Origin of the sequence: Brevundimonas diminuta, assembly GCF_050310045.1 — a bacterium.
GTDB classification, from domain to species: domain Bacteria; phylum Pseudomonadota; class Alphaproteobacteria; order Caulobacterales; family Caulobacteraceae; genus Brevundimonas; species Brevundimonas diminuta_F.
Genome location: NZ_CP190005.1, coordinates 3,191,308 through 3,272,449, shown reverse-complemented (window position 1 = coordinate 3,272,449; position 81,142 = coordinate 3,191,308). Strand labels below are relative to the sequence as shown.

Genomic DNA, 81,142 nt, shown 5'->3' with positions numbered 1-81,142 from the left:
CCGCCACAAAAGTTATCACCGACGAACACCCTTCAAGACGCCAGATCCGGGGACGACTTCTCTCACCTCGCGAAGCTGAGCCTCGCAAGCGGGATCGTACTCACAGACAGACATCTCGCGCCGAGGCAAATCATTGATTTCCCTCGTCTTCATCCAGAAAGGACGGAAGTGCGTTACCCCCTCAACTTACCCCCCGGACGGCGGAGATCAACGCTGATTCGAGTCGAGATTCGCACTTAAATTGATTGACTCGAGCAAACCCCGATAGGGCTTGGGAAAATGCCGACTTCCCCTCTCGGGTGAACGGGAATCGCTAAAAATAACTTAGCGTCAGACAGCAAGACGGCGAGGGAGCTTGCGCTTCCTCGCCGTTGAAATTCTTACATTCTTTTACGAAAGACCGATTACAGGCCCTCCGCAGCCGTCACATTGCGCCGTTTGACGAAGCCGTGAAGACCTGTCCGGACGCCCTGTGAAATCAGGCGGCCGACAGCTTCTTCAGCTGGGCGGCCAGGCGGCTGACCTTGCGCGAGCCGGTGTTCTTGTGAACCACGCCCTTGGACACGGCGCGCATCAGTTCCGACTGGGCGGTGATGAACGCAGCCTTGGCGGTTTCCACGTCGCCGCCCGTGACGGCTTCCTGGAACTTGCGCAGGTAGGTGCGAACGCGGGTGCGGCGGGCCTTGTTCACTTCGGTCCGCGCTTCGATCTTGCGGATCGCCTTGCGGGCGCCTGCATTGTTGGCCATCGGGTAAAAACCTTCGAACGAAAACGCCGTAAACCACGCGTCTACGGCGAGAAAATCTCAAGAGCGGGCGGCTATAGCGGAAAGCCCCGGAACGGTCAACGCGATCCGGTCGGAATTGAGTCGGGGCCGGGGTTTGCGCCCCGCATCATCCGGCCCCGACATGATTTCAGCGCCCCGTGAAAGCGGGCTTCCGCTTCTCGACGAAGGCGGCCATGCCTTCCTTCTGATCGTCGAAGGCGAACAGGGAGTGGAACAGGCGGCGCTCGAACACCACCCCTTGCGCCAGCGTCGTCTCGAAGGCGGCGTTGACCAGTTCCTTATTGGCCATGACGGCCAGGATGGACTGACCGGCGATCCTGGCGGCGGCGGCGCGCGCTTCGTCCAGCAGGGCGTCGGACGCCACGACGCGCGACACCAGCCCGGCGCGCTCCGCCTCGGCGGCGTCCATCATCCGGCCGGTCAGGCACATGTCCATGGCCTTGGCCTTGCCCACGGCGCGGGTCAGGCGCTGAGAGCCGCCGATGCCGGGCGCCACGCCCAGATTGATCTCGGGCTGGCCGAACTTGGCCGTGTCCGAGGCGATGATGAAGTCGCACAGCATGGCCAACTCGCAGCCGCCGCCCAGGGCATAGCCCGACACCGCCGCGATGATCGGCTTGCGGAAGCTCGCCACCCGGTCGTGGGCGCGAGCGAAGAAGTTGCCGCGATACATGTCGGCATAGGCCTGATCGGCCATCTCCTTGATGTCGGCGCCCGCCGCGAAGGCCTTTACCGAGCCGGTCAGGACGATGCAGCGCACGCTGTCGTCGTCGGCCACGCTCTCAAGAAAGTCGCCCAGTTCGCCGGTCAGGGTGGTGTTCAGCGCGTTCAGCGCCTCGGGCCGGTTCAGGGTGACGACGGCATAGCCGTCGGCGTGGCGTTCGATCAGCAGGGTGGAATAGGCGTCGGCCATCAGGCGCTCCTCTCAACTCGTTCGAGGCAGGTCTAGCGTCTCGGGACGCTCACAGGAACACCCCTCATCCCTTCTGGCAGAGCGGGCAGAAGAAGGTCGAGCGCCCGCCCTGAACGATACGGTTCACCACGCCGCGACAGCCCTCGGTGCGACATGGCTCATGCTCGCGGCCATAGACGTCGAAACGGTGCTGGAAATAGCCCTGTCCGCCCTCGACGTTGGCGAAATCCTTCAGGGTCGAGCCGCCCGCCGCGATGGCGTCGCCCAGCACATGACGGACCTCCAGCGCCAGCCGCTCCAGCCGGGGGCGGCTGACCTTGCCCGCCGCCGTCAGGGGCGAGATGCGCGCCCGGTAAAGCGCCTCGCACACATAGATGTTGCCCAGACCGGACACGATGTTCTGGTCCAGCAGGCTGACCTTGATGTTCTGCGCCTTGCCCGCGAAAGCCTCGGCCAGATGGGCGCCGGAGAAGGCGTTGCCCAGCGGCTCCGGCCCCAGCCTGGCGAACCAGGCGTGGCCCTCGACCGCCTCGGTCGGGATCAGGCCCATGAAGCCGAAGCGCCGCGCATCGGCGTAGCCCAGTCGCGTCAGCACGCCGTCCCGGTCGGCGGTCAGGCTCATATGCTCATGCTTGCCGATGACGGGGGCGTCCGTCTCGAACACGCCGGGGGCGACGCCTTCCAGCGTAAAGCGGCCGGTCATCCCCAGGTGCGTGATCCAGGTCTCGCCGGTCGACAGGGGGAACAGCAGATATTTCGCCCGCCGTTCCAGCCGCAGCACCGTCGCCCCCTCCAGCCGCTCGATGAAGCGCTCGGGAAAGGGAAAGCGCAGGTCCGGCCGGTTCTGGCGCGGCGCGGTCAGGCGGGCACCCTCCAGCACAGGCTCAAGGCCGCGACGGACGGTTTCGACTTCGGGAAGTTCAGGCATGGCGCACATCTAATGCGTCCGCCCGTGCGGGTGAAGGTCGCCGCACCCGCAAGGGGAGAAAAGCAGAGGTTGCGCCCGCCCCCGTTGTCACGACCGGGCATTCGGGCTTAGCCTCGCCGCACATTCAGGAAAGCTCCCGCATGACGGACAAACCCGCCGGAACCGGCAAACGCATCGAACTGACCATCCGCGCCCTGATCCTGGGGTGTCTGCTGGCGGCGGTCTTCACGGCGGCCAATACCTATCTGGGGCTGAAGGTCGGACTGACCTTCGCCTCGGCCATACCGGCGGCGGTCATCTCGATGGCCCTGCTGCGGGCGTTCCGTGGTTCGACCATCTGGGAGAATATGACCGTCCAGACCGTCGCCTCGGTCGGCGGCTCGATGAGCGCCATCATCTTCGTCCTGCCCGGTCTGGTGATGATCGGCTGGTGGATGAACTTCCCCTTCTGGGAGTCGGTGATGATCTGCGTGCTGGGCGGGGTGCTGGGGGTGACCTTCTCCATTCCCCTGCGCCGCACCCTGGTCGTTCAGGGCGGTCTGCCCTACCCCGAGGGCGTCGCCGCCGCCGAGGTGCTGAAGGTCGGATCGCCCGGCGCGGACCAGACCGAAGAAGCCGTGCGCGAGAACCGTTCGGGCCTGTTCGTCGTCATGGGCGGGGCGATCGCCTCGGCCGTCTTCGGTTTCCTGGCCGCCGCGCGGGTGTTCGCAGCTGAGACGGCCGCCTTCCTGCGCCTGCCTGCGGCCTTCGGCGGGGGGGCGACGGGCGTCGGCTTCTCCATGCAGTTCGCCCTGCTGGGCGCCGGGCACCTGATCGGTCTGGCGGTCGGCCTGACCCAGCTGTTCGGCCTGCTGCTGGCCTGGCTGATCTTCGTGCCGGTCCTGACCTCGCCCGACTTCGCCGCATGGGCCGTCGCCCACGGCGTGCCGTCCATCGCCGCCACCGTCCCCGCCACAGCGGGCGCCGAGGGGCTGGCCATGAGCGTCTGGGCGCAGGAAGTCCGCTTCATCGGCGCCGGGGTCATCGGCGTCGCCGCCCTGTGGACGCTGGCCAAGCTGGCCAGACCGCTGGCCGCCGGACTGGCCTCGGCCATTTCCGCACAGGCGCGCCGCGCCCACGGCGAGACGCTGGAGCTGGCCGAGCAGGACATTCCCATCAAGATCGTCGGCCTGATCTCGGTCGCGGCGCTGGTCGGCATCGCCGTCCTGCTGGCCGTGGTGGCGCAGGGCACGGCTCTGGCCGGTTCGGCGCCGCTGCTGGTGATCGGCGGCCTGGTCTATGTCGTGGTCATCGGCTTCGCCGTGGCGGCCATCTGCGGCTATATGGCCGGGCTGATCGGCTCCTCCAACAGCCCGGTGTCGGGCGTCGGCATTCTGGCCATCATCATCGCGTCGCTGCTGATGCTGGGCGTGCTGGCCATTGCGGGCGTGCCCGCCGATCCTTCGATCGTCGCCTTCGCCCTGATCGTCACCGCCGTGGTCTTCGCCGTGGCCGTGATCGCCAACGACAACCTGCAGGACCTCAAGACCGGCCAGCTGGTCGAGGCCACGCCCTGGCGTCAGCAGACCGCCCTGCTGGTCGGCGTCGTCGCCGGCGCCCTGGTCATCCCCTTTGTGCTGGACATGATGAACCAGGCCTTTGGTTTCGAAGGCGGCCCGCCCGCCATCGTTCAGGGCTCGCAGACTCTGGCCGCGCCTCAGGCGACGCTGATCTCGGCCCTGGCCAAGGGCGTCATCTCGGGCGACCTGCGCTGGGATCTGATCGGCATCGGCGCCGTGGTCGGCGTTCTTGTCATCATCCTCGACATTATCCTGCGCCGCACGACGAACGACCGGATCAAGCTGCCGCCGCTGGCGGCCGGGATCGGCGTCTATCTGCCCGCCGCCGTCACCACCATGCTGGTCATCGGCGCGGTCTGCGGCTGGCTGTACGACCGGGCGGTCAAGTCGACCCGCTATGCCGATGTGGCCCGCCGCATGGGCGTGCTGTTGGCGTCCGGCCTGATCGTGGGCGAGAGCCTGTTCGGCGTCCTCACCGCCGCCGTCATCGTCGGCACGAAGAATGAAGCGCCCTTCGCCCTGCTGCCCGCCGACAGCGGCTGGCCCGCCATGTGGGCCGGTCTGATCGCCTTTGCGGCTCTGACCTACGCCCTTTACGCCTGGGTGCGCCGCCGCGCGGCCAAGGTCTAGAATGACTGGAGGGCGGCGGCGAAGGCTTCCGCCGCCCGACTGGCGCTGCGCTCGCGGTGGCGCAGCCGATAGAAGGGCCGCTCGGGCAGATCCAGCGGCAGTCGAACCAGCCGCCCCGCTTCGATCAGGGGCCGGGCGGCCAGTTCCGAGATCGCCGTGACCAGCCCGCCGCCCACGCCATCGCTGGCCGCCACCGCCGTCAGGATCGCCTCATTGGACGGCAGCACCAGCGCTGTCTTCAGGTCCGACGCGGCAATACCGCGCGGCAGGGCCGCCTCGAACTCGCTGCGGGTGCCGGACCCTGCCTCACGCAAGGCCCAGTCCAGTGCTTTAAGGTCCGACGCCGTCAGAGGCCCGCCCCGATCCGCCGCCGGATGACCCGGCGCCGCCACCACGATCAGCCGGTCGGCGGCGATGCGCGTCCGCTCCAGCCGGGGCGCGTCCTCGGCGCCCTCGATCAGGCCCAGTTCCGCCTCGCCCGCCAGCACCGCCTCGACTACCTGATGGGTGTTGCCGATCGACAGATGCAGTTCGATGCCCGGATGGCTATGGGCGAAGGCGGCCATGCGCGGCGGCAGCCAGTAGGCGCCGATGGTCTGGCTGGCGAACAGCCGCACGGAGCCGCGTTTCAGCCCGGCCAGTTCCTCCAGCAGCCGCTCGGCCGCCTCGGCCCGCGCCAGCACGGCCCGCGCCTCGGGCAGAAAGGCCGCCCCCGCTGCGTTCAGCGCCAAGCCCCGCCCGACCCGGTCGAACAGTCGCGTGCCGTGTCGCGTCTCCAGCGCCTGAACCGCCGCACTGACCGCCGACTGGGTCAGGTGCAGCGCCTCGGCCGCCTGCGTCATGTTCAGTCGCTCGGCCACGGCCACGAAGATGCGGAGCTGTTCCAGCGTCATGCGTCATTAATCGATTAAATCGATTGTTAAGTCCATAACTACGCGTTGGATTGATGAATGGAGAGGGCGGATAAGGGCGGCCATGACCCTCGCCCTCGACCCTACCGCGCCGTCCCGCCGCCTGACGGGCCCGCTCCGCCTGCTGCCCGGCGTGGCTCTGTCCGCCGTCATCGGCGCCGTCGCCTTCGGCTTGCAGATCATCGAGGCGCGCCTGTTCGGGCAGGCGTGGATCGAAGGGCTGGTGCTGGCCATCCTGATCGGAGCGGCCCTGCGTCTGGTCTGGACGCCGTCGTCGCTGTGGACGCCGGGCGTGAACTTCTGCGCCAAGACCCTGCTGGAAATCGCCGTGGCCCTGCTGGGCGCGACCGTCTCGGGCGCTGCGGTGGCGGCGCTGGGGCCGTGGCTGCTGCTGGCCATCGTCGGCGTCGTCGGCGTGGCCATCCTTGGCGGCTATGCGCTGGGGCGGGCGTTCGGCCTGCCGCACGCCATGGCCCTGCTGGTCGCGTGCGGGAACGCCATATGCGGCAACTCGGCCATCGCCGCCGTCGCCCCCGTCATCGAGGCGGAGGGAGAGGACGTGGCCGCCGCCATCGGCTTCACCGCCGTTCTGGGCATCGCCGTGGTTCTGCTGGTTCCCGTGGTTGGGGCCATGATGGGCTATGACGCCACGCGGGTCGGGGTGCTGGCGGGCCTGACCGTCTATGCCGTGCCGCAGGTGCTGGCCGCCGCCGCCCCCGCAGGCATGACCGCCGTCCAGACCGGCGCGGTGGTCAAGCTGGTGCGCGTGCTGATGCTGGGGCCGGTCTGTCTGGTGCTGGGGCTGATGCGCTCGAAACAGACGGCAGGCGGGCGGGGGCCGAAGCTGCATCAGATGGCGCCCTGGTTCATTCTGGTCTTTCTGGCCCTGATGGCGGTGCGCTCTGTGGGCTGGCTGCCGGAGGCGATCCTGCCGCCGCTGCAGATGTCGGTTTCGGCGCTGACGCTGATCGCCATGGCGGCGCTGGGGCTGATGGTCGATCCGCGCGCGGTGGCGCGGGCGGGACCGCGCGTCGCCGCTGTCGCCGCCCTGTCGGCCCTGCTGATCGGCGTGCTGGCGCTGGTGGTGATCGCCGTCCTGCCCCTGGGTTGAATGTCGATTCGCGCACCGGACTGGCGTTTGCGGCCACATCACTGTAAGAGGCGCGCCGAACCCTTCCCTTTTCTGCAATCTTCTTGCAGCGGCGCGGCCTATCCGTGACCGAACACAGTCCGCCCGAGCCCGATATGAATCTTCGTAACGTCGCTATCATCGCCCACGTTGACCATGGCAAGACGACCATGGTTGACGCCCTTCTGGCCCAGTCCGGCCTGTTCCGCGCCAATGAGGCGACGACCGAGCGCGTCATGGACTCCGGCGATCAGGAGCGTGAGCGCGGCATCACCATCCTGGCCAAATGCACGTCGATCCTGTGGAACGGCAAGGCGGGCGAGACGCGCATCAACATCATCGACACGCCGGGCCACGCCGACTTCGGCGGCGAGGTCGAGCGTATTCTGGGCATGGTGGACGGCTGCGTCCTGCTGGTCGACGCCGAAGAGGGCGTCATGCCCCAGACCAAGTTCGTGCTGACCAAGGCGCTGAAGATGGGCCTGCGTCCCATCCTGTGCATCAACAAGGTCGACCGCGCCCACGCCGATCCGGATCGCGTGCTGAACGAGACCTTCGACCTGTTCGCCGCCCTGGGCGCGACGGACGAGCAGCTGGACTTCCCGGTCATCTACGCCTCGGGCCGTTCGGGCTGGGCGACGCTGGATCTGGCCCAGCCGAACGACAATCTGCACCCGCTGTATGACCTGATCGTCGACCACGTCCCGGCCCCGGCCGCACAGGCGCGCGTCAACGAGCCGTTCCAGATCCTGAACGTCCTGATCGAAAGCGACCCCTTCCTGGGCCGTCTGCTGACGGGCCGCATCCACTCGGGCAAGGCGGTTCCGGGCATGGCCATCAAGGCCCTGTCGCGCGACGGCAAGACCATCGAACAGGGCCGCATCACCAAGGTGCTGGCCTTCCGCGGCCTGAAACGCCAGCCGATCGACGAGGGCGTCGAGGCGGGCGACATCGTCGCCATCGCCGGCATGTCCAAGGCCACCGTGGCCGACACCCTGTGCGCGCTGGAAGTGACCGAGGCGCTGGACGCCCTGCCGATCGATCCGCCGACCATCTCCATGACCGTGGGCGTGAACGACAGCCCGCTGGCCGGTCGCGAAGGCGACAAGGTCCAGTCGCGCGTCATCCGCGATCGCCTGTTGAAGGAAGCCGAGGCCAACGTCGCCATCCGCATCACCCAGACGCCGGACTCCGACGCCTATGAAGTCGCCGGTCGCGGCGAACTGCAACTGGGCGTGCTGATCGAGAACATGCGCCGCGAAGGCTTCGAGCTGTCGATCAGCCGTCCGCGCGTGGTCTATCAGAAGGGCGAGAACGGCGAGCGTCTGGAACCGATCGAAGACGTGGTCATCGACGTCGACGACGAGTTCTCGGGCGTGGTCATCGAGAAGCTGTCGGCCCGCAAGGCCGAGCTGACCGACATGGGTCCGTCGGGCGCCGGCAAGACCCGCATCCAGCTGAAGTGCCCGTCGCGCTCGCTGATCGGCTATCAGGGCGAGTTCCTGACCGACACGCGCGGTTCGGGCGTGCTGAACCGCGTCTTCAGCCACTATGAAGCCCACAAGGGCGCCATCGAAGGCCGCCTGAAGGGCGTGCTGGTGTCGAACTCGGACGGCGACACGGCGGCCTTCGCACTGTGGAACCTGGAAGACCGCGGCGTCATGTTCGTCGGCGCGGGCGAAAAGACCTATCAGGGCATGATCATCGGCGAGAACAGCCGTTCTGACGACCTGGACGTCAACCCGATCAAGGGCAAGCAGCTGACCAATGTCCGCGCCTCGGGCAAGGACGAGGCCGTGCGCCTGACCCCGGCGCGCAAGATGAGCCTGGAGCAGGCCATCGCCTATATCGAGGAAGACGAACTGGTCGAGGTCACGCCCAAGTCGATCCGTCTGCGCAAGGAAGTCCTGAACCCCTCCTTCCGCAAGAAGCGCGTCCGCGCCGACTGATCGGCGGCGCCACGCTGAAATGAAGAAGGCGGCTCGCAAGAGCCGCCTTTTTTGTGCGCCGGGGCTACTTTTTCAGACCCAGCAGCCCCAGCCAGCCGCCGCTGGTCAGCAGGGCCACGTCCAGCAAGGCCAGCGGCAGGGGCGTCGACGCCGGGGCGGCGATGAATTTCGGGCGCCACGTCGGGCCGAACTTGGCCTTGTAGGCGCGCAGGCCCTGAAAGCCGTAGACGGCGCCGCCTTCCTCGAACACCAGGGCGCCGACGCGGGCGAAGACCGGGGCCAGCCGCCGGTTCTCCAGCCCCGACAGGGGCGCCATGCCCAGATCAAACCCCGACAGCCCCTCGGCCTGCGCCCATTGTGCGGCGCGGGTGAACAGGACGTCCATCACCCCGTGCGGCCCGTCCGGATCATAACGCATCAGGTCGATCATGGCCTCGCGCCCGTCCGCTCCGTCCGTTCCGATCAGCAGGTTGGCGAAGGCGACGATCCGCCCGTCGACGCGGGCGACGGCCAGGGGGGCGCCGTCCAGATAGCCGATATCGAACCGCCCCAGAGAGAAGTCCTTCTCGGCCCCGTTATGATGCCGCAGCCAGGCGTCGGAGATCGCCCGCAACTCCGCTTCCAGCGGCCGGGCCGCGCCGGGCGGCAGGATGTCGACCATCATGCCCTCGCGTTCCGCCCGGTTCACGGCGGTGCGCAGGTTCTGGCGTCCCTTCCCGGCCAGCGAGAAGTCCGCCGTGCGGATCACCGCTGCTTCGCCGACCTTGCGCACGGCCAGCCCCAGGGTCGCCAGATCGACCAGCATCTCTTCGCTGACGGAATAGAAGACCGCCGCCCCGCCATAGCTGTCCGCCAGTTCGGCGAAGGCCCACAACAGGGCCGTGCGCTCCGCCTTCAGCCCGGCCGGTTCGCCCATGGCGATCCAGCGCCTCCCGCGCACGCGATAGGCGATGAAGCTGCATCCCGACGGACTGAACAGCAGGGCCTTGTCGCCCAGCAGGGCCAGACGCGCCTCGGGCGTCGCTGAATCGGCTGTTTCCAGCGCCAGCCGCGCGCGCTCGATATCGCCGGGCGCGGCCGGGCCGTGACTGCGGGCGCCGGGCGCAGTCAGCAGCGAGCGCACGGCCGCCGCCAGCGTCAGTATGGCCACCACGGCGCCTGCGCGCAGAAAGCCCGACGCCTGCTTGTCCGTCAGGAAGGTCCACCACAGTTCATCGGCATAGGCCGTGTCGCGATAGGTGAAGAAGCCCAGCCACAGCATGGCCGCCGCCGCTGCCGCCAGAACCAGCAGCCATCCCGGCCGCAACGGCTCGCCCAGCCGCGAGCGCCGGTTGAACGCCCCCCGGCACGGCGCCAGCAGGGCGGCCGCCGCCATCAGCTCTATCGCCACATCCCACGCCAGCCCCTTCAGCAGAGAAAAGGCGGCGCCCATCACCAGCCCGATCAGGGCGGCGTAATAGGCCCCCCTGCGTCGCCGCCACAGCCCGGCCGACACCAGCAGAAGAATGAAGCCGGTGATGCTGGCGGCGAAGTGCGACAGGTCGATCAGCAGGGGCGGCGTGAACCGCCCCAGGGCGTGCAGCCGCTCGCTGAACGCGGGCGTCGCCGCTGAAACCAGCATCAACGCGCCCAGTCCCGCCGTCGCCACGGCGAACACCTGCGGCGTCAGTTCAAACGCCAGTTCGCCCAGTCGGGTGAAGATGCGTGCGCGGTCAAGCTTTGCTGCATTTCCGGTCATGCAAAGCTCATAAAGCACGATTTTTCCATTTGCGGCCCCAAAAAGGTCATTTCAGGGCAGATGAAACCAACAGGGTTCACAGCGGTTCACCTTTTCGCGAGCGCCAGACTCGCCCAAATGGAGTAATCTCATGATCCGCAAGACCGCCCTGCTGACCGGCATCGCCGGCGCCCTCTTCATCGCCGCGCCTGCCTTCGCCCAGGACGACATGACGTCGCAGACGCCCGAACCGGCCCCCGCTGAGGCGGCTGCGGCTCAACCCCAGAGCCTGACCCTGACCCCGGGCGCCACCGTCAAGGGCAGCGACGGCTCGGAGATCGGCAAGCTGGTCGGCGTCCAGAACGGCGCCAATGGTCAGGAACTGACCGTCCGCACCGCCGATGGCCAGGTCCGTCCCGTGCCGCTGGCGGGCATCCGCCAGGACGGCTCGGATATCGTCGTAGACGCCTCGGCTTCGGATATCCAGTCGGCCGCGCCGATCGCTTCGGAGCAACCGACCCCGGACGCCGCCTCAACCCCGGATGCGTCGCCGGCCGACGAGCCCAAGAGCGACGAGCCCAAGAGCGACGAGCCTTACTAAACCGTTCGCCTGAACGGCAGAAGGGGCGGCCTGATGGGTCGCCCCTTCTCTCATGTGTGATCGGTCAAAAAGATCAACGTCGCTTCTGGATCAGCCCGAGCAGGAACAGCAGCACCACGGCGCCCAGCGTGGCGACGATGATGCCCACGATCCAGTTGCCTGCGGCGTCCACACCCAGAAGGTTGTTGGCCAGGAAACCGCCGATCAGGGCGCCGACCACGCCGACGATCAGATTGGTGAGCAGGCCATGCTCGCGTTTCATGATCTTCTCCGCCAGCCACCCGGCGATGATGCCGATGATGATCCAGGCGATAAATCCAAACCCACCCATTGCGTCTTCCTTCCTGAGAATTCGACAGCCCTGAAACCCGGCGACTCCGGAGCCCCGCTGTCTTTGCGATCAATGCACGGCTTGGCCGTGGGTTGCGCATAACCCTGCGCGCGAAATCGGCACAGGGTTTGCGACGGATCAGCCTGTCCGTGCCGATCCGGCACAGGCTGAGGGACACAGGAGAGTCGTCATGCCCGCCGAGATCGACCTTCATCTGGGCCGTCGACTGCGCCGCCGCCGTCGCCTGCTGGGCCTGACCCAACAGCAGCTGGGCGACCGCATCGGCATCCGTTTCCAGCAGATCCAGAAATACGAGTGCGGCGCCAATCGCATCTCCGCCGCCCGCCTGTGGGAACTGGCCGAAGCGCTGGAAACCCCGGTCAGCTATTTCTACGATGGCGTCGGCGAAGGGTCTGACAACCATCCCTCGCGCCCCGGTCCGTCACTGGCCGCCGCCGCCTGACGCCCGCGCCGGACGCGCGACGGCGGCCCTATGCCTTCGCGGTCGGACCGGTGTATGGCCTGCGGCATGACCGAGTTTGAATCCTTCGCTGTCGACCTGTCGCGTGAGGCGGCGCGCGTCGCCCTGCCGTTCTTCCGCGGCGACTTCACTCAGGAAGACAAGGGCGGCCCCGGCGCCTTCGACCCCGTCACCGAAGCCGACCGCGCCGCCGAAGCGGCCATCCGCCGCCTGATCGCCGCCCGCTATCCCGACCACGGCGTCATCGGCGAAGAGTATGGCGAGGACCGCCCCGACGCCGATCATGTCTGGGTGCTGGACCCCATCGACGGCACCCGCGCCTTCATCTCAGGCCTGCCGCTGTGGACCACGCTGATCGCCCTGCATCAGGACGGCGCCCCAGTGATCGGCGCGGTTGGCCAGCCCTATCTGGGCGAGATCTTCATCGGCGGCCCGTCTGGCGCGCGGCTGTTGAAAGACGGCGCCGAAACCCCGCTGGAGACCCGCGCCTGCCCCGACCTGTCGCAGGCTGTCATCGCCACCACCGATCCGGAAATCTTCCTCGGCGCCGACCGCGTCGCCTGGGACCGGCTGCGCGCGGCGACCCGTCTGGCCCGGCTGGGCTGCGACGCCTATGCCTACGCCATGGTGGCGGCGGGTCGCATGGATATGGTCGCCGAAAGCGAACTGAAGGTCTGGGACTGGTCCGCGCTGAAGCCTTTGGTCGAGGCGGCGGGCGGCCGCTTCACCAACTGGCAGGGCGGCGCTCCGGATGAGGCGGACGGCCGTGTGCTGGCGGTCGGCGACGCGCGGCTGACCAATCAGGCCCTGCCCCTGCTAAGCGCCGTCTGACGCCCCAGAACGCGCTTCAGACCGGTTCCGACGTCCGCGCGGCGGGCGAACCGGCCGCCGTCGTCTCGCCCGGCGCCACATAGTCGGCCAGGGCGTCGAACTCATGCAGGAAGACGTTGCGCAGCGCATCGACCTCCATGATCACCTCATGTTTGGCGTCCGCGACCTCGGCATAGCGGCCGCGCCCCAGGCGGCGAGCGGCCCAGCGGTTGGTCTGCTTCCAGACCTTGTCGTCTTCGGCCGCCTGAACGACACAGACCGGAATCTTCACCGCCTTCAGCGCGCGGGGCTTCAGCGCCCGTTCTCCGGCGTCCAGGGCAAAGGCCAGCCAGCCCCAGGTCGGCCCGCCGATGCCCAGATGCGGGCAGGCATAAAGCTGCTGGCGCCACAGATCGTAACGGCCGTAGTCCGAGGTCAGGGCGTCCTTCTCGAACGTGTGGTCGAAGGGATCGTCCGGGTCATCCAACACATAGTCGCCGGCCTTGCCGTGACGCAGAGCCCAGCGCACCGCCAGCTTGACCGTCCACATCGAGCGCTTGCCGGTCTTGATGCGCAGCATGGGGCTGGACAGGACCGCCCCGGCGAAGCGCGTGTCGTCTTCTTCCAGCGTCAGCAGGTTCAGGCAGCCGCCCATCGAATGGCCGACCATGATCCACGGCTTGGGCGCCCGCGCCTCATAGGCGTCCAGCAAGCGGGCGTAGTCGTCGAGAAATTCCTCCACCGCCCGGGCGTGGCCGCGCAGACGGTCCGGCAGCAGTCGCGCCGACAGACCCTGACCGCGCCAGTCGTGCGCCAGAACGCAGAAGCCGCGCGCCAGGAAGTTGCCGATCAGCTCGAAATATTTCTCGATCGGCTCGGTGCGGCCGGGGCTGAGGACGACCGTGCCGCGCGGCGTCTTCGCCTGCATCGTCGAGGGGGTCCAGAAGCCGGCGCGCAGGCGAAGCCCGCCCGCGCCGCGGAACCAGTCGCCCTCTCCGCCCGGCGGACAGGCGGCGCCGGGAACCCCCATCAGGGGCGCATGGGCGGCGAAGGCGGCGGGACGGTTCACTCGGGCTTCCTGAATTTCAGCGTCATGCGGTCGCTCTCGCCGATGGCGTCATATTTCGAGCGGTCGAAATCCGGATCGGCGGGCTGGCCCAGCGGCGCCGTCAGACGGCGCGGCGGCAGGGTCTCGACGCCGAACGGGTGGTCCTTGGTGTCGGCCGGATTGGCGTTGATTTCAGATGCTTCCACGAAGACGAAACCAGCCTCCTCGGCCAATTGCCGCACGAAGGCTTCCTGCACATAGCCGTTGGCGGCGGCGGGGTCCTGATCCTCGTCCGGCTGAAGGCGGTGCTGTTCGATGCCGAGGACGCCGCCGGGGCGCAGGGCCGCAAAGGCGTCTGCGAAGGCCTTTTCAGCGATGCCCGCCGCCATCCACGCCTGAATATAACGCATGAACAGCACCAGATCGGCCGTCCCCGCCGGAGCGACCGGCGGCGAGGCGGGGCCGAAGGCGGTGAACTGCACCGGGCCGTACAGCTTCTTGTTGGCCAGAATCCGGGCCTTCAGCGTGTTGTTGATGGCCACCTGCGCCGGATCGGCGGCCTCGCCCTCGTCAAAGCCCGCCAGATACAGGCTGCCGCCGCCCTTGTTCAGATAGGGCGCCAGGATTTCCGCATACCATCCGCTGCCGGGCCAGAAGTCGATCACCGTCATCTTGGGTTGCAGGCCGAAGAAGCGCAGCGTCTCGACCGGGTGGCGCCAGACATCGCGCGCCTTGTCGTCGGCCGAGCGCCATTCACCCGCAACCGCCCATTCCAGCGACCCTTCCGGCGGTCCCTTGGGCGCGTCCGGCTCGACCGGGGCCGCCTTATCTTCCTTGCGCCCGCAGGCCGCCAGTCCAAGCATCGGGCTGAAAAGGGCCAGGGCGCCGGCGCCGGTCAGGACGGATCGTCGGGTCGACCGGTCTGTCATGCGCGCATCCTCTTGCCGCCAAGTCTCTGGGTTCGGGGCTTAAGGCGCTTCTGCGCCAGCGTCAAAACCACGCACGCGATTATCATCAGCCTGTCTCAGTCGGCGGCGTAGGGCTTGCGAAAGCGCAGGGTCATGCGGTCGCTTTCGCCGATGGCGTCCAGCCGGGCGCGCTCGGCGGGCGTCAGGGCGCGGCCGTCGCGTTCCGAGGTGCGTGTGGGCTTCAGCGTCCACACGCCGAACGGATGGTCGCGGTCGTCCTTCGGATTGGCGTTCAGTTCGCTGCGCGCCTCCAGCTCGAAGCCCGCGCGGCGGGCGGCGTGGATCAGCCAGCTTTCGGGCACATAGCCGGTCGGCGCCGTATCGGCCACGTTCAGTCCCTCGGCCGCACGATGCTGCTCGACCGCCAGCACGCCGCCGGGCTTCAGCGCCTTGAAGAAGGCCGCCAGATAGGGCTCGGCCCGGCCGTCGCGCGACCAGTTATGGAAGGCGCGGGCCACCACGACCATGTCCGCCGTACCGTCGGCCACGCCCATGGTTTCGGCCGGGCGGTTGACCGGGACATAGCGCCCGCCGGTCGCGGCGGCGTAGGGCTCAAGAATGTTGCGCCACCATCCGGCGCCGCCCGGCTCGATCTCCACCACGGTCAGGCCCGGTTGCAGGCCCCAGAAGGTCAGGGTCTCGAACGGATGGCGCTCGCCGTCGCGGGCGCGGTCGGCCTCGGGCCGGGTCGTGGAGGCGACGGCCGCCTGCAGCGCGGCGTCTTCCGAAAAGCTGGGCATCTCCATCGACAGCCCCTGGCGATGGGGCAGACCGGCCGCTTCAGGCGGCGCCGATTGAGCCAGAACCGGTGAGGCCAGAACGGATGAGGCGAGGGCGATAAGGGCGAGGGCTCGCATGAAGGCTCCGACCGCTTTTGAAAGGTGAAGGTAAAATCCATACGCGGCCCCGCGCCGACCGCAAGGCGCCCCGGCGTTAAGCGACGATTTCGCGCGCCCCTTGCGCAGGGAAAACGGCCTCCTACCTCTTTATCCGAGAGCGCCGATCCCGGGCTCTCCAGACCTGACGGGGCCGAACGCGGACCGCCGGGTTTGAAACCCACCGCCGACCGGGGCTGAAAATCGCCGGGCGGCTCTACCTTGCTGATCCTCAGGAGGATGACTGATGCGTAGCTATGATTTCTCGCCGCTGTACCGTTCGGCCGTCGGCTTCGACCGTCTGGCCCGTCAACTGGAAAGCGCCGCCCGCTCCAGCCAGGAAAACGGCTGGCCCCCCTACAACATCGAAACGACGGGCGAAGACGCCTATCGCATCGAGATCGCGGTCGCCGGCTTCTCGGCTGATGAGCTGAATATCGAGGCGAAGGAAAACCTGCTGACCGTCACCGGCAAGAAGGCGACGGAGACGACCGCCGCCGACAATGACGGAGCGGCCAAGCGCACCTTCCTGCACCGTGGTCTGGCCGAGCGCGACTTCGAGCGCCGCTTCCAGCTGGCCGACTATGTGGTGGTCAAGGGCGCCGGTCTGGCCAACGGCCTGTTGACCATCGATCTGAAGCGCGAACTGCCCGAGGCCCTCAAGCCCCGCAGCATCGAGATCGCCACCGGCTCGACCCTGATCGAAGGCGAGGCGAAGAAGGCGGCCTAAGGCCTCTCAGCCTGACTGAACCGGAAGGGGCGGCGCTTGCGTCGCCCCTTTTTCATGCCTGCGGCTCAGACCTCGCCTGCGCCGGACAGGTCCAGACCCCGAGCGCCTGCGGTGCGGGCGTTGGTGAAGTCGGCCTGCCGGGTCTGGGCGCCGTGCAGCGTCGCCCGGCTCAGGTCCGAATCGACCATGACGGCCCGTCGCATATCCGCACCCGTCAGATCGGCGCCCCGCAGCACCGCCCCGGTCAGATCGGCCGGCAACAGCCGGTCCGCCGCCAGCATCAGCGGACCCAACTGCGCCTCGCGCAAGTCCGCGCCGTTGAGCTTGGCTCGCGTCAGCCGCGCCCCGCGCAGGTCGGCCCGGCGCAGATTGGCCGAGCGCAGGTCCGCGCCCTCCAGCTGCGCGCCCTGAAGCTGCACGCCCTCCATGTCGAGGCCGTAAAAGACGGCGCCGCGCGCCGACAGGGCCGTCAGATTCAGTCCGCGAATACTCGTCAGGGGGCGCAGATCCACGCCGTCGAAGACCGAGGGCTGGCCTTCTGCGCCGCCCGTCTCGCACCACTGGGCGTGGTCGCGCAGCATTTCGGCGGCAGGCATCCGGCTGACCGGCTCGCCCGCCGGTCGGTCGTCGATCAGGGCGCCGTCCATATTGGCCCCGTCGGTTCGCCACATGGCGGCCTTGACCCCCACCAGTATGGCGTCGCTGAGGTCTGCGCCCGACAGATCGGCGCCGGACAGGTCCGCCCCTGCCAGATCGGCGCCGCGAAAGCTGGCCTGCTTCAGATTGGCCCGGACCAGCTTGCAGTCCTTCATGATGGCGTCGGTGAAATCAGCGGCGACGGCGATGACGCCGGTCATGCGCGACCCTTGCAGATTGGCGCCCGACAGCACCGCGCCCTGCGCCTGGGTGTCGGCGCGCTTTTTCGCCTCCAGCACGCGGAAGCCCAGCTTGGCGTCGCTGGCGGCGATGGTCCCTTCGCGCAGGTCCGCCTCGAACAGATCGGCGCCCGACAGGTCCGCTCCGCGCAGACAGGCGCCGCGCAGGTCGGCCCGGCGCAGGCTGGCGTCGATCAGGCTGACGTCCTGCATGTCGGCGCCGAAGAAGTTGGCGTTGTCCAGCTTGCCGCCGCTGAGGTCGCAGCCGATCAGGCAGGCGGCGGTGAAGTCTGCATCGGCCAGATTCCGGCCCCGCAGGTTCAGTCCCGACAGGTCCATCCAGGCGAATACCGCCCGCGCCCCGCCCGGCTGCGCCCGCCACAGCCGGTCGTGCTTCAGGCAGACGGCGTCGACCTCTGCCTGAGTCAGTTTCTTGCGGACGGGTTCTTCAGCCTCGCTCATGGCGCCGATCATGGCTTACGGCGGATTAAGGAAGATTTGCGCAAGGCGACGCCGCCGCCCCGCGCCTTCCCGCCTATTCCGTCAGCAGGCCCTGTTCGCGCAGGGCGTCGGCCAGTTCGCCGTCCTGGGTCCACAGCCGAGTGTAGCCCGCCTCGCCCAGACGGTTCAGCTCGGTCGTCAGATCGGCGCGCGGCGCGGCGGCGAAGCGCGCGTCGAAGCCCGTTCCATCCTCGCTGATCCGCACCATCGGACGGCCTGTCTCCAGCCGATGCAGGAAGCCTTCGCACAGGACGGCGGCCTCATCGGACAACAGACCCGTCTCGACCGTCAGACCGGCCTGACGCAGACGCTCGGTCCCGCGGCCCGAGGCGAAGGGCGACGGATCCAGCGCGGCGATCACCACCCGCTCGACCCCGGCTTCGGCCAGGAAGTGGGCGCAGGATTTGCGGCCGGATGAACGCGCGCCGCAGGGCTCCAGCGTCACATAGGCGGTCGCGCCCTTCACGGCCTCGCCCGCCTCGGGCACGGCCTGTTCCTCAGCGTGGGGGCGTCCGCCCGGCGCCGTCGCCGCCTCAGCCAGCACGGCTCCGTCCTTGACCAGGACGCAGCCGACCGCCGGGTTGGGCCAGGTCTCGCCCATGCGGCTGAGGGCCAGATCAATGGCCCGCCGCATGAAGACGGCGTCCTGCGCTTCCCCGCTCACGCGACTTGCGGCAGGGCCTGCGCCCGCCCCTCATCCAGATAGCGGGCGGCGACCGGCTTCAGGTCGGCGTCCAGATCTATCTCCAGCGGGTTGCCGGTCGGAATCTCGACATCAACGATCCTGTCGTCCGGCACGGCGAACAGCAGTTTGACGATGGCGCGCAGGGAATTGCCGTGGGCGGCGATCAGCACGTCCTCGCCCGCCTTCAGACGCGGGGCGATCTCGGCGTCCCAATAGGGCTGCACCCGGTCCAGCGTGGTCTTCAGGCTCTCGGTGTCCGGGATTTCCTTGCCGGCGTAGCGGGGGTCGCCGGCGAAATCGAACTCGCCGCCCGGCGCCAGCGGCGGGGGCGGCACGTCATAGCTGCGGCGCCAGACCTTGACCTGATCCTCGCCGTGCTTGGCCGCCGTCTCGGCCTTGTCCAGCCCGGTCAGGCCACCGTAGTGGCGCTCGTTCAGGCGCCAGTCCTCGATGACCGGCACATCCTTCAGCCCGGCCGAGTCCAGCGCCAGGGCGCCGGTGCGCTTGGCCCGCTTCAGCACCGAGGTGAACATGACGGCAGGCTTGAACCCCGCCTGCGCGATCAGCTCGCCGCCGCGCCGGGCCTGGGCCTCGCCCTCGGCCGTCAGGTCGACGTCGACCCAGCCGGTGAACCGGTTCTCCAGGTTCCATTGGCTCTGGCCGTGGCGCAGCAGGATCAGGCGGGTCATGAGGGTCTCCGGGAGCATCCGTGTCTTCGGCCACTCGCTAGGCCCCCGACGCGGGGGCGGTCAAGGTTTCGCCTCATCAGGATAAACACGGCAGCCATAACAGAGGTCGCGCGTTGTGGCCTCTCGAGCGGGGGAAGGCTATAGGGCCAGACAGATTTGCGACCCCGCGTCTCTCAGCGGCCTCTTCAGGAACACCCATGCAAAAGCCCCGTCAGGACATCCGCCCCAACACTGCGGAGTATGAAACCCTGCCACTGGTCAAGCCGACCGGCTTTCGCGAGTACGACGCCCGCTGGATTCTGGAAAAAGAGATCAACCTGCTGGGCATCCAGGCGCTGGGTCTGGGTCTGGCCACCTATGTCCACGAAATCGGCCAGACGCCCAAAATCGCCGTGGGCCATGACTTCCGCGGCTATTCCCTGTCGGTGAAGCAGGCGCTGATCCTGGGCCTGCTGGAAGGCGGCATGGAGGTGCTGGACATCGGCCTGGCCCTGTCGCCCATGGCCTATTACGCCCAGTTCGCGCTGGACTGCCCCTGCGTCGCCATGGTCACCGCCAGCCACAATGAGAACGGCTGGACCGGCGTGAAGATGGGCGCGCAGGCGCCTCTGACCTTCGGTCCTGACGAGATGGGCCGCCTGAAGGAGATCGTCCTGAACGGGCAGGGCGTCGCCCGTCCCGGCGGCAAGCTGGAGCGCGTCGAGGGCTTCCGCGACACCTACATCAAGGACGTGGCCTCCAAGGTGAAGCTGTCCCGCCCGCTGAAGGTCGTGGCCGCCTGCGGCAACGGCACGGCCGGCGCCTTCGCGCCCGAGGTGCTGCGCCTGATGGGCGCCGAAGTGATCGAGATGGACACCGATCTCGACTACACCTTCCCCAAATACAATCCGAACCCGGAAGATCACGCCATGCTGGTGCAGATGGCGGCCAAGGTGAAGGAGACGGGCGCCGACCTGGCTCTGGGCTTCGACGGCGACGGCGACCGCTGCGGCGTGGTCGACGACACGGGCGAGGAGATCTTCGCCGACAAGATCGGCCTGATGCTGGCCCGCGACCTGTCGGCCATCCATCCGAACGCGACCTTCGTCGTCGATGTGAAATCGACCGGCCTCTACAAGACCGACGCGGTGCTCAAGGCCAACGGCGCGACCACCGTCTACTGGAAGACCGGCCACTCCTACATCAAGCGCAAGACCGCCGAACTGAACGCCCTGGCCGGGTTCGAGAAGTCGGGCCACTTCTTCCTGTCGGGCGATCTGGGCCACGGCTATGACGACGGTCTGGTGGCGGCGGGCGCCGTTCTGGCCATGCTGGACCGCAACCCCGGCAAGTCGCTGTCGGAGCTGAAGTCCGCCCTGCCGGACGCCTGGACCAGCCTGACCATGTCGCCGCACTGCGACGACGAGCTGAAGTATGACGTCCTGGCCAGGATCGTGAAGGAATACGAAGACCTGGCGGCGTCCGGCGGCTCGATCCTGGGCCGCAGGATTGTCGAGGCCATCACGGTCAACGGCGTACGCGTCCATCTGGAGGACGGCTCATGGGTGCTGGTCCGGGCCTCATCCAACAAGCCAGAACTGGTCGTGGTGGTCGAAAGCATGAGGTCCGCCGACGACATGCGCGACCTGTTCCGCAAGGAAGTGAAGCCGCGTCTGGCCGCTCACCCGGAAATCGGCGCTTTCAACCAGGAAATCTGATTCCCGTTTGACCGGCGGCGGCCTCGTGGACGATGTTCACTACATGAACGAAGCCGCCGCCTCCCTTCCTGTGCTCATCATCGGTGGCGGGTTTTCCGGCGCCATGCTGGCCGCCCGTCTGGCCGAGGCGGGACAGGCGTCCGTCCTGATCGAGCGCGGAGAACAGATCGGCCTCGGCGTCGCCTATTCGGCCGTGCTGGACGCCCACCGGTTGAACGTCCGCTCGGAGCGGATGAGCGCCCTGCCTGACCGATCTGGCGACTTCGCCGACTGGCTGGCGAACCATGCTCCCGCCTTCGCCGATCCCAACGGCTTCGCCCCGCGCCGCCTCTACGGCCGCTATGTTCAGGACCGTCTGGCCGGGGTCGAGGCGGCCCGTCCGGGCCTGATCCGCCGCATCAGGGGCGAGGCCGTGCGTATCGAAGGGCAGAGTGTCATTCTCGCCGACGGCGCCCGCATCTCCGGCCGGGCCGTGGTGCTGGCGACCGGCAATCCGCCGCCGCGTCCCGTCGCGCCGGGCGAAGGCGCGCGCCGCATCCATGATCCGTGGCGTCCCGGCGCCTTCGACGCCATTGCGCCCGAAGATGACGTTCTGATCCTCGGCTCGGGCCTGACCATGGTCGATGTCGTTCTGGCGCTTAAGGCCGCGGGCTGGCGCGGGCAGGCGAGCGTCGTGTCGCGACGCGGCCTGCTGCCATTGGCTCACGGCGAACGTCACGACGCCCCGGTCGCCCTCCCGCCACAGGCGCTTGAGGGTCCGCTATCGCGGCGCGTGGCGACAGCGCGGCAACTGGCGGACATCCACGGCTGGCGCGGCGTCATGGAAGGCTATCGACCCATCACCACCGAGCTTTGGCGCGCGGCGACGACGGCCGAGCGCGCCCGCTTCCTGCGCCACCTGCGGCCCTGGTGGGACGTGCGGCGACACCGCATCGCCCCGGATGTCGCGCAGGTCATCGATGAACTGAAAGCCTCCGGCCGCCTGAACCTTATGGCCGCCCGCGTGGAGACCATGCAGATCGATGACAGGGGCGCGGCCCTGACCATCCGGATACGGAATGGAGACGAGCGGCGCTTGCGCGCAGACTGGCTGATCGACTGCACAGGGCCGGGTCACGACGCCGCGCGCGCGCCTTTGACGGCCGCCCTGATCGCTGAAGGCCGCGCTCGCATAGACGCCGTCGATCTGGGGCTGGACCTCGACGCCGAGGGGCGCGTCGTCCATGCTGACGGCGCGATCGATCCAAACCTGTTCGTGCTGGGTCCGCCCGCCCGCGCCGCCTTCTGGGAGACGATCGCCGTCCCCGACATCCGCCAGCGCATCGAGACGCTGGTGCGCGCCCTGACGGTCTGACAGCCCGGCAGAAACGTTTCACATCCTGCGCCGACGACCGCAGTCACGCGCGGCTGGCGAGCCTTTCCCGGGTCGGGTATCACCGATTCAGGAGAGGAAACAAAAAAATGAACCGTCACCGTACGCGCGTCCTTGGCGACCGCACCCTTGCGCCTGAAACCCTGATGATGGGCTATGGCTATGATCCGGCCCTGTCCGAGGGCGCGATCAAGGCGCCGCTGTTTCAGGCCTCGACCTTCGTCTTCAAATCGGCCGAGGACGGCAAACGCTTCTTCGAGGTCGCCTATGGCCTGCGCCAGCGCGATCCGGACGAGGCGCTGGGCCTGATCTATTCGCGCATCAACAACCCGAACCTCGAGATTCTGGAAGACCGCCTCGCCGTCTGGGACAAGGCCGACAAGGCCCTGGTCTTCTCCAGCGGCATGGCCGCCATCTCGACCGCCATGCTGGCCCTGGTGCGGCCCGGCGACGTCATCATCTATACGGCCCCGGCCTATGGCGGCACCGAATACCTGTTCGACCGCATCCTGCCCCGCTACGGCGTCAAGGCGATCAGCGTCCCTGCCGCCGAGGGCGCAGACGCCCTGGACGCCGCCATGATCGCGGCCGCCGCCGAGGCGAAAACCACGGGCGGACGGCTGGCCGCCGTCTATCTGGAGACCCCCGCCAATCCGACCAACCAACTGGTCGACATCGCCCGCGCGGTCGCCGCCGCCAGGACGCTGGATCAGGCCGAACCGCCCGCCATCGCCGTCGACAACACCTTCCTCGGCCCCCTGTGGCAGAGCCCGCTGGAGCTGGGCGCCGACCTCGTCCTCTATTCCCTGACCAAATATGTCGGCGGCCATTCGGACCTGATCGCGGGCGGCTGCATGGGCGGGGCGGACATCATGGCCCGCGTCGGCGAGATGCGGACCATCTGCGGCACGACCGCCGATCCGCACACGGCATGGCTGCTGTTGCGCAGTCTTGAGACCCTGCATATCCGCATGGAGCGGGCGCAGGACAACGCCCTGATCCTGGCCGAACGCCTGCGCGCCGATCCACGCGTCAGCACGGTCCTGACCGCCGGCGGTCCCGACGCTTCGCCTGCCCAACAGGCGATCTTCAAGGCCCAGTGCAAGGGTTCAGGCTCGACCTTCTCGCTGGAGCTTCTCGGCGACGAGGCCGAAGCCTTCCGTATGCTGAACGCGCTTCGCCTGTTCAAACTGGCCGTCAGCCTGGGCGGCGCCGAGAGCCTGGCGTCCCACCCCTCCAGCATGACCCACTCGGACTATACGCCCGAGGCCAAGACGCGCAGCGGCATCGGCGACAATCTGGTGCGCCTGTCGGTCGGCATCGAGAACGTCGACGACCTGTGGGCGGACCTGGATCAGGCCCTGTCCGCCGTCTGACGGCGCGAACGGCGGGCGATCAGCCCGCCGCCTTGACCGCCTCGACGACCTCGTCGACGACGCGGTTGACCAGCGCCTCATCATCGCCCTCGGCCATGACGCGGATCAGTTTTTCCGTGCCCGACGGCCGAACCAGCAGGCGGCCCGAGCCGTTCAGGGCGGCCTCAGCGCCGGCCATGGCGGCCTTGACCTTCTCGTCCTCCAGCGGCCTTCCAGCCGTATAGCGGACGTTCTTCAACAGTTGCGGCACGGGCTCGAACTGGCGCGCCAGTTCGCTCATCGGCACGCCTGACTCGATCAGGACCGCCAGCACCTGCAGCGCCGCCATCAGGCCGTCGCCGGTCGTGGCGTGGTCCTTCAGGATGATGTGGCCCGACTGTTCGCCGCCGATGTTGAAGCCGCCCTCGCGCATCCGTTCCATGACATATCGGTCGCCGACCTTGGTGCGCTCCAGCGTCAGTCCCTCGGCCTTCAGGCGGCGCTCCAGCCCCAGGTTGGACATGACGGTGGCGACGACGCCCCGGCCGTTCAGCCGCCCGCGCTTGGCCCAGTCCAGGCCGATCAGGGCCATGATCTGATCGCCGTCGACCACATGGCCTTTCTCGTCGCAGATGATGACCCGGTCGGCGTCGCCATCCAGCGCGATGCCGATGTCGCAGCGATAGCGTTTCACCGCCTCGGACACCGTGCCCGGATAGGTCGAGCCGCACTCGGCGTTGATGTTCAGACCGTTCGGCTCCACACCGACGGGGAAGACCTCGGCGCCCAGTTCATAGAGAGTGGTCGGCGCCACGCGGTAGCCCGCGCCGTTGGCGCAATCGATGGCGATGCGCAGCCCCTTCAGGCTGAGACGCTTGGGGAAGGCCTGTTTGGCGATCTCGATATAGCGCGGCGGGGCGTCGTCGATGCGTTTGACCCGACCCAGCTTGTTCGACGGCGCCAGGTCGGCGTCCAGCGCGCCGTCCATCATGGATTCCAGCTTCAGTTCGATCTCGTCCGACAGCTTGTAGCCGTCCGGCCCGAACAGCTTGATGCCGTTGTCTGCATAGTCGTTGTGCGAGGCCGAAATCATGATGCCCAGATCGGCGCGCATCGAGCGGGTCATCATCGCCACGCCCGGCGTCGGCAGCGGCCCGAAGGTGCGCACGTCCATGCCGACCGAGGCCAGGCCGGCCACCAGCGCAGGCTCGATCATATAGCCGGACAGTCGGGTGTCCTTGCCGATCACCACCAGATGGCGCCGGTCGTCGTCGGTGCGGAACAGCCGCCCGGCGGCCAGTCCGACGCGCAGCGCCACCTCGGCCGTCATCGGATGGGTGTTGGCCCGGCCGCGAATGCCATCGGTGCCGAAGTATTTTCTCTCGCCCAAGAGGCCGTCCTTCGCTGGCGGTCCCGGAATTGCAAAGTAACCTTCCGAAACCCATTTTTTGATGTCGTCGCCCCCATGATTGCCTAGATGCGATCATCAAAGGCGGAAGGCTCGACCTTTTCGCTTACCTCATTTCGGCGGCCCGGCGCAAAGTCGGCGACCGCGTTCCGTTCGGAGCATACCCTCATGTGCGGCATCATCGGCGTCACCGGAACCGGCCCTGTCGTCCCTCGTCTGATCGACAGCCTGAAACGGCTGGAATATCGCGGCTATGACTCGGCGGGCATCGCCGTCCAGAATGCGCAGGGTGTCGAACGCCGCCGCGCCAAGGGCAAGATCCGCGAACTGGAGGCCGTGCTGGCCGCCGATCCGGTCGCCGGAAACGTCGGCATCGGCCACACCCGCTGGGCCACCCACGGCGCCCCGACGACGACCAACGCCCACCCGCACAAGGCCGGTCGCGTCTGCCTGGTCCACAACGGCATCATCGAAAACTTCGCCGAGCTGAAGGCCGAGATGGAGGCCGAGGGCCGCGTTTTCGAAAGCCAGACCGACACCGAGGTCGTCGCCCACCTGCTGGACCACAAGCTGTCTGCGGGCCTCGCCCCGCTGGACGCCTTCAGGGCCACGCTGGACCGCCTGACCGGCGCCTATGCGCTTGCCGTTCTGATCGAGGGCGAGGACGAACTGATCCTGGGCGCCCGTCGGGGCAGCCCCCTGGTCGTCGGCTGGGGCGAGGGCGAGATGTATCTGGGCTCTGACGCCCTGGCGGTCGGCCCCTTCACCCAGAAGATTTCCTATCTTGAAGAAGGCGATTACGTCGCTGTGACCCGCAGCAGCGCGCAGATGTTCGACGCCTCGGGCCGTCCGGCCGACCGGGCCGTGGTTCAAGTGTCGGCCTCCTCGGCCATGGTCGAGAAGGGCGAGTATCGCCACTTCATGGAAAAAGAGATCCACGAACAGCCTGACAGCGTCCAGCACACCCTGTCGGAATACCTCGACCTCGTTTCGGGCAAGGCCAAGGTTCAGGCCGTGGACTTCGCCGCCATCGAACGCATCCAGATCGTCGCCTGCGGCACCGCCTTCTACGCCGGTCAGATCGGCAAATACGCCTTTGAACGCTATGCAGGCCTGCCCTGCGACATCGAGATCGCGTCCGAGTTCCGCTATCGCCATCCGGCCGTGGCCAAGGGGACGCTGGCCGTCGCCGTCAGCCAGTCGGGCGAGACCGCCGACACCCTGGCCAGCCTGACCTGGTGCAAGGCGCAGGGGCTGAAGACCGCCGCCGTCGTCAACGTCCACACCTCTTCCATGGCGCGCGAAGCCGAAGTCCTGTGGCCGACCCACGCCGGGCCGGAAATCGGCGTCGCCTCGACCAAGGCTTTCACCGCCCAGGTCGCCGCCCTGTTGTCGCTGGCCGTTGCGGCGGGCGTGGCGCGCGGAAAGATCGACGCCGTTCAGGAAGCCGAACTGGTCAAGGCCCTGTTCGAGGCGCCGCGCCTGATCTCCGAAGCCCTGCAGATGGACGCGGGCATCCACGCCCTGACCGTCGACCTGGCCAAGGCGCGCGACGTCCTGTTCCTGGGCCGCGGCCCGATGTTCCCGCTGGCCATGGAAGGCGCGCTGAAGCTGAAGGAGATCAGCTATATCCACGCCGAGGGCTATGCAGCGGGCGAGCTGAAGCACGGCCCCATCGCCCTGATCGACGAGGCGACGCCGACGGTGGCGCTGGCGCCGCTGGACGACCTGTTCGAGAAGACCGCTTCCAACCTTCAGGAAGTCGCCGCGCGCGGCGGCCCGGTCATCATGATCGCTCCGGAAAAGGCGCCCGACCCGCACGGCGCCGGCATCCGCCGCGTCCACGCGCCGGACTGCCCGGCCCTGATCGCGCCGCTGGTCTACGCCGTGCCGATGCAGCTGCTGGCCTATTACACGGCCGTCCAAAAGGGCACCGACGTCGACCAGCCCCGCAACCTGGCCAAGTCGGTGACGGTGGAATAAGCGAACTCCGGCCAAGCCCGGGGCGTTTGGAAGCTTCACAAATTACGCCTATGACAGGCGCCCCAAGGCTGATCAGGACGATCCATGACGACCTCTCCCGCCCGCCTGCGCCCCGCCCCTCTGCGCAAGGCGGTCCTGCCCGTAGCCGGTCTCGGCACGCGGGTTCTGCCCGGCACCAAGACCACGCCGAAGGAGCTGCTAAACGTCGTCGACCGGCCGATCCTCTCCTACATCGTGGAAGAGGCGCGCGAGGCGGGGATCGAGCATATCGTTTTCGTCACCGGCCGCGCCAAACAGGCGATCGAGGACTATTTCGACCACCAGATCGAGCTTGAGGCCCAGCTTCTAGCCAAGGGCAAGACCGAGATTCTGGCCACAATGAACGCCGAACTGGCCCAGGCCGGCGAGATGAGCTTCACCCGCCAGATGCAGCCCAAGGGCCTCGGCCACGCCGTCTGGTGCGCGCGTGACATCATCGGGCCCGAGCCTTTCGCCGTCATCCTGCCCGACGTCATCGTCGACTCCCAGCCCGGCGCCCTGAAGCAACTGGCCGAGCTCTATGCCGAGGTCGGCGGCAACGTCATCGGCGTCGAAGCCGTGCCCGAGGCCGACACCCACAAATACGGCATCATCGATCCCGCCTCTCACGACGGCCGCCGCTACGCCATGAGGGGCATGGTCGAGAAACCCGCACAGGGCGCGGCGCCGTCCAATATGTCGATCTCGGGCCGCTACATCCTGCAGCCGGAAATCTTCGACCTGCTGGAGACGCAGGAGCGCGGCGCCGGCGGCGAGATCCAGCTGACCGACGCCATGGCCCGCCTGATGCAATCACAGACCTTCACCGCCTATGAATATGAAGGCGTGACCCACGACTGCGGCGACAAGATCGGGCTTCTCCGCGCCAACGTCGCCCTGGCCCTGAAACGCCCCGACCTGGGCGACGCGGCCCGCAAGGCCATCGAAAGCCTGCTTTAAGCCGCCCGCCTCCCTCAGGTGGAGAAGAGCTGTGACTTTGTGGGGCCAAGCAATCTTCGGTTAACCTTAAAGCCCCAAGGCTGCCGTAAAAGGCAGGGACGGTAGGCCAAGCCCGCGACGACGGGCGGACCGTCCTTTGCCGGGAGCCTCGACCATGCACCGCCGTCAACTGATCCGCACCAGCCTCGGTCTAGCCGCAGCGGGCGCCCTGCCCGCCGGTCTGGGCGCCTGCGCCAGCCGTCCGCCCGCCGATCCCAACTATCCGATCGCTTCGGACAACACCGCCCAGGCCTATACGTTTGACGAACTGGTCGCCGCCGGATCGCGCGAACTGGGCATCGCCGCCGAGGCGGTGGGCGGCGCCATCGAGCGCATCTTCGCCGAACAGGGCGATCGCCCGACCGCCTATATCGCGGGCGAAGAAGGCGCAGGCGCCGTCGTGGCCGGCCTGCGTTACGGCCGCGGCGCCCTGCACATGAAGGATCTGTCGGCCTCACAGGAGGTGTTCTGGCAGGGCGCCTCCATCGGCTGGGACTGGGGCGGCAACGCCAGCCGGGTCTTCACCCTGGTCTACGGCCTGTTCCACCCGGACATGCTCTACCGCCGCTATCCGGGCGTCGAAGGGTCGGCCTATCTGGTGGCCGGGCTGGGCGTGAACTATCAGCGCGCGGACGGCATCGTCCTGGCGCCGATCCGCACCGGCGTCGGCGTGCGTCTGGGCGCCAATGTCGGCACCATGAGCTACAGCCGCCAGCGCAACATCCTGCCTTTCTAAGTGTCGCTATGCTCGGGTCGCGGACCCTCGCGGCTTGAGCGAATCGGGGCGCTGACGTTTGCCGCGTGGCGTGCGTAAACGCGACACTGCCGGTTGCGGGCATGCTCCGCGACGCCATATCCCCTTGAGCTTCAAGGGAGACCGCCGATGACCGCTGCGCCCGACACGCGCGCCTTCTGGGACGCGCGCTATGCCGACGACGCCTATCGCTTCGGCGAGGCGCCAAACGCCTTTCTGGCGCGGCAGGCGGAGCGTCTGCAGCCGGGGCTGAAGGCCCTGTCCGTTGCCGACGGCGAGGGACGCAACGGCGTCTGGCTGGCGCAGCAGGGGCTGGATGTCCTGACCTTCGACATTTCGCCGCGTGCGGTCGAGAAGGCGCGGGCGCTGGCGACGAAACGCGGCGTCGCGCTGGACGCCCAGATCGGCGGGCTGGACGACTGGGCCTGGCCCGAAGGGACGATGGACGTGGTCGTCGGCGTCTTCATCCAGTTCGTCGGCCCGGCCGCGCGCGACCGGATGTTCGCCCGCATGAAGGCGGCGCTGAAGCCCGGCGGCCTGTTGCTGCTGGAAGGCTATCGGCCCGAACAGTTGGCCTATGGCACCGGCGGGCCGGGCGTGGAGGAAAACCTGTATACCGAGGCCCTGCTGCGCGAGGCCTTCGCCGATTTCGATATCGAACGGATCGACGCCTATGACGCCGAACTGGACGAAGGCCCCGGCCATTCCGGCGTCTCGGCCCTGATCGACCTGATCGCGCGCAAGCCTGGGTGAAGTCAGGCTTCTGACGTCAGGATCGCCTCCAGCCCCTCACGGTAGGAGGGATAGCAGGGACGCCAGCCCAGTTCGGCCTTGGCGCGGGCGTTGGAGACGCGCTTGGAGTCCAGATAGAAGCGGCGCATGGCGTCGCTGACCTCGGGATCGGTCCAGTCGACCTCGGGCGGGCGCGACAGGTCCAGGCGCTCGGCGGCCCAGGCGGTGACGACGTGGGCAGGCGTCGGCTCGTCGTCGGTCAGGTTGTAGATTCCGCCGGGCCGGGGCCGGGCCATGGAGGCGAACAGGCCCGAAACGACATCGTCCACATGGATGCGGTTGAACACCTGACCGGGCTTTTTCACCAGTCGGGCGGTTCCGGCGCGCAGGCGGTCGATCACGCTGCGGCCGGGACCGTAGAAGCCGGGCAGGCGGAAGACCTGCAACGTCAGCCCCATGCCCTGGGCGCCGTCCAGCCAGTCGCGCTCAACCCGCGCGCGGCGGGCGCCTTCCAGCGTGGCGGCGTTCAGCGGATCGCCCTCGAACGCCCAGCCGCCCGCCCGGTCGCCATAGACGGCGGTGGAGGAGACGTAGCCGATCCAGTCTGGCCAGGCGTCGCCCGCCAGAGGCGTCAGGGCGCGCAGGGCCGGGCAGCCGTGGGCGTCGGGCGGCGTGGCGATCAGAACGGCCTGAGCGTCGGCCAGCGCCTCGCTCAGGGCCTTCGTATCGGCCGGATCGACGGGTGTGATCCCCTGCACCGCCAGCGCCTGGCGGGTTTCAGAGTCGCGCGAGGTGGCGAAGGCCCGCCCGCCGCGCCGCAGGGCTTCGCGGGCCGCCGCCTGTCCCAGATAGCCGCCGCCGAACACCAGCAGGAACGGGGCGGAGGCGGGCTCAGTCATCAGGCTTCAGTCTCTCAGGCGGACAAGGCGCGGGCAGGCGCGGCGGCGGGGGGTTCCGCCTCATTACGGATGGCCTCGGCGCGGCCGGCGTTCCAGGCGGTGACGCAGGGAATCTTACTGCGGTCGGCGCGGTCGGCGTAGCGGCGGGCGATGTCGGTCACATCGGCCATCAGCCCCTCGGCCAGAGTGATCGGCTTCAGACCCAGTTCGCGGAACTGGTCGTTGGCGACGACCAGTTCGTTCTCGTCGGCCTCCTGACGCGGATTGGCGACGTTGTGGATTTCGGCGCCGGTCATCTCGGCCACCATCTGCGCCAGATCTCGGACGCGGCGGCTCTCGGTCATCTGGTTGAGGATCTTGACCCGGTCGCCGCGCCTGGGCGGGTTCTTCAGCGCCAGCTCGACGCAGCGCACCGTGTCCTGAATGTGGATGAAGGCCCGCGTCTGGCCGCCCGATCCATGCACCGTCAGCGGATAGCCGACCGCCGCCTGCATCAGGAAGCGGTTCAGCACCGTGCCGTAGTCGCCGTCATAGTCGAAACGGTTGATCAGACGCTCGTCCTGCTTCGTTTCCTCGGTCTGGGCGCCCCAGACGATGCCCTGATGCAGGTCGGTGATCCTGAGGCCGTCGTTCCGGGCGTAGAACTGGAACAGCAGGGCGTCCTGCGTCTTGGTCATGTGGTAGATGCTGCCGGGGTTCGGCGGGAACAGGATCTCCTGTTCGGTCGGGCCGTGATCGGTGTCGACCGTGACCTTCAGATAGCCTTCGGGGATGCGCAGGCCGGCGGTGGTGTAGCCATAGACCCCCATGGTCCCCAGGTGGGCCAGATGGACGTCCCGCCCGCTCTCGACGATGGCGGCCAGCAGGTGGTTGGTGGCGTTCAGATTGTTGTCGACGGTGTAGAGTTTGTGCCGCGCCGACTTCATCGAATAGGGGGCGGCGCGCTGTTCGGCGAAGTGGACGACGCTGTCGGGCGCCCAGTCGCGGATCAGGGCGACCAGACGATCGAACGCCTTGCCGACCGTCAGATTGACGAAGTCGATGGTGCGGCCCGACACCTCGTTCCATGCGGCGATGCGCTCGCCCATGGTGCGGATCGGGGTCAGGGAGCGGATTTCCAGCTCATTGTCGATGTTGCGACGGCTGAGGTTGTCGACGATCAGCACGTCCCAGCCGCGCGCCGAAAGGTGCAGGGCGGTCGGCCAGCCGCAGAAGCCGTCGCCGCCCAGAATCATCACGCGCATCAGTCGAACCTCGTCATCAACGTCCACCCTGCCTAGCCGAACGCGCGAGCGGGCGAAAGCGTGTCGCGCGAGGTGCGGTGAAAGCGGCGGAGGGCGAAAAAACAGAGTCTAATTCGTCTGAATCGTCTGAAATCGGACGAACTGGGGAGGTCGGCCGGGGATGATGCGGCGACAGGAAAGGCAGGCGCGCTGAACAAGGCCCGCAGGAGGCGGGGCTTTGTAATCAAAGCGGTTTTCAGCGCCTGTCGTGCAGGCATGTTCTGCCTTTCTCCCTCAAGGGAGAAGGGCTTGGTTCAGGCCCGCAGCGTTCCGCCCGCCTTGGTCGCCGCAGCCCTGACCCTGGCCATCAGGGCTTCGATCTCGGCCTCGGCCAGGGTGGCGGCGCGGGGCTGGATTTCGACCTCGATGGCGACCGACTTCTGACCCTCCGGCACGCCCTGTCCGCGATAGATGTCGAAGACGCGCACATCGGCGATCATCGCCTTGTCTGCGCCCGCTACGGCGCGGGTCAGGTCGCCCACGGCCTTGGCCTCGTCCATCAGGAAGGCGAAGTCGCGGGTCAGGGGCATCAGGTTCGGCAGGTCGGCCGCGCCGCGCGCCTTGCCGCCCTTACCGCGAGGCTCGGGCACGGCATCGAGCACGACCTCAAAGGCCAGCATGGGGCCGTCGGCGTCCAGCGCCTTCAGCACGCGCGGGTGCAGGGCGCCGAACTCGACGATGACGTTCTTGGGTCCCAGTTGCAGCCGGGCCGAGCGGCCGGGGTGCCACCAGTCGCGGTTCGACCCTTGCGCCAATTGCAGGGAGCCGACCGGCGCGCCGATCTCTTCCAGCACGGCCAGCAGGTCGCCCTTCAGCGCGAACAGGGGATCTTCCCCCGCCCCGCCCCAGTGACGGTCGGCGTGCGGCGCCACGAGTCCCGCGATGACGGTGCGCTGGCCGGTCGGCTGATCGTCCAGATAGATGGGGCCGATCTCGAACAGGGCGACGTCGGCGTGGCCGCGCGCGGCGTTGCGCGCCGCCGCCTGGATCAGGTTCGGCAGGGCCGAGGGCCGCATGCAGTCCAGATCGGCCGCAATAGGGTTCTCCAGCACCAGACGCTCATCGCCGCCGCCGAACAGGGTCGCGATCGACTGCTTGGTGAAGGACCAGGTGACGGCCTCGGCATAGCCCAGCGCCGCCAGGGCGCGACGGGCCGTGCGCACGCGCGCCTGACGCGGGCTGAGCACCCCGCCCGGCGCCGGGGCGACCGGCGGCAGGGGCGCGTCGGGCAGGGCGGCGTAGCCCTGAATGCGAGCGACTTCCTCGACCAGATCGGCGGGGCCTTCGACATCACGTCGCCACGAAGGCGGCGTCACCGACCAGGGCGAGCCGCGCATGACGGTGAAGCCCAGGGCGAACAGGATCTCGAAGATCCGGTCCTCGCCCAGGTCCATGCCCGACAGCCGCTTCACATAGGACGGATCAAAGGCGAAGGCGGCGGGGGCGGCCGGGGCCTGGCCCGCCACCGTGACCGTCGACGGCTCGCCGCCGCACAGGTCCAGAATCAGTTGCGTCGCCAGTTCCAGCCCCGGCACGACCGAGGCCGTGTCGACGCCGCGCGCGAAGCGATACTGGGCGTCAGAGTTGATGCCCAGCGAACGGCCGGTCTGGGCCGTGGCGATGGGGTCGAACCAGGCGCTCTCGACGAAGACGTCGACCGTCTCATCCGAACAGCCGGTCGAAACGCCGCCCATGACGCCGCCCAGACCGATGGCGCGCTGGCCCCCGGTATCGGCGATGACGCAGTCAGCGGCGCCCGGCGAATAGGTCTTGCCGTCCAGCGCCTCGATCTGATCGGCGTCGCCGCGACCGGCGCGCACCACGATCGCATCGCCCGACAGGCTCGCCAGATCATAGACGTGCAGCGGCCGCGCCCGGTCGAAGGAAATCAGGTTGGTGATGTCGACGAGGCGATTGATCGGACGCAGGCCGATGGCGGTCAGCCGCTGTTGCAGCCACTCGGGCGAGGGGCCGTTCTGGACGCCCCGGATCACGCGACCGGCGAAGACCGGGCACAGTTCGGGCGCTTCAAGCGTCACCGACACTGGAGAGTCGAAAGACCCGGCGACGGGAACGATTTCCGGCGTCGTCAGCTTGCCAAGGCCCGCTGCGGCCAGATCGCGGGCGATGCCCGCCACGCCCAGCCAGTCGGGACGGTTCGGCGTCACCTCGAAGTCGATGACCGGCTCGGCGCCGAAGACCCCGGCGGCGGGCGCGCCGACCTGCAGATCGTCGGACAGTTCAAGGATGCCGTCGCTGTCGTCGGCCAGTTCCAGCTCGGCGCCCGAGCACAGCATCCCGTTGGACACCACGCCGCGCACCGGTTTTTCAACCAGGGTCACGCCCAGACCGGGCACATAGGCGCCGATGGGGGCGTAGATGGTGGTCAGGCCTGCGCGCGCGTTCGGGGCGCCGCAGACGATCTCCTTCATCCCGTCCACCGTCTCGACCTGACAGACCTGCAGACGGTCCGCGTTCGGATGGCGCTCGGCCGAGATGATCCTGGCGACGGTGAAGGGGGCCAGGGCGGCGATGGGGTCGTGGACGTCTTCGACCTCCAGACCGGCCATGGTCATGGCCTCGGCGACCTGATCGACCTCAGCCTCGGTGTCGAGGTGGGCCTTCAGCCAGGAAAGCGTGAACTTCATTGGGTCGCACCGTCCTGCGGCTGGGCCAGGGCCTTGGCCATGTTGTCGAGGAAGGCGGGCGTGCCGGTGAAGCCGACGCCGACGAAGCGGCAGTTGACGAACTGGCAGTTCTTGAACGGGATCGGGCCGGTCACGCGCTGCGGGCCCTGCGGCGCCAGCATCAGGTTGCGCAGGTCGCCGTGGGCGTCGCCCAGATCACAGCCGTCGAAGTTGCAGCCCTCGATCGGCAACAGGACCGCCGGTCCCTCGATCAGGCAGTTCTCGAAGCGGCGGTTCTCGATGACCATGACGCCGGTGCGGGCCGTCTCCATGAACAGCTGCGGCAGCCAGACGCCCTTGCCGACATAGTCGGGACCGGCGCCCAGGGGCTCGAGAGTGATCGGTTCGGCGGCGGTGTTGGTCGCGTCAGTCATGGGATCGCTCTTTTCAATATCAGCTGAGGCCCGACGCCGGGTTCGGCGCGGCGAAGGCGGAGAAGCCGTAGTGCGCCAGCCAGCGCGTATCGGCCTCGAACATGGGGCGCAGGTCCGGCACGCCGTATTTCAGCATGGCCAGACGGTCGACGCCCATGCCGAAGGCGAAGCCCTGATACTCGTCCGGGTCGATGCCGCAGTTGCGCAGCACGTTCGGGTGCACCATCCCGCAGCCCAGAATCTCCAGCCAGTCCTCGCCCTCGTTCAGGGTCAGCTTGCCGCCCGAGCGGTCGCAGCGGATGTCCATCTCGGCCGAGGGCTCGGTGAAGGGGAAGTGGTGCGGGCGGAAACGGGCGTGGACGTCGTCCAGCTCGAAGAAGCGGGCGATGAAGGTCTCCAGCGTCGTCTTCAGATGGCCCATGTGGATGTCGCGGTCGATCACCAGGCCTTCGATCTGGTGGAACATCGGCGTGTGGGTCGCGTCGGAATCCTTACGGAAGGTGCGGCCGGGCGCGATGATGCGGATCGGCGGCTTCTGCGACATCATGGTGCGGACCTGCACCGGGCTGGTGTGGGTGCGCAGCACCTTGCGCTCGCCCGTTTCCGGGTCCGGCTTCAGGAAGAAGGTGTCGTGCATCTCCCGCGCTGGATGCTTGGGCGGGAAGTTTAGCGCCGTGAAGTTGTGGAAGTCGTCCTCGATGTCCGGCCCCTCGGCGACCGAAAAGCCCATGTCGGCGAAGACAGCGACCATTTCGTCCATGACCTGCATGGTCGGATGCACCCCGCCCTTGCGGCGCGGACGGCTGGGCAGGGTCAGATCGACGCGCTCGGCCAGCAGGCGGGCGTCCAGCTCGGCGGCCTCCAGTTCGGCCTTCCTGGCGGTCAGGGCCGACGACACCCGGTCGCGCAGGCCGTTGATGACGGGGCCGCGCTCGCGGCGCTCATCCGGGCTCAGCGCCCCCATGCCTTTCAGCAGGCCCGAGATCGAGCCGGACTTGCCGAGGGCGGCGACGCGGATGTCCTCCAGACCCGCCACGCTCTCGGCCGAGCCGATGGCGTTGATGAGGTCCAGTTCCAGTTGAGCGAGATCGGTCATGAGGGTCGTCTAGCCGCTAGGAACGAAAGCAAAAAGCCCCCCGGCGCGAACCGGAGGGCTTTTGCTTCATCCCGTGAGGGAGAAAGGCTTAGGCCAGGGCCGCGCGAACCTTGTCGGCGATGCCCTTGAAGCCGGCTTCATCGGCGGCGATGGCGGCCAGAACCTTGCGGTCCAGCTCGATGCCCGCCTTGTTCAGGCCGTGCATGAACTGCGAATAGGTGAAGCCTTCGGTGCGGGCCGCGGCGTTGATGCGCTGGATCCACAGGGCGCGGAACGAACGCTTCTTGTTGCGACGGTCGCGGTAGGCGTACTGACCGGCGCGATCCACGGCGGCCTTGGCGGCGCGGATGGTGTTCTTGCGGCGGCCGTAGAAGCCCTTGGCCTGCTTCAGGACCTTCTTGTGCTTGGCGTGGGACGTAACGCCCCGGGTGACGCGAGCCATTGTAATTTTCCCTTCGGGAAGTCCCTACCGCTCGGCCCGCGGGGCCGCGCTGCTTGAGGGACTTTTGCTGTTTTAGCCTCTAGCGTTCGCCGCGCGGCGGCTCACTGCATGAGAGGCTGAGTTCAAATTCGATTAGCGGAGAGGATCAGTGATGCAGCGCGCCGATCAGGCGTACGGCATGTAGGACTTGATCTTCTTGGCGTCGGCGTCGGCCATGACCGAAGTGCCGCGGTTCTGGCGGATATACTTCGAGTTGTGACTGATCAAACGGTGGCGCTTGCCGGCCACGCCAGCCTTGACCTTGCCCGTCGCGGTGAATTTGAAGCGCTTCTTGGCGCCCGACTTCGTCTTCAGCTTCGGCATTTTCACTCTCTTTATTGAGGGGTCTACCGCCCTTCGGGCTACTTGAGCCCCAAGATGGGAAGACCGATTTAAGACCGCCCAGGCATGCCTGTTCGCCCGGCGGTCCGGTACGCGAAGGCGCGGCTTCTACGCCAAACGGCGGCTCGAGGCAAGAAGAGTCCGCTTCGACCGCTCAGACGGCGATCGCGCGACGACGCGCGGCGCGCCCGGCGTTGATCGCCATCACCGCCGCCGGAACCGCCAGCGCCGCGCCCGCCAGAAACGGCCAGTCCGGCCCCACGGCGGAATAGAGAACGCCCGCGACCATAGGGCCGACGATGCGCGCCATCGACCCGGACGCCATGTTCAGCCCCAGCATGGCCCCTTGCCGATCCGGCGGCGACGAGCGACTGATCATGGCCGAGATATTGGGCATGGCCAGCGACATGCCGCAGGCGCCGATCCCCATGATGACCGGAATGATCCACCCGGCGACCAGCGGAATGCTGAACAGCCCCAGATCAATCCGCCCCGCCGGGAACCAGGCGGCCGGCGCCGTCACCTGCAACACCATTGAGACGCCGAACAGCAGCATCCCTGCGGCCAGCACCCGCGCCTCGCCGAAACGCCGCGCCAGCCGACCGGCCACCAGCCCCTGGTTCACCGCCGAGATCAGCCCCACGATCATGAAGCTGAGCCCCACCTCGCGCGCCGTCCAGCCATAGCGGTGCTCGGCCCACAGGCCGAAAGCAGCCTCCATCGCCGAAAAGCCCGCCAGATAGATCAGGCTGACCGCCAGCACGCGCGAGACCACTTCATCGGTACGTGCGAACTGAAGCCCCGCAAGGAAGGGCGGGCGCGGCGCCGCCGGATCGGCCTTGGCTCGGCTCTCGCGCAGAAAGAACACCACCCCCAGCGCCGCCAGCGCCGCCGCGCCCGAGGCGACAAAGATCGGCAGCTGATAGCCGACATGGCCCATCTGCGGCTGGGCCAGCAGGCCGCCCAGCCCCGGCCCGACGATGAAGCCCATGCCGAAGGCCGCCCCGATCAACCCCATGCGTCCGGCCCGACGCTCGGGCGGGGTGACATCGGCGATATAGCCCTGAACCGTAGAGATGTTGCCTGCGCCCAGCCCGGTGAACAGCCGCACCAGGATCGCCGCCCAGATGGTCGGCGCAAAGGCCAGCAGCAGATAGCCGACGGCGTTGGCCGCCAGGGTGATCAACAGAACCGGCTTTCGCCCGATCCGGTCGGACAGCCGCCCCCAGAAGGGCTCGGCGAAAAACTGGCCCAGAGAATAGGCCGAGAACATCAGGGTGATCTGCCACGGCTCGGCCTGCAAGCTCTGGGCGAAGAAGGGCAGCAGCGGCACCACCAGGCCGAACCCGACCAGATTGATGAAGACCACGGCGAACAGCACCGCCAGGGTCGGCGCCCCCGCGCTGGAAGCCTTTGTCGTTTGCGCCGTCATTCCTGGTCTTCCCGCCGGATAGTAAGACGCCCCGGCCATCTGGCCGGGGCGTCCCTGAAAGTCTTGTCGTTCAGCCTGCGATCAGCGGGGCGCCAGGATCATGATCATCTGGCGGCCTTCCATCTTGGGCGCGAACTCGACCTTGGCCTCTTCCTCGAAATCGGCCTGGACCTTGTGCATCAGCTTCATGCCCAGCTCCGGGTGAGCCATTTCGCGGCCGCGGAAGCGGATGGTCACCTTGACCTTGTCGCCATCGTCGAAGAAGCGATGCATGGCCTTGGCCTTCACATCGTAGTCGTGGCTGTCGATGTTCGGGCGGAGCTTGATTTCCTTCAGCTCGACGACCTTCTGACGCTTGCGCGCCTCAGCCTTCTTCTTCTGTTCCTGGAAACGATGCTTGCCGTAGTCCAGGATCTTGCACACCGGAGCATCGGCGTTGGCGACGATCTGAACCAGGTCCAGGCCCGCCTCCTCGGCGGCCTCCAGCGCAGCGGACAGCGGCATGACGCCCTGTTTTTCCCCGTTCTGGTCGATGAGCAGAACGCGAGGAGCGCGAATATCCTGGTTGATGGGCGGCCCGTCCTTTACGGGCGGCGCTTGCATGGGACGGCGAATGGGCGTCGTTTCCTTATGTGATCAGAAGAGAGGCGAAACTGGCTGCCTGGACTCAGCGCGCAAGACTGCGGCTGCGTTCCAAGCGGCCGGAATATGGCGACGCAAGGCCGCTATTTCAAGGGATTTCGGGCCTTCAGGCCTTTACGCCCCCTTCGGCGACATAGGCGTCATGCAGGTCCAGCACCGCATCGAAGACGTGATCGACGCTCAGATCCTCGATCGGAGCGAACTGGCCACGGGTTTCATTGGACGCCGCCGTGCGTGTCTTGGCCCCCCACGGCCCATACAGCCACCACTCCGTCGGGCCGAACAGACCCAGCGTCGGCCGCCCCAACGCCGCCGAGACATGCATCAGGCCGGAGTCGTTGCCGACGAACAGGGTCGCCCGGTCGATGGCGGCGGCCGAGCACAGGATGTCGCCCTTGCCCACGCAGTCGATGGCCCGCGGTCCCGCCGCCTCCAGCGCCGGGGTCGCGGGCGGCCGGTCGCCGGGACCGCCGACGGGCATGAAGCGCCAGCCGTCAAAGCGCGGCTCGGCCTTCAGCTTCTCGACCAGCGCGCCCCAACGGTCGGCGGGCCATGACTTGCCAGGCTGGTGCGCGATGGGGGCCAGAGCGATGATCGGCCCTTCGCCCGGACCAGACGTCAGTTGCGGGTCGATGATGGCGGCCGCCTCGGCGCGGGCCTGATCGTCGAGGAAGATTTCCGGGTCCAGCGGCGTCGCCGAGCCCATCAGGCGCGACACCATCTCAACCTTGCGCAGGCCCGTCTCCCAGCGACGGTTGTAGACGATGCGCCGCTTGGCCGGGATCAGATAGGCCAGAGCCGAGCCGCGGATGTCCACGACCATATCCCACCTGGTCCCGCGCACCTGTTTCCACAGATCGACCCAGTGTCCGGCGGCCTTCTTCTTGTCGAGGATGATGACGCGCTCGACGTTCGGCGCCGAACGGAAGAAGGGGGCGGGCGGGCGGCCGCAGGCGACGGTGATCTGAACGCCCGGCGCCTGGCGCGCGATCTCTCGGATCACGCCCGAGGAGATGACGCAGTCGCCGATGCGGTTGGAGCTGACGAACAGGGCTTTGGGAGCAGACAAGCGGGCGCCTCGCGGCCTCTGTGAACAATCGTCGTCTCTGCTAAAGCCATTCCGTGAGGAATGACAGTCCGAGGAGTTTCCATGTCCGACGTCCAGACCCTGATCCGCCCCGACGGCGAGGCGCTGGCCTATAAGGCGGTCAAGGGCGACGGCCCGACCGTCATCTGGATCGGCGGCTTCCGCTCGGATATGGAGGGGACCAAGGCCCTGGCGCTGGACGCCGCCGCCCGCGAGCGCGGCTGGAAATATGTGCGCTACGACCACTTCGCGCATGGCGTGTCGAGCGGCGACTGGAAACAGGCCACCATCGGCCGCTGGCGCGAGGACGCCATCGCCCTGATCGACAGCCTTCAGGGGCCGGTGATCCCCGTCGGCTCGTCGATGGGCGGCTGGGTGGCGCTGCTGGCGACACTGGCGCGGCCGGAACGGGTCAAGGGCGTGGTGCTGGTCAATCCGGCGCAGGACTTCACCGAAAAGCTGATGTGGCCGGGGCTGGCCGACCACGAGCGCCAAGCCATCCTGCGCGAAGGCGAGACGGTCATCACCGAGGAAGGGCTGGGCTCCTACGTCCTGACCCGACGGATGTTCGAGGAGGCCCGCGACTGGCTGCTGCTGGACGGCCAGATCGACATCACGGCGCCGGTTCATGTGCTGCAGGGCCGCGCCGACGACGTGGTGCCGTGGCGCCATCAGGTCGAACTGGCCGAGCGCCTGACCGGCGGCGACATGCGCCTCGACCTGATCGAAGGCGGCGACCACCGTCTGTCCAGCCCGGCGGAACTGGAGCGGCTGGTGGCCGCCGTCGAGACGATGCGCCGCTGACTTTCCTCCCCATGCAATGGGAGGGGGACCACGTAGTGGTGGAGGGGCCGGGACGGCGGAACCAAGCGGCCCCTCCGTCACGTCGGCTACGCCGCCGCGCCACCTCCCCACTATGTGGGGAGGAAAGGCGTCAGCCGATCACAGAATGAACCGGCTCAGGTCGACGTTCTTGGCCAGATCGCCGACCTTTTCGCGCACCTTGTCGCCGTCGAAAGTCAGGGTCTGGCCCGACAGGTCCGAGGCCTTGAAGCTGGTCTCTTCCAGCACCCGCTCCATCACCGTCTGCAGACGGCGCGCGCCGATGTTCTCGACGGTGGAGTTGGCGGCCACGGCGGCGTCGGCCATCGCCTCGACCGCATCGTCGGTGAAGACCAGTTCGACCCCTTCGGTCGCCAGCAGGGCCTGGTTCTGACGGATCAGGTTCGCCTCCGGCTCGGTCAGGATGCGCTTGAAGTCGTCGCGGGTCAGAGCCTTCAGTTCGACCCGGATCGGCAGGCGGCCCTGAAGCTCAGGCAGCAGGTCCGACGGCTTGGCGACGTGGAAGGCGCCCGAGGCGATGAACAGCACATGGTCGGTCTTCACCGGACCGTACTTGGTCGAGACGGTCGTACCCTCGATCAGGGGCAGCAGGTCGCGCTGCACCCCTTCGCGCGAGACGTCGGCGCCGCCGCCGCGATCCTGACGCGCGGCGACCTTGTCGATCTCATCGAGGAAGACGATGCCTTCGTTCTCGGCCAGCAGCAGGGCCTCCTTGGTCAGGCTTTCCTGATCCAGCAGCTTGTCGCTCTCTTCGGTGACAAGGGGCGCCAGGGCGTCGCGCACGGTCAGCTTGACCGTCTTGGTGCGGCCGCCGCCCATCTTGCCCAGCAGGTCCGACAGGTTCAGCAGGCCGACGTTGCCGCCGCCGCCCGGAATATCCAGCCCCTGCAACGGCGAGGTCGTATCGGCCAGGGCGATCTCGATCTCCTTGTCGTCCAGTTCGCCGGCGCGCAGCTTCCTGCGGAAGGCGTCGCGCGTGGCGGGCTGCGAACCGGGGCCGACCAGAGCGTCCAGAATGCGGTCCTCGGCCTGCCCTTCGGCCTTGGCCTTGACGCCCGAACGGCGCCGGTCGCGCACCATGACCAGGGCGCTTTCGACCAGATCGCGCATGATTTGATCCACGTCGCGGCCGACATAGCCGACCTCGGTGAACTTGGTCGCCTCGACCTTAAGGAAGGGCGAGCCGGCCAGACGCGCCAGACGCCGGGCGATCTCGGTCTTGCCCACGCCCGTGGGGCCGATCATCAGGATGTTCTTGGGCGTGACCTCGTCGCGCAGGTCATCGGGCACGCGCTTGCGGCGCCAACGGTTGCGCAGGGCCACGGCCACGGCGCGCTTGGCGTCGTCCTGACCGACGATGAAGCGGTCCAGTTCAGAGACGATTTCGCGTGGGGAAAGGTCGGTCATGATTCAGGCAGTCCAGAAATACTCAGACAGGCGCTCAAGCAGCACGCCGCTGCGCGGCGAGCGATAACGCCCTACAGACTTTCAATGGTGAGATTGCCGTTGGTGTAGACGCAGATGTCGGCGGCGATCTTCATGGCCTTGCGGGCGATCTGCTCGGCGTCCAGCTCGGTGTTCTCGTCGATCAGGGCGCGGGCGGCGGCCAGCGCATAGTTGCCGCCCGAGCCGACGGCGGCCACGCCATATTCCGGCTCCAGCACATCGCCAACGCCGGTGACGGTCAGAATGGTGTCCTTGTCCGCCACCAGAAGCATGGCCTCCAGACGGCGCAGATAGCGGTCAGTGCGCCAGTCCTTGGCCAGTTCGACGCAGGCGCGGGCCAGCTGGTCCGGATACTGCTCCAGCTTGGCCTCCAGCCGTTCGATCAGGGTCAGGGCGTCTGCCGTGGCCCCGGCGAAGCCCGCCAACACCTTGCCGTTCGCCAGGGTGCGCACCTTGCGCGCGGCGCCCTTGACGATGGTCGGCCCCATCGAGACCTGGCCGTCGCCGGCGATGACGGTGCGGCCGTTCTTGCGCACCGCCAGGATGGTGGTGCCGTGCCAGTCGGGAAAGTTGGAGGCGGTCGTGTTCATGGCCGCTGACATGGCGAAGCCCGCCGTCCGCCGCAAGATCAGCCCTTGTCGCAGGCCCGCTGAACGGCCCAGAGGATGGCTCCTGGAGAAAAGCTTAACCATAATGAATCCTTAACCGGGGCGTGAAAAACGAGCGCTCCGGTTGTCCATCCATTCGCTTCGCCTTTTACGCGCAGTCATGGGGACGTCGCGTATTTGACGAGTTCCCTTGGTTCTTCATCGCACCATCTATGTCAGCGACGCCGTCGGCGGCGCCGCGACCAGTCTTCTGGCCCTCGCCGAGATTCTGGGTGAATCCGAACGCAACAACCGGCGCGACGGCCTGACCAGCGCCCTGATGCGTCACGACGGCCGCTTCCTTCAGGTCATCGAAGGGCACCGATTCGACATCGACCGTCTGATGGACCGGCTGAAGGTCGACCCCCGCCACGAGAATATACGGCTTCTGTCTGACAGGCCTGTCGCTGCGCGCCTGTTCGGGGCCTGGCCCATGATCCTGGCCGAACTGACGCCTGAGGCAGACGCCCTGTTGAACGGCGATGCGCTGGAGCAGCTCAGCCCTGCGCGGGCCGAGGCCCTGCTGGCCGCGGCTGTCGGCCTGACGCCCGCGACGACCTGACGACGCGCCGCCGCTACGCTAGACAGTCGGCGTGACCCAGCTCCCGACGCCCCCCGCACCCGTTCGCTTCTCCGATGAAGAGGTCGAGCGTTACGCCCGACAGTTGGTGCTGTCCGAGATCGGCGGCCCCGGCCAGCAGGCGCTGAAACGCGCCCGCGTGCTGATCGTCGGCATGGGCGGCGTGGGCAATCCGGCCGCCCTCTATCTGGCCGCCGCCGGGGTGGGGACGCTCGGTCTGATCGACGACGACACGGTCGCCCTGTCCAACCTGCAACGCCAGATCGCCTTCGCCACCGCCGATTCCGACCGCGCCAAGGTCGAGGCGGGGGCTGAACGCCTCAACGCCCTGAACCCGCACGTCACGGTCCAGACCTTCAACCAGCGCGTCACGCCCGACAGCGCGGCGGCCCTGATGCAGGATTTCGATCTGGCGCTGGACGGGACCGACGACTTCGAGACGCGACTGGCCGTCAACGCCGCCTGCGTGGCGGCGGGCAAGCCGCTGGTGTCGGGCGCCCTGGGCCGCTGGTCGGGGCAGGTGTCGGTGTTCGAGGGACGACCCTGCTACCAGTGTCTGGTGGCCGAGATTCCGCCTGACGCCGAGACCTGCGCCCGCGTCGGCGTGGTCGGCGCTTTGGCCGGCGTCATCGGCGCCATGGCGGCGCTGGAGACGATCAAGCTAATCACCGGCGCAGGCGAGCCGCTGACCGGCCGCCTGATGCTCTACGACGGTCTGGCCGGAACCAGCCGGGTGGCGAAGATCGCCGCCGACCCGGCCTGCCCCGTGTGCGGGTCAGGCCACAACAGCTAGAGCATCGCCGGAATGACGCGATCGGGCGGACGGTGGCCGTTCTGATAGGTCATGATGTTGGCGATGACCCGATCGCCCATGTCCTGACGCGCTTCGATGGTGGCCGAACCGAGGTGGGGCAGCAGCACCACGTTCGGACGGCCGATCAGGCCGGGATGCACCTTCGGCTCGTTCTCGAACACGTCCAGACCCACGCCGAACAGGGCCCGGCGGTCCAGCGCCTCGGCCAGCGCCGCCTCGTCGATCAGCTCGCCGCGCGCGGTGTTGACCACGATGGCGTGTGGCTGAAGCCGGGCCAGACGCTCGGCCGACAGCAGATGATGCGTCTCCTTCGTCGCCGGGCAGTTCAGCGAGATGACGTCCATCCGCGCCAGCATCTGATCCAGATCGTCCCACCAGGTCGCGCCCAGCTCTTCGGCGATCATGTCAGGGACGGGCTTGCGGTTGTGATAGTGGACCTGCATCCCGAAGGCCCTGGCGCGGCGGGCCAGCGCCTGGCCGATGCGGCCCATGCCGACGATGCCCAGACGCTTGCCCCACAGCTTGCGGCCGCACATCCACGTCGGGCTCCAGCCCTCGAAGCGACCGTCTTCGACTACGCCTGCGCCTTCGACGATGCGGCGGCTGACGGCCAGGATCAGGCTCATGGCCAGATCGGCCGTATCCTCGGTCAGCACGCCCGGCGTATTGGTGACGATGATGCCGCGCCCGACGGCGGCGTCGATGTCGATGTGATCCACGCCCGCGCCGAAGTTGGCGATCATCTTCAACTGCTCGCCCGCGCCCGCGATCAGTTCGGCGTCCAGATGGTCGGTGATGGTCGGCGCCAGCACCTCGGCCCTTTGCAGGGCGGCGGCCAGCTCATCGCGCGACATCGGCCGGTCGGTCAGGTTCAGCTCGGCGTCGAAAAGTTCGCGCATCCGCGTTTCGACGGCGTCAGGCAGGCGTCTGGTTAATACGACCTTAAGCTTGCGAGGGGACATAGGGGACCTGGGTTTTCCACGGGCGGCGCCCGTTCGGAACGGGTCGATATTCGGTGTCTAGCAAAGCTGCGGTCAGGATCAAAAGGGCGCCTCGCGTCGCGGCCCTCGCCGCCGTCCTGATGACCGGGGTTCTGCTGTCGGCGGGATCGACCATGCCCGACGGCCGCCCGACCCCGACGGGGCTGGAGGTGCCGCGCTGGGTGACGCTGAAATCCTCGCAGGTGCGGGCGCGTCAGGGGCCGGGGCTCGACTATCGCATCCTGTGGGAATACCGCGCCGCAGGCCTGCCCGTTCAGGTGATCGCCGAAACGCGCGAGTGGCGAAAGATCTGCGACCCCGACGGCTCCGTGGCCTGGATCCACCGCACCGTCGCCTCGGGCCGTCGCAGCGTGTTCAACCGTTCGGACGAGCCTGTGCCGATCCGCTCGGGCCGGTCCGAGACCGCCTCGGTCCGCGCCCTTCTGTCGCCCCGCGCCCTTGTTCCGCTGGACGAATGCGAGGACGGCTGGTGCAGGGTGCGGGCGCGCAAACTGCGCGGCTGGGTGCAGCAGAGGGCCGTCTTCGGCGCCCAGGAACGCGCCCTGTGCAACGCCGCCCGCCCGGCCGGAACCGGCCGCGCTTCCTGATCTCATATGCTGACGGCATAGTTGAGCGCGGCCTCCGGGTCGTGTAACCCGCCAGCAACACCTTTCGGAGCCGATTTCCTTGAGCCAGTCGCAATATCCGTCGTCGTTCGATCACGAAGGCCTGCTGGCCTCGGGCCGGGGCGAGCTGTTCGGTCCGGGCAACGCCCAACTGCCGGCGCCGCCCATGCTGATGTTCGATCGGATCAAGACCATCAGCGCCGACGGCGGCGACTACGGCAAGGGCTATGTCGAGGCTGAACTCGACATCAATCCGGACCTCTGGTTCTTCCAGTGCCACTTCATCGGCGATCCGGTCATGCCGGGCTGCCTGGGCCTGGACGCCATGTGGCAGCTGGTCGGCTTCTACCTCGGCTGGATCGGCGGGCCGGGCAAGGGCCGGGCGCTGGGCGTCGGCGAGGTCAAATTCACCGGTCAGGTAACGCCGGACGTCAAGAAGGTGGTCTATAAGGTTCACCTGAAGCGCGTCATCAACCGCAAGCTGGTCATGGGCATCGCCGACGGCGTGCTCGAGGCTGACGGCGAGGTCATCTATACCTGTGCGGACATGCGCGTCGGCCTGTTCGGCGGCGCGGCCCCGGTGGAACCGGACGCCGCCTGACCCCACTTTGATGGATAGCCGCGGTCAACGCGGCGTCCGCAGACTTTGTAGGATTGGAAACACCATGCGGCGTGTCGTCGTCACCGGACTGGGCATCGTCTCTTCCATCGGCACCGGCCAGGATCAGGTCGCAGCCTCCCTGCGCGACGCCAGATCAGGCGTCCAGCACGCCGCCGACCACGCCAAATACGGCTTCCGCTCCCAGGTCTGGGCGCCGCCGGCCCTTGGTCATACGGCCGAAGACTGGGCGCCTCTGGTCGACCGCCGCGCCGCGCGCTTCCTGGCCAACGGCACGGCCTGGGCGCACATCGCCTTTGAAGAAGCGCTGAAGGACAGCGGCCTGTCCGCCGACGAGATCAAGAACGAGCGCATCGGCCTGATCGTCGGCGAAGGCGGTCCTTCGACCCAGGTCATCCTGCAGGCCGCGGCCACCACGGTCGAAAAGGGCTCGCCCAAGCGCGTCGGCCCCTTCGCCGTGCCCAAGGCGATGGCGTCCGGCCCCTCGGCCGTGCTGGCCACCTGGTTCGAGCTGAAGGGCATCAACTATTCGATCAGTTCCGCCTGTGCGACCAGCGCCCACTGCATCGGCGCGGCCGCCGAGCAGATCGCCTGGGGCAAGCAGGACGTGGTCTTCGCGGGCGGCTGCGAGGACATCGACTGGTCCATGTCGAACATGTTCGACGCCATGGGCGCCATGTCCTCCAACTTCAACGACACCCCGGACAAGGCCAGCCGCGCCTATGACACGACCCGCGACGGCTTCGTCATCGCGGGCGGCGCGGGCATCGTGGTGCTGGAAGAGTACGAACGCGCCGTGGCGCGCGGCGCGACCATCTACGCCGAAGTCACCGGCTACGGCGCCAATTCCGACGGCTTCGACATGGTGGCCCCCTCGGGCGAGGGCGCCGAGCGCTGCATGAAGATCGCGCTGGAAATGGCCGGTAATCCGAAGATCGACTACCTGAACCCGCACGGCACCTCCACGCCGGTCGGCGACCTGAAGGAGATGGGCGCTGTGCGCAACGTCTTCGGCGACGACCTGCCGATGATCTCCTCGACCAAGTCGCTGACGGGCCACTCGCTGGGCGCGGCTGGCGCACAGGAAGCCATCTACTGCCTGCTGATGATGAAGCACGGCTTTGCGGCCGAGAGCGCCCACATCGAGAACCTGGATCCCGAGTTCGAGGGCATGCCGATCCTGCGTCAGCGCCACGACGGCGAACTGAAGCACGTCATGTCCAACAGCTTCGGCTTCGGCGGCACCAATGCGACGCTGATCCTGTCAAAGGTCTAGATCGCCGACAAAGGTTCACATGCACAGCCATGTGAACCGCTTTCGCTTCGATTTTCACCGACCGGGAAAATCCGAAACGACACGAAAAGGCCCCCATTCGGTCCTTCGTCCGCCCGGAAGGGCCGCCACAAAAGCAGCATCGGCCCGTCGGAGTCTGGAAAAGTCCCGGATCCTGAACAGCCCCCCCAAGCCCCCCGGATTTTTCCGCGTACAGGGCCCTGGCGGGTCGATGCTTCCTCCAAGCGACGCCCGCGCCTGCCTCCCCCTCCCGGTAGCGCGGGCGTTCTGCTGTCCGGCATCCGCGCAAGACATCGCCCGCGCGACGGTCTGGTCACGCGGGCGATTTCTAGTCAGCTCTGAGCCAGAAGATCAGGCGGGCAGGTCGATCTCGACCCGTTCACTGTCGCGCAGGACGATCAGCGTCACCGCCGCCTCGCCCGCCGCCTGAAGGCGCTGCGCCAGATCCTTCATGTCCGCGATGTCGGCGCCGTTCGCCTGAACCACCACATCACCGGCCTGGAGGCCTGCTGCAGCGGCGGACGAACCTGCATCGACCACGGCGATCTGGGCGCCGCGCTCCGACGCCATGTTCCGCACCGTCAGACCCCGCGACATGGCCGCCTGGGCGCCCAGACGCACCGGCGCCGGATCGGACGGCTCGATCGTCAGGCGGGTCGAGCCCTCACGGCCGTCACGCAGATAGACGACCGGCATCTGGGTTCCGGCGCGGGCGATGCCGATCGTGGCCTGAACCGATCCGGCGTTGGCCACAGGGCGGTCCTGAATGCGCGTCAGCACGTCGCCCGCCTTCAGCCCCGCCTTCTCACCCGCCGAGCCCGGCTCGACGTCATAGACCACGGCGCCGCGCACGATGTTCAGCCCGATGTCGCGCGCCCGCTCTGCCGTCAGGGAGCCGAGGCCCAGACCCACGCGGCCGCGCTTGACCTCGCCGGTGGCGCGCAGCTGATCGACCACGAACATCATGATGCGCGTCGGCACGGCGAAGGCGATGCCGTCGTTGCCGCCGCCGAAGCCGCCCGACAGGATGGCGGTGTTGATGCCGATCAGGCGCCCGCGGCTGTCCAGCAGCGGCCCGCCCGAGTTGCCCGAGTTCACCGCCGCGTCGGTCTGGATATAGTCCTCAATGGCGTCGCCCATGCCCGAGCGGTTCAGGCCCGACACCACGCCCATCGTCAGCGTCTGGTCCAGCCCCAGCGGATAGCCGACCGCAAAGGCCAGATCGCCGCTGCGCAGGGTGTCGGAATCGACCGTCGCGACCTGCGACAGGCCGCGCGCCTCGATCTTCAGCACGGCGATATCGGTCGCCTTGTCGGCGCCGATCAGGGTCGCGTCGAACAGACGCCCGTCGATCAGGTCGACCGTAAACTTCTGGCCGTTCTCGATGACGTGGTGATTGGTGACGATGATGCCTTCACGCGCATCGATGATGACGCCCGAGCCGCCCTGCGACGGCTTGGGATTACGGGCCGAGCTGGGGCCGCGCGACTGGCCCAGCGTCGTCACCTGCACCACGGCCGGCAGACTTTCCTCAAGCCCGGCGGCGAAGGTAAAGACTCCGCGCCGCGCGTCATAGGGCATGGCCGCCACAGGCGACTGGACAGCGGTCGTCGCCGTTCCCGCCAGCATCGCCTCCACGGGCGCAGCCTGCGCCATGCCGCTGAAGCTGAAGATCGCCAGGGCAGCGCCGGCCAGCAGGCTGTATTTGGTCATTCCGTATTCCTTAGCGCGCCCTCTGCCTTGACCGGCGGACGGACGGGATTCAATGGCGAGCTTCGCCGCCCGCAGGCGAGACAAACGCGCGACATCGACAAAGGATCTTCGCCGCCGCGCGTTTTCTGCAACGCTTCGTCTCAGAAGGCGGCTTCGCCGGTGATGGCGCGGCCCAGGATCAGGGCGTGGACGTCGTGGGCGCCTTCATAGGTGTTGACCGTCTCCAGGTTCATGGCGTGGCGCATGACGTGCAGTTCGCCGGTGATGCCGGCCCCGCCGTGCATGTCGCGGGCCTCGCGCGCGACGGCCAGGGCCTTGCCGCAGTTGTTGCGTTTCATCAGGCTGATGGCCTCGGGAACCCAGGCGCCCGTGTCCAGCAGACGACCCAGCGCATAGGCGCCCTCGAAGCCCAGGAATATCTCGGTCTGCATGTCGGCCAGCTTCTTCTGCACCAGCTGGCGCGACGATAGCGGGCGACCGAACAGGGTGCGCTCGGCCACATAGTTGCGGCTGGCGTGGAAGCAGAACTCGGCTGCGCCCATCGCGCCCCAGGCGATGCCGAAGCGCGCCTTGTTCAGGCACGAAAACGGCCCGCGCAGCCCCTGCACGCCGGGCAGGATGTTGGCTTCCGGCACAAAGACGTCGTTCAGGCCGATGTCGCCCGTCACCGAGGCGCGAAGCGACAGCTTGTCGCCGATCTTGCCCGTGGTGAAGCCGTCGAAGTCGCGCTCGACGATGAAGCCGCGGATCACGCCGTCCAGCTTGGCCCAGACGATGGCCAGGTCGGCGATGGGCGAGTTGGTGATCCAGTATTTGCCGCCGTTCAGGCGATAGCCGCCGTCGACCGCGACCGCCGTGGTCTTCATCGAGGCCGGGTCCGACCCGCCGTCGGCCTCGGTCAGGCCGAAGCAGCCGACCAGTTCGCCCGCCGCCATCTTCGGGAGAAACTTAAGCTTCTGCTCGTCCGAACCGAAGGCGAAGATCGGGTACATGGCCAGCGACGACTGCACGCTCATGGCCGAGCGGTATCCGCTGTCGATCGCCTCGACTTCGCGTGCAATCAGGCCATAGGCGACGTGGCTGGCGTCAGAGCCGCCGTACTGCTCGGGCAGGGTGGCGCCGAGGAAGCCCATCTCGCCCATCTCGGTCATGATGGCGCGGTCGAACGTCTCGTCACGGAAGGCGGCGACCACGCGCGGCAGCAGGGCCTCGCGCGCATAGGACCGCGCCGCGTCCTGAACCATCCGCTCCTCGTCCGTCAGACGCCCCGTCAGGTCGAACGGGTCATCCCAGCGGAAGGTTTGGGCGGAAGATTTCTGGGCGGAAGCGGTCTTGGCGTCGGCCATCGGTCGTCCTTTTTTACGTCTGGAGCGGGGCTTCACGCGGGGTTGAAACGGCGTGACCATGCGCCCCCTGTTTCTATCGTCGGTTTAGGCCAGAATATAGCCGCCGGGTAGAGGCGCCCGTGCCGCCATCTCAGGCTGACTGTATGTCGCGTGTTTTCAACCGCCTGTTCCGCGAACACCCGCGCGAGGTCGGGGAAACCTATATCCAGCACATGGCCGCCTCGTCCCGCTTCGGCTTCAAGTTGTTGCGGCTGGCGGGTTGCGCCTTTGTTCACGCCGTCGTGCCGGGCGTTCACAAGACGACGGTGTCCAGCGCCATCTGCGACATGGCCCACGATCTGGAACGCCGCGCGGCCAAAGCCCGCGACGGGCGGATGCGCGACGCCGGGGCGTGGGATTCGGGCCTGTAGAGGCCCTCAGTCCGGGGTCTGGCTGCGCATGTAGAAACCGGAAATGTCCGATCCCATGCCGCAGAAACGGGCGGCCGCCGCCTTATCCTCGACAAAGGCGCCTTCCGGCCCGACCCGCACCCGGACGACGGGAGCGTCAGCGCCGATGTCGGCCGCCGTCAGGTCGTTGATCTCGCCCTCGAAGGGGATGATGCGGGCGTGGATGACGTCGTCGCGGTCCTGGGCGCCGCGCGCCTGAAGTTCGCAGTCGGCGGCCGTGGCGGCGCCGTTGGGCAGGCCTCCCGCGCGTATCAGCACGCGCCACTGGCCGCTCTCACGGATCAGGGTCATGTCCGCATTTGACGGCTCCACGCGGCGGAAATCGGCGCTGTCGTCATTATAGGCGCCGCCCGCCAGAACCGGCCCGCAGACCACCAGAGCCGCCGTCAGGCCAAGGGCGCCGCAAACGGCTTTCAGATTGAGGCGCACGCGAAACTCTCCGTCACAGGCAGAGGGCGAAACTCCTTCATTTCCAGCCTTCGCGTCAAGGCGTCAGCCCATGGCGCCGTGACTTCCTGCCCACAGCATAGCGAGACCGCTCAGGATCAGAACCGACAGGATCAGCCCCACGCCCGCCCACTGCAGAGGCTCGAACCGGCGCGGCAGACTGGTGCCGACAAAGGCCGCACCGGCCGCGAAACCGAACAGGGCCAATCCGCGCGACGCCGCGCGGGCTCGTGTATCCGGCGCGGCCAGATCGTCGCCGTCATCGCTGGCGAACTCGCCCGCACCGGCGCGCGTCAACAGATCGCGGGCCTGCGCCGCCTGATCCGCCCGGCCCATCAGGCGGATGCCCAGCGCGCGCTGCATCAGGGGATCGACCGTGGTCTGGAACCGCTCGGTCACCGACACCTCGATGTCGTGAGACGACAGGAAGGCCGCCGCCAGATCGGCCTCATAGACATCGTGATATCGGGCGATCTCGATCAGGCTCATGCCCGCACCTTAACACCCGCCGCCCAATTGAAAACGGCGGGGTCAGAAGACCCCGCCGTCGTCAGTCGTCTGCGTCGCGCGGACCTTACAGGTCCAGCAGGGCGCGCGCCGGATCTTCCAGCAGTTCCTTGATGCGAACCAGGAAGGTCACGGCTTCCTTGCCGTCGACGATGCGGTGATCGTAGCTGAGGGCCAGATACATCATCGGGCGGATCTTGACCTCGCCGTTCACGGCCATCGGACGCTGCACGATGTTGTGCATGCCCAGAATGCCCGACTGCGGCGTATTCAGGATCGGCGTCGACATCAGCGAGCCATAGGTGCCGCCGTTGGTGATGGTGAAGGTCCCGCCCTGCATCTGATCCATGGTCAGGGCGCCGTCACGGGCGGCCTTGCCCAGAGCGGCGATGCCCTTCTCGATGCCGGCCAGCGACAGCGCATCGGCGTCGCGCAGAACCGGAACCACCAGACCCTTGTCGGTGCCGACGGCGATGCCGATGTCGTAGTGGTTCTTGTAGATGATGTCCGTGCCGTCGATCTCGGCGTTGACGGCCGGGATTTCGTGCAGGGCCTGAACCACGGCCTTGGTGAAGAAGGACATGAAGCCCAGCTTCACGCCATGGCGCTTCTCGAAGACTTCCTTGTACTGGGCGCGCAGGGCCATGACGTTGGTCATGTCCACCTCGTTGAAGGTGGTCAGCTGGGCGGCCGTGTTCTGGGATTCCTTCAGGCGGCGGGCGATGGTCTGACGCAGGCGCGTCATCTTCACCCGCTCTTCGCGCGGCTGATCGGCGCGCGGAGCGGCCAAAGCCTGAGATTGGGCAGCAGCAGTCTTGGGCGCAGCCGGAGCGGCGGCGCCGATGGCGGCGATGGCGTCGGCCTTGGTGATGTTGCCCTTCGGACCCGAAGCCGACAGCGAGGCCGGGTTCAGGTTGTTTTCCGACACCACGCGCTGAACGGCGGGCGACAGATGGGCGGACGCAGGAGCCTGCGCCGAACCCGTATTGGCCGGAGCAGCAGCCGCAGCCGGAGCGGCCGCAGCAGCGGCGCCCGAGGCGGCGACCGAGCCGATCACCTGGCCGGGGGTCACGGTGGCGCCGTCAGCCGCCGAGATGGTCAGGACGCCGGCGGCCGGGGCCGAGACTTCCACCGCCACCTTGTCGGTTTCGATCTCGACCAGCAGTTCGTCCTTGGCGACGGTGTCGCCCGACTTCTTCAGCCAGGTCCCGATCGAACCTTCGGCGACGCTTTCGCCCATGGTCGGCACAGCGATGTCGACCGCAGCGCCGCCCGAAGCGGCAGGAGCAGCGGCGGGCGCAGCAGCCGGAGCAGAGGCGGCGGCCGCGCCGCCTTCGGTCACGGCGCCCAGCACCGTGCCGGGGACGACGGTGTCGCCTTCACCGGCGTTGATCGCCGACAGCACGCCGTCGGCAGGAGCGACGACTTCCAGCGAAACCTTGTCGGTTTCCAGCTCGACCAGGACTTCGTCCTTCTTCACGGCGTCGCCGACCTTCTTGGTCCACTTGGCGATGGAGGCTTCGGCGACGGATTCACCGAGGGCAGGGGTCAGGATATCGGCCATCTTCAGTGTCTTTTCGTGTCTGAACTTTGCTTGTTTCTTGGGTCAGGCGCGGCGGTCAGGCCATGGCCTCGGCGAGGAAGGTCTCGAGTTCCTTCAGGTGTCGGCTCATCAGGCCCGCAGCAGTGGCGGCCGAAGCCGGACGGCCGACGTAGCGCGCGCGCTTGGCCTTCACGTCCAGCTTCTCGAGCGTCAGCTCGATCCACGGATCGACGAAGGTCCAGCCGCCCATGTTCTTCGGCTCTTCCTGACACCACACCAGATCAGCGTTGGGGAAGCGCGCCAGTTCAGCCGAGATCGACTTGATCGGCCACGGATAGAACTGCTCCAGACGCAGGATGTAGATGTCGTTGACGCCCGCCTTCTCGCGCGCGTCCAGCAGGTCGTAATAGACCTTGCCCGAGCAGACGACGACCTTGCGGATGTCCTTGTCGGCCTTGAGCGTGACGCCCGCCACGTCCGGACGCAGCTCGGCGTCATCGCGCAGCACGCGGTGGAAGGACGAACCCTCGGCCATGTCGGCCAGGGTCGAGACGGCCTTCTTGTGACGCAGCAGCGACTTGGGCGTCATCAGGATCAGCGGCTTGCGGAACGAGCGGTGCAGCTGGCGACGCAGGATGTGGAAATAGTTGGCCGGCGTCGTGCAGTTGGCGACCTGCATGTTGTTCTCGGCGCACTGCTGCAGGAAGCGCTCAAGGCGGGCCGACGAGTGCTCCGGGCCCTGGCCTTCATAGCCGTGCGGCAGAAGCATCACGAGGCCGCTCATCCGCAGCCACTTGCGCTCGCCCGACGAGATGAACTGGTCGATCACCACCTGGGCGCCGTTCACGAAGTCGCCGAATTGCCCTTCCCACATGGTCAGGGTGTTCGGGTCGGCCAGCGAATAGCCGTACTCGAAGCCCAGCACAGCCTCTTCCGACAGGGCCGAGTCGATGACCTCGAAGTGGCCCTGACCGTCGCGCAGATTGTTGAGCGGGAAGTAGCGCTGCTCGGTCGTCTGGTCGGTGATGCCCGAGTGGCGCTGCGAGAAAGTGCCGCGCACCGAGTCCTGACCGGACAGGCGGACGTTGTAGCCCTCGTCCAGCAGGCTGGCGAAGGCCAGGCTCTCGGCCGTGGCCCAGTCGATGTTTTCACCGCTCGCCACGGCGTCACGACGTCCCTCAATGACGCGCTTCAGCGTCTTGTGGACGTCGACGCTGTTCGGGATGGTCGTCAGGCGGTGGCCGTAGTCGCGCAGCTTGTCGGCGACGACGGCGGTCTCCCCGCGCTGGGCGGCGTCGTCCGTCTTCTCGGCGCCCAGGCCCTGCCACTGACCGTCCAGCCAGTCGGCCTTCTTGGCTTCAAACGTCTTGCCGGCCTCGAACTCGGCGTCGAGGTAGGCCTCAAACCGGGCGATCTCGGCGTCGACTTCCGCCTGGGTGATGACGCCTTCGCCGATCAGGCGCTTGGCGTAGATCTCCAGCGTCGAGGGCTGGTTCTTGATCTTGGCGTACATCAGCGGCTGGGTGAAGGTCGGATCGTCGCCTTCGTTGTGGCCGAAGCGGCGGTAGCAGAACATGTCGACCACCACGTCCTTGTGGAACTTCTGGCGGTATTCGGTGGCCACCTTGGAAGCGAAGACGACCGCTTCGGGGTCATCGCCGTTGACGTGGAAGATCGGCGCCTGAACCATCAGGGCCACATCCGACGGATAGGGCGACGAGCGCGAGTTGCGCGGCGCCGTGGTGAAGCCGATCTGGTTATTGATGACGAAGTGCAGGGTGCCGCCGGTGCGGTAGCCCTTCAGCCCCATCAGGGCGAAGCATTCAGCCACCACGCCCTGACCGGCGAAGGCGGCGTCGCCGTGGATCAGCAGCGGCGCGACCTTGGAGCGGTCCAGCACCCATTCGGCGTCCGGCTTGCCCTTGTTGACCTCGGCCTCGCGGATGTCGAACGCCTGTTTGGCGCGCGACTTGCCCAGCACGACCGGGTTGACGATCTCAAGGTGCGAAGGGTTGGCGGTCAGCGACAGGTGAACGCTGTGGCCGTCGAACTCACGGTCCGACGAAGCGCCCATGTGATATTTGACGTCGCCCGAGCCTTCGATGTCCGAGGGGACCGAAGAGCCGCCCTGGAACTCGTGGAAGATGGCCTTGTAGGGCTTGCCCATGACGGCGGCCAGCACGTTCAGACGGCCGCGGTGCGCCATGCCCAGAACGATTTCGTCGACGCCCAGGGCGCCGCCGCGCTTGATGACCTGCTCCAGCGCCGGGACCATGGCCTCGCCGCCGTCCAGACCGAAACGCTTGGTGCCGGGGAAGCGCTTGTGCAGGAAGCGCTCGAAGCCTTCGGCTTCAGCCAGCTTCTTGAAGATGGCCAGCTTGCCTTCCTTGGTGAAGGCGTTCTGGGCAAACTTGTCCGGGCCTTCGATGCGCTGTTGCAGCCAGGCTTTTTCTTCCGGCTCGGCGATGTGCATGAACTGCACGCCGATGTTGCCGCAATAGGTGCGGCGCAGCAGCTCCATCACCTGACGCAGGGAGGCGGTCTCAAGACCCAGGACGCCGTCCAGATAGATGGGGCGGTCCATGTCGGCTTCGGTGAAGCCGTAGAATTCAGGCGTCAGCTCAGGGTTCTGAACCGGCTGCTCGATGCCCAGCGGGTCGAGGTTCGCCTGCAGGTGGCCGTTCACGCGATAGGAGCGGATCAGCATCAGGGCGCGGATGGAGTCATGCGCGGCGGCGCGCACGTCCACGGAGGCAGCGGCGGCAGGCGCCGCAGCGGCCGGGCGGGCGCCGGGCTTGCCGGCGGCCTTCGGGTCGACCTTGGGCGCAGGCCAGCGGCCGTCGAACACGGCGGTTTCCTCGGTCGGCTCGGTCACGCCCGAACGGCCCCACGAGCCGGCGGCGGCCGACTGCTTCACGAGGTCGGCGTTGTCCTTCAGCTGATCGAAGAAGGCGCGCCATTCGCCCGACACCGAGCCGGGGTCCGAGGCCCATTTTTCGTGCAGGTCCTCAATGAAGGCGGCATTTGCGCCATAGAGGAAGGAGGTCTCGGCAAAGACCTGGTTCAGCCGACCCGCATCGTCCGCCATTTTTCTCTCAATCGTCCCTTTACAACCGCCCGCGCACAGCCGCGCGGAGAGCAGCGCCGTTCATATAGGCCCAGTTTCCTTACTGGTCATGACCGAAGGGAGGCGGAGCGGGTGGAATTTGGTCGATTCCGCAAGAAAAAACGCCTCCGGACGATTCCGGAGGCGTTACAAAAGGTCACATGGCGCGAAAAACACCCCCGGAACGCGGATCGATCAGACTTTGATCTAATCCGTCCCGCCCGGCGCCGAACCCACCCTCAAGTGAATCCGGCGCTCAAGCAGCGAGCGACCGCGTCACGAGCATAGCGCCGCGCCCCTCAAAAAGGCGCTGAAGCAGCGAGCCGCCGCGCGGCGAGCGATAGCGCCCGCACGCGCAGCGTGCGCTGCTGAAGGGCTTAGCCCTTCAGCACTTCCACCAGAGTCGTGCCCAGACGCGCCGGCGACGGCGAGACGCGGATGCCCGCGGCCTCCATGGCGGCGATCTTGGATTCCGCATCGCCCTTGCCGCCCGAGACGACAGCGCCGGCGTGGCCCATGGTGCGGCCCTTGGGCGCGGTGCGGCCCGCGATGAAGCCGGCCATCGGCTTCTTGCGGCCCTTCTTGGCTTCGTCGATCAGGAACTGGGCGGCGTCTTCTTCGGCCGCGCCGCCGATTTCACCGATCATGATGATGGACTCGGTCGCATCGTCGGCCAGGAACATTTCCAGCACGTCGATGAACTCGGTGCCCTTGACCGGGTCGCCGCCGATGCCGACGGCCGTGGTCTGGCCCAGGCCTTCGTTCGTGGTCTGGAACACGGCTTCATAGGTCAGGGTGCCTGAACGCGAGACGATGCCGACGTTGCCCTTCTTGAAGATGTTGCCCGGCATGATGCCGATCTTGCACTCTTCCGGGGTCAGGACGCCGGGGCAGTTCGGGCCCAGCAGGCGCGAGTTCGAACGGTCCAGGCGCGCCTTGACGCGCACCATGTCCTGCACCGGGATGCCTTCGGTGATGCAGGTGATGAAGGGGATCTCGGCCTCGATGGCCTCGATGATGGCGTCAGCCGCGCCTGCCGGCGGGACGTAGATGACGGTGGCGTCGGCGCCGGTGCGCTCCTTGCCTTCGGCGACCGAGGCGAAGATCGGCAGGTTTTCACCGTGCGAGCCGGTCCAGGTCTGGCCGCCCTTGGTCGGGTGCACGCCGCCGACCATCTTGGTGTTGTAATAGGCCAGCGCCTGTTCGGTGTGGAAGCCGCCGGTCTTGCCGGTCAGGCCCTGAACCAGGATCTTGGTGTCTTTATTGATGAGGATGGACATGTGTCTGTGCTCTGAATTCTGTGTGTCTGCTGGGCGGTAGCGGCGCTTACGCGACCGCCGCGACGATCTTCTGGGCGGCGTCGTCCAGGTCGTCAGCAGCCTGAATGGTCAGGCCCGACTCGTTCAGGATCTTCTTGCCCAGCTCGGCGTTCGTGCCTTCCAGACGCACGACCAGCGGCACCTTCAGGCCCACTTCCTTCACCGCGGCCACGACGCCCTCGGCGATGACATCGCACTTCATGATGCCGCCGAAGATGTTGACGAGAATGCCCTCGACCTTCGGGTCGGCGGTGATGATCTTGAAGGCCGCCGCGACCTTGTCCTTGCCGGCGCCGCCGCCGACGTCGCAGAAGTTGGCGGGCTCCTTGCCGTACAGCTTGATGATGTCCATCGTCGCCATGGCCAGACCGGCGCCGTTGACCATGCAGCCGATGTTGCCGTCCAGGGCCACATAGGCGAGGTCCCACTTCGAGGCCTCGATTTCCTTGGCGTCTTCTTCGGTTTCATCGCGCAGGGCGCGGATGTCTTCGTGGCGGTACAGGGCGTTGCCGTCGAACGAAACCTTGGCGTCCAGAACGCGCAGGTGGCCGTTTTCCATGACGATCAGCGGGTTGATCTCGAGCATGTCCATGTCCTTCTCGACGAAGGCCTTGTACAGGATCGGGAACAGCGACTTGCCGTCTTCGGCGGCGTCGCCCGTCAGTTCCAGCGCAGCGTTGATCGCGGCGACGTTCTCGGCCGTGACGCCGGCTTCCGGGTTGATGGCGATGGTGTGGATCTTCTCAGGCGTGGCGTGGGCCACTTCCTCGATGTCCATGCCGCCTTCGGTCGAAACGACGAAGGCCGTCTGACCGACCGAGCGGTCGACCAGCAGCGAGCAGTACAGTTCACGGGCGATGTCGGCGCCGTCTTCGATGTACAGGCGGTTGACCTGCTTGCCGGCCTCGCCCGTCTGGGCGGTCACCAGGGTGTTGCCCAGCATTTCCTTGGCGTGGGCGACGGCTTCCTCGATCGAGAAGGCCAGACGCACGCCGCCCTTGGCGTCGGCGCCCAGTTCCTTGAACTTGCCCTTGCCGCGGCCGCCGGCGTGGATCTGCGACTTCACGACATAGAGCGGGCCAGGCAGTTGCTTGGCGGCCGCCTCGGCCTGGTCGGCCGAGGTGATGGCGACGCCGTCCGCGACCGGGGCGCCGTAGCCCTTGAGGACCTGCTTGGCCTGATACTCGTGAATGTTCATTTTGGACCCGCGCCGTTCTGAGGGAGGTTTGTGGAAACTTTGGCCGCGCTTATAGGCGTCGCGGCTTCCCCTGCGCAACCGTCTGTCGCCTTATGGCCTCATGAGGATTTTCTTATGCCGCGCGGGGCGGCCTCGATGAACGGCGTTTCAGTCCACCCAGTCCTTCTTCAGTGTGCGCGAAGCCCCGAACAGCAGGGCCGATGACAGCAGATAGAAGCCCATCCCGGTATAGATGGCCCAGCGCAGGCTCTCTTCGCCGAAGGTCGGGCGCAACAGATCGCTCATCCACCCGAAGTAGTAGATGCCGACCGCAATCCCCAACAGGTTGTTGATCAGCAGAAACAGGGCCGAGGCCGTGGTCCGCATGGCGGGCGTGGCCAGATGCTGGACCGCCGCCGTGATCGGTCCCAGCCAGGTCAGGTTCAGCCCCGTCGGGATGAGGAAAATCACAAAGGCCAGCGCCAGGGCCGCAAAACCGTTGGAGTCAGACCCCGGCATGACCGCGCCCACCACCGCGCCCGAGTTCATCGCCAGGATGAAGCAGGGCACCGAGATCAGAAACGCGATCGCAGGCGTCAACGGATAGGCGGCCTTGGACGTCTTGCCCAGCCGGTCAGCCATCGACCCGCCCAGCCATATGCCCGCCACCCCGCCGACCAGGACGATGGCCGAATAATACCAGGCGGTCTGCGACAGGGTCAGGCCGAAGCTGCGCATGAAGAAGCTGGGCAGCCAGGCGGCCACGCCATAACCGCACACCGAGGACGATGCCGCCCCGAAAGCCAGCAGCCAGAAGCTGGGCTTGGGCGCCAGGGTGCGCACCACTTCCTTGAAAGGCGGCGCCTTGGGCGTCTCGACCGGCGCCGCTGCGGGCGCGGCCGGTTCGATATCCAGCCCCCCGCGCTTGGGATCCTTGACCGTCAGGCGCAGGACCGGCGCGACCAGCACGCCCAGAACGCCCACGACGATGAAGGCCGTGCGCCATCCGTATGTCGCCGCCAGCAGCCCCCCGACCAGGGTGCCCGCCGCCATGCCCAGCGGAATACCAAAGGCATAGGCCGCCAGCGCCCGCGCCCGCTGCGACTTGGGGAAATAGTCCGCGATCAGGGAATAGGCCGGGGCCACGCCGCCCGCCTCGCCGATGCCCACGCCCATCCGGCACAGGAACAGCGAACCGAACCCGCCCGCCAGACCGCACAGTGCGGTGAAGCCGGACCACAGCGTCAGGGCGCCGGTCATGATCCACACACGGCTGAACCGGTCCGCCAGCCAGGCGATCGGAATGGCCAGCGTCGAATACAGCAGGGCGAAGGCCAGCCCGCCCAGCAGGCCGAACTGGGTGTCGCTGAGGTTGAACTCAGCCTTCAGCGGCGCGGCCAGGATGCCGATGATCTGCCGATCCAGGAAGTTCAGCATATAGATGAGGATCAATATCCCCAGCACATAGTAGCGATAGCTGGGCGACGCGACGCGCGCATCGACCGCTCCCGCTTCAGCTTTGGCAGCCCCGTTCTGGCTCATGGACGTTCCCCGACAATGTCTCAGAAGACGACGGTAGCGGTCCCGCCGCCCCGCGCCACAAAAAAGAAAGGCGGCGGCTCATACGAACCGCCGCCTGCGATCAGATGATCAGGCGTTCAGGAGAAATGACCCGGATCAGAACTTCAGCCCGACCGTGGCCGTAACGGTGCGCGGCGCGCCGTAGTAGCCGATCAGGGAGTCGCCGAAGAGGGCGCCCGGGAAGACATAGCCGCCCACGCGGTAATGCTCATCCGACAGGTTCTTGCCATGGACGCCGACCGTCAGGCGATCGTTTGAAGACGTCCACACCAGACTGGCGTCGAACATCCAGAAGGCGCCCTGGTCCAGGACGGGGCTGGCCGTCTCGAACAGTTGGTAATCGCCGCGATAGGAGGCCGAAGGCATGAAGGCCAGACTGGAGCCATTCGCCATCCAGTGCGTATAGGTCGCGCCGATCGAGCCGGTCCATTCAGGCGTGTTCTGGAAGGCGCGATCATCCGACACATCGACGAAACATCCCGGTTGGGTCGGGCAGGCGTTGTTCAGCGGCCCCGTCGGAATATAGGCGAGGAACTCGTCGAACTGGGCGTCCGTATAGCTGAGCATGCCGTTCAGCGTCAGGCTATCCGTAACGCGCAGGCGACCTTCGAACTCCCAGCCCCGGATGCTGGACGAGCCGACGTTATCGACCACCGAAGCCACACCTGCGGCCGTCGGATACTGGGTGGTGATCTGCTGATCCTTGTAGGAGGAATCGTAGATGGCGGTGGCGAAGTTCAGACGGTTGTCGAACAGCGACCCCTTCAGGCCGATCTCCCAGGTTTCGACGGTTTCAGGATCATAGCCCTTAACCGTATCGGGATAGGCGGCGGCGTCGCCGCGCATGTCGAAGCCCCCTGACTTGAAGCCCTGCCCCCAGGAAGCATAGGTCGTCAGGTCCGCGTTCAGCTTGTAGGAAACGCTGACGCGCGGCGTGAATTTCTCGAACTCGCGGCTCGCCGTGTAATCGGTAAGCGGCGCGCCGAACGGAATCGCCGCCCCATTGCCGAAGTCTGGGCTGCGAATGCCCAGATACTGTTGGCGGAAGACGGTTCCGGTCTTTTCATCGTGGGTCCAGCGGGCGCCGACCGACAGCGACAGGGCGTCGGTCAGATCATAGCTGAAATCACCAAAGACAGCATAGCTCTTGGTGTCCACCGACCCGGCGGTCAGGATGCTCAGGTTCGCCAATCCCAGAACCGTGTCGAAAGCGCCCGACGCCGTCGCGTCGAGGTAGTAGACGCCCGCCACGCCCGACCAGCGGTCGCCGCTGAAGACCGCCTGGAATTCCTGGCTGAACTGGTCGTCGTCATAACGGGCCGGAATATCGAGGATGGGCTGCGGCAGGTTGTCGAAGTCGATGTTGCCGCGCGTCAGACCATCGCGATAAGCGGTGACGGATTTCAGCGTCAGCCACTCATTGACGTTCCACTCGCCGGTCAACGACAGACCCTTGGCCTCAACCCGGTTTGCATCGCCAGCGCCCGCATTGGTGTCGTAGACGTTCGCGGGACTCGGCGCCAATTCACGGTGGCCGTGACGGGCATTGGAATCGTCCTTCACGATATCGCCCGCCAGGCGGAAGAACAGGCTATCCGTTGGCGTCCATTCGGCGCTGAAGCGCGCCGCGGTCACGTCCTTGTTGTAGTGTTCATTGCCCGTATTCAGGTTCGTGCCGTAGCCGTCGCGCAGATAACGGGCGACGGCCGCCGAAACGGCGAACTTGTCATTGAAGGGCAGTTCGGCCGAAGCGACCAGATCGCGCTGGTTGTAGCTGCCGTATGAAGCGCGGACATGTCCCTGCGGTTCGTCGGCGTCGATGCGCTTGGTGACGTACTTGATCGCGCCGCCGATGGTGTTGCGGCCATAGAGGGTGCCTTGCGGGCCGCGCAGGATTTCGATGCGCTGAATATCGAAAATATCCAGCACCGCCGCCTGCGGGCGGGCGATGTAGACATCATCCATGTACAGGCCGACGCCCGGCTCGAAACCCCAAAGCGGATCCTGCTGGCCCACGCCGCGGATGAAGGAGATCAACGTCGAGTTGGAACCGCGAGCGGCCTGCAGCGTCAGGCTGGGCGCCGATCGGGTCAGTTCCGTGATGTCGGCCGAACCCTTCTGCTCCAATTGCTCGGCCGAAAAGGCGGAGACCGCCACCGGCACGTCCTTCAATGCTTCGTCGCGACGGCGGGCGCTGACGATGATGTCGTCGACGGAGGAGACCTGCGTTCCGACGCTCGGCGCCTCCTGCGCCTGAGCGGCGGAAGCCATTACGCCGAAAGCCGCACCCGCCAGAAGGGCGGTCTTCACGAGTCTGTTCATTTCAAATCCCAATGTTGTTTCCAGCCCGATCGACGCTTTTATTCAGCGTTCAATGATTTTCAGCATAGGTGACCGGCTTTCGCTCGCCTGTCAAACAGCCAAGCCTGATTGTCGTCACGGAAACGCCCGCCCTGTGGCGCCGTTGCACTAACCCCCAAAGCGCGACTAGCTTCCGGCCATGACGAAGAGCGACCTGCCGCCGCCCCAGATTCCGCCCTTGCCCGCCGCGCCCGCGCGGCGTGGCCGCCCCAAGAAGTCGAAGACGACAGCCGCGGGCGAAACCCGCGACGCCATCATGAACGCAGCCGAGGATCTGTTCTCCAAGCACGGCTTCTATGGCGTCACCATCCGCGAGGTGGCGCGCGAGGCGGGCGTGGATACGGCGCTGGTCCACTATTACTTCGGGGCCAAGAAGGAGCTGTTCGATTCCGTCTTCAACCGCCGCGCCGAGGTCTGGAACAGCGAACGCGTCGCCGCCATCGACCGCTATGCCGAAGCGGCGGGCGCGGCCATGACGCTGGAGGGGCTGTTCGAGGCCTTCCTGCGCCCGCCGTTCCAGTGGTCGCTGAAGGGCGGGCCGGGATGGAAGCACTATGCCGCCCTGGTGGCCCAGACCAACGCCCAGCCCGCCTTCGGCGGCGAGACGATGGCCCGCTATTTCGACCCGGCGATCCGGCGCCTGCTTGAACTGGTCAAGCGCATCATGCCCGAGGCGCAGGACGAGCAGCTCTATTGGGCCTGGCACAATCTGTCGGGCGCCCTGACCCTGACGTTGGGCGAGACGGGGCGGCTGGATCGCCTGTCGGGCGGGCTGTGCCAGTCCGGCGACCTGGACAGCGCCTGCGACTACATGGTGCGTTTCGCCGCCGCCGGGTTCCGCGCCGTCTGCGGACCCGAACGCGCCTGATGGGTGTGGCCGCCGCCTTTTCAGGGCCAGCGGGCCGCGACCTGCTGCGCGGTCTGGCCGTGGCGCTGGGGGCGGGGGTGTTTCTGGCCCTGGGCGGCGCCTTCGGTTCGGGCGGCGCCTCGCTGATCCAGCGCCTCAGCTACTGGATTCCGCTGCTGGTCATCGGCGGGCTGTGGGGTCACGCCTGCAGCCTGATGGTCGAGCGGTTCGTCGATGTCGACGCCCGGCCGTGGCTGGGCGCAGCGGTGCTGACGCTGGTCATCACCGGGCCGCTGACGCTGGTCGTGTGGGCGCTGACCGGGTGGATGTTCGAGGGTCGGTTGCGGCCGGTCGCCGACCTGATCCGTTTCCTGCCGCCGGTGGCGCTGATCACCGCCGCGCTGAGCGTGCTCAATGTCTTTCTGGGTCGCAAACAGCCTGTCGAGACCCATGCCGCCATCCCCGGCGCTGCGCCCGCCCGCTTTCTGGATCGCCTGCCGCCGAAACTGCGCGGCGGACGGCTGATCGCGGTTCAGGCCGAGGATCACTATCTGCGCCTGCACACCGACAGGGGCTCTGACCTGATCCTGATGCGCCTGTCAGATGCTCTCGACGAGCTGGAAGGCCTGGAGGGCGCCCAGACTCACCGCAGTTGGTGGGCCGCCCGGGACGCCGTTGTTTCGGTCGCACGCGGCGACGGGCGCGCGACCCTGACGCTGGATCAGGGACTGACGGTCCCGGTCAGCCGCCGCTACGCCCGCGCCCTGCGCGACGCGGGCTGGTGGTGAAGCCCTACAGCCAGCGCTTCTTGCGGAAGACGAAATAGGGCAGGGCCGCCGACAGGATCATCGCCAGGATCGCCGCCGGATAGCCGAAGCGCCACTGAAGCTCGGGCATGATCTCGAAGTTCATGCCGTAGATGGAGGCGATCAGCGTCGGCGGCAGCAGGGCCACCGCCGCAACCGAGAAGATCTTGATGATCTGGTTCTGCTCCAGGTTGATCAGCCCCAGCGTCGCATCCATCAGAAAGGTGACCTTCGACGTCATCGACACGCTGAGTTCGCTCAGCGCCGCCGCGTCGCGCTGCAGCAGGCGCACGGTCTGGCGCGCCTCTCGCTCGGCCTTTCCTCCGGCCCGCGCGCCCGACAGGGCCGCGTGATAGGCGAGCAGCCGCTGCATGCTGGCCAGACTTTCACGGATCAGGGCCAGGAAGTCGCCGGCCCGGCCGATGTCGCGGATCAGGGCCTGAAGGTTGTGGCTTTCGACCGCATTGGGATCGCGTTTGCGGAAGATCAGGCGCGAAATGGCGTCCAGCTCCAGCCCCTTGGCTTCCAGGGCGTCGGCGTAACGGTCGATGACGGCCTCGATCAGCCCCATCATGATGGCCTCGCCGGTGGCCAGCTTTTCGCCCGGCTTGTTGGTGGCGCGGGCGATGAAGAACTGGAACGAGCGCGGCTGGCCGTAACGCACCGTCACCAGACGCCCGCCCTTGAGGATGAAGGTCACCGGCGTCTTGACCGGATCGTGCGTCTCAAGATCCGTGGCCACGGCGGCGATCATGAAGACCCCGCCGTCCTCGGAATAGAGGCGGGCCGACGGCTCGACGTCGTCCATCTCGTCCCGGCTGGGGATGTCGATGCCGGTCAGGGCCTCAAGCGCGGCGACCTCGTCAGCGCTGGGCGAGACCAGGTCGACCCAGCAGGCCGGGCCCTGATCCACGGCTGTATCCAGCCGCACCAGCCGATCGGCGCGCCAGTCATAGGCGTTCAGCATGGTTGCTTCCTTTCGCGAGAACGCCCGCGCGGAAGCCGGGGTCCTCAGTGCGTCGAAGAAGTTGAAGGCGGACTTCGATCTTCGGGGTTCATCTGAAGGGTTCCAAAAAGACGCCGTCCCAGGACGCGCATCCGGACGGCGATGGGGTCTTGAACCGTTCGGCCGTGCGGGTCAACCGCACGGCCGTCGGCCCGGACGCCGGACATCAAATGTGCGCCGCTCACACCCAGTTCCCATGAAAAGAAGCGGGCAGGGCGACATCGGCGCGCCATGTAGCGACCGGCCCGTCCTCAATGCGCATCAGGTCCAGAACGTGCAGTTCGCTGACCCCCGCCTTCAGATTGATCGTCGGGCCGATCAGCCAGGCGTCGGCCTCATGCGCGCCGCCGGATTTGGGGACATAGACCATCTCATCCGTCACATGACCGGAACCGAAGTCGAAGGACCGGGTGCGTCCGCTCGACCAGTCGGTCACCGCCACAGCCGAAGCCAGCGGACGATCAGCGCGCTCGCCTGTGGTGTGCAGACTGAAGCGACGCGCAAGTCCGGCGCGACGCGGGTCGCTGCGTGGGAACTCGGCCGTCACGCCCGTCCGCTCCAGCCGCCCGCGTCCGTCCGGCGACAGGATGACCATGGCCAGTTCGGCGGGGTGATGGTTCATCGGCAGACCGTTCAGGATCTGCCCGGCTCCACGCGCCGCAAACGTCATGTCCCTGTGGGCGCACAGGTCGAAGCGGATCGTGCCGCCCGCCTCCTCCCAGGCGTCGCCGACGTGGAAGAAGCCGAACGAAGGCAGCTCATAAAGGCGGCGCTGCGTCAGGTCCGCCTTGTCGACCACCAGCACCTGCGTTCCCGCCTCCGGCGTCCAGTCGAAGCCCGCCGCCAGCGGCGCGACCTGCCGGGCATGGACCCACGGCTGCAGCACGATGACCAGATGCCGCGCCGTGGCGCTGAAGTCGTGGATGTAGCTGGCGCGCGGCAGGGCGATGACCTCGGCGTCCTCAAGCCTTCCATCAGCCGCCAGACGCCAGACCATGGCCTGACGACCGTTGACGCCCAGGTTCCAGATGCGGCCGTCCGGCTCGATGCGCGGATGGGCCAGAAAGGGCATGTGCTTCAGGTCGGGACGCAGGGTGACGAAGTCTTCTGTCTCCAGCGTTTCAGGATCCATGGCCAGCGGCGATCCCGCCTCCCACAGCGCCCAGAGTTTGCCGCCGACCCTGTGAACCGAGGTGTTGGCCGGACTGGCGTCGTCGGCCGAGCCGATGCGGGCGCGCGGGTCCGCCGCCGTGCCGAAGCCGGGCGTCAGCATGGCCCCGATCTCGCTCTCCTGCCGCCGCTTGGGCGTATCGGCGAAGCGGGCGGCCAGACTGGCCTGACCCTCTGCGATCCGCCAGCGCCGGATCAGGCCGTCGCCGTCGAACCAGTGTCCGGCCGAACCGCCGGGGCGCCGGAACTTCGCCGGGCCATTGCGATAGAGACTGCCCGCCAGCCCCTGCGGCGCCCGGCCGTGGATCAGGCGCAGGGGTCGCGGCGCGATATCGCCCTCGACATCGCCGGTCGCCAGCGACCAGTCGGCGGCGGCGGTCAGGGCCTGCGCTGCACGCGCCACGTCGGGCGTCAGCACACGGCTGGAAGCGAGGGCGGCAGCGCCCATGAACAGGGTGCGGCGGGTCGGGGTCATGGCGGCGTCTCCGAACATTCCGGGCCTAGCGGATGCGGATGGTCTGGGCCGTGGCGCCCGAGACCTCGAAACGGGCGCGATCCCACCGGGCCGGCCCCATGTTGCCGACCGCATTGTTGGAGAAGGCGATGGGCTCGGTCGGCAGGCCGAACGGGTTGACGTCCAACTTCCCGTTGCCGTTGACGTCGTGGAACGCCTTCATGCCATAGGCGCCGTCGGGCAGGCCCTCGAACACGGCGGCGTGCTCGCCTGACGTCACATCGACGCGGGCCGCACGGCTGGCCGCGCCGCCCTCATAGGCCGCCTCGTTGTCATAAAGGGCGACCATCACCGCTCCTGTCGCCGCCCCGGTCTCAAAGGTGAAGGTCAGACGATGGCCCGAGGCCTGTTCGGACGGCTGTTCGGACGGGTGCGCGGCGGCCGGAGCAGACAGGGCGAGGACGGCGGCGACAGCGAGCAGTCGGATCATGACGAGGGCCTTTCGGGGACGGATCTAAAGTGGTTGGCCGCCGTCCTTCCGTCGTCCGGCGGCGCCTCGCCAGCGCCGTTGCGCCCTCAACCGCCGCGCCTTCGCCAACGACCGCCGCCGTCCGTTCACGAAGCGCGAATGAACGCGCTCTTCGGCCCCTGCGTCAGCTGTCCGGCTTGCCCCTCGCCTTCAGGAGCCCTAAGTCGCAGGACCATGACCCAGACGTCCGCGACCGCCGCCCCGCTGATCTGCCCCTCCATCCTGGCCAGCGACTTCTCAAAACTGGGTGAGGAGATCCGCGCGCTGGAGACAGCGGGCGCCGACTGGATCCACGTCGACGTCATGGACGGCCATTTCGTGCCCAACCTGACCATCGGCCCGGATGTGGTGAAGGCCCTGCGCCCGCACACCAGCCTGCCGTTCGACGTGCACCTGATGGTCGCTCCGGTCGACAACTGGCTGGAGGCCTATCGCGCGGCGGGCGCCGACATCATGAGCGTCCACCCCGAAAGCGGCCCCCACGTCCATCGCACCCTCGGCCAGATCCGCAAGCTGGGCGCCAGGGCGGGCCTCGTCTTCAACCCGGCCACGCCGCTCAGCGTGCTGGAGGAAGCCGTCGAACTGGTCGATCTGGTGCTGATCATGTCGGTGAACCCCGGCTTCGGCGGTCAGAAATTCATCGAGACCTCGCTGCGGAAGATCGAGCGCGCCCGCGCCATCCTCGACCGCGCCGGGTCCAAGGCCCACCTTCAGGTCGACGGCGGCGTGGTCGCCGCCAACGCCGGGGCCTGCGTGGCCGCCGGGGCCGACGCTCTGGTCGCCGGCTCCTTCGTCTTCAAGGGCGGGCCGGACGCCTATGCCGCCAACATCCAGGCCCTGAAGGCCGCCGCCGCGTGAGCCCTCTCGGCCCCTTCGCCCCGCGCGACAGCGACGTCCCCCTGGCCGAGGGGCACATCCCCGGCCTGAAGGGCGCGCCGATGCGGACCCCTGTGCGCAGCGCCTCCGGCGCCCGGCCCGACCCGCGCCTGTGGGCCTCGGTCGCCAAGGGGCTGGCCGCGCGCCAGCTGTGGGTCGAGCTTTACGGCCTGCCCGGCTACGGCCTGACGCTGGGCGGTCCGACCGCCGAGGGCTTCGCCGTCAGCCCGCGCGACTTCCGCCCCCTGCCCGAAGAGGCGCCGCGCCCCCTGCTGTCGGGCAAGCTGACGCTGGCGGGCCTGAGCCTTGATGCGAAGACGCCGGTAGAGCTGTGGAACAGCCCCACGCCCAGCCGCGCCTTCGCTGTCGAACTGCACAGCTTCAGCTGGCTGCCCGCCATGATGGCCCAGGGCGATCGCGGCGTGCGCGAAGTCCTGGCCATGACGCTGGCGTGGAACGACGTCTTCAGCCGCTGGTCGCCCTTTTCATGGGACCCGGACATTCTGGCCCGCCGCGTCTATCATCTGGCCTGCGCCGGACGGCGGCTGGCCGGCGTGGCGACCGAGATCGAACGTCTTCAGCTGACCGACATTCTGGCCCATCAGGCGCGCCAGCTGCTGCGTCCGCCCGGCGGGATCATGGGCCGGGCCGAGCGCCTGACCGCCGCCGCCGTCGCCGGATGCGCCCTGACCGGCAAGACCGGCGCCGCCATCCGCAACAGGGCGCTGAAACGCCTGCCCTCAGCCCTGAACGCCACGGTCGCGCCCGACGGCGGCCACGCCTCGCGCGCGCCGGAAATGGGGCTGGAGTTGCTGCTCGACCTGCTGACGCTGGACGACGCCCTGGCCCAGCTGTCCGAAGTCACGCCCGAAGCTGTCGCCGAATCCATCTCGCGCCTGACGCTGGCCCTGCGCGTCCAGACCCTGCCCGACCGGAAGCTGGCCGTGTTTCAGGGCGGCGGTCCCTCGACGCCCGAGCGCATCGCCGCCGCACGCGCCCATGACGACGCCCCCGCCGCCCCGCCCAGCGGCGCCGTCGGCGGCCTGCTGCGCGTCTCCAGCCCGCTGCTGACCGTCATGGTCGATGTCGAGGCGCCCGCCCGCAACGCCTGGTCCTCCGCCGCCTGCGGCCAGCCCGCCGCGCTGGAAGTCGTCTGCGGCCGCGACCGCCTGTTCACCTCGGCCGGATGGACGCCGCGCGCCATGGACCGTCAGGCCCTGCGCCTGACGCCGGGCGCCTCGACGCTCACGCTGGGCGAACAGCCTCTGGCCGAACCCCTGTCCGATTGGAAGGGCGATCTTCTGGGCCCGCGTCTGGTCGGCCCGCCGATCAGCGTCACCCGCGAGCATCAGGACGGCGACGGCGCCGTCTGGCTGGAGGTCGAGCACGACGGCTGGATGCCGCTGTATGGCCTGATGCACCAGCGCCGCCTCTACATCGATCAGCGGCTGGACGAACTGCGCGCCGAAGAGCGGCTGCATCCGCCCGAAGGCCGCCCCGAGGCCGCCCGCGCCATCGCCGCCCCCTACGCCCTGCGCTTCCAGCTAGAGCCTGGAGTGCAGGCTTCGCTGGCCCGCGACCGCCGCTCCATCCTGCTGCGCGGCCCGTCCGGTCGCGGCTGGTGGTTCCGCAGCGACGGCCCCGACGTGGCCATCGAACCCGCCGTCCACATCGACGAAGGCCTGACCCGTCGCAGCCTCCAGATCGTCGTCCGCGGCTCGGCCCGCACCGACGCCGAAACCAAGGTCCGCTGGAAGCTGAGTCCGGCAGGCGCAAGCGGCGATCCGGACTAAACGCCGTCGAGACGGCGGAGAAAGGCGCTGATGCTTCCCTCGCCCTCTCCGTCATCCTCGGGCTTGACCCGAGGATCGGGCGCCAGTCCGAACAGGCTGGGATAAAGGTCTCGCCACTGCGGGTTGGTCCGCTCGACCAGTTCGAGCTTCCATGTCCGGTTCCAGCGCTTGAGGGCCTTCTCGCGCTTGATCGCCTCTGTGACGAAGCCATGCGTCTCGTACCAGACCAGGGTTTTGCAGCCGTAGCGGTGAGCGAAGCCCTCGACGCGGTCCTCACGATGCTGACGAATACGCTCGTACAGGTTAGACGTAATGCCGACGTAGAGGACGCCGAGCGGGCGGCTGGCCAGAATATAGGTCGCGATGAAAAGGCGGCGCTCGTTCATGGAAGGTCGAGTGGCGGACAACTCGATCCTCGGGTCAAGCCCGAGGATGACGGCGAGTATAGGTCGAAGGGCTGACGCCGCGTCCCGTTGGTGCTAGAGGCCCCGCCATCTCCCCTGCCCCAGCTGTAAACGGACGCCGCCCATGCCCGCCGCTCCCGACTTTCCGCCCGCACCGGACGCCATCAAACCCGTCCGCGCGCTGATTTCTCTTTCAGACAAGGCGGGGCTGGAAGACGCCGCGCGCACCCTGGCGGGGCTGGGCGTCGAACTGGTCTCGACCGGCGGCACCAAGGCGGCGATCGCGGGCTTCGGCCTGCCGGTCAAGGACGTGGCCGATCTGACCGGATTCCCGGAAATGATGGACGGCCGGGTCAAGACCCTGCACCCCGTCGTCCACGGCGGCCTGCTGGGCGTGCGCAACGCCCCGGCCCACGCCGCCGCCATGACCGAGCACAATATCGGTCCGATCGATATTGTCTGGATCGACCTCTATCCGTTCGAGAAAACCGTGGAATCCGGCGGCGGCTTTGAAGCGGCCATCGAGAACATCGACATCGGCGGCCCGGCCATGATCCGTTCGGGCAGCAAGAACCACGGCCACGTCGCCGTCGCCGTCGACGCGGAAAGCATCGGCCTGATCGTCGAGGCGCTGAAGGCCGACGGTTCGACCACCCTCGCCTTGCGCAAACAGCTGGCCGCCCGCGCCTTCGCCCGCACCGCCGCCTATGACGCCGCTGTGTCCGGCTGGTTCGCTGCTCAACTGGAAGACGCCGCCCCGGCCCGCAAGTCGATCGCCGGTTCACTGGCCCAGACCCTGCGCTATGGCGAGAATCCGCACCAGACCGGCGCCTTCTATCGCACCGGCGAGCGCCGTCCGGGCGTGGCCTACGCCGAACAGGTACAGGGCAAGGAACTGGGCTACAACAACATCGCCGACGCCGATGCCGCCTATGAGCTGGTGGCCGAGTTCGAGCCCCCGGCCTGCGTCATCGTGAAGCACGCCAACCCCTGCGGCGTGGCTGTCGGCAAGGATCTGTCGGAAGCCTACGCCCGGGCGCTGGAATGCGATGCGGTGTCGGCCTTCGGCGGCGTGATCGCCGTCAACCGTCCGCTGAACGGTGAAGACGCACGCGCCATCACCGGCATCTTCACTGAAGTCGTCATCGCGCCGGGCGCTGACGACGAAGCCAAGGCCGTCTTCGCCGCCAAGAAGAACCTGCGCCTGCTGATCACTGACGGCCTGCCCGATCCGCACGGCGCGGGCGAGGTCTTCCGCTCAGTCGCGGGCGGCTTCCTGGTCCAGTCGCGCGACCGCTCGCTGATCAAGCCGTCGGACCTGAAGATCGTCACGCGCCGCCAGCCGACGCCGACCGAGATCCAGGACATGCTGTTCGCCTTCACCGTGGCCAAGCACGTCAAATCCAACGCCATCGTCTACGCCAAGGACGGCCAGACGGCGGGCATCGGCGCCGGACAGATGAACCGTCGCGACAGCGCCCGCATCGCCGCCATCCGCGCCAAGGAAGCCGGTGAAGCCAAGGGTCTGGCCCACTCGCTGGCCGAGGGTTCGGCCTGCGCGTCCGAAGCCTTCTTCCCCTTCGCCGACGGCCTGCTGGAAGCCGTCGCCGCCGGGGCCACGGCGGTGATCCAGCCGGGCGGATCGATCCGTGACGAGGAAGTCATCGCCGCCGCCGACGAACGCGGCATCGCCATGGCCTTCACGGGCGTCCGCGTGTTCCGGCACTAGGCTGAAAGAGCGCTAACGGGAGCCGCGCGGCGGCTCGCTGCTTGAGCTGCTTTTTTGGACGCTAACGCGAGCCGCGCGGCGGCTCGCTGCTTGAGCGCTAAATACAGGAAGGGGCGCAGCCGAAACCGGCCGCGCCCCTTTTCTTTGGCCAAAGGCCTGTCCTCAGTCCTCAATGACCTCGTGCGTCGCGGCGCGGCCCAGACGCCAGTAGCCGGCGACCTTCATCCATTTCTGGTTGAACGCGCGGGCGCTCAGCAAAGCCGCGCGCATCGAGCGAGCGACCGAGGCTTCGCAGGCGACCCAGACATAGGCGTCCGCCGGGTCGATCCGTTTCGCCGCCGCCACAGCCGCCTCCGTCAGCGCCTCGGGACGGCCGCGCGGACCGCCGTTGCGATGCACCCAGACGATTTCGACATCGGCGGGACTGGACATGTCCAGTTCGCCGCCCGCGTCGTTCACCTCGATACAGGCGATGGCGCGCGCCTTTTCCGGCAGTTCCTCCAGACGGCGGGCGATGGCGGGGATCGCCGCCTCGTCGCCGATCAGCAGATGCTCGGAAAAACTGGTCGGCACCAGAAGGGAGCCGCGCGGACCGCCCAGCCCCAGTTCGTCGCCGGGGCGGGCGTCCTCGGCCCACGCCGTCGCCGGGCCGCCGTGGCCGACCGCGAAGTCAATGGTCAGTCGCTTATTGGCGACGTCGAAGACGCGCGGCGTGTAGTCGCGCGCCACCGGACGCGGCTCGGGGAAGACCGGCCCGTCCGGCCCCATGTCGGGAAGGACCACCGGCTTGCCGCGCGGGACCGGGAAGATCTTCACATGGTCGTCGAAGCCGGGGCTGAAGAAGCCCTCCAGTTCATCGCCCGTCAGGACGATCCGCTTCAGGACCGGCGTCAGGTCATGAACGCTCTCAACGCGGGCGCGGCGGAATTTCAACTCGTGCCGCACGCGGCGCGGTTGTCGTAAAAGGGCTGGGCTCATGCCTGTCTCACCTTTTCAGCTGCGGCTTCAATCAGATCGGCGATGGCCTCGACCTGGGCCTCGCTGAGGGGCGGCTCCTGGGTCAGACGGTCGTGGGTCGCGGTGCGGAAGGCCTCTATGGCCTTGGCGATGCGGGCCGGTCGATCGGCGCGGCCGCGCAGGGCCTTCATCTTGCGCTCGGCGTGGATCAGAGCCTCGGCGTTCTCGACCAACAGGCGGCGGCCTTCCTCGGTGATGGCGTACCGCTTCTTGCCGCCATCGGCGACGGCGCTGAGGGCGCCCATGTCTTCCAGCAGCGTCAGGCTGGGATAGATGACGCCGGGGCTGGGCGTATAGGCGCCGCCCATGCGCGCCTCGATAGCCTTGATCAGTTCATAGCCGTGGGCGGGCTTGTCCGCGATCAGCGACAGCAGCACCCAACGCAGGGCGCCGTGCTCGAACATCCGGCCGCCGCCGCCGCGACGGCCGTGGCCTTCGCCGCGCATCCGGCCCTCGCCCATCCGACGGCCCTCATGGCGCATCGAACGACCCTGTTCGCCATGGCCGAAGCCGAAAACGCGCCCAAATCCATGGCCCGAACCGTGACCACGCTTTCCGATCCCCTTGGATCCTCTCATGTCATGTCTCTCTTCGATATATCTAACTCGCAAACAGATATATCGATATGACGAAGCCGCAAGCCCCTTTTCCAGAAAAAAACGGCGCCCTAGGTTGCGAGCATGGACACCATCGCCGCCCGCTGGGCCCGGTTGCAGCCTCATGTGCAGATTGTCGGCCCCGATGACGACCGCCCGCGCCCGACCGTGCTGCTGTTCCACGGCTGCGGCGGATTGCGCAGCCATCTGCCGCGTTACGCCGAGGCAGCGAAGGCGGCCGGATGGCGCGCCGCCATCGTCGATTCCTATGGCCCGCGCGGTTGGGGTCGGGCTTTCACCCTGACCACCGTCTGCACAGGTCTGGTCTTCCGGGGATATGAGCGGGCGGGCGATGTTCTGGCGGCCATTCACGGGCTGTCGCAGCGACCCGATGTCGACGCCTCGCAACTGGCGCTGGCGGGCTGGAGCCACGGCGGCTGGGCCATCATGGAGATGATGAGCGAAACGCCTGCGCCCCGTCGCATGGGGGTCGCCGATCCAGCTACGGTCGACCTGTCAGGCGTGAAGGCGGTCTTTCTGGCCTATGCCTATATCGGGCCGTGGGCCTTCAACCGGATGAAGCCATGGCGGCTTCATCCGCGCGTCTTCGCCCTGACGGCCAGGCGCGACCACCTGACCACCGTCCGCAACGCCGAACGGGTCAACACCATGATCCGCGAGTGCGGCTCAGAGGTCGAAAGCTGGATCGCCGACGGCACCCACGCTTTTGACGAACCGACCAACAATGGCCCGATGCGCCACGACCCGGTCCTGACCGATGAGGCGCTACGCCGGTTCCAGGCCTGGCTGGAGGCGACCGGCGCAGCCCAGGGCGCGTCCTAGCGCGGCTCGATCTTCACTTCGGCGCGGATCGAGTTGGCGATGTAGCAGATGTCATGGGCGCGGTGGTGCAGGTCCGCGATGGCCGCCGCGTCCGGCAGTTTGTCGCCGGACCATGTGATGGCCGGGCGCAGGATGATTTCGGTGATCGAAACCTTGCCGCGCTCGTCCTTGCTCATCAAGCCCTCAGCTTCATCTCGATAGGAATCGACGATGAAACCGTCCTTGCGGGCATAGGCCAGGAAGAACAGCATGTGGCAGCTGGACAGGGCGGCGACCAGAGCCTCTTCCGGGTCAACCGCGGCGGGATCTGACATGGGCTCCGGCACGCCCGATGGCGCCGAAGACCCGCGCACGACAGCGCCCCCGTCAAAGCGCCAGTCATGGCCTCGGCTGTATTTGTTGTCGCTGAAGGGCTGATCGCCCCGGCTCCATTCAACGACGGCGACGTGCTGGCTCATGACAGGCTCCAAAAATGAGGACCAAGATGAACACCTACTCGCCCCTCGTCATGGAACAAGCCTCAACACTCCGGCCAAATACATTGGCGTCAGGATAAATTGTCCGACCAATGAAAAAGGCCGGCGGATCGCTCCGCCGGCCTTCATTCTAGTTGGTCTAAAGCGCTTTCGCGCTGCTTGAGACCTCTTACTTTTCGTCGCCGCGCGCCAGGTTGCGCAGGACGTAGGGCATGACGCCGCCGGCCTTGAAGTAGTCCAGCTCCGTCTGGTTATCGATGCGGCAGCGGACCGGGAAGCGGGCCATCTTGCCGTCCGACGGGCGGAACATCTCGACCCACAGGTCCTGACGCGGCTTCAGCTTGCCGACGTTGGCGTCGGTCAGGCCACGGATGGTGACGATCTCTTCGCCGGTCAGGCCCAGCTTCTGCCAGCCGTCTTCCTTGAACTGCAGCGGGACGACGCCCATGCCGACCAGGTTCGAGCGGTGGATGCGCTCATAGCTTTCGGCGATGACGGCGCGCACGCCCAGCAGGCGGGTGCCCTTGGCCGCCCAGTCGCGCGACGAGCCGGTGCCGTATTCCTTGCCGGCGAAGACGACCAGCGGACGGCCTTCCGACTGGTAACGCATGGCCGCGTCGTAGATCGACATCGTCTCTTCCGAGGGGAAGTGCTTGGTGACGCCGCCCTCGATGTCGGGGGTGATGCGGTTGCGGATGCGGATGTTGGCGAAGGTGCCGCGCATCATGATTTCGTGGTTGCCGCGGCGGGCGCCGTAGCTGTTGAAGTCCAGGGCGTCGACGCCGTGGTTGGTCAGGTACTGACCAGCGGGCGAGGCCTTCTTGATCGAACCGGCCGGGCTGATGTGGTCGGTGGTGATCGAGTCGCCGAAGATGCCCAGGATGCGCGCCTCGACGATGTCCGTGACCGGAGCGGGCTCCATGGTCAGGCCCTCGAAGTAGGGCGGGTTCTGGACGTAGGTGGAGGTGTCCTCCCACTCATAGGTCTGACCGCCGGTGACGGCGATCGCCTGCCAGTGCTCGTCGCCCTTGAAGACGTCGGCGTAGCGCTTGGCGAACATCTTGGGCGTGACCGACTTCTTCTGGATGGCGGCGATCTCCTGCGAGGTCGGCCACACGTCCTTCAGGAAGACGTCATTGCCCTTCTTGTCCTTGCCGATCGGCTCCTTGGTGATGTCGATGCGCATCGAACCGGCCAGGGCGTAGGCCACCACCAGCGGCGGCGAGGCCAGGTAGTTGGCCTGGACGTCCGGGTTCACCCGGCCTTCGAAGTTGCGGTTGCCCGACAGCACCGAGGTGGCGACCAGGGCGTTGTCGTTGATGGCCTTGGACACGGCCGGATCCAGCGGACCCGAGTTGCCGATGCAGGTGGTGCAGCCGTAGCCGACCAGGTTGAAGCCCAGGGCGTCCAGATCCTTCTGCAGACCGGCGTCGGTCAGATAGTCGGTGACGACTTGCGAGCCGGGGGCCAGCGAGGTCTTGACCCAGGGCTTGGGCTTCAGGCCCAGGGCGTGAGCCTTGCGGGCCACCAGACCGGCGGCGATCAGGACCGACGGGTTGGAGGTGTTGGTGCACGAGGTGATGGCAGCGATCACCACGTCGCCGTCGCCGATGTCGAAGTCTTCGCCTTCCACGGCGAAGCGCGGGGCGTCGGCGGGGCGGTTGAAGGTGCCGGTCAGGTGGCCTTCGAACTCAGGCGCCGCGGTGGTCAGTTCAACGCGGTCCTGCGGACGCTTCGGACCAGCCAGCGACGGCACGACCGTCGAGATGTCCAGCTCCAGAACGTCGGTGAAGATCGGGTCTTCGGACTTTTCGTCGATCCACAGGCCCTGCGCCTTGGCGTAGGCCTCGACCAGTGCGACGCGCGGCTTTTCACGGCCGGTGGCGGTCAGATAGTCGATGGTGGCCTGCGACACGGGGAAGAAGCCGCAGGTGGCGCCGTATTCCGGGGCCATGTTGGCGATGGTGGCCTGGTCCTCGATGGTCATGCCGGCGATGGCGGGACCGAAGAATTCCACGAACTTGCCGACTACGCCCTTCTTGCGCAGCATCTGGGTGACGGTCAGCACCAGGTCGGTGGCCGTCGCGCCTTCCGGCAGCTTGCCCGTCAGCTTGAAGCCGATGACTTCAGGGATCAGCATCGGGATCGGCTGGCCCAGCATGGCGGCCTCGGCCTCGATGCCGCCGACGCCCCAGCCCAGAACGGCCAGGCCGTTGATCATGGTGGTGTGGCTGTCGGTGCCGACGACGGTGTCGGGATAGGCGACGGTCTTGCGGCCTTCCTCGGCGGTCCAGACAGTCTGTGCCAGGTTCTCAAGGTTCACCTGGTGGCAGATGCCGGTGCCGGGCGGCACGACGCGGAAGTTGTTGAAGGCTGAGGAGCCCCAGCGCAGGAAGTTGTAGCGCTCGATGTTGCGCTCATACTCGCGCTCGACGTTCTGGCCGAACGCCTTGGAGTCGCCGAAGTGGTCGACCATGACCGAGTGGTCGATGACCAGATCGACCGGGACCAGCGGGTTGATCTTCTTGGCGTCGGCGCCGAGCTTGTCCATGGCGTCGCGCATGGCGGCCAGGTCGACGACGGCCGGAACGCCGGTGAAGTCCTGCATCAGCACGCGGGCCGGGCGGAAGGCGATCTCGTGCTCGACGGCGCCCTTGTTCTCGATCCAGGCGGCGACGGCCTTCAGGTCGGCTTCGGTGACGGAGACGCCGTCTTCGTTACGCAGCAGGTTCTCGAGAAGCACCTTCATCGAGCGCGGCAGACGGGAAATCCCGGCCAGACCGGCTTCCTCGGCGGCGGGAAGGCTGTAATAGGCGTATTTCTTGCGCCCGACCGCGAGGTCCTGGCGGGTCTTGAGGCTGTCAATCGACGGCATGGAGAGTAGTCCTCTGACAAACGCCGCCCGACAATTCGGTTGCGCCTTCGCGCGCTGGACGTCGGGGCGCACAGGTCCCCGGCGCGCGCGGCGAAAGCCTGCTGCGGCGAAAGCGCATATAGTCCCGCGCGCGAGGGCCGTCCATGTATCCACACCCCTGACGTGGACATTGAGAGAGACTCGCAAATGTTGACCCGTCTGGAGATCGCGGCCTTAAGCCTGTCGCGCGGCGAACGGCGGCTGTTCAGCGGCCTGTCCTTCGCCCTGTCTGCGGGCGAGGCGGCGGCCTTGACCGGGGCCAACGGGGCGGGCAAGACCAGCCTGCTGCGCGCGGTGGCGGGCTTTATCCGGCCCGATGCGGGGACGATTGTTTTTCGTGGAGCCGATGGCGCGATGGAGGCCGAGACGGCGCGGCGTTCGGCGCTTCACCTGCTGGGCCACCACGAGGGTCTGAAGCCCCAGCGGACGGCGCGGCAGGAACTGGGCTTTCAGGTTGAATGGCTGAGCGGATCGACTGCGACGATGGACGCCGCCGTCGCCCAGCTGAAGCTGGCGCCCCTGCTGGATCTGGAGACGCGCAAGCTGTCGGCGGGGCAGAGACGGCGGCTGTCGCTGGCCCGTCTGGTCGCCGCCCCGCGCGCCCTGTGGCTGCTGGATGAGCCGCTGGCCCCGCTGGACGAGACGTGGCGCAGCGTCGCCGCCGAACTGATGGCCGAGCATCTGGCGGGCGGAGGCATGATCCTGGCCGCTGTTCACGACCCCCTGCCCGTCCCGGCGCGACCGCTGAATCTGGGAGACGTGAGATGAAGGCCGTCCGCGCCCTGTTCGCGCGCGAACTGTCGCTGGCCTGGGGCGGCGGCGGCGGGCCGTTGCTGGCCTGTGGTTTCCTGTTGTGCCTGACCGCCATCCTGCCGCTGGCGGCGGGAGGCGATCCGCGCGTTCTGGCCCCGGCCGCCTCGGGCGCCAGCTGGATGGCGCTGGCGCTGGCCTCCCTGCTGTCGCTGGAGCGGATGTTCGAGCGCGATCTGGAGGACGGGGCGCTGGATCTGCTGGCGACCGGGCCTCTGCCGCTGGAAGCTGTGGTGGGCGTCAAGGCGCTGGCGCAATGGCTGGCGACGGGCCTGCCGCTGGCGATCGCCGCGCCCGTTGCGGCCCTGGCGCTAGGCCAGCCGACGGAGCTGATCATGCTGACAGGCGCATCGGCGGCGCTGGGCGGGCTGGGGTTCGCCTTCACCGGCGCGCTGGGCGCGGCGCTGGCGCTGGGCGCGCGGCGCGGCGGCCTGCTGATCGCCGTGGTGGTGCTGCCGCTGTTCATCCCGCCGGTGGTGTTCGGAGCGGGCGCCCTGACCCGCGCCGCCAGCGGTCAGAGTCCGGCCTCGGCGCTGGCCCTGCTGGGCGCCTATGTCCTGTTCGCCCTGGTGATCGCGCCGATCGCAGGGGCGGCGGCGGTTCGGAACGCGCAGGGCTAGCGCGGCTTCAGCGTCACATACAGCGCCCCGTCGCCGCCGTGGCGCTGGTGGGCCGACGCGAAGCCCGACACGACGCCGCGCAGGTGCGGCCCGGTCAGCCATTCATGGACCGAGGCGCGGATGATCCCGCCGCCCCGCCTGCCCTGTCCTGTGATGACCAGCACCGAACGCAGGCCGCGCATCTGGCAGCCGATCAGGAAGCCGCGTAGCTGATCCTCGGCCTCGAACCGGCCGAAGCCGTGCAGGTCGATGCGCGCCTCGATCGGATCGCGCTCGCGCGACAGGCGGCGCTGGCGGCGCGGCTCCAGTTCCCCCGGCGCAGACCGGGGTCTCAGCGCGGCGGTTTTCGATGTCGGAGAGTTTGTCGCCCGTCCGGCTGAGGCGGGCGTCAGGGCGGCGTCGCGTTTCTTGCCCGCCACGCCGCGCGGGGGCGGGGCGGCCATCGGCGACGGCTCATCGAGTGAGGGAAGGACGGCGCCGGGCGTCACCCGCGCGGCCTTGCGGTGGACGGGCGGCGTCACGGTCGACGTCACCCGGCGCCAGATGCGCGTGTCGTCTTCGCTGGTCGCAGATGCGGCTTTCGGCGGCCCCTTGCCCGCGGGGGAGCGGGCCACCCTCAACCCTCGTCGTCGAAGGCGGCCGCAGGGCCGGGCTCATGCGCCAGCAGGTCGCCGGGCTGGCAGTCCAGCTCGCGACACAGGGCGTCCAGGGTCGAGAAACGCACGGCGCGCGCCTTGCCGGTCTTGAGGATCGACAGATTGGCGACGGTCACGCCGACGCGATCGGCGAGTTCCGTCAGCGACATGCGCCGCTGGGCGAGAATACGGTCAAGTTGGACGCGGATGGCCATGGCGAATGCTTTAGCGTGTCCCGATCAGATCGTCAGTTCGGATTCGCGACGAAGGCGCGCGCCCTCGCGGAACACCTCGGCCAGGACGAAGACGACCAGTACTGAGAAAACGGGGGTGAGCAGGTCGCTGATCCCCTGCGGCTCCATGACGCCGGGCGCCAGACGTGAGGCGACCAGCCCCTGCATGATCCAGACCCCGCCCGTGACCACGGCCAGGATGAGGCCGATCTGGCGCAGGCGGCGCAC

75 protein-coding genes and 1 pseudogene (1 of these 76 cut by a window edge) are annotated in these 81,142 nt (G+C 67.6%); 29 read left to right on the top strand and 47 right to left on the bottom strand.

The genetic code is table 11. The features are described 5' to 3' along the window. Window positions 1–478: 478 nt before the first annotated feature. The 3 genes from rpsT to mutM form a co-directional block, all read right to left on the bottom strand. A complete protein-coding gene (gene rpsT / locus ACORJG_RS15700) occupies window positions 479–748 on the bottom strand; it encodes a 30S ribosomal protein S20 (RefSeq protein WP_024355020.1) in 270 nt (89 codons plus the stop codon). Between the two features lie 166 nt (window positions 749–914). Continuing rightward, window positions 915–1,700 carry an enoyl-CoA hydratase gene (locus tag ACORJG_RS15695; RefSeq protein ID WP_427790506.1) on the bottom strand — a complete coding sequence of 262 codons (786 nt, stop codon included), beginning with the start codon at window positions 1,698–1,700 and terminating at the stop codon, window positions 915–917. Between the two features lie 64 nt (window positions 1,701–1,764). Then, window positions 1,765–2,628 (bottom strand): bifunctional DNA-formamidopyrimidine glycosylase/DNA-(apurinic or apyrimidinic site) lyase, encoded by an 864-nt coding sequence (gene mutM, locus ACORJG_RS15690; protein WP_427790504.1) that lies wholly within the window; start codon window positions 2,626–2,628, stop codon window positions 1,765–1,767. A 140-nt stretch (window positions 2,629–2,768) separates the two neighbouring features. Between mutM and ACORJG_RS15685 the strand changes: the two genes are divergently transcribed. Next, a complete protein-coding gene (locus ACORJG_RS15685; protein WP_427790502.1) occupies window positions 2,769–4,817 on the top strand; it encodes an OPT family oligopeptide transporter in 2,049 nt (682 codons plus the stop codon). On the opposite strand, the gene ACORJG_RS15680 is transcribed toward ACORJG_RS15685, so the two are convergent. Further along, window positions 4,814–5,710 (bottom strand): LysR substrate-binding domain-containing protein, encoded by an 897-nt coding sequence (locus ACORJG_RS15680; RefSeq protein WP_427790500.1) that lies wholly within the window; start codon window positions 5,708–5,710, stop codon window positions 4,814–4,816. The genes ACORJG_RS15685 and ACORJG_RS15680 overlap by 4 nt on opposite strands. Before the next feature lie 82 nt (window positions 5,711–5,792). Between ACORJG_RS15680 and ACORJG_RS15675 the strand changes: the two genes are divergently transcribed. Next, window positions 5,793–6,839: a YeiH family protein gene (locus ACORJG_RS15675; protein ID WP_427790498.1), complete on the top strand. Its 1,047-nt coding sequence runs from the start codon at window positions 5,793–5,795 to the stop codon at window positions 6,837–6,839. Window positions 6,840–6,973: 134 nt separating this feature from the next. Further along, on the top strand, window positions 6,974–8,806 hold the full coding sequence (gene typA, locus ACORJG_RS15670) for a translational GTPase TypA (RefSeq protein ID WP_427790496.1): 1,833 nt from the start codon (window positions 6,974–6,976) through the stop codon (window positions 8,804–8,806). A 64-nt stretch (window positions 8,807–8,870) separates the two neighbouring features. On the opposite strand, the gene ACORJG_RS15665 is transcribed toward typA, so the two are convergent. After that, window positions 8,871–10,544 carry a phosphatidylglycerol lysyltransferase domain-containing protein gene (locus ACORJG_RS15665; protein WP_427790494.1) on the bottom strand — a complete coding sequence of 558 codons (1,674 nt, stop codon included), beginning with the start codon at window positions 10,542–10,544 and terminating at the stop codon, window positions 8,871–8,873. Between the two features lie 130 nt (window positions 10,545–10,674). Here ACORJG_RS15665 and ACORJG_RS15660 point away from each other — a divergent pair, with 130 nt between their 5' ends. Then, entirely contained in the window at window positions 10,675–11,124 is a 450-nt protein-coding gene (locus tag ACORJG_RS15660) for a superoxide dismutase (RefSeq protein ID WP_427790493.1), read from the top strand. 73 nt (window positions 11,125–11,197) lie between these two features. On the opposite strand, the gene ACORJG_RS15655 is transcribed toward ACORJG_RS15660, so the two are convergent. Beyond that, window positions 11,198–11,455 (bottom strand): GlsB/YeaQ/YmgE family stress response membrane protein, encoded by a 258-nt coding sequence (locus ACORJG_RS15655; RefSeq protein WP_427790491.1) that lies wholly within the window; start codon window positions 11,453–11,455, stop codon window positions 11,198–11,200. A 190-nt stretch (window positions 11,456–11,645) separates the two neighbouring features. Here ACORJG_RS15655 and ACORJG_RS15650 point away from each other — a divergent pair. Both ACORJG_RS15650 and hisN read left to right on the top strand, forming a co-directional pair. Further along, window positions 11,646–11,864: pseudogene (locus ACORJG_RS15650) on the top strand (helix-turn-helix domain-containing protein); the annotation flags it as partial. Window positions 11,865–11,948: 84 nt separating this feature from the next. Further along, window positions 11,949–12,767 carry a histidinol-phosphatase gene (gene hisN / locus ACORJG_RS15645; protein ID WP_427790489.1) on the top strand — a complete coding sequence of 273 codons (819 nt, stop codon included), beginning with the start codon at window positions 11,949–11,951 and terminating at the stop codon, window positions 12,765–12,767. Window positions 12,768–12,783: 16 nt separating this feature from the next. Here the strand turns inward: hisN and ACORJG_RS15640 are convergent, their stop codons facing one another. From ACORJG_RS15640 to ACORJG_RS15630, 3 genes are all read right to left on the bottom strand, one after another. After that, window positions 12,784–13,815: an alpha/beta fold hydrolase gene (locus ACORJG_RS15640; protein WP_427790487.1), complete on the bottom strand. Its 1,032-nt coding sequence runs from the start codon at window positions 13,813–13,815 to the stop codon at window positions 12,784–12,786. Beyond that, on the bottom strand, window positions 13,812–14,723 hold the full coding sequence (locus tag ACORJG_RS15635) for a class I SAM-dependent methyltransferase (protein WP_427790485.1): 912 nt from the start codon (window positions 14,721–14,723) through the stop codon (window positions 13,812–13,814). Before ACORJG_RS15635 ends, ACORJG_RS15640 begins: the two co-directional genes overlap by 4 nt. 95 nt (window positions 14,724–14,818) lie before the next feature. Beyond that, window positions 14,819–15,619, bottom strand: a complete 801-nt coding sequence (locus ACORJG_RS15630) for a class I SAM-dependent methyltransferase (RefSeq protein ID WP_427790483.1) — start codon at window positions 15,617–15,619, stop codon at window positions 14,819–14,821. Between the two features lie 265 nt (window positions 15,620–15,884). Between ACORJG_RS15630 and ACORJG_RS15625 the strand changes: the two genes are divergently transcribed. Then, the gene (locus ACORJG_RS15625; protein ID WP_427790481.1) at window positions 15,885–16,367 is read left to right on the top strand and encodes an Hsp20 family protein; all 483 of its coding nucleotides are present in this window, start codon (window positions 15,885–15,887) and stop codon (window positions 16,365–16,367) included. A 65-nt stretch (window positions 16,368–16,432) separates the two neighbouring features. On the opposite strand, the gene ACORJG_RS15620 is transcribed toward ACORJG_RS15625, so the two are convergent. The 3 genes from ACORJG_RS15620 to gpmA form a co-directional block, all read right to left on the bottom strand. Further along, window positions 16,433–17,704, bottom strand: a complete 1,272-nt coding sequence (locus ACORJG_RS15620; protein ID WP_427790479.1) for a pentapeptide repeat-containing protein — start codon at window positions 17,702–17,704, stop codon at window positions 16,433–16,435. 73 nt (window positions 17,705–17,777) lie between these two features. Further along, window positions 17,778–18,407, bottom strand: a complete 630-nt coding sequence (locus ACORJG_RS15615; RefSeq protein WP_427790477.1) for a bifunctional diaminohydroxyphosphoribosylaminopyrimidine deaminase/5-amino-6-(5-phosphoribosylamino)uracil reductase RibD — start codon at window positions 18,405–18,407, stop codon at window positions 17,778–17,780. After that, window positions 18,404–19,117: a 2,3-diphosphoglycerate-dependent phosphoglycerate mutase gene (gene gpmA, locus ACORJG_RS15610; protein WP_346530208.1), complete on the bottom strand. Its 714-nt coding sequence runs from the start codon at window positions 19,115–19,117 to the stop codon at window positions 18,404–18,406. Before gpmA ends, ACORJG_RS15615 begins: the two co-directional genes overlap by 4 nt. 197 nt (window positions 19,118–19,314) lie before the next feature. Here gpmA and ACORJG_RS15605 point away from each other — a divergent pair, with 197 nt between their 5' ends. The 3 genes from ACORJG_RS15605 (at window position 19,315) to ACORJG_RS15595 (ending at window position 23,562) form a co-directional block, all read left to right on the top strand. After that, window positions 19,315–20,814 (top strand): phosphomannomutase/phosphoglucomutase, encoded by a 1,500-nt coding sequence (locus ACORJG_RS15605; protein WP_427790475.1) that lies wholly within the window; start codon window positions 19,315–19,317, stop codon window positions 20,812–20,814. Between the two features lie 25 nt (window positions 20,815–20,839). Further along, window positions 20,840–22,168 (top strand): FAD/NAD(P)-binding protein, encoded by a 1,329-nt coding sequence (locus tag ACORJG_RS15600; RefSeq protein WP_427790473.1) that lies wholly within the window; start codon window positions 20,840–20,842, stop codon window positions 22,166–22,168. A 107-nt stretch (window positions 22,169–22,275) separates the two neighbouring features. Then, on the top strand, window positions 22,276–23,562 hold the full coding sequence (locus ACORJG_RS15595) for a cystathionine gamma-synthase family protein (protein WP_427790471.1): 1,287 nt from the start codon (window positions 22,276–22,278) through the stop codon (window positions 23,560–23,562). Window positions 23,563–23,581: 19 nt separating this feature from the next. Here ACORJG_RS15595 and glmM read toward each other — a convergent pair whose 3' ends face one another. Beyond that, window positions 23,582–24,931, bottom strand: coding sequence for a phosphoglucosamine mutase (gene glmM, locus ACORJG_RS15590; protein ID WP_427790469.1), 1,350 nt, complete (start codon window positions 24,929–24,931; stop codon window positions 23,582–23,584). A 186-nt stretch (window positions 24,932–25,117) separates the two neighbouring features. Between glmM and glmS the strand changes: the two genes are divergently transcribed. The 4 genes from glmS (at window position 25,118) to ACORJG_RS15570 (ending at window position 29,456) form a co-directional block, all read left to right on the top strand. Further along, the gene (gene glmS, locus ACORJG_RS15585; RefSeq protein WP_427790467.1) at window positions 25,118–26,932 is read left to right on the top strand and encodes a glutamine--fructose-6-phosphate transaminase (isomerizing); all 1,815 of its coding nucleotides are present in this window, start codon (window positions 25,118–25,120) and stop codon (window positions 26,930–26,932) included. 84 nt (window positions 26,933–27,016) lie between these two features. Beyond that, window positions 27,017–27,910 (top strand): UTP--glucose-1-phosphate uridylyltransferase GalU, encoded by an 894-nt coding sequence (gene galU / locus ACORJG_RS15580; protein ID WP_427790466.1) that lies wholly within the window; start codon window positions 27,017–27,019, stop codon window positions 27,908–27,910. A 154-nt stretch (window positions 27,911–28,064) separates the two neighbouring features. Further along, the gene (locus tag ACORJG_RS15575) at window positions 28,065–28,685 is read left to right on the top strand and encodes a DUF1134 domain-containing protein (RefSeq protein WP_427790464.1); all 621 of its coding nucleotides are present in this window, start codon (window positions 28,065–28,067) and stop codon (window positions 28,683–28,685) included. A gap of 147 nt (window positions 28,686–28,832) precedes the next feature. Beyond that, complete coding sequence (locus ACORJG_RS15570) at window positions 28,833–29,456, top strand: SAM-dependent methyltransferase (protein ID WP_427790462.1); 624 nt, start codon at window positions 28,833–28,835, stop codon at window positions 29,454–29,456. Between the two features lie 2 nt (window positions 29,457–29,458). Here the strand turns inward: ACORJG_RS15570 and ACORJG_RS15565 are convergent, their stop codons facing one another. The 10 genes from ACORJG_RS15565 to ACORJG_RS15520 all read right to left on the bottom strand — a co-directional run bounded on the left by ACORJG_RS15565 (window position 29,459) and on the right by ACORJG_RS15520 (window position 39,740). Next, complete coding sequence (locus tag ACORJG_RS15565; protein WP_427790460.1) at window positions 29,459–30,334, bottom strand: SDR family NAD(P)-dependent oxidoreductase; 876 nt, start codon at window positions 30,332–30,334, stop codon at window positions 29,459–29,461. A 14-nt stretch (window positions 30,335–30,348) separates the two neighbouring features. Then, window positions 30,349–31,578, bottom strand: a complete 1,230-nt coding sequence (locus ACORJG_RS15560; RefSeq protein WP_427790458.1) for an NAD-dependent epimerase/dehydratase family protein — start codon at window positions 31,576–31,578, stop codon at window positions 30,349–30,351. A gap of 293 nt (window positions 31,579–31,871) precedes the next feature. Further along, window positions 31,872–34,265, bottom strand: coding sequence for a phenylalanine--tRNA ligase subunit beta (gene pheT, locus ACORJG_RS15555; protein WP_427790457.1), 2,394 nt, complete (start codon window positions 34,263–34,265; stop codon window positions 31,872–31,874). Next, complete coding sequence (locus ACORJG_RS15550) at window positions 34,262–34,678, bottom strand: hypothetical protein (protein ID WP_427790455.1); 417 nt, start codon at window positions 34,676–34,678, stop codon at window positions 34,262–34,264. Before ACORJG_RS15550 ends, pheT begins: the two co-directional genes overlap by 4 nt. 19 nt (window positions 34,679–34,697) lie before the next feature. Next, complete coding sequence (gene pheS, locus ACORJG_RS15545; protein WP_312219223.1) at window positions 34,698–35,774, bottom strand: phenylalanine--tRNA ligase subunit alpha; 1,077 nt, start codon at window positions 35,772–35,774, stop codon at window positions 34,698–34,700. Window positions 35,775–35,862: 88 nt separating this feature from the next. After that, window positions 35,863–36,216 (bottom strand): 50S ribosomal protein L20, encoded by a 354-nt coding sequence (gene rplT, locus ACORJG_RS15540; protein ID WP_003166434.1) that lies wholly within the window; start codon window positions 36,214–36,216, stop codon window positions 35,863–35,865. A 165-nt stretch (window positions 36,217–36,381) separates the two neighbouring features. Next, window positions 36,382–36,579, bottom strand: coding sequence for a 50S ribosomal protein L35 (gene rpmI / locus ACORJG_RS15535; RefSeq protein WP_003166435.1), 198 nt, complete (start codon window positions 36,577–36,579; stop codon window positions 36,382–36,384). Between the two features lie 172 nt (window positions 36,580–36,751). Then, window positions 36,752–38,029, bottom strand: a complete 1,278-nt coding sequence (locus ACORJG_RS15530; protein ID WP_427790453.1) for an MFS transporter — start codon at window positions 38,027–38,029, stop codon at window positions 36,752–36,754. A gap of 81 nt (window positions 38,030–38,110) precedes the next feature. Continuing rightward, window positions 38,111–38,632, bottom strand: coding sequence for a translation initiation factor IF-3 (gene infC / locus ACORJG_RS15525; protein ID WP_346530172.1), 522 nt, complete (start codon window positions 38,630–38,632; stop codon window positions 38,111–38,113). 145 nt (window positions 38,633–38,777) lie between these two features. Continuing rightward, window positions 38,778–39,740 carry a glycosyltransferase family 9 protein gene (locus ACORJG_RS15520; protein WP_427790451.1) on the bottom strand — a complete coding sequence of 321 codons (963 nt, stop codon included), beginning with the start codon at window positions 39,738–39,740 and terminating at the stop codon, window positions 38,778–38,780. Window positions 39,741–39,821: 81 nt separating this feature from the next. On the opposite strand from ACORJG_RS15520, the gene ACORJG_RS15515 reads away from it, so the two are divergent. Next, entirely contained in the window at window positions 39,822–40,562 is a 741-nt protein-coding gene (locus ACORJG_RS15515) for an alpha/beta fold hydrolase (RefSeq protein ID WP_427790449.1), read from the top strand. Between the two features lie 138 nt (window positions 40,563–40,700). Here the strand turns inward: ACORJG_RS15515 and hslU are convergent, their stop codons facing one another. Both hslU and hslV read right to left on the bottom strand, forming a co-directional pair. After that, entirely contained in the window at window positions 40,701–42,008 is a 1,308-nt protein-coding gene (gene hslU / locus ACORJG_RS15510; RefSeq protein WP_427790447.1) for an ATP-dependent protease ATPase subunit HslU, read from the bottom strand. A 71-nt stretch (window positions 42,009–42,079) separates the two neighbouring features. Continuing rightward, entirely contained in the window at window positions 42,080–42,649 is a 570-nt protein-coding gene (hslV, locus tag ACORJG_RS15505; RefSeq protein WP_427793080.1) for an ATP-dependent protease subunit HslV, read from the bottom strand. A gap of 196 nt (window positions 42,650–42,845) precedes the next feature. On the opposite strand from hslV, the gene ACORJG_RS15500 reads away from it, so the two are divergent. Then, window positions 42,846–43,256, top strand: a complete 411-nt coding sequence (locus tag ACORJG_RS15500; RefSeq protein ID WP_427790445.1) for a BLUF domain-containing protein — start codon at window positions 42,846–42,848, stop codon at window positions 43,254–43,256. A 31-nt stretch (window positions 43,257–43,287) separates the two neighbouring features. Next, a complete protein-coding gene (locus ACORJG_RS15495) occupies window positions 43,288–44,067 on the top strand; it encodes a HesA/MoeB/ThiF family protein (protein ID WP_427790443.1) in 780 nt (259 codons plus the stop codon). Here the strand turns inward: ACORJG_RS15495 and ACORJG_RS15490 are convergent. Then, window positions 44,064–45,050: a 2-hydroxyacid dehydrogenase gene (locus ACORJG_RS15490; protein WP_427790441.1), complete on the bottom strand. Its 987-nt coding sequence runs from the start codon at window positions 45,048–45,050 to the stop codon at window positions 44,064–44,066. The genes ACORJG_RS15495 and ACORJG_RS15490 overlap by 4 nt on opposite strands. A 119-nt stretch (window positions 45,051–45,169) precedes the next feature. Between ACORJG_RS15490 and ACORJG_RS15485 the strand changes: the two genes are divergently transcribed. The 3 genes from ACORJG_RS15485 to fabB all read left to right on the top strand — a co-directional run bounded on the left by ACORJG_RS15485 (window position 45,170) and on the right by fabB (window position 47,589). After that, complete coding sequence (locus ACORJG_RS15485) at window positions 45,170–45,676, top strand: SH3 domain-containing protein (protein WP_427790440.1); 507 nt, start codon at window positions 45,170–45,172, stop codon at window positions 45,674–45,676. 79 nt (window positions 45,677–45,755) lie between these two features. Further along, window positions 45,756–46,295 (top strand): 3-hydroxyacyl-[acyl-carrier-protein] dehydratase FabA, encoded by a 540-nt coding sequence (gene fabA / locus ACORJG_RS15480; RefSeq protein WP_125899477.1) that lies wholly within the window; start codon window positions 45,756–45,758, stop codon window positions 46,293–46,295. Window positions 46,296–46,359: 64 nt separating this feature from the next. After that, window positions 46,360–47,589, top strand: coding sequence for a beta-ketoacyl-ACP synthase I (gene fabB / locus ACORJG_RS15475; protein WP_427790439.1), 1,230 nt, complete (start codon window positions 46,360–46,362; stop codon window positions 47,587–47,589). 369 nt (window positions 47,590–47,958) lie between these two features. Here the strand turns inward: fabB and ACORJG_RS15470 are convergent, their stop codons facing one another. Then, window positions 47,959–49,320, bottom strand: coding sequence for a trypsin-like peptidase domain-containing protein (locus tag ACORJG_RS15470; RefSeq protein ID WP_427790438.1), 1,362 nt, complete (start codon window positions 49,318–49,320; stop codon window positions 47,959–47,961). Window positions 49,321–49,460: 140 nt separating this feature from the next. Next, window positions 49,461–50,666, bottom strand: a complete 1,206-nt coding sequence (locus ACORJG_RS15465) for an acyl-CoA dehydrogenase (RefSeq protein WP_427790436.1) — start codon at window positions 50,664–50,666, stop codon at window positions 49,461–49,463. A gap of 143 nt (window positions 50,667–50,809) precedes the next feature. Between ACORJG_RS15465 and ACORJG_RS15460 the strand changes: the two genes are divergently transcribed. Continuing rightward, on the top strand, window positions 50,810–51,076 hold the full coding sequence (locus ACORJG_RS15460) for a DUF6356 family protein (protein WP_427790434.1): 267 nt from the start codon (window positions 50,810–50,812) through the stop codon (window positions 51,074–51,076). A gap of 6 nt (window positions 51,077–51,082) precedes the next feature. Here ACORJG_RS15460 and ACORJG_RS15455 read toward each other — a convergent pair whose 3' ends face one another. The 8 genes from ACORJG_RS15455 to ACORJG_RS15420 form a co-directional block, all read right to left on the bottom strand. Beyond that, on the bottom strand, window positions 51,083–51,544 hold the full coding sequence (locus ACORJG_RS15455) for a hypothetical protein (RefSeq protein WP_427790432.1): 462 nt from the start codon (window positions 51,542–51,544) through the stop codon (window positions 51,083–51,085). A 63-nt stretch (window positions 51,545–51,607) separates the two neighbouring features. Next, a complete protein-coding gene (locus ACORJG_RS15450; RefSeq protein WP_427790430.1) occupies window positions 51,608–52,051 on the bottom strand; it encodes a hypothetical protein in 444 nt (147 codons plus the stop codon). An 85-nt stretch (window positions 52,052–52,136) separates the two neighbouring features. Continuing rightward, complete coding sequence (gene odhB, locus ACORJG_RS15445) at window positions 52,137–53,633, bottom strand: 2-oxoglutarate dehydrogenase complex dihydrolipoyllysine-residue succinyltransferase (RefSeq protein WP_427790428.1); 1,497 nt, start codon at window positions 53,631–53,633, stop codon at window positions 52,137–52,139. Between the two features lie 55 nt (window positions 53,634–53,688). Next, a complete protein-coding gene (locus ACORJG_RS15440; protein ID WP_427790426.1) occupies window positions 53,689–56,700 on the bottom strand; it encodes a 2-oxoglutarate dehydrogenase E1 component in 3,012 nt (1,003 codons plus the stop codon). A 395-nt stretch (window positions 56,701–57,095) separates the two neighbouring features. Beyond that, entirely contained in the window at window positions 57,096–57,998 is a 903-nt protein-coding gene (sucD, locus tag ACORJG_RS15435; protein WP_427790425.1) for a succinate--CoA ligase subunit alpha, read from the bottom strand. 46 nt (window positions 57,999–58,044) lie between these two features. Continuing rightward, a complete protein-coding gene (gene sucC / locus ACORJG_RS15430) occupies window positions 58,045–59,235 on the bottom strand; it encodes an ADP-forming succinate--CoA ligase subunit beta (RefSeq protein WP_313417631.1) in 1,191 nt (396 codons plus the stop codon). Window positions 59,236–59,382: 147 nt separating this feature from the next. After that, window positions 59,383–60,756 carry a spinster family MFS transporter gene (locus ACORJG_RS15425; RefSeq protein ID WP_427790422.1) on the bottom strand — a complete coding sequence of 458 codons (1,374 nt, stop codon included), beginning with the start codon at window positions 60,754–60,756 and terminating at the stop codon, window positions 59,383–59,385. Window positions 60,757–60,891: 135 nt separating this feature from the next. After that, window positions 60,892–63,105 carry a TonB-dependent receptor gene (locus ACORJG_RS15420; protein WP_427790420.1) on the bottom strand — a complete coding sequence of 738 codons (2,214 nt, stop codon included), beginning with the start codon at window positions 63,103–63,105 and terminating at the stop codon, window positions 60,892–60,894. A gap of 190 nt (window positions 63,106–63,295) precedes the next feature. On the opposite strand from ACORJG_RS15420, the gene ACORJG_RS15415 reads away from it, so the two are divergent. Next, window positions 63,296–64,024, top strand: coding sequence for a TetR/AcrR family transcriptional regulator (locus ACORJG_RS15415; protein WP_427790418.1), 729 nt, complete (start codon window positions 63,296–63,298; stop codon window positions 64,022–64,024). After that, window positions 64,024–64,791, top strand: coding sequence for a LytTR family DNA-binding domain-containing protein (locus ACORJG_RS15410; protein WP_427790416.1), 768 nt, complete (start codon window positions 64,024–64,026; stop codon window positions 64,789–64,791). The genes ACORJG_RS15415 and ACORJG_RS15410 overlap by 1 nt, the downstream gene beginning before the upstream one ends. Before the next feature lie 4 nt (window positions 64,792–64,795). Here the strand turns inward: ACORJG_RS15410 and ACORJG_RS15405 are convergent, their stop codons facing one another. From ACORJG_RS15405 to ACORJG_RS15395, 3 genes are all read right to left on the bottom strand, one after another. Beyond that, window positions 64,796–65,776: a magnesium transporter CorA family protein gene (locus tag ACORJG_RS15405; RefSeq protein WP_427790414.1), complete on the bottom strand. Its 981-nt coding sequence runs from the start codon at window positions 65,774–65,776 to the stop codon at window positions 64,796–64,798. A gap of 220 nt (window positions 65,777–65,996) precedes the next feature. Continuing rightward, the gene (locus ACORJG_RS15400) at window positions 65,997–67,460 is read right to left on the bottom strand and encodes a carotenoid oxygenase family protein (protein ID WP_427790412.1); all 1,464 of its coding nucleotides are present in this window, start codon (window positions 67,458–67,460) and stop codon (window positions 65,997–65,999) included. A 25-nt stretch (window positions 67,461–67,485) separates the two neighbouring features. Next, window positions 67,486–67,929, bottom strand: coding sequence for a DUF2141 domain-containing protein (locus tag ACORJG_RS15395; protein ID WP_427790410.1), 444 nt, complete (start codon window positions 67,927–67,929; stop codon window positions 67,486–67,488). A 213-nt stretch (window positions 67,930–68,142) separates the two neighbouring features. Here ACORJG_RS15395 and rpe point away from each other — a divergent pair, with 213 nt between their 5' ends. Both rpe and ACORJG_RS15385 read left to right on the top strand, forming a co-directional pair. Continuing rightward, complete coding sequence (gene rpe / locus ACORJG_RS15390) at window positions 68,143–68,826, top strand: ribulose-phosphate 3-epimerase (protein WP_427790408.1); 684 nt, start codon at window positions 68,143–68,145, stop codon at window positions 68,824–68,826. Then, window positions 68,823–70,637 (top strand): heparinase II/III family protein, encoded by a 1,815-nt coding sequence (locus ACORJG_RS15385; protein ID WP_427790406.1) that lies wholly within the window; start codon window positions 68,823–68,825, stop codon window positions 70,635–70,637. The genes rpe and ACORJG_RS15385 overlap by 4 nt, the downstream gene beginning before the upstream one ends. Here the strand turns inward: ACORJG_RS15385 and ACORJG_RS15380 are convergent. After that, window positions 70,634–71,023, bottom strand: coding sequence for a GIY-YIG nuclease family protein (locus tag ACORJG_RS15380; RefSeq protein ID WP_427790404.1), 390 nt, complete (start codon window positions 71,021–71,023; stop codon window positions 70,634–70,636). The two genes, ACORJG_RS15385 and ACORJG_RS15380, sit on opposite strands and share 4 nt — an antisense overlap. Window positions 71,024–71,165: 142 nt before the next feature. Here ACORJG_RS15380 and purH point away from each other — a divergent pair, with 142 nt between their 5' ends. Continuing rightward, window positions 71,166–72,770, top strand: a complete 1,605-nt coding sequence (gene purH / locus ACORJG_RS15375) for a bifunctional phosphoribosylaminoimidazolecarboxamide formyltransferase/IMP cyclohydrolase (protein WP_427790402.1) — start codon at window positions 71,166–71,168, stop codon at window positions 72,768–72,770. A gap of 162 nt (window positions 72,771–72,932) precedes the next feature. Here the strand turns inward: purH and ACORJG_RS15370 are convergent, their stop codons facing one another. Both ACORJG_RS15370 and ACORJG_RS15365 read right to left on the bottom strand, forming a co-directional pair. Beyond that, window positions 72,933–73,748, bottom strand: a complete 816-nt coding sequence (locus ACORJG_RS15370) for a siderophore-interacting protein (protein ID WP_427790400.1) — start codon at window positions 73,746–73,748, stop codon at window positions 72,933–72,935. Then, the gene (locus ACORJG_RS15365) at window positions 73,745–74,365 is read right to left on the bottom strand and encodes a PadR family transcriptional regulator (RefSeq protein ID WP_427790398.1); all 621 of its coding nucleotides are present in this window, start codon (window positions 74,363–74,365) and stop codon (window positions 73,745–73,747) included. Before ACORJG_RS15365 ends, ACORJG_RS15370 begins: the two co-directional genes overlap by 4 nt. A gap of 102 nt (window positions 74,366–74,467) precedes the next feature. Between ACORJG_RS15365 and ACORJG_RS15360 the strand changes: the two genes are divergently transcribed. Further along, on the top strand, window positions 74,468–75,226 hold the full coding sequence (locus tag ACORJG_RS15360) for a dienelactone hydrolase family protein (RefSeq protein WP_427790396.1): 759 nt from the start codon (window positions 74,468–74,470) through the stop codon (window positions 75,224–75,226). On the opposite strand, the gene ACORJG_RS15355 is transcribed toward ACORJG_RS15360, so the two are convergent. Together ACORJG_RS15355 and acnA are read right to left on the bottom strand one after the other, a co-directional pair. Beyond that, entirely contained in the window at window positions 75,223–75,684 is a 462-nt protein-coding gene (locus ACORJG_RS15355; protein WP_427790394.1) for an OsmC family protein, read from the bottom strand. The two genes, ACORJG_RS15360 and ACORJG_RS15355, sit on opposite strands and share 4 nt — an antisense overlap. 187 nt (window positions 75,685–75,871) lie before the next feature. Further along, on the bottom strand, window positions 75,872–78,577 hold the full coding sequence (acnA, locus tag ACORJG_RS15350; RefSeq protein WP_427790392.1) for an aconitate hydratase AcnA: 2,706 nt from the start codon (window positions 78,575–78,577) through the stop codon (window positions 75,872–75,874). 186 nt (window positions 78,578–78,763) lie between these two features. On the opposite strand from acnA, the gene ccmA reads away from it, so the two are divergent. Both ccmA and ccmB read left to right on the top strand, forming a co-directional pair. After that, the gene (gene ccmA / locus ACORJG_RS15345) at window positions 78,764–79,384 is read left to right on the top strand and encodes a heme ABC exporter ATP-binding protein CcmA (protein WP_427790390.1); all 621 of its coding nucleotides are present in this window, start codon (window positions 78,764–78,766) and stop codon (window positions 79,382–79,384) included. Then, window positions 79,381–80,046 (top strand): heme exporter protein CcmB, encoded by a 666-nt coding sequence (ccmB, locus tag ACORJG_RS15340; RefSeq protein ID WP_427790388.1) that lies wholly within the window; start codon window positions 79,381–79,383, stop codon window positions 80,044–80,046. The genes ccmA and ccmB overlap by 4 nt, the downstream gene beginning before the upstream one ends. Here ccmB and ACORJG_RS15335 read toward each other — a convergent pair. The 3 genes in view from ACORJG_RS15335 to ACORJG_RS15325 are tightly spaced (at most 24 nt apart) and all read right to left on the bottom strand, a layout consistent with a single transcriptional unit that may run on beyond the window. After that, window positions 80,043–80,660: a Smr/MutS family protein gene (locus ACORJG_RS15335; RefSeq protein WP_427790386.1), complete on the bottom strand. Its 618-nt coding sequence runs from the start codon at window positions 80,658–80,660 to the stop codon at window positions 80,043–80,045. The genes ccmB and ACORJG_RS15335 overlap by 4 nt on opposite strands. 2 nt (window positions 80,661–80,662) lie before the next feature. Continuing rightward, complete coding sequence (locus ACORJG_RS15330; protein ID WP_427790384.1) at window positions 80,663–80,896, bottom strand: helix-turn-helix domain-containing protein; 234 nt, start codon at window positions 80,894–80,896, stop codon at window positions 80,663–80,665. A 24-nt stretch (window positions 80,897–80,920) separates the two neighbouring features. After that, window positions 80,921–81,142 carry the final stretch of a DUF2975 domain-containing protein gene (locus ACORJG_RS15325; protein WP_427790382.1) on the bottom strand. The gene runs 378 nt beyond the window's last position, so 222 of the gene's 600 nt are visible here — the last part of the coding sequence; its start codon lies beyond the right edge, outside the window; it ends in the stop codon at window positions 80,921–80,923.

Excerpts from the sequence above, each read along its gene's own strand:
- rpsT (WP_024355020.1), bottom strand. The coding sequence starts at position 748 with ATGGCCAACAATGCAGGCGCCCGCAAGGCGATCCGCAAGATCGAAGCG.
- ACORJG_RS15695 (WP_427790506.1), bottom strand. The coding sequence starts at position 1,700 with ATGGCCGACGCCTATTCCACCCTGCTGATCGAACGCCACGCCGACGGC.
- mutM (WP_427790504.1), bottom strand. The coding sequence starts at position 2,628 with ATGCCTGAACTTCCCGAAGTCGAAACCGTCCGTCGCGGCCTTGAGCCT.
- ACORJG_RS15685 (WP_427790502.1), top strand. The coding sequence starts at position 2,769 with ATGACGGACAAACCCGCCGGAACCGGCAAACGCATCGAACTGACCATC.
- ACORJG_RS15680 (WP_427790500.1), bottom strand. The coding sequence starts at position 5,710 with ATGACGCTGGAACAGCTCCGCATCTTCGTGGCCGTGGCCGAGCGACTG.
- ACORJG_RS15675 (WP_427790498.1), top strand. The coding sequence starts at position 5,793 with ATGACCCTCGCCCTCGACCCTACCGCGCCGTCCCGCCGCCTGACGGGC.
- typA (WP_427790496.1), top strand. The coding sequence starts at position 6,974 with ATGAATCTTCGTAACGTCGCTATCATCGCCCACGTTGACCATGGCAAG.
- ACORJG_RS15665 (WP_427790494.1), bottom strand. The coding sequence starts at position 10,544 with ATGACCGGAAATGCAGCAAAGCTTGACCGCGCACGCATCTTCACCCGA.
- ACORJG_RS15660 (WP_427790493.1), top strand. The coding sequence starts at position 10,675 with ATGATCCGCAAGACCGCCCTGCTGACCGGCATCGCCGGCGCCCTCTTC.
- ACORJG_RS15655 (WP_427790491.1), bottom strand. The coding sequence starts at position 11,455 with ATGGGTGGGTTTGGATTTATCGCCTGGATCATCATCGGCATCATCGCC.
- hisN (WP_427790489.1), top strand. The coding sequence starts at position 11,949 with ATGCCTTCGCGGTCGGACCGGTGTATGGCCTGCGGCATGACCGAGTTT.
- ACORJG_RS15635 (WP_427790485.1), bottom strand. The coding sequence starts at position 14,723 with ATGACAGACCGGTCGACCCGACGATCCGTCCTGACCGGCGCCGGCGCC.
- ACORJG_RS15630 (WP_427790483.1), bottom strand. The coding sequence starts at position 15,619 with ATGCGAGCCCTCGCCCTTATCGCCCTCGCCTCATCCGTTCTGGCCTCA.
- ACORJG_RS15625 (WP_427790481.1), top strand. The coding sequence starts at position 15,885 with ATGCGTAGCTATGATTTCTCGCCGCTGTACCGTTCGGCCGTCGGCTTC.
- ACORJG_RS15620 (WP_427790479.1), bottom strand. The coding sequence starts at position 17,704 with ATGAGCGAGGCTGAAGAACCCGTCCGCAAGAAACTGACTCAGGCAGAG.
- gpmA (WP_346530208.1), bottom strand. The coding sequence starts at position 19,117 with ATGACCCGCCTGATCCTGCTGCGCCACGGCCAGAGCCAATGGAACCTG.
- ACORJG_RS15605 (WP_427790475.1), top strand. The coding sequence starts at position 19,315 with ATGCAAAAGCCCCGTCAGGACATCCGCCCCAACACTGCGGAGTATGAA.
- ACORJG_RS15595 (WP_427790471.1), top strand. The coding sequence starts at position 22,276 with ATGAACCGTCACCGTACGCGCGTCCTTGGCGACCGCACCCTTGCGCCT.
- glmS (WP_427790467.1), top strand. The coding sequence starts at position 25,118 with ATGTGCGGCATCATCGGCGTCACCGGAACCGGCCCTGTCGTCCCTCGT.
- galU (WP_427790466.1), top strand. The coding sequence starts at position 27,017 with ATGACGACCTCTCCCGCCCGCCTGCGCCCCGCCCCTCTGCGCAAGGCG.
- ACORJG_RS15575 (WP_427790464.1), top strand. The coding sequence starts at position 28,065 with ATGCACCGCCGTCAACTGATCCGCACCAGCCTCGGTCTAGCCGCAGCG.
- ACORJG_RS15570 (WP_427790462.1), top strand. The coding sequence starts at position 28,833 with ATGACCGCTGCGCCCGACACGCGCGCCTTCTGGGACGCGCGCTATGCC.
- ACORJG_RS15565 (WP_427790460.1), bottom strand. The coding sequence starts at position 30,334 with ATGACTGAGCCCGCCTCCGCCCCGTTCCTGCTGGTGTTCGGCGGCGGC.
- ACORJG_RS15560 (WP_427790458.1), bottom strand. The coding sequence starts at position 31,578 with ATGCGCGTGATGATTCTGGGCGGCGACGGCTTCTGCGGCTGGCCGACC.
- pheT (WP_427790457.1), bottom strand. The coding sequence starts at position 34,265 with ATGAAGTTCACGCTTTCCTGGCTGAAGGCCCACCTCGACACCGAGGCT.
- ACORJG_RS15550 (WP_427790455.1), bottom strand. The coding sequence starts at position 34,678 with ATGACTGACGCGACCAACACCGCCGCCGAACCGATCACTCTCGAGCCC.
- pheS (WP_312219223.1), bottom strand. The coding sequence starts at position 35,774 with ATGACCGATCTCGCTCAACTGGAACTGGACCTCATCAACGCCATCGGC.
- rplT (WP_003166434.1), bottom strand. The coding sequence starts at position 36,216 with ATGGCTCGCGTCACCCGGGGCGTTACGTCCCACGCCAAGCACAAGAAG.
- rpmI (WP_003166435.1), bottom strand. The coding sequence starts at position 36,579 with ATGCCGAAGCTGAAGACGAAGTCGGGCGCCAAGAAGCGCTTCAAATTC.
- ACORJG_RS15530 (WP_427790453.1), bottom strand. The coding sequence starts at position 38,029 with ATGACGGCGCAAACGACAAAGGCTTCCAGCGCGGGGGCGCCGACCCTG.
- infC (WP_346530172.1), bottom strand. The coding sequence starts at position 38,632 with ATGCAAGCGCCGCCCGTAAAGGACGGGCCGCCCATCAACCAGGATATT.
- ACORJG_RS15515 (WP_427790449.1), top strand. The coding sequence starts at position 39,822 with ATGTCCGACGTCCAGACCCTGATCCGCCCCGACGGCGAGGCGCTGGCC.
- hslU (WP_427790447.1), bottom strand. The coding sequence starts at position 42,008 with ATGACCGACCTTTCCCCACGCGAAATCGTCTCTGAACTGGACCGCTTC.
- hslV (WP_427793080.1), bottom strand. The coding sequence starts at position 42,649 with ATGTCAGCGGCCATGAACACGACCGCCTCCAACTTTCCCGACTGGCAC.
- ACORJG_RS15490 (WP_427790441.1), bottom strand. The coding sequence starts at position 45,050 with ATGTCCCCTCGCAAGCTTAAGGTCGTATTAACCAGACGCCTGCCTGAC.
- ACORJG_RS15485 (WP_427790440.1), top strand. The coding sequence starts at position 45,170 with ATGACCGGGGTTCTGCTGTCGGCGGGATCGACCATGCCCGACGGCCGC.
- fabB (WP_427790439.1), top strand. The coding sequence starts at position 46,360 with ATGCGGCGTGTCGTCGTCACCGGACTGGGCATCGTCTCTTCCATCGGC.
- ACORJG_RS15470 (WP_427790438.1), bottom strand. The coding sequence starts at position 49,320 with ATGACCAAATACAGCCTGCTGGCCGGCGCTGCCCTGGCGATCTTCAGC.
- ACORJG_RS15465 (WP_427790436.1), bottom strand. The coding sequence starts at position 50,666 with ATGGCCGACGCCAAGACCGCTTCCGCCCAGAAATCTTCCGCCCAAACC.
- ACORJG_RS15460 (WP_427790434.1), top strand. The coding sequence starts at position 50,810 with ATGTCGCGTGTTTTCAACCGCCTGTTCCGCGAACACCCGCGCGAGGTC.
- ACORJG_RS15450 (WP_427790430.1), bottom strand. The coding sequence starts at position 52,051 with ATGAGCCTGATCGAGATCGCCCGATATCACGATGTCTATGAGGCCGAT.
- odhB (WP_427790428.1), bottom strand. The coding sequence starts at position 53,633 with ATGGCCGATATCCTGACCCCTGCCCTCGGTGAATCCGTCGCCGAAGCC.
- ACORJG_RS15440 (WP_427790426.1), bottom strand. The coding sequence starts at position 56,700 with ATGGCGGACGATGCGGGTCGGCTGAACCAGGTCTTTGCCGAGACCTCC.
- sucD (WP_427790425.1), bottom strand. The coding sequence starts at position 57,998 with ATGTCCATCCTCATCAATAAAGACACCAAGATCCTGGTTCAGGGCCTG.
- sucC (WP_313417631.1), bottom strand. The coding sequence starts at position 59,235 with ATGAACATTCACGAGTATCAGGCCAAGCAGGTCCTCAAGGGCTACGGC.
- ACORJG_RS15425 (WP_427790422.1), bottom strand. The coding sequence starts at position 60,756 with ATGAGCCAGAACGGGGCTGCCAAAGCTGAAGCGGGAGCGGTCGATGCG.
- ACORJG_RS15415 (WP_427790418.1), top strand. The coding sequence starts at position 63,296 with ATGACGAAGAGCGACCTGCCGCCGCCCCAGATTCCGCCCTTGCCCGCC.
- ACORJG_RS15410 (WP_427790416.1), top strand. The coding sequence starts at position 64,024 with ATGGGTGTGGCCGCCGCCTTTTCAGGGCCAGCGGGCCGCGACCTGCTG.
- ACORJG_RS15405 (WP_427790414.1), bottom strand. The coding sequence starts at position 65,776 with ATGCTGAACGCCTATGACTGGCGCGCCGATCGGCTGGTGCGGCTGGAT.
- ACORJG_RS15400 (WP_427790412.1), bottom strand. The coding sequence starts at position 67,460 with ATGACCCCGACCCGCCGCACCCTGTTCATGGGCGCTGCCGCCCTCGCT.
- ACORJG_RS15395 (WP_427790410.1), bottom strand. The coding sequence starts at position 67,929 with ATGATCCGACTGCTCGCTGTCGCCGCCGTCCTCGCCCTGTCTGCTCCG.
- rpe (WP_427790408.1), top strand. The coding sequence starts at position 68,143 with ATGACCCAGACGTCCGCGACCGCCGCCCCGCTGATCTGCCCCTCCATC.
- ACORJG_RS15380 (WP_427790404.1), bottom strand. The coding sequence starts at position 71,023 with ATGAACGAGCGCCGCCTTTTCATCGCGACCTATATTCTGGCCAGCCGC.
- purH (WP_427790402.1), top strand. The coding sequence starts at position 71,166 with ATGCCCGCCGCTCCCGACTTTCCGCCCGCACCGGACGCCATCAAACCC.
- ACORJG_RS15370 (WP_427790400.1), bottom strand. The coding sequence starts at position 73,748 with ATGAGCCCAGCCCTTTTACGACAACCGCGCCGCGTGCGGCACGAGTTG.
- ACORJG_RS15365 (WP_427790398.1), bottom strand. The coding sequence starts at position 74,365 with ATGAGAGGATCCAAGGGGATCGGAAAGCGTGGTCACGGTTCGGGCCAT.
- ACORJG_RS15360 (WP_427790396.1), top strand. The coding sequence starts at position 74,468 with ATGGACACCATCGCCGCCCGCTGGGCCCGGTTGCAGCCTCATGTGCAG.
- ACORJG_RS15355 (WP_427790394.1), bottom strand. The coding sequence starts at position 75,684 with ATGAGCCAGCACGTCGCCGTCGTTGAATGGAGCCGGGGCGATCAGCCC.
- acnA (WP_427790392.1), bottom strand. The coding sequence starts at position 78,577 with ATGCCGTCGATTGACAGCCTCAAGACCCGCCAGGACCTCGCGGTCGGG.
- ccmA (WP_427790390.1), top strand. The coding sequence starts at position 78,764 with ATGTTGACCCGTCTGGAGATCGCGGCCTTAAGCCTGTCGCGCGGCGAA.
- ccmB (WP_427790388.1), top strand. The coding sequence starts at position 79,381 with ATGAAGGCCGTCCGCGCCCTGTTCGCGCGCGAACTGTCGCTGGCCTGG.
- ACORJG_RS15330 (WP_427790384.1), bottom strand. The coding sequence starts at position 80,896 with ATGGCCATCCGCGTCCAACTTGACCGTATTCTCGCCCAGCGGCGCATG.